97 protein-coding genes and 3 tRNA genes are annotated in these 115,343 nt (G+C 50.4%); 52 read left to right on the top strand and 48 right to left on the bottom strand.

From position 1 onward, the window contains the following. Positions 1-55: 55 nt before the first annotated feature. Both B0I18_RS12895 and B0I18_RS12890 read right to left on the bottom strand, forming a co-directional pair. Positions 56-1,069, bottom strand: coding sequence for a T9SS type A sorting domain-containing protein (locus tag B0I18_RS12895; RefSeq protein ID WP_181358456.1), 1,014 nt, complete (start codon positions 1,067-1,069; stop codon positions 56-58). Between the two features lie 331 nt (positions 1,070-1,400). Beyond that, positions 1,401-2,414 (bottom strand): T9SS type A sorting domain-containing protein, encoded by a 1,014-nt coding sequence (locus tag B0I18_RS12890; RefSeq protein WP_106523129.1) that lies wholly within the window; start codon positions 2,412-2,414, stop codon positions 1,401-1,403. A 152-nt stretch (positions 2,415-2,566) separates the two neighbouring features. On the opposite strand from B0I18_RS12890, the gene B0I18_RS12885 reads away from it, so the two are divergent. The 3 genes from B0I18_RS12885 to B0I18_RS12875 all read left to right on the top strand — a co-directional run bounded on the left by B0I18_RS12885 (position 2,567) and on the right by B0I18_RS12875 (position 5,764). After that, positions 2,567-3,388: an alpha/beta fold hydrolase gene (locus B0I18_RS12885; protein ID WP_106523128.1), complete on the top strand. Its 822-nt coding sequence runs from the start codon at positions 2,567-2,569 to the stop codon at positions 3,386-3,388. Between the two features lie 94 nt (positions 3,389-3,482). Further along, positions 3,483-5,177 carry an acetate--CoA ligase gene (locus B0I18_RS12880; RefSeq protein ID WP_106523127.1) on the top strand — a complete coding sequence of 565 codons (1,695 nt, stop codon included), beginning with the start codon at positions 3,483-3,485 and terminating at the stop codon, positions 5,175-5,177. A 74-nt stretch (positions 5,178-5,251) separates the two neighbouring features. Then, the gene (locus B0I18_RS12875) at positions 5,252-5,764 is read left to right on the top strand and encodes a YdeI/OmpD-associated family protein (RefSeq protein WP_106523312.1); all 513 of its coding nucleotides are present in this window, start codon (positions 5,252-5,254) and stop codon (positions 5,762-5,764) included. Here the strand turns inward: B0I18_RS12875 and B0I18_RS12870 are convergent, their stop codons facing one another. After that, positions 5,765-7,240, bottom strand: a complete 1,476-nt coding sequence (locus B0I18_RS12870; RefSeq protein ID WP_106523126.1) for an FAD-binding oxidoreductase — start codon at positions 7,238-7,240, stop codon at positions 5,765-5,767. A gap of 47 nt (positions 7,241-7,287) precedes the next feature. Continuing rightward, positions 7,288-8,295, bottom strand: coding sequence for an endolytic transglycosylase MltG (gene mltG / locus B0I18_RS12865; RefSeq protein ID WP_181358455.1), 1,008 nt, complete (start codon positions 8,293-8,295; stop codon positions 7,288-7,290). A 994-nt stretch (positions 8,296-9,289) separates the two neighbouring features. Between mltG and miaB the strand changes: the two genes are divergently transcribed. From miaB to B0I18_RS12845, 4 genes are all read left to right on the top strand, one after another. Then, positions 9,290-10,720 carry a tRNA (N6-isopentenyl adenosine(37)-C2)-methylthiotransferase MiaB gene (gene miaB, locus B0I18_RS12860; RefSeq protein WP_106523124.1) on the top strand — a complete coding sequence of 477 codons (1,431 nt, stop codon included), beginning with the start codon at positions 9,290-9,292 and terminating at the stop codon, positions 10,718-10,720. A 77-nt stretch (positions 10,721-10,797) separates the two neighbouring features. Beyond that, entirely contained in the window at positions 10,798-11,463 is a 666-nt protein-coding gene (locus B0I18_RS12855) for a DUF1361 domain-containing protein (RefSeq protein ID WP_106523123.1), read from the top strand. Between the two features lie 61 nt (positions 11,464-11,524). Then, positions 11,525-12,823, top strand: a complete 1,299-nt coding sequence (locus tag B0I18_RS12850; protein WP_106523122.1) for a sigma-54 interaction domain-containing protein — start codon at positions 11,525-11,527, stop codon at positions 12,821-12,823. A 142-nt stretch (positions 12,824-12,965) separates the two neighbouring features. After that, positions 12,966-13,805 (top strand): DUF2911 domain-containing protein, encoded by an 840-nt coding sequence (locus B0I18_RS12845; protein ID WP_106523121.1) that lies wholly within the window; start codon positions 12,966-12,968, stop codon positions 13,803-13,805. 58 nt (positions 13,806-13,863) lie between these two features. Here B0I18_RS12845 and B0I18_RS12840 read toward each other — a convergent pair whose 3' ends face one another. Then, the gene (locus B0I18_RS12840; protein ID WP_106523120.1) at positions 13,864-16,581 is read right to left on the bottom strand and encodes a peptidase associated/transthyretin-like domain-containing protein; all 2,718 of its coding nucleotides are present in this window, start codon (positions 16,579-16,581) and stop codon (positions 13,864-13,866) included. A 172-nt stretch (positions 16,582-16,753) separates the two neighbouring features. On the opposite strand from B0I18_RS12840, the gene B0I18_RS12835 reads away from it, so the two are divergent. The 10 genes from B0I18_RS12835 (at position 16,754) to B0I18_RS12790 (ending at position 24,134) form a co-directional block, all read left to right on the top strand. After that, positions 16,754-17,842, top strand: a complete 1,089-nt coding sequence (locus tag B0I18_RS12835; RefSeq protein ID WP_106523119.1) for a class I SAM-dependent methyltransferase — start codon at positions 16,754-16,756, stop codon at positions 17,840-17,842. Between the two features lie 59 nt (positions 17,843-17,901). Then, entirely contained in the window at positions 17,902-19,137 is a 1,236-nt protein-coding gene (locus B0I18_RS12830; RefSeq protein ID WP_106523118.1) for an NAD(P)/FAD-dependent oxidoreductase, read from the top strand. 46 nt (positions 19,138-19,183) lie between these two features. Beyond that, positions 19,184-19,459 (top strand): YHS domain-containing protein, encoded by a 276-nt coding sequence (locus tag B0I18_RS12825; RefSeq protein ID WP_106523117.1) that lies wholly within the window; start codon positions 19,184-19,186, stop codon positions 19,457-19,459. Between the two features lie 58 nt (positions 19,460-19,517). Then, positions 19,518-20,555, top strand: coding sequence for a bifunctional diaminohydroxyphosphoribosylaminopyrimidine deaminase/5-amino-6-(5-phosphoribosylamino)uracil reductase RibD (ribD, locus tag B0I18_RS12820; protein WP_106523116.1), 1,038 nt, complete (start codon positions 19,518-19,520; stop codon positions 20,553-20,555). Beyond that, positions 20,542-21,339 (top strand): class I SAM-dependent methyltransferase, encoded by a 798-nt coding sequence (locus tag B0I18_RS12815; RefSeq protein ID WP_106523115.1) that lies wholly within the window; start codon positions 20,542-20,544, stop codon positions 21,337-21,339. The genes ribD and B0I18_RS12815 overlap by 14 nt, the downstream gene beginning before the upstream one ends. Before the next feature lie 37 nt (positions 21,340-21,376). After that, positions 21,377-21,979 carry an IMPACT family protein gene (locus B0I18_RS12810; protein WP_106523114.1) on the top strand — a complete coding sequence of 201 codons (603 nt, stop codon included), beginning with the start codon at positions 21,377-21,379 and terminating at the stop codon, positions 21,977-21,979. A gap of 168 nt (positions 21,980-22,147) precedes the next feature. Then, positions 22,148-23,740: a bacillithiol biosynthesis cysteine-adding enzyme BshC gene (gene bshC / locus B0I18_RS12805; protein ID WP_181358454.1), complete on the top strand. Its 1,593-nt coding sequence runs from the start codon at positions 22,148-22,150 to the stop codon at positions 23,738-23,740. Between the two features lie 105 nt (positions 23,741-23,845). Next, a tRNA-Val gene (locus B0I18_RS12800) sits at positions 23,846-23,920 on the top strand. A gap of 33 nt (positions 23,921-23,953) precedes the next feature. Continuing rightward, positions 23,954-24,028 (top strand) — tRNA-Val (locus tag B0I18_RS12795). Positions 24,029-24,059: 31 nt separating this feature from the next. After that, a tRNA-Val gene (locus B0I18_RS12790) sits at positions 24,060-24,134 on the top strand. A 914-nt stretch (positions 24,135-25,048) separates the two neighbouring features. Here B0I18_RS12790 and B0I18_RS12785 read toward each other — a convergent pair. Further along, on the bottom strand, positions 25,049-25,621 hold the full coding sequence (locus B0I18_RS12785; RefSeq protein ID WP_106523112.1) for a YceI family protein: 573 nt from the start codon (positions 25,619-25,621) through the stop codon (positions 25,049-25,051). A gap of 29 nt (positions 25,622-25,650) precedes the next feature. Next, positions 25,651-28,074 carry a T9SS type B sorting domain-containing protein gene (locus tag B0I18_RS12780; protein WP_106523111.1) on the bottom strand — a complete coding sequence of 808 codons (2,424 nt, stop codon included), beginning with the start codon at positions 28,072-28,074 and terminating at the stop codon, positions 25,651-25,653. Positions 28,075-28,560: 486 nt separating this feature from the next. On the opposite strand from B0I18_RS12780, the gene B0I18_RS12775 reads away from it, so the two are divergent. The 5 genes from B0I18_RS12775 to B0I18_RS12755 all read left to right on the top strand — a co-directional run bounded on the left by B0I18_RS12775 (position 28,561) and on the right by B0I18_RS12755 (position 36,273). Next, positions 28,561-29,724 carry a glycoside hydrolase family 3 N-terminal domain-containing protein gene (locus B0I18_RS12775; protein ID WP_106523110.1) on the top strand — a complete coding sequence of 388 codons (1,164 nt, stop codon included), beginning with the start codon at positions 28,561-28,563 and terminating at the stop codon, positions 29,722-29,724. A 20-nt stretch (positions 29,725-29,744) separates the two neighbouring features. Continuing rightward, positions 29,745-30,146, top strand: coding sequence for an SRPBCC domain-containing protein (locus tag B0I18_RS12770; RefSeq protein WP_219905972.1), 402 nt, complete (start codon positions 29,745-29,747; stop codon positions 30,144-30,146). A gap of 358 nt (positions 30,147-30,504) precedes the next feature. Beyond that, on the top strand, positions 30,505-31,830 hold the full coding sequence (locus B0I18_RS12765; RefSeq protein WP_106523109.1) for a TolC family protein: 1,326 nt from the start codon (positions 30,505-30,507) through the stop codon (positions 31,828-31,830). A 51-nt stretch (positions 31,831-31,881) separates the two neighbouring features. Next, a complete protein-coding gene (locus B0I18_RS12760; RefSeq protein ID WP_106523108.1) occupies positions 31,882-33,042 on the top strand; it encodes an efflux RND transporter periplasmic adaptor subunit in 1,161 nt (386 codons plus the stop codon). A gap of 51 nt (positions 33,043-33,093) precedes the next feature. After that, positions 33,094-36,273 (top strand): efflux RND transporter permease subunit, encoded by a 3,180-nt coding sequence (locus B0I18_RS12755; RefSeq protein ID WP_106523107.1) that lies wholly within the window; start codon positions 33,094-33,096, stop codon positions 36,271-36,273. Between the two features lie 203 nt (positions 36,274-36,476). Here the strand turns inward: B0I18_RS12755 and B0I18_RS12750 are convergent, their stop codons facing one another. Together B0I18_RS12750 and rnr are read right to left on the bottom strand one after the other, a co-directional pair. Then, entirely contained in the window at positions 36,477-36,971 is a 495-nt protein-coding gene (locus B0I18_RS12750; RefSeq protein ID WP_106523106.1) for a hypothetical protein, read from the bottom strand. 86 nt (positions 36,972-37,057) lie between these two features. After that, complete coding sequence (gene rnr / locus B0I18_RS12745; protein ID WP_106523310.1) at positions 37,058-39,205, bottom strand: ribonuclease R; 2,148 nt, start codon at positions 39,203-39,205, stop codon at positions 37,058-37,060. Positions 39,206-39,619: 414 nt separating this feature from the next. Between rnr and B0I18_RS12740 the strand changes: the two genes are divergently transcribed. The 3 genes from B0I18_RS12740 to B0I18_RS12730 all read left to right on the top strand — a co-directional run bounded on the left by B0I18_RS12740 (position 39,620) and on the right by B0I18_RS12730 (position 42,211). Further along, positions 39,620-40,252: a carbonic anhydrase gene (locus B0I18_RS12740; RefSeq protein WP_106523105.1), complete on the top strand. Its 633-nt coding sequence runs from the start codon at positions 39,620-39,622 to the stop codon at positions 40,250-40,252. A gap of 31 nt (positions 40,253-40,283) precedes the next feature. Beyond that, positions 40,284-41,594: a hypothetical protein gene (locus B0I18_RS12735; protein ID WP_106523104.1), complete on the top strand. Its 1,311-nt coding sequence runs from the start codon at positions 40,284-40,286 to the stop codon at positions 41,592-41,594. A gap of 188 nt (positions 41,595-41,782) precedes the next feature. Next, positions 41,783-42,211: a hypothetical protein gene (locus B0I18_RS12730; RefSeq protein WP_146146736.1), complete on the top strand. Its 429-nt coding sequence runs from the start codon at positions 41,783-41,785 to the stop codon at positions 42,209-42,211. A 142-nt stretch (positions 42,212-42,353) separates the two neighbouring features. Here B0I18_RS12730 and B0I18_RS12725 read toward each other — a convergent pair whose 3' ends face one another. The 5 genes from B0I18_RS12725 to rpoB form a co-directional block, all read right to left on the bottom strand. Beyond that, on the bottom strand, positions 42,354-43,019 hold the full coding sequence (locus B0I18_RS12725; RefSeq protein ID WP_106523102.1) for a hypothetical protein: 666 nt from the start codon (positions 43,017-43,019) through the stop codon (positions 42,354-42,356). Next, complete coding sequence (locus B0I18_RS12720; protein ID WP_106523101.1) at positions 43,006-44,076, bottom strand: serine hydrolase domain-containing protein; 1,071 nt, start codon at positions 44,074-44,076, stop codon at positions 43,006-43,008. Before B0I18_RS12720 ends, B0I18_RS12725 begins: the two co-directional genes overlap by 14 nt. Further along, positions 44,069-45,196: a lactonase family protein gene (locus B0I18_RS12715; RefSeq protein WP_106523309.1), complete on the bottom strand. Its 1,128-nt coding sequence runs from the start codon at positions 45,194-45,196 to the stop codon at positions 44,069-44,071. Before B0I18_RS12715 ends, B0I18_RS12720 begins: the two co-directional genes overlap by 8 nt. 156 nt (positions 45,197-45,352) lie before the next feature. Beyond that, positions 45,353-49,675: a DNA-directed RNA polymerase subunit beta' gene (rpoC, locus tag B0I18_RS12710; RefSeq protein WP_106523100.1), complete on the bottom strand. Its 4,323-nt coding sequence runs from the start codon at positions 49,673-49,675 to the stop codon at positions 45,353-45,355. Between the two features lie 85 nt (positions 49,676-49,760). Then, positions 49,761-53,579: a DNA-directed RNA polymerase subunit beta gene (rpoB, locus tag B0I18_RS12705; RefSeq protein WP_106523099.1), complete on the bottom strand. Its 3,819-nt coding sequence runs from the start codon at positions 53,577-53,579 to the stop codon at positions 49,761-49,763. A gap of 546 nt (positions 53,580-54,125) precedes the next feature. Between rpoB and B0I18_RS12700 the strand changes: the two genes are divergently transcribed. Next, the gene (locus B0I18_RS12700; protein ID WP_106523098.1) at positions 54,126-54,395 is read left to right on the top strand and encodes a hypothetical protein; all 270 of its coding nucleotides are present in this window, start codon (positions 54,126-54,128) and stop codon (positions 54,393-54,395) included. A gap of 38 nt (positions 54,396-54,433) precedes the next feature. Here B0I18_RS12700 and B0I18_RS12695 read toward each other — a convergent pair whose 3' ends face one another. From B0I18_RS12695 to B0I18_RS12655, 9 genes are all read right to left on the bottom strand, one after another. After that, positions 54,434-55,198, bottom strand: coding sequence for a PASTA domain-containing protein (locus B0I18_RS12695; protein ID WP_106523097.1), 765 nt, complete (start codon positions 55,196-55,198; stop codon positions 54,434-54,436). A gap of 72 nt (positions 55,199-55,270) precedes the next feature. Next, a complete protein-coding gene (locus B0I18_RS12690; RefSeq protein WP_106523308.1) occupies positions 55,271-56,260 on the bottom strand; it encodes a D-alanine--D-alanine ligase in 990 nt (329 codons plus the stop codon). 101 nt (positions 56,261-56,361) lie between these two features. After that, positions 56,362-57,222, bottom strand: a complete 861-nt coding sequence (gene tatC / locus B0I18_RS12685) for a twin-arginine translocase subunit TatC (RefSeq protein ID WP_245882091.1) — start codon at positions 57,220-57,222, stop codon at positions 56,362-56,364. Between the two features lie 57 nt (positions 57,223-57,279). Continuing rightward, entirely contained in the window at positions 57,280-57,726 is a 447-nt protein-coding gene (gene rpiB, locus B0I18_RS12680) for a ribose 5-phosphate isomerase B (RefSeq protein WP_106523096.1), read from the bottom strand. A 91-nt stretch (positions 57,727-57,817) separates the two neighbouring features. Beyond that, the gene (locus B0I18_RS12675; protein ID WP_181358453.1) at positions 57,818-58,927 is read right to left on the bottom strand and encodes a glycosyltransferase; all 1,110 of its coding nucleotides are present in this window, start codon (positions 58,925-58,927) and stop codon (positions 57,818-57,820) included. Positions 58,928-59,155: 228 nt separating this feature from the next. Further along, complete coding sequence (locus tag B0I18_RS12670; RefSeq protein ID WP_106523094.1) at positions 59,156-60,355, bottom strand: bifunctional 3,4-dihydroxy-2-butanone-4-phosphate synthase/GTP cyclohydrolase II; 1,200 nt, start codon at positions 60,353-60,355, stop codon at positions 59,156-59,158. A 111-nt stretch (positions 60,356-60,466) separates the two neighbouring features. Then, positions 60,467-61,108 (bottom strand): LysE family translocator, encoded by a 642-nt coding sequence (locus B0I18_RS12665; protein ID WP_106523093.1) that lies wholly within the window; start codon positions 61,106-61,108, stop codon positions 60,467-60,469. A gap of 45 nt (positions 61,109-61,153) precedes the next feature. Continuing rightward, entirely contained in the window at positions 61,154-61,609 is a 456-nt protein-coding gene (locus B0I18_RS12660) for a hypothetical protein (RefSeq protein WP_106523092.1), read from the bottom strand. 12 nt (positions 61,610-61,621) lie between these two features. After that, complete coding sequence (locus B0I18_RS12655; protein WP_106523091.1) at positions 61,622-63,199, bottom strand: peptide chain release factor 3; 1,578 nt, start codon at positions 63,197-63,199, stop codon at positions 61,622-61,624. A 106-nt stretch (positions 63,200-63,305) separates the two neighbouring features. Between B0I18_RS12655 and B0I18_RS25095 the strand changes: the two genes are divergently transcribed. From B0I18_RS25095 to B0I18_RS12620, 8 genes are all read left to right on the top strand, one after another. After that, the gene (locus B0I18_RS25095) at positions 63,306-63,482 is read left to right on the top strand and encodes a hypothetical protein (RefSeq protein WP_181358452.1); all 177 of its coding nucleotides are present in this window, start codon (positions 63,306-63,308) and stop codon (positions 63,480-63,482) included. A 67-nt stretch (positions 63,483-63,549) separates the two neighbouring features. Further along, on the top strand, positions 63,550-64,827 hold the full coding sequence (locus B0I18_RS12650; protein WP_106523090.1) for a NupC/NupG family nucleoside CNT transporter: 1,278 nt from the start codon (positions 63,550-63,552) through the stop codon (positions 64,825-64,827). A 60-nt stretch (positions 64,828-64,887) separates the two neighbouring features. After that, on the top strand, positions 64,888-65,613 hold the full coding sequence (trmB, locus tag B0I18_RS12645; RefSeq protein WP_106523089.1) for a tRNA (guanosine(46)-N7)-methyltransferase TrmB: 726 nt from the start codon (positions 64,888-64,890) through the stop codon (positions 65,611-65,613). A 276-nt stretch (positions 65,614-65,889) separates the two neighbouring features. Then, complete coding sequence (locus B0I18_RS12640) at positions 65,890-68,088, top strand: carboxy terminal-processing peptidase (protein ID WP_181358451.1); 2,199 nt, start codon at positions 65,890-65,892, stop codon at positions 68,086-68,088. Between the two features lie 95 nt (positions 68,089-68,183). Continuing rightward, positions 68,184-68,822, top strand: coding sequence for a leucyl/phenylalanyl-tRNA--protein transferase (gene aat, locus B0I18_RS12635; RefSeq protein ID WP_106523087.1), 639 nt, complete (start codon positions 68,184-68,186; stop codon positions 68,820-68,822). A 109-nt stretch (positions 68,823-68,931) separates the two neighbouring features. Beyond that, on the top strand, positions 68,932-69,477 hold the full coding sequence (locus B0I18_RS12630) for an RNA polymerase sigma factor (protein WP_106523086.1): 546 nt from the start codon (positions 68,932-68,934) through the stop codon (positions 69,475-69,477). 8 nt (positions 69,478-69,485) lie between these two features. Further along, positions 69,486-70,322, top strand: coding sequence for an anti-sigma factor (locus B0I18_RS12625; protein ID WP_106523085.1), 837 nt, complete (start codon positions 69,486-69,488; stop codon positions 70,320-70,322). A gap of 267 nt (positions 70,323-70,589) precedes the next feature. Then, on the top strand, positions 70,590-71,138 hold the full coding sequence (locus tag B0I18_RS12620; RefSeq protein WP_106523084.1) for an ORF6N domain-containing protein: 549 nt from the start codon (positions 70,590-70,592) through the stop codon (positions 71,136-71,138). A 62-nt stretch (positions 71,139-71,200) separates the two neighbouring features. On the opposite strand, the gene B0I18_RS12615 is transcribed toward B0I18_RS12620, so the two are convergent. Together B0I18_RS12615 and B0I18_RS12610 are read right to left on the bottom strand one after the other, a co-directional pair. Continuing rightward, positions 71,201-71,434 (bottom strand): hypothetical protein, encoded by a 234-nt coding sequence (locus B0I18_RS12615; RefSeq protein WP_106523083.1) that lies wholly within the window; start codon positions 71,432-71,434, stop codon positions 71,201-71,203. A 42-nt stretch (positions 71,435-71,476) separates the two neighbouring features. Continuing rightward, a complete protein-coding gene (locus B0I18_RS12610; RefSeq protein ID WP_106523082.1) occupies positions 71,477-72,223 on the bottom strand; it encodes a hypothetical protein in 747 nt (248 codons plus the stop codon). A gap of 344 nt (positions 72,224-72,567) precedes the next feature. On the opposite strand from B0I18_RS12610, the gene B0I18_RS12605 reads away from it, so the two are divergent. Further along, positions 72,568-73,131 (top strand): fasciclin domain-containing protein, encoded by a 564-nt coding sequence (locus tag B0I18_RS12605; protein ID WP_106523081.1) that lies wholly within the window; start codon positions 72,568-72,570, stop codon positions 73,129-73,131. 166 nt (positions 73,132-73,297) lie between these two features. On the opposite strand, the gene B0I18_RS12600 is transcribed toward B0I18_RS12605, so the two are convergent. From B0I18_RS12600 to B0I18_RS12590, 3 genes are read right to left on the bottom strand one after another with little or no spacing between them, the layout of a single operon-like run. Next, positions 73,298-74,440, bottom strand: a complete 1,143-nt coding sequence (locus tag B0I18_RS12600) for an acyl-CoA dehydrogenase family protein (protein ID WP_106523080.1) — start codon at positions 74,438-74,440, stop codon at positions 73,298-73,300. 52 nt (positions 74,441-74,492) lie between these two features. Then, positions 74,493-75,425: a ComEA family DNA-binding protein gene (locus B0I18_RS12595; RefSeq protein ID WP_106523079.1), complete on the bottom strand. Its 933-nt coding sequence runs from the start codon at positions 75,423-75,425 to the stop codon at positions 74,493-74,495. Between the two features lie 49 nt (positions 75,426-75,474). Next, entirely contained in the window at positions 75,475-75,702 is a 228-nt protein-coding gene (locus tag B0I18_RS12590) for an AtpZ/AtpI family protein (protein ID WP_106523078.1), read from the bottom strand. A 71-nt stretch (positions 75,703-75,773) separates the two neighbouring features. Here B0I18_RS12590 and B0I18_RS12585 point away from each other — a divergent pair, with 71 nt between their 5' ends. Then, complete coding sequence (locus B0I18_RS12585) at positions 75,774-76,301, top strand: 3-hydroxyanthranilate 3,4-dioxygenase (RefSeq protein WP_106523077.1); 528 nt, start codon at positions 75,774-75,776, stop codon at positions 76,299-76,301. A gap of 146 nt (positions 76,302-76,447) precedes the next feature. On the opposite strand, the gene B0I18_RS12580 is transcribed toward B0I18_RS12585, so the two are convergent. From B0I18_RS12580 to B0I18_RS12560, 5 genes are all read right to left on the bottom strand, one after another. Further along, positions 76,448-76,840: a hypothetical protein gene (locus tag B0I18_RS12580; RefSeq protein WP_106523076.1), complete on the bottom strand. Its 393-nt coding sequence runs from the start codon at positions 76,838-76,840 to the stop codon at positions 76,448-76,450. A 43-nt stretch (positions 76,841-76,883) separates the two neighbouring features. Then, positions 76,884-77,285 carry a hypothetical protein gene (locus B0I18_RS12575; protein ID WP_106523075.1) on the bottom strand — a complete coding sequence of 134 codons (402 nt, stop codon included), beginning with the start codon at positions 77,283-77,285 and terminating at the stop codon, positions 76,884-76,886. A 104-nt stretch (positions 77,286-77,389) separates the two neighbouring features. Continuing rightward, positions 77,390-77,896: a GbsR/MarR family transcriptional regulator gene (locus B0I18_RS12570; protein ID WP_106523074.1), complete on the bottom strand. Its 507-nt coding sequence runs from the start codon at positions 77,894-77,896 to the stop codon at positions 77,390-77,392. Between the two features lie 52 nt (positions 77,897-77,948). Beyond that, positions 77,949-79,250, bottom strand: coding sequence for a M28 family metallopeptidase (locus B0I18_RS12565; RefSeq protein WP_106523073.1), 1,302 nt, complete (start codon positions 79,248-79,250; stop codon positions 77,949-77,951). A 27-nt stretch (positions 79,251-79,277) separates the two neighbouring features. Further along, the gene (locus B0I18_RS12560) at positions 79,278-79,565 is read right to left on the bottom strand and encodes a cell division protein ZapA (protein ID WP_106523072.1); all 288 of its coding nucleotides are present in this window, start codon (positions 79,563-79,565) and stop codon (positions 79,278-79,280) included. A gap of 126 nt (positions 79,566-79,691) precedes the next feature. On the opposite strand from B0I18_RS12560, the gene ftsY reads away from it, so the two are divergent. Then, complete coding sequence (gene ftsY, locus B0I18_RS12555) at positions 79,692-80,678, top strand: signal recognition particle-docking protein FtsY (RefSeq protein ID WP_106523071.1); 987 nt, start codon at positions 79,692-79,694, stop codon at positions 80,676-80,678. Between the two features lie 64 nt (positions 80,679-80,742). On the opposite strand, the gene B0I18_RS12550 is transcribed toward ftsY, so the two are convergent. From B0I18_RS12550 to B0I18_RS12535, 5 genes are all read right to left on the bottom strand, one after another. Continuing rightward, complete coding sequence (locus B0I18_RS12550) at positions 80,743-82,155, bottom strand: DUF5689 domain-containing protein (RefSeq protein ID WP_106523070.1); 1,413 nt, start codon at positions 82,153-82,155, stop codon at positions 80,743-80,745. 156 nt (positions 82,156-82,311) lie between these two features. Then, positions 82,312-82,488, bottom strand: a complete 177-nt coding sequence (locus B0I18_RS25090) for a class I lanthipeptide (RefSeq protein ID WP_181358450.1) — start codon at positions 82,486-82,488, stop codon at positions 82,312-82,314. 313 nt (positions 82,489-82,801) lie between these two features. Continuing rightward, positions 82,802-83,041 (bottom strand): class I lanthipeptide, encoded by a 240-nt coding sequence (locus tag B0I18_RS12545; RefSeq protein WP_146146734.1) that lies wholly within the window; start codon positions 83,039-83,041, stop codon positions 82,802-82,804. Positions 83,042-83,246: 205 nt separating this feature from the next. After that, positions 83,247-84,482, bottom strand: a complete 1,236-nt coding sequence (locus B0I18_RS12540; RefSeq protein WP_106523068.1) for an NADP-dependent isocitrate dehydrogenase — start codon at positions 84,480-84,482, stop codon at positions 83,247-83,249. Between the two features lie 138 nt (positions 84,483-84,620). Further along, positions 84,621-85,133, bottom strand: a complete 513-nt coding sequence (locus tag B0I18_RS12535; RefSeq protein ID WP_106523067.1) for a hypothetical protein — start codon at positions 85,131-85,133, stop codon at positions 84,621-84,623. A 148-nt stretch (positions 85,134-85,281) separates the two neighbouring features. Here B0I18_RS12535 and B0I18_RS12530 point away from each other — a divergent pair, with 148 nt between their 5' ends. Next, entirely contained in the window at positions 85,282-86,214 is a 933-nt protein-coding gene (locus B0I18_RS12530) for an SPFH domain-containing protein (RefSeq protein WP_106523066.1), read from the top strand. 112 nt (positions 86,215-86,326) lie between these two features. Here B0I18_RS12530 and B0I18_RS12525 read toward each other — a convergent pair whose 3' ends face one another. After that, the gene (locus B0I18_RS12525; RefSeq protein WP_106523065.1) at positions 86,327-86,524 is read right to left on the bottom strand and encodes a class I lanthipeptide; all 198 of its coding nucleotides are present in this window, start codon (positions 86,522-86,524) and stop codon (positions 86,327-86,329) included. Between the two features lie 281 nt (positions 86,525-86,805). On the opposite strand from B0I18_RS12525, the gene B0I18_RS12520 reads away from it, so the two are divergent. Continuing rightward, positions 86,806-88,464 (top strand): S41 family peptidase, encoded by a 1,659-nt coding sequence (locus B0I18_RS12520; RefSeq protein WP_106523064.1) that lies wholly within the window; start codon positions 86,806-86,808, stop codon positions 88,462-88,464. Here B0I18_RS12520 and B0I18_RS12515 read toward each other — a convergent pair. Genes B0I18_RS12515 through B0I18_RS12505 form a run of 3 tightly spaced genes read right to left on the bottom strand, consistent with a single transcriptional unit; the run spans position 88,435 to position 90,091 of the window. Continuing rightward, complete coding sequence (locus B0I18_RS12515) at positions 88,435-88,875, bottom strand: type I restriction enzyme HsdR N-terminal domain-containing protein (protein ID WP_106523063.1); 441 nt, start codon at positions 88,873-88,875, stop codon at positions 88,435-88,437. The genes B0I18_RS12520 and B0I18_RS12515 overlap by 30 nt on opposite strands. A 32-nt stretch (positions 88,876-88,907) precedes the next feature. Next, positions 88,908-89,501 (bottom strand): riboflavin synthase, encoded by a 594-nt coding sequence (locus B0I18_RS12510; protein ID WP_106523062.1) that lies wholly within the window; start codon positions 89,499-89,501, stop codon positions 88,908-88,910. A gap of 35 nt (positions 89,502-89,536) precedes the next feature. After that, the gene (locus tag B0I18_RS12505) at positions 89,537-90,091 is read right to left on the bottom strand and encodes a hypothetical protein (protein ID WP_181358449.1); all 555 of its coding nucleotides are present in this window, start codon (positions 90,089-90,091) and stop codon (positions 89,537-89,539) included. 134 nt (positions 90,092-90,225) lie between these two features. On the opposite strand from B0I18_RS12505, the gene B0I18_RS12500 reads away from it, so the two are divergent. Then, positions 90,226-91,053: a hypothetical protein gene (locus B0I18_RS12500; RefSeq protein WP_106523060.1), complete on the top strand. Its 828-nt coding sequence runs from the start codon at positions 90,226-90,228 to the stop codon at positions 91,051-91,053. A gap of 844 nt (positions 91,054-91,897) precedes the next feature. Here the strand turns inward: B0I18_RS12500 and polA are convergent. From polA to B0I18_RS12485, 3 genes are all read right to left on the bottom strand, one after another. Continuing rightward, complete coding sequence (gene polA, locus B0I18_RS12495) at positions 91,898-94,717, bottom strand: DNA polymerase I (RefSeq protein ID WP_106523059.1); 2,820 nt, start codon at positions 94,715-94,717, stop codon at positions 91,898-91,900. A 356-nt stretch (positions 94,718-95,073) separates the two neighbouring features. Continuing rightward, entirely contained in the window at positions 95,074-95,616 is a 543-nt protein-coding gene (locus tag B0I18_RS12490; RefSeq protein WP_106523058.1) for an inorganic diphosphatase, read from the bottom strand. Between the two features lie 105 nt (positions 95,617-95,721). Next, positions 95,722-96,372, bottom strand: coding sequence for a L,D-transpeptidase family protein (locus B0I18_RS12485; protein ID WP_181358448.1), 651 nt, complete (start codon positions 96,370-96,372; stop codon positions 95,722-95,724). A 30-nt stretch (positions 96,373-96,402) separates the two neighbouring features. On the opposite strand from B0I18_RS12485, the gene B0I18_RS12480 reads away from it, so the two are divergent. The 5 genes from B0I18_RS12480 to B0I18_RS12460 all read left to right on the top strand — a co-directional run bounded on the left by B0I18_RS12480 (position 96,403) and on the right by B0I18_RS12460 (position 102,465). Beyond that, entirely contained in the window at positions 96,403-97,803 is a 1,401-nt protein-coding gene (locus B0I18_RS12480) for an FAD-binding oxidoreductase (protein WP_106523056.1), read from the top strand. A gap of 102 nt (positions 97,804-97,905) precedes the next feature. Continuing rightward, positions 97,906-98,580: a hypothetical protein gene (locus tag B0I18_RS12475; protein ID WP_106523055.1), complete on the top strand. Its 675-nt coding sequence runs from the start codon at positions 97,906-97,908 to the stop codon at positions 98,578-98,580. Between the two features lie 134 nt (positions 98,581-98,714). Beyond that, positions 98,715-99,719: a DUF3667 domain-containing protein gene (locus B0I18_RS12470; RefSeq protein ID WP_106523054.1), complete on the top strand. Its 1,005-nt coding sequence runs from the start codon at positions 98,715-98,717 to the stop codon at positions 99,717-99,719. Between the two features lie 126 nt (positions 99,720-99,845). Further along, on the top strand, positions 99,846-100,835 hold the full coding sequence (locus tag B0I18_RS12465) for a DUF3667 domain-containing protein (RefSeq protein WP_106523053.1): 990 nt from the start codon (positions 99,846-99,848) through the stop codon (positions 100,833-100,835). A gap of 82 nt (positions 100,836-100,917) precedes the next feature. After that, a complete protein-coding gene (locus B0I18_RS12460; protein ID WP_106523052.1) occupies positions 100,918-102,465 on the top strand; it encodes a sodium:solute symporter in 1,548 nt (515 codons plus the stop codon). 242 nt (positions 102,466-102,707) lie between these two features. Here B0I18_RS12460 and B0I18_RS12455 read toward each other — a convergent pair whose 3' ends face one another. Both B0I18_RS12455 and cdd read right to left on the bottom strand, forming a co-directional pair. Continuing rightward, positions 102,708-103,793: a fatty acid desaturase family protein gene (locus B0I18_RS12455; RefSeq protein ID WP_106523051.1), complete on the bottom strand. Its 1,086-nt coding sequence runs from the start codon at positions 103,791-103,793 to the stop codon at positions 102,708-102,710. Positions 103,794-103,936: 143 nt separating this feature from the next. Beyond that, the gene (cdd, locus tag B0I18_RS12450; protein ID WP_106523050.1) at positions 103,937-104,422 is read right to left on the bottom strand and encodes a cytidine deaminase; all 486 of its coding nucleotides are present in this window, start codon (positions 104,420-104,422) and stop codon (positions 103,937-103,939) included. Positions 104,423-104,528: 106 nt separating this feature from the next. Between cdd and sppA the strand changes: the two genes are divergently transcribed. From sppA to B0I18_RS12430, 4 genes are all read left to right on the top strand, one after another. After that, positions 104,529-106,322: a signal peptide peptidase SppA gene (sppA, locus tag B0I18_RS12445; RefSeq protein ID WP_106523049.1), complete on the top strand. Its 1,794-nt coding sequence runs from the start codon at positions 104,529-104,531 to the stop codon at positions 106,320-106,322. 346 nt (positions 106,323-106,668) lie between these two features. After that, on the top strand, positions 106,669-107,043 hold the full coding sequence (locus B0I18_RS12440; RefSeq protein ID WP_106523048.1) for a T9SS type A sorting domain-containing protein: 375 nt from the start codon (positions 106,669-106,671) through the stop codon (positions 107,041-107,043). Positions 107,044-107,134: 91 nt separating this feature from the next. Beyond that, the gene (locus tag B0I18_RS12435) at positions 107,135-109,375 is read left to right on the top strand and encodes a RelA/SpoT family protein (RefSeq protein WP_106523047.1); all 2,241 of its coding nucleotides are present in this window, start codon (positions 107,135-107,137) and stop codon (positions 109,373-109,375) included. A 1,093-nt stretch (positions 109,376-110,468) separates the two neighbouring features. Continuing rightward, a complete protein-coding gene (locus B0I18_RS12430; RefSeq protein ID WP_181358447.1) occupies positions 110,469-111,098 on the top strand; it encodes a WbqC family protein in 630 nt (209 codons plus the stop codon). A 54-nt stretch (positions 111,099-111,152) separates the two neighbouring features. Here B0I18_RS12430 and B0I18_RS12425 read toward each other — a convergent pair whose 3' ends face one another. Further along, positions 111,153-112,142: a 3-hydroxyacyl-CoA dehydrogenase family protein gene (locus tag B0I18_RS12425; RefSeq protein WP_219905971.1), complete on the bottom strand. Its 990-nt coding sequence runs from the start codon at positions 112,140-112,142 to the stop codon at positions 111,153-111,155. Positions 112,143-112,791: 649 nt separating this feature from the next. Here B0I18_RS12425 and B0I18_RS12420 point away from each other — a divergent pair. The 3 genes from B0I18_RS12420 (at position 112,792) to porG (ending at position 115,341) form a co-directional block, all read left to right on the top strand. Continuing rightward, the gene (locus B0I18_RS12420; RefSeq protein ID WP_106523045.1) at positions 112,792-113,241 is read left to right on the top strand and encodes a hypothetical protein; all 450 of its coding nucleotides are present in this window, start codon (positions 112,792-112,794) and stop codon (positions 113,239-113,241) included. A gap of 111 nt (positions 113,242-113,352) precedes the next feature. Further along, entirely contained in the window at positions 113,353-114,336 is a 984-nt protein-coding gene (locus B0I18_RS12415; protein WP_106523044.1) for a pyruvate dehydrogenase complex E1 component subunit beta, read from the top strand. Positions 114,337-114,483: 147 nt separating this feature from the next. Then, positions 114,484-115,341: a type IX secretion system protein PorG gene (gene porG, locus B0I18_RS12410; RefSeq protein WP_181358446.1), complete on the top strand. Its 858-nt coding sequence runs from the start codon at positions 114,484-114,486 to the stop codon at positions 115,339-115,341. Positions 115,342-115,343: the final 2 nt, after the last annotated feature.

The following is a 115,343-nucleotide window of genomic DNA, read 5'->3' as shown; positions in this document are numbered from 1 at the left end:
TTTCCCCATAAAAAAGAGCCGGTTTGCACCGGCTCTCCTGTTCCCTAGGAATTCTTTATTGCTTAATGATCTTTAACGTCTCCCGCTGCCCACCGGAAACGTATGACAACAGGTACACGCCTTTGGCTAAAGCATGCAGGCTGATGTCGGTACGCGCCGAAGTTATAAACCGGTGGACTACCTGCTGCCCGGCCAGGGTGCTGATCGTAACGGAGGCGCCGGCCAGAGGCATATGCTTCAGCTGCAGCGTGATGTTATCCGTTGCAGGGTTAGGCATTACCTTGCTGATAAGGCTTGTTACTTCCCGCAGCGTAGTACCTGTTTTAGGCGTAAATACAAATACCGCGCCGTTTGCGGGGTACACAGCAGTATCATAAACCATAGGTGCGATATCCTCCCAGAGATGATTGTTCCTGCTTGCCACCAGCGCGGTATCCGTGTTGGCGCCGCTGCGGTAGCGTACGGTATGCAACAGCAGCGAGTCCGTGATATGGACATTATACGTCAGGCCTACGAGCAGGACATTGCCATTGTTACCGGGATCAAACATACCCGGAGTCGTGTGACCAGGACCTGCATGGTATTCGATTTTATCGGTTCCTTCGTATAACCAGACCTGGAAGTTAGCGCTATCAGCAGCAGTGCCGTTGTAAAAGCCCATGTTACGGAATTCGATCTTTGTGATACGGCTACCCGGTGTACCGGTAAGGGCATAACTGATCTTCGATTGGCCATTATCGATATAATCGGACTGGATACCGAGCAGTGCAGGTGTACCGAAAACGGTATCGAAGCCGTTCAGGAATAAGCCGCCGTAGGTGTCCAGGGCCCAGTTCGTAACCGGCGCGCCCTGGTATTTAAAGTTAAAATCGGTGGGCAGGCTAAAATGAACCAGCGTGTCGTCCCAGCCGGTATTACCGAGTATAAGCGTGGTATTGCTACCCAGGTTGGCATAGGAAGATGTGGAATAGGCATATTGGTAAGGAACAGCCGGGGTTTGTGCATAAAGCCCGGTCGCCGCCAGGACACCGTGCAGGAGTATGCCGACGGCGCAAAAGAATCTTTTCATGTTTCGTTTTTTAATGGAGTTGGTTAAGGCATCGAAGACGCCAGGCGGCCGCAAAATTACCGGAAACAAACCGCATGTAAAATTATTTATTAACCCATACAGCACCTGGAAGCAGGTACAGGAGGGCATTCCCGCACATCTGTCAAAAGCCTTAACCCAACAAAAACAAAAGCGCAACACAACAATATTTTCCTGCAACACCTTATACCCTATTGAAAAATAACATGCATTTTTCGTTTAAAATATTTGCAGGTAGATGAGCAGGGCGCATGGGATGGGTGCATAAAAAAAGGAGCCGCAACGGGCTCCTTAACCAATAAATACAAGCTGTTTATTTTTTGACGACCCGGAGCGTTTCCCGCTTCCCATCAGCAGTGTAAGCAAGCAGGTAGATCCCTTTGGTCAGTCCTTCCAGGGGAATGTCGGTACGGGTGGCCGTAATTTTTTGATGCAGCACCTGCCGGCCGGTTACGGAATATATTGTTACAGCAGCATCGGCAGCCGGTGCGCTTTTCAACTGCAGGGTTATACGGTCCGTAGCTGGGTTAGGCGATACGGAACCGATACGCGTAGCAATGGTCTGTATAGCAGTACCGCCGGTTTTAGGTGTAAAGGCAAATACAGCGCCATTTACCGGGTAGATGGCGGTATCATATAACATCAGCATCGTCTCTTGCTCGTTCGGATAAGCGTCTTCAAGAAATATAGTGGTATCGGTATTGGCGCCGTTACGGTAACGGATCATGTGCACAGTTGCCGCATCGATCATGTTCTCTACGGCGTACATAAGACCGGTAGCTACCTGGTTGCCATCGTTGGCCGGGTTAAACATACCGGGACTGGTATGACTGGGGCCGGCATGGTATTCGATCTTGCTGGTACCTTCATATAACCATACCTGGAAATTTGCCGTATCGGTCGGAGCAGCCTCGAAAAAGCCCATGTTCCGGAATTCGATTTTAGCAATACGGCTACCGGCGGCTCCGCTTACCGCATAGCTGATCCGTGATTGACCATTATCCGCATAATCAGACTGGATACCGATGATAGCCGGATTGTGCAGCGAAGTATCATAGCCGTTGGGATACAGTCCGCCATAGGTATCCAGCGCCCAGTCGGTAACTGCGGCGCCCTGGTATTTAAAGTTGAAACCTGCAGGCAAACTAAAATGGACCAGCGTATCGTCCCAGCCGGTATTACCCAGGATCAGTGTGGAGCTGTTATCCAGGTTGACATAGGGCGCGTTGGAATAGCTGTAGTTATAGGGTGTGGTTTGTGCATTGGCGCCCGTCGCCATCAGGGCAGTGATCAATAGTGTGCTCAGTGCGCACAGGATTCTTTTCATGTTTTTTTGTTTTAAATGGGGTAAATAGATTTTTGTAATGATAAACGTATAGACGAGATACAGATTACAAAAACGGGGACTGCTCAAAATTATTATCTGTCCGGGTTATTACCTGTGGCTTTAGCCACATTAGCTTATTTTTGCTACCCGTTATGAGTAACCCAGCACAATACCAAACCAGTTCCGGCCGCGCCCTGCTCCGGGATACAGCAGGCATCGATTACGAACTCGAAACCCTGACCTATACCTTAACCGAAGGCATTGCAGCCGGCACGATGGTCTTCCTGCACGATTCGCTGGGTTGCATCCAGCTCTGGCGCGACTTCCCCCTGCAACTGGCCAGGGCCGCCGGTTATAACGTGTTCCTTTACGACCGCCGGGGTTATGGCGCGTCCTCCCCTTTTTCCGGCAAACCCAGGACCAGCGACTATATGGAACAGGAAGCAGAAGTGCTGATCACTCTATTGGAGCAGCAGGGTATAAGCAACCCTGTCCTGTTCGGGCATAGCGACGGTGGTACGATAGCCTTGCTGGCTGCGGCCAAATATCCCGACCGGATCAAAGCGATCCTTACAGAAGGGGCTCATGTATTCGTCGAAGAAATTACGCTAGATGGGATCAGCCATGTGGCCGAACAGTTTGCCCATACCGACCTGCCGCAAAGGCTGGCACGTTATCATGGCGATAAAACACAGGCAGTATTCGATGCCTGGACCAAAACATGGCTGGCAGATTTTTACCGGGACTGGAATATCGAACACTTCCTGCCCCGGATCAGCTGCCCGGTGTACGTGATACAGGGTACCGCCGATGAGTTTGGCAGTATCGACCAGGTACAATCCATTACCGGCAAGGTATCGGGACCTGCTGCGGCTTATATGGTGCCCAATGCAGGCCATAGCCCGCATAAGCAAAGCAGCCTCTTCCTGGTACAACAGGTACTGCTGTTCCTGCAGGAACAGGGACTCGCATAGCTATACTTTTTAACCAATACTTATCCCTTACTGCTGTACCGTTCCACGGGAGTAATACTTAACTTTAGGCTAAGTATAAGCAAACAGCAGTGGTATGGAACAACTATTCAGAACGGTAAGACAACTGATCGCCGATAAGCAATTCGAAGCGCTTGCAGCACTCGAAATCAATAAACCGGAACACTTCAATTGGGTCAGCGAGATCTTTGAAGGCATTCATGTACAGGACACGCCCGACGCCCCTGCCCTCATCTGGACCGACGGCAGCCAGACCCTTACTTTTTCCTTTGCCGGTATCTGCCGCGAGACCAATAAACTGCTTAATTTTCTACGTGCCAAAAACGTACAGCAACAGGATGTGATCCTGACGCAGATGGCGTTGCAGCCGGTAAACTGGACGGCGATACTGGCTACCATCAAAGGCGGCTTCCGGATGATACCCGCAGCCACCATACTGGGTGTAAACGATATCGTATACCGTTTCCGTACCCTGATGCCCAAAGTGGTGATCGCCGATCCGGATAATGCCGCCAAGATAGAAGAAGCCGAAACAAAACTGGGCGAAACCGTAGCCGTAAAGATCATTGCAGAAGGCAGCAGGCAGGGCTGGTACAGCCTCGAAGATATCGAAGGCGAAGCCGGACAGGCCGAAGCCGCCCTTACCCGGGCAGACGATCCCTTATTCCTGTTCTTTACCTCCGGAACCACAGGTATGCCTAAGGTAGTTATACATACCCATCTCAGCTATCCCTTCGGCCATCTTACAACGGCCTCCTGGATTGGTTTACGGCAGGGCGATATCCACTACAATATCTCGCAGCCCGGCTGGGCCAAGTTTGCCTGGAGTAGTGTATTCGCGCCCTGGAATGTAGGCGCGGCAATATTTGCCTACCACAGCACCGCACGCTTCCATGCCCGCGATACACTTTCGCTGATCGAAAAACATGGTATTACCACCTTCTGCGCCCCGCCTACCGTGCTGCGCATGCTGATCCTGGAAGACCTCAAAGCCTTCCGTTTTCAATTCAGGGAATGCGTGGCTGCAGGCGAACCGCTCAACCCCGAAGTGATCGAAACCTGGCAGGCAGGCACCGGTATACTGATCCGCGACGGTTTCGGCCAGACCGAGAGTACCTGTATCGTAGCCAACCTGCCGGGCAACAAGGTTAAATTCGGATCGATGGGTAAGCCTACTTTTCTTTATGATGTCGTAATCGCCGGCGACGACGGCAAGCCACTCCCTCCAAACGAAGAAGGCAATATCTGCGTAGATATGACAAAAGGCAAGCCCAACGGCATTTTCATCGATTACTTCGGCAATCCCGAAAAGAACCAGGAAGTATTCCGGCATGGCCTGTATTATACGGGGGATAAGGCTTACCGCGACGAAGACGGTTATATCTGGTTTGTAGGCCGCGATGATGATGTGATCAAATCATCCGATTACCGGGTGGGGCCATTTGAAGTGGAAAGCGTATTGCTGGAGCACGATGCCGTGCAGGAGTCGGCCGTAGTAGGTAGCCCGCACCCGGTCAAAGGCTTCGAGGTAAAAGCCTTTATCGTACTCAATACCGGTTTCGATGCCGGCGAAACATTGGCAGAAGCCTTGTTTGCCTACGCACGCAAAAGCCTCGCACCTTATAAAATGCCGCGCCTGCTGGAGTTCGTAACCGAACTGCCCAAAACGATCAGTGGCAAGATCAGGCGGGTAGAGTTAAGAGCCCGGGAGGCCGAAGGAAAAGCCAGGGGCATAAACCCGGACCAGGAATACGGCTACAAACGCTCCTGAGCAGGGCGGGTATGCCGGTAAGGTTTAAATTTGCAGGGACCGGCCTTTACAGCGCCGGCCTAAAAACAAAGCCCATGACTACATTTACCGCTACCATACACCAGTTCGACGAACAAGGCGACAAGACCGGCTGGACCTATATTATTGTTCCCGCAGACATCGCGCAGGAGTTGTATCCCGGCAACCGGAAAACCTTTCGCGTAAAGGGCAAGCTGGACCAGTTTGCGATCCGGAGCATCGCAGTACAACCTATGGGCGACGGCAGCTTTTTAATGGCCCTGAATGCGGGCATGCGCAAAGGCATCGGTAAAAGAAAAGGCGCCTCGCTGAAGGTAGCGCTGCAACAGGATGACAGTCCGCAGGAGATCGTGCCCGAGCTGCTGGAATGCCTGGAAGACGAACCCGGGGCCCTGGCCTACTTCCAATCGCTGGCGCCCTCGCACCAACGGTATTTCAGCAAATGGGTGGAGAGCGCCAAGACCGAACCGACCAGGGCCAAACGCCTGGCCATCTGTGTCTCGGCCTTGTCGCGCAAAATGGAATACGGCCCTATGATCCGCGAACAGCAGGCCAAAAAGGAAAGCTAGTTATACCCGGACACTCTGCGGATAATGGAACAGGTCGTCCTTATCGTATTTGCGTTTTACAGTTTGCAGTTTTACATAGTTATCGCCGTAGTACTGGGTCTCCCAGTCTTTAAAATTGATATCGGGGTAATTGCGGTAATGCGCCCGGATACCGCCGTTGCGGAACAAAGTTTGTATCTCTTCAAAAGCCTTTACCAGCGCACCTTCCTGGCTGGCATTATCCCAGTAGGCCTGCAACTCGCCCAGGTAAGGCAGGCTGCGGTGCGGGTAACAGGATTGCTTTTCAAACTCCCTTTCGTTGATATTGCCCCCCAGCGTGTTGACCTGGAATACGATGCCTTTGTACGTCGTAACCAGTTTAAACAATTCTTCTTTTACCTGTAGTATATCGTCCTTGTCTTTATACAGGCCGGCGGAAGCATTCTTGAAATAGATAGGCCCCTTACGGCCGTAGTAGCGGCGCATAGCCTGCGGTAATGGTGCGTTCAGCGTAGGTTTCGTGCTATCGGCAAGCGCAGTGATGGGCGCGATCTTCTGTGCAAAATCGGGGTAGCTTTTATACGTTGTAATCAGTACCGTAAGCGTATTACCGTTCAATACATACGCCGCAAAGGCCTCCAGCGGCAACTGCCCGCTTACCTCGAACCATGCGCTGAGCGTGCTTTCAAAACGTTCGGCCGTCATGTTACGGAACTTCAATACATAACTATCGAACAAGGGCGGCATATCATGCGCCTTGAAGCGGAACGAAGTCACCACGCCGAAGTTACCGTTACCTCCGCCTTTACAGGCCCAGAGGAGATTAGGATCATCTTCCGAACGGATCACATTGCCCGCCCCGTCTACCATACGCAACTGCAGCAGGCTATCGCAGGTAAGGCCATACTTACGGCTGAAAAAGCCGTAACCTCCGCCCAGCGTCAGTCCGCCGATACCCACCGTACCACAGGAGCCTGCCGGTAACAGTTTCTTTTTCGGGAAGAAGGCATCCTGTATTTCCTGCAGGATACAACCGGGTTCCACCTCCACTTCATCGTTGCCAAGCCATTTTATTTTTTTCATCTGCGACAGGTTAATCACCATCCCCCCGTCGTTGGAGGAGAAGCCTTCAAAGCTATGCCCGCCGCTCTTAACCGCTACCTTCAGGTTTTCTTTGGCCGCTTTACGCACAGCGTATTGCACGCCCTTTTCGGTCTTGCATACCGCGATGTATTTCGGCAAATGCTGGATCCGCTTATTGAACGCCATGTTATAACGCTCGTAAGCGGCATCATTACGGCTCAGCAGGATCATGTCCTGGTCTGTTATCTTCAGTTCTTCCGGGTCGTCACCGGCCTTTGCCGTATCGTCGCCTCCGGTGTGACCGGATTCTTTCGCATCGCTACTCTTGCTGTCGAAGCAACCGACCAGGGGCATAAAAACAAGGCCCAGGCCCAGTATACGCAGGAACTCTCTTTTAGTATAGGTTTTACTCATGGCGGATCAGATCAGGACCGGGAAAGCGCGGCGCTTTCCCGGCGGGGTTATTTTACATTATGGGCATTCTGCCATTCCCGGTATTTGTTGGCATTTACCTCCTGCTCCTGCAGGGTAGCTGCATAGACGTGGTAACCCGGGCGGGTGGCGTCGGCCACGAAATAGATAAATTTATGTTCGGCCGGGTGCAGTACGGCTTCCAGGGCAGATGCATTAGGCATACAGATCGGGCCGGGGGGCAGTCCTTTATACCGGTACGTATTGTAAGGCGATTCTATCGCAAGGTTTTTATAATAAACCCGGTTGATCTTACGCGTAAAGCCTTCCGCTTTTTTCATCGCGAAAATCACGGTCGGATCGGCGTCTAGTTTCATACCTACTTTCAGGCGGTTCAGGTACAAACCCGCCACGCGGGGCTGCTCGTCCGGCATAGCCGATTCCAGTTGTACGATCGATGCCAGGGTCGTTACCTGCATGGGATTCATATTACGGTCGCGGGCCAGTTGCTGCCGTTCTTCCGTCCAGTATTTATCGTACTGGCTTTTCATACGTTTTACAAAGGCGGCGCCACTGGTATTCCAATGGAAGTTATACGTTTCGGGAAAGAAAAAAACGAGCATATTGGCCGTATCATAACCCCGGGTAAAATCGGCGGTTGTAATCGCCGCTACCAGTCCGGCGGAGTCGGTTTCGAGGAAAGGTCCTACTTTTCCCGCCAGTTCATAAATGCTGGCATAGTTACCAATGCGGATCGAGATCTCGTCCTGGTCGCCAATGCGTAGTTTATTCACCAATTCATTATTACTTTCCCCCTTTTTGATGCTATAACGCCCGGGTCTGATCCGGCTGTTATATTTCTTCTGCCGGGCCAGCCAGTCAAAGCTTTCCGGGTCGTTCAGCAGGGGACGGATCGAGTCGAGCACCTGGTTGTAGCTGGCATTGGTAGGGATATAAAGTTTACCGGTCTCTTTTACGTTAGGTGCAAACCATTTCTTGTAATAATAATACCCGAAATAACCGCCCAGAACGAGGAGAACGGCCAGCAACAAAGCCATGTACCGCCCGGAATTTTTGTTTTTTTTCTTTCTTCTGGCCATTTTTAATGCCTTCTTTTAATTCAGGCGACAAAGATAAGGCGAAGGATTGAGTATTGGGTGGTGAGTATTGGGTAATGAGTATTGGGTAATGAGTATTGGGTAATGAGTATTGGGTAGTGGGTAGTTAGTGTTGGGGGGAGGATGTCCTGCTGAGCGCAGCGAAGCAGTTCATCAGTTAGCTGGCTTTGCTGATCGCAGGCTAACTTGCACATAGACTCCCTCCGTTAAGATCCTTCGCTGCGCTCAGGATGACAGAGGACTCTGCTGGATACTTAGCGCGTATTCCGGCTTATACTCCCATTAATTGCGCTCAGGATGACAATACGCTTATAGAGATTGCTTCAGGCTTATCTGCACGCCTACTCCCTCCATTAAGATCCTTCGCTGCGCTCAGGATGACAGAGGACTCTGCAGGGACTTAGGCCGTATTCCAGCTTATACTCCCATTAATTGCGCTCAGGATGACAATACGCTTATGGTAATTGCTTCAGGCTTATCTGCACACCTACTCCCTCCGGTAAGATCCTTCGCCGCGCTCAGGATGACAACAGGCGCTTGCTGGATGCCAGGGGCGTATTCCAGCTTATACTCCCGGCAATTGCGCTTAGGATGACAATGGGCTTATGGTAATTGCTTCAGGCTTATTTGCACGCCTACTCCCTCCGGTAAGATCCTTCGCGATGCTCAGGATGACAATGAACACTTCAACAATTCAAAATTCAAAACTCAACATTCAAAATTACCTACTACGCTCAGGATGACAATGGACTCCTTCTAAAATCTCAAATCTAATATCTAACATCTCAAATCTCAAATCTAATATCTAACATCTAATATCTAACATCTCATATCTCAAAACTCAAAATTCAACACTCAAAAATTACCGCTCCCCCTATAAAACCTGCAATTTTGACAGTCTATTTCCTTAACTTTGCTTCCTTAAATTGACGGTATGTTAGAACTGGAGACCAAAACGGTGGTGGAAGAGCGCCAGGGTGAGGCCTATGCACCATTTGCGAATGACCCCAATAAATATTCTAAAAAATTCTATATTGAAAGTTACGGTTGTTCGATGAACTTCAACGACAGCGAGATCGTAGCTTCTATCCTGCAGGAAGAAGGCTTTGGCGCCACTACCTTCCTCGAAGAGGCCAACCTGATCCTGCTCAATACCTGCTCTATCCGTGAAAAAGCGGAGCAGACCGTACGTAAACGCCTGAACATATTCCGTTCCTATAAGAAAGAACGCCCCAGCCTGCTGATCGGCGTACTGGGCTGTATGGCCGAACGCCTGAAAGCCAAGCTGCTGGAGGAAGAACAACTAGTAGATATGGTGATCGGCCCTGATGCCTATCGTAGCCTGCCCGGTCTCATTGCCGAAGCCGAAGGCGGACAAAAAGCCGTGAATGTGTTGCTGAGCCGTGAAGAAACCTATTCGGACATTGCGCCGGTAAGGCTGGATACCAATGGCGTTAGCTCTTTTATCAGCATTATGCGCGGTTGCAACAACATGTGCACCTTTTGCGTAGTGCCCTTTACCCGCGGCCGCGAACGCAGCCGTGACCCGCAGTCTATCCTGCGCGAAGCCCAGGACCTGTTTGACCGCGGCTACCGCGAAGTAACCCTGCTGGGTCAGAACGTGGATAGCTATTATCATACCACCAGCGGCAGCGAAGACGTAACCACCTTTGCCAACCTGCTCGAAATGGTAGCACAGGTAAGTCCTTTGCTCCGCATACGTTTCAGCACCTCGCATCCTAAAGATATTACCGACGATGTATTGCACACGATGGCGAAGTACGACAACATCTGCAAATACATTCACCTGCCGGTGCAAAGCGGCTCTACGCGCATCTTACAGCTGATGAACCGTACCTACACCCGCGAATGGTATATCAAAAAAGTAGACCGCATCCGCGAAATCATTCCCGGCTGTGCCATATCCAGCGATGTTATTTCCGGCTTCTGTACCGAAACGGAAGAAGATCACCAGGAAACCCTGAGCGTTATGGCCTACAGCAAATACGAGTTGTCGTATATGTACGCCTATAGCGAAAGGCCCGGAACACTGGCCCAGCGCCGTTATGCAGACGATGTACCCGAGGAGGTGAAGAAACGCCGCCTGACAGAGATCATCGACCTGCAACGTGAGCTTTCGGCGCAGCTCTTCGAACAGGAAGTAGGAAAAACTTTTGAAGTGCTGATCGAAGCCGACAGCCGGCGCAGCGCCGACGACTGGAGCGGCCGGAACACGCATGGCAAGGTCATTGTATTCCCCAAGGAAAACTATAACCTGAAGAAAGGCGATTATGTACAGGTTAAAGTACATAAAGCGACATCCGGTACACTGATCGGTACCATCGTACCCGGTAACCAGCACTGATCCTGATTACCGGCGCTACCTTACAGATGAGGCAGGACCAGATTGAATAATTTTCCAGAATCAAGAAACGCATTACTATGACCGGCCTAATTCAAAAAAGCGGCAGGAGTAAAGAGATCATCTTCCTGCTTTCCCTGAGTCTGCTCTGTTTAGCGTTATCCATTTTCCGGTGTGTGTATACCGGTAGCAAGATGTTCCTGTTCCTGAACTGGAACCTGTTCCTGGCATTCATACCCTGGCTTACCGGTATATTGATCCGTCTGAAGCCGGAGGCACAACAGCATAAAGGATTAATGGCCGGTTTCGTACTGTTATGGCTGGCCTTTTTCCCCAATGCGCCTTATATCCTTACCGACCTGTTTCACCTCAGGCGGCAATCGGAAGTGCCGATCTGGTTCGATCTTACCCTGATCCTTTCTTATGCCTGGACGGGGCTCCTGTTCGGCTTTTTCAGCCTGATCGATGTGCAGTCGGTACTGCAGCGTTTCCTGCCGGCTAAAAAGGCGGCCATTCTACCGGTAATCCTTCTTTTTCTATCCGGCTTTGGCATTTACCTGGGCCGTTATCTCCGCTGGAATAGCTGGGACATCATACAGCAGCCGCTTGCGCTGCTTACGGATATCAGCAACCGTTTTACCGACCCGGTCCATCATCCCAGAACCTGGGGCATGACTTTTTTCATGGGTCTTTTGCTGAATGTCATGTTCTACTCCTTTAAAATGATACGGAGCAGGCCTTTTTAATTTTTCGAAAAACGATACGGCAGTCCTGCCCGGAAAGCCGTTCCCAACTTAACTTGAATCCATGGATGTACAAAGCATAAAAAACAGGTTTGGCATTATCGGCAACGACCCGCAGTTGAACTATGCGCTGCAGGTAGCGGAGCAGGTAGCCAATACAGACCTGAGCGTATTGATATTCGGCGAGAGCGGTGTAGGTAAAGAAGTATTTTCCCAGATCATTCATAACCTTTCTTCCCGCAGGCATAATCCTTTTATCGCCGTCAACTGCGGCGCCATACCCGAAGGCACGATCGACTCCGAACTGTTCGGTCATGAAAAGGGTTCCTTTACCAGCGCCAGCGACCAGCGTAAAGGTTACTTCGAAACGGTAAGCGGCGGTACCATATTCCTCGACGAGATCGGTGAAATGCCCATTGGCACCCAGGCACGGCTGTTGCGTGTACTGGAAACCGGCGAATTTATCCGAGTAGGCTCCTCCAAGGTACTAAAGACTAATGTACGCGTTATTGCAGCCACCAACAAGGACCTGCTGACGCTGACCCAGCAGGGCAAATTCCGCGAGGATCTTTACTACAGGCTCAATACGGTACCGATACGGGTGCCCGCCCTGCGCGAGCGCCGCGAAGATATCCCGATGCTGTTCCGCAAATTCTCCGGCGATTTCGCGGAGCGTTATAAAAGTCCGCCGATACAGCTCGACGAAGCAGCCAGGCAGATGCTGATGAGTTATGGCTGGCCGGGCAATGTACGCGAACTGAAAAACATCGCCGAACAGATATCCGTGCTGGCCAAAGACAAAACCATTACGGCCGAACAGCTGAGCAACTTCCTGCCCAACCGCGATACCGGCACCAGCCGTATGCCTGCGCTTGTACCCGGACATGTACCCTCGGTAGGCGCCGGTAGCGCTGAAAGCGGCGGTAGCAGCACCACAGAGCGGGAGATCCTCTATAAGCTGTTCTTCGATCTGAAGAAGGACATGAACGATGTCAAGAAAATGATCTTCGAACTGGCGCATCACCAGGGCTTCAGCAACCCCGCACCAATAAGCGGCGAACACCTGCTGCCGACCTACGAAAACAAGATACCCGACAATACCTTCAATACCCCGGCCATTACCAATTACAACAATGCGGCGGAGCCTAAAGCCCCCGCCCCCTTTGTGATCCACCAGCCGGGTGATGTGGTCAACCACCATGAAGAAGTGGAAGAATCCTTGTCACTGATCGACCGCGAAAAAGAATTTATTGTAAAGGCATTGCAGAAGCATAAAGGCAAACGTAAAGATGCCGCGCATGAGCTGGGCATATCGGAGCGTACGCTGTACCGCAAAATAAAAGAATACGATATCGAAGAGTAATAGCAAAAGATAATGCCGGGGCACAGGTCCCGGCATTATCTTTTGATCCATAACCGGCTTTGTTACTAAGGTGTTTATGTTGCCGCCTGCGGTTTTTCTTTGCCGGTAAAAGCCTAGTTTTGTACCCTAAAAATTATCTTGTATGAAACGTTTTTTCCTTACTTTCCTCGTTGGCGGCGGTCTGGCCCTGAGCCTGCATGCACAGGATCTGAAACTGCCCGCACCGAGTCCTACCGCTACTTTAAAACAGGATTTCTCTACTTCTGCCATTGAAGTAAACTACAGCCGCCCTGCCCTGAGAGGCCGTAAAGCCTTTGGTAAAATAGTACCCTTCGGCGAAGTATGGCGTACGGGTGCAAACAACGCTACCAAAATCACTTTCGGCGAAGACGTAAGCCTGAAAGGCAACGTGGTTAAGGCTGGCACCTATGCGCTGTATACCATTCCCGGCGAAAAAGAATGGAAAGTGATCATCAATAAAGGCATCGGCAACTGGGGCACTTCCGGTTTCGACGATAAAGATGACATAGCCCAATTTACCGTACCTGCTGCACGCAATGCAGAGAAGGTAGAATCCTTCACGATCTCCATCGATAACATTACCAACAAAACATGCGACCTTGTGCTGGCCTGGGAAAATACCAAAGTAACCATCCCCGTTACTGCCGACAACGACAAACGCATTACCGATTACCTCGAGCAATCGATCAATACCCCACGCCGCCCTTACCAGCAGGCTGCCAACTATTACCTCGAAACCGGTAAGAACCTGGACAAAGCCCTGACTTATGCAGACAAGGCTATTGAAGAAAATCCGAAAGCATTCTGGATCTACTGGCTGAAAGCCCGTATCTACCAGAAACAAGGTAATAAAACAGAAGCGATCGCCGCCGCAAAAAAATCGGCCGATGCTGCTGTAGGTACGCCTTATGCAGAAGAGTACAAACGCAATGCCGACAACCTGGCTGCTGAAATGAAATAATCAAACGTCGCATAAGCAACGCAACAAGCCTTCCGTAACAGGAAGGCTTGTTTGTTTTTCAGAAACGTAGTCCTGCCGACAGCGTATAAACCGCGCCATAGGCATAACGGTATTTATTGGGAAAGCGGTCCGGGTCATGGCTTTTATAATCGAAGCGCAACTGCTCGTAAGCCGCAGTAATGGCATTTTTACGATCCAGCAAATTGGAGACTCCCAGATCTATGGATAATGCCGCATACCGCAGCCTGTGCTTACCGGGCGGACGCAGGTAACAGGTTTTGCCGGCCGAAAGATCCAGCATAAAAACTGCGGGCAAACGCTCCTGTTCCAGTATACGCAACCCTTGCGGGCTACCGGGTGGAACAAGCCCCATAGCAGCATCGGTACGCCGCGCCGGGTTAATAGCCGCATAGTTATCAGCTGCCGCCCGGCAACGGATACCGGCACGGATATAACGCGGCAGGCGAAAATCGCAGGCCAGCATATAAACCGACTGCGGGCCCGGCAGGTAATAATCTTTAAGATAAGCCACCTGGCTCGCTGCAAGACCTGCCGTGTCATTGTCTTTATAAATACGCACACCGGGCCTGGAACGATAGACTGCGCGCAGCTTACAGGCCGCCGCTGTAACCGACATAAACCCGGCTACCCGTAAAGTAAGCGCCAGTTCTATACCGGCAGACCGCGTGGCCATGCCCTGCATAACATAATTTACGAAGCTGCGATAATCCTCATGATAGAAACGCCGGATCGAAGTGAGTTGATAACGGTCCGTGGTAAAAAAGGTAAGCGTACCGGTAAGCCTGCGTGTATGCAGCTTGTAACCCGCTTCCATGGCTCTATAGCGGGCAGTACCGGCACCTCCGGTTACTACGGTATTACGGCTGCGCGGGGCAATAAATACATCGTCAACCGCTGGTGGCGTACTACCGGCAGCAGCGTTAATAAACAGCGACTGGTACTTGTCCAGGCTGTACCCGATCCCGGTATGGATATGCCAGGTAACATATTGCTGCTTATCCGAGGGGCCATAAGAGTCGAAAGGGAATAAGCCGGTACGATACAGGCCTTCGCGCTGGTACGCATCGTATACCAGGCTACCCGCCAGGAACAGGTGCAGCCTTCCCGGGTTATAATCCAGCGTCAACCAGCCGCCGGCCCTGGTGCTGCGCATGATGTAGCGGTAGCTGTAAGCCTCTCCGGGCAAAACTTCTCGGTCGGGATCGTTGAGGTCATTCTGGTTATAAATGACGGTACCGGCATAAGCCTGTTCTGCAAAGCGATTCACATTTACGAAATAATCGCCGCCCAGCAGGTCCAGCAGTTTGCGGTAATTGGTTGTTTGTAAGCGGTCGTAGTTAAGACCGGCCCGTAACCTAAGCTGCACATACTGTTTGTGGCCGTATGCAGCCAGGCTCAGCTGTTTTAGACCGGCCATGTCTTCGGCCAGTACATAACCCGAGCGGCGGCGCAAGGCAGCAAGGCCATTGCCCAGGTTGGCGGCATACATCTTTGCCCAGTCCAGTTGCCGGGTTGCCGTATCGGTACGCCATGCTTCGCCGATGCGGGCCGCTGTGGCCGGGTCATTGCTATAGGCGCTGGGCATATTGCGGTAATAGTCGGGGCGCGGGTCGGGCGCATCATACCAGTCCAACAACGTGTTACCGGTATTACCCGCGCGGAACAAGGCCACCAGGTTGATACAACTAAACGTATCGGGTTTATACACATAATGCAGCAAAGCCAGGGGCGTATGCATACGGGCAATGCGGGCCGAACGTTGACGTCCTTCCTGGTAACCCCAGGCGGGGTTGTAATAAGGCGTACCGGCGAGGTTTATGGCCTCTGCCGTGGCCGCTACCGACTGCCCGCTCTCCAGCGGCATGATCAAGGTACTGAGATGCAGCATAGAGCGGCCGCCGATACGCCGGCTCAATGCCGCATACAGGCTGTATTCGCGGTAGGAAGTACCGGGCACATAACCTTCGCCTGCGCCGCAATACCCGCCCGATAAGGCGAAGGCCCAGCCTTTGGACGTCATGCCGGTTGCATGGCTTAAGCGGATGCGGTTAGACCAGCTGCCATCCGACCGGCTGTAGATGATACGCGTTTGCCGGCGCTGATCCGCGGCTGTTGCATAAACCGATGTTGCCGTGCCGGGCAGGCCTGGGGGCAATGCACCGGGATCAAGGCTGTAGCCTGTTACAGCGCCAGTTCCCAGCGTCGCCATCATACGGAACAATACCCCGGAACCGCCGTCATTCAGTTCCAGGCCATCGAGAAACAGGCGCTCCTGGTCGCGTGCATAACCGCGAAAGCGGTACCCCAGTGTGCTCCAGGCCCTCAAAGCCGCACCGGTAGCATCGCCTGCCCCACTACCGATTACCGGCAGCAAAGCCTCCTCTTCTGTAAGTCCCGGTACATCGGCCATCCAGGCCAGCACATCATCGCCGCCCAGGGCTGGAGCCGGTACCCTAAGGTCACCCAGCTGCACCGTATCGAGATCGACGGCTACACGGAAGGTATCGTAGCGCTGTAGTGTGCCCCGCACCAGCAACAGGTGATTACCGTAGGGTATTTGTGCTATCGAAAAGCGGCCCTGCTGGTCGGTAAGCAGCCCGAGCTTTAAGCCGGGCAATACCAGCTCATAGGCACCAGGCGGGCTTTCCGGCGCTGCGCAGCGGATACGGCCCTGTAACAAAGCCTCCTTGCCCGCAGGCTGCGCATAACCGGTACCCTGAACGGCCATGCATACATACAACCAAAACATTTTCATAAGCTACAGCATTTAACTACGTTAAAATTAAATACCGGGCCAATATTTAAATTATTACAAATACTTATTTTAAATAAAAACCATAAATCAGAAAACGGCCTGTTTAAAGGGCCAAAATTTCAGGAATCGGCGCCATAATTGTACTTTTGAACGATTAATAGCAAATCCATACATGACAAACACAAGTACTGTCCTAAAACCATTGTTCGAAGAAGATAATGTCCGGGCGCTCGAAGCTATCGACCGGGCACAGATGATCGCGTTCGCGCCCTATGTATGGGAAGCCTCCCGCCTGCTACGCGACAAAGGCATTCTACACGTTGTGGAAGCCGCACGCGGCGGTATCAGTATCGCCGATGTGGCCGGCAAGGTAAACATGTCGCACTACGGGGTACGCATCCTGCTCGAAGCCGGCCTCGGTATCGGGTTGGTATACCGCAGGGAAGGCCTGTACTTCCTGGCCAAGACCGGCCATATCCTGCTCAACCACGATATGACACGCGTCAATTTCGACTTTATGCGTGATGTATGTTATAAAGGATCGGGCGCATTGGAAACATCGATCGAAAACGAAAAACCCGAAGGCCTTAAATCGTTGGGCGACTGGGGTACCTTGTACGAAGGTTTATCTGTGTTCCCCTCTCCTGCGAAAGAGAGCTGGCTGGCTTTCGATCATTATTATTCCGACAACGCGTTCCCCGAAGCCCTGCCCCTGGTATTTGAAATACCACCGGCAAGGATGCTCGATATCGGCGGCAATACCGGCAAATGGACCCTGCAATGCCTGCAGTACAACCCTGATGTACAAATGGGCATCGTAGACCTGCCCGGCCAGCTGAAGATGGCGGCCCGGAATATAGATGCCGCGGGCTTTACCGGCCGAGTATCCTACCATGAGCATAACGTGCTTAACCCGGAGCTGGAGCTGCCGGCAGGATATGATACCATATGGATGAGCCAGTTCCTCGACTGTTTTGCCGATAAAGAGATCGTAGCCATACTGGAAAAATGCCACCGCGTGTCCGATGAAAATACCCGCATCTTCATCAATGAAACCTTCTGGGACCGGCAACGTTTCCCGACTTCGGCCTTCGCCCTGCAGATGACCTCGCTGTACTTTACGACGATGGCCAATGGTAACAGCCAGATGTACGACAGCGCCGTATTCTACGACCTGGTCGATAAAGCAGGTTTCCGGATCGTAAGACAGCATGACCTCATAGGCCTGAGCCACACGATCATAGAACTGCGTAAAAAGTAAAAGAACAACCTGAAAACAACCCCTGACAACATTTTAAATTACTCCGCAAGGAGCAGCATATGATTACAACTGACGTATTGGTTATCGGAGCAGGACCATCCGGGACGGTTGCTGCAGCCATTATTAAAAAGGCGGGCTTCGATGTCCGTATCGTGGAAAAACAACAGTTTCCCCGTTTCGTGATCGGGGAGAGCCTCTTGCCCCGCTGCCTGGATGCCCTTACTGAAGCGGGCTTTATGGATGCGCTTAAAGCGAAACACTTCCAGGAAAAGACCGGCGCCAAGTTTGTACGTAATAACGATATCTGCGATTTCACCTTCGAAAAACAACATACCGACGGTCTTAAATATGCCTGGCAAATGCCCCGCGCCGACTTCGACCTTACCCTGGCCGACGAATGCCAGCGCATGGGTATCGACCTGTCTTATAAACATGAAGTAACAGCGATAGAGATCGCGGAAGATGGCAGCAGCATTACCACCATACAACCCGAAGAAGGCGAAGCCTACCAGGTGAAGGCCCGCTTTATCGTAGACGGAAGCGGCTATGGGCGCGTGATCCCTCGTTTATTCAACCTCGAAAAACCCTCTACACAACCTGCCCGTAAAACGGTATTTGCCCATATGACCGACCCCAAAAGGCTGGAACAGGAAGAACCCAACCGCATCGTGGTGTATGTGCACCGCCCCGACTGCTGGGTATGGACCATTCCATTTGCCACAGGCAATACCTCGGTAGGTTATGTATCCAACCCAGAATTCTTCGAACCTTATACCGGCACACCGGAAGAGCAGTTCAGGGCGATGATCGCCGCAGAACCAGCGCTGCATAAGCGTTTTGGCGATGCGGAACTGATCTTTGAACCCCGTACCCTGCAGGGCTGGAGCGCTACAACCGACACCTTCTGGGGTAATGGTTTTGTGCTTACCGGTAATGTAACCGAGTTTCTCGACCCCATCTTCTCATCGGGTGTAACCCTGGCTACGGTGTCGGCGCAGCTGGCTGCCAAACTGGTGATCCGCCAGCTAAACGGCGAAACGGTAGACTGGCATAAAGAATATACCGAACCCACCATGCAGGGCGTTAATGTATTCCGCACTTATGTAAACAGTTGGTACGACGGTACTTTATTCAAGATCTTCTTTGCGGAAAACAAAAGTGAAGAAGTGAAAGAGCAGATCTGCAGCGTACTTGCGGGTTATGTATGGGACCTCAGTAACCCCTTCGTAAAGAACCACGAGAAGTCGGTAAAAACGCTTGCGCGTTTCCTGGATAACACCATCGCAACATCCTGAGCCATTTCTTAACGTATCTTTGCATACACGATTAAAATTGAACCTCATGAAAAAATTTATGATACTGCCCGTAGCGGCGATGTTACTGCTCTCCTGCAAACCCGGCACCGACAGCAACGCCGAAGCGCCGGCAGATAAAGACAAGAAAGAAGCGAAGGCAGGCGGCAAGAAAGACCCCGTATGCGGTATGGACTACGATACAACCTGGACGGAGTTTGCCGTAAGCAATACGGATACGACCTGGTTCTGCAGCCCGCATTGCAAAGAAAGTTACACCGCCAACCCGGCCAAGTACAATAAAAAAGAAGATAAAAAAGGTTAAGTACCCCGCAACGATTTATGGATAAAGACGCGCAACGGTGCGTCTTTATTGTTTAACTATGAACAGAGCAGAACAATACATGCAACGCTGTATCGCGCTGGCGCTGAAAGGCGCAGGCAGTGTGGCGCCCAACCCGATGGTAGGCGCGGTGTTGGTGCACAACGATACCATTATCGGCGAAGGCTGGCATATGCAGTACGGACAGGCGCATGCCGAAGTGAATTGTATCCGTTCCGTTGCGGCAGCGAACCGTAAACTGATACCGGAGAGCACGATCTATGTAAGCCTGGAACCCTGCGCCCACTACGGCAAAACGCCGCCCTGTGCCGACCTGATCATCAGCGAAGGCATCCGGAAGGTGGTGATCGGCTGTACGGATACTTTTCATAAAGTGGCCGGTGAAGGCATCCGCAAGCTGGAGGCCGCCGGTATCCATGTTACGAACGGTGTGCTGGAAGCCGCATGCCGCGGGCTTAACAAGCGCTTCTTTACCAACCAGGAAAAAAAACGTCCCTATGTGATCCTGAAATGGGCACAAAGTGCCGATGGTTTTATAGCGCCGCCCGAAGGCCGGAAAGTAATGCTGTCTAACGAACTGACGCGGCGTTATGTACATAAGATGCGCAGTGAAGAAGCGGCGATACTCGTAGGCTACCGTACCGCCCTGCTCGACGACCCGGAGCTGAATAACCGCTATTGGAGCGGCCCACAGCCAGAACGGGTGGTACTCGACCCCGAGCTGCGGTTGCCCGGTACCCTGAAACTGTTCCGGGGCCCGCAAAAGACATTGGTACTGAACCATCATAAAGATGCGACGGAAGGACAGGTACAATGGATGCGGATAGCCGGTAAAGACAACCAGGCCAAAGCGGTACTGGAAGCCTTAACCGGCAGGGCTTCCGTAATCGTAGAAGGCGGCACACGCACCCTGCAACAATTTATCGATGCCGGGCTCTGGGACGAAGCCTGTGTGATCGAAACCCCGGTCGTATTGCAGGAAGGTACAGCCGCTCCCCTGCTCCACCATCATCTACCCGGAAGCCGGCTCCGGCTGGGCTTCGATCAAATTCAACATTATACCCATGCAGATACCTGAAGATTACCTCGAAAAGAATAAGGCGTGCTGGAACAAACGCACGTCGGTACATATCGGTTCCGATTTTTACAATGTCAAAGGTTTCCTGGAAGGCACCACTTCGCTTAATGATACCGAACTGGAACTACTCGGCGATATCAAAGGCAAAAGCATCCTGCACCTGCAATGCCATTTCGGCCAGGACAGTCTTTCGCTGGCCAGGATGGGCGCAAAAGTAACAGGGGCCGACCTTTCGGACGATGCCATAGCAAAAGCCCGCGAACTGAATGAACAATTGCAGCTCGACGCCACCTTTGTATGCTGCGACCTGTATAGCCTGCCCCAACACCTGCAAGGTCAGTTCGATATCGTATTCACCTCCTATGGCACCATAGGCTGGCTGCCCGACCTGCAACGCTGGGGCCAGGTAGTACGGCATTTCCTGAAACCCGGTGGCCGGTTTGTCATGGTCGACTTTCATCCTGTAGTATGGATGTTCAACAGCGACTTTACCGGTATTGCCTACAACTATTTCAATACCGAAGCCATTATAGAACAGTCGCAGGGTACTTATACCGATCGCGAAGCCCCCATAGCTTACGAAGAGATCGGCTGGAACCACAGCCTTGAAGAGCTTTTCAGCGGCCTGCTCAAAAATGGGTTACGCATAAGCGACTTCAGGGAATACGATTATTCCCACTACAATTGCTTTGCCCATATGGAGCAGATCGCCGACAGGAAATACCACATAGCGCCCATGGGTAATAAATTACCGCTGATGTATGCCATCGTAGCGGAAGGATAGTAATAAGAAACGAACGGATAACACGGAGTACAACAATATGCAACTAACCTATAAAACGATTACCGGCAAGTCCTATGCGGAGTTTAAAGACCGGGGCAGCAAGTTTCACGGCTACGCTTTCCCGGTACGCAATGCAGAGGAGATAAAAGCCAGCCTGCAGGCATTGAAGAAAGAACACCCCAAGGCCGTGCATCATTGTTATGCTTTCCGCCTGGGTACCGATGGCCTGCAGTTCCGGGCCAACGACGACGGCGAGCCATCGGGCAGCGCCGGCAGACCCATACTGGGCCAGATCGACAGCGCGGGCCTTACCAATATTCTCGTTGTAGTGGTCCGCTATTTCGGCGGCACCCTGCTAGGCGTACCCGGCCTGATCAATGCCTATAAAACAGCAGCGGCCGATTGTATGGCTATGGCCGAAACCGTCGAAAAGAACGTGGAGGCCATGGTCGAACTCGAATTCGATTATTCCCTGCTGAACGAGGTGATGCAGGTACTGAAGCAGAATGACGCCACGGTATACAAACAGGAAATGCAACTGTTCTGCAACATGCAGGCCGGCATTCCACTGGTCCATAAAGAGGCCAGCCTTAAAAGGCTGAACGACATCCATGGCCTAGAAGTGAAGCTATTGTCTTAAACAGGAATGCGGTATTACCGCTTACCGCCACGGGGGCTTTGCTGGTGCAGCAGGGCCCTCGCGGCTTTTATCATTTTCTCTTATCATGCCATTAACCTATACGCGCCGCAACTTTAGCGATTTCCCTTTACTTTTGTAGACATTCGTAAAACCGCTTAAATCTTCTTCGTGGAAACAGTCTGTATACCCTACCAGTCTACAACCTTCTTTTCTGACCTGATCGCCGATTACCTGGATCAGAAAGACAGCCTGAAACCGTTTTATGCTTTCAGCCCTGATGAGAACGGCCTGAAAGCAGCCATAGCACAGCGTAAGCAAATGGCTACAGACCGGGCCACACTGGTACAGGTATTGAAGAAACAGTACGAAGGATACGCGGTACACCCGAAGGTAACAGCCAATATCGAAAGCCTGCTCGACGAAAATACCTTTACGGTATGTACGGCCCACCAGCCTAACCTGATGACGGGTTATCTCTATTTCATTTATAAGATCATACACGCCGCCAAACTGGCCCGACATCTCGAAAGCCTCAGCACGGCAGAGCGTTTTGTACCCGTGTTTTATATCGGTTCGGAAGATAACGACCTTGAAGAACTGGGCGTATTCCGTTTTAATGGTATCCGGTTTCGCTGGCAGACCGAGCAGAAAGGCGCCGTGGGCCGTATGTCGGCCAAAGACCTGCAACCCTTGCTGGGTCAGCTGATGGCGCAGGTAGGGCCTCCCGGTCCCTTTGCCGACCGGCTTAAGGAAATTATCCTGCACGCTTATAGCAAAGAAAATACGATAGCCGCAGCCACGCGTTACCTGGTCAACGAATTGCTGGGCGCCTTTGGCGTAGTGGTACTGGATCCCGATGATGCGGCTTTGAAACGCGCCTTCCTGCCGGTGCTGAAAGAAGAGCTGCTGCAACCCAAATCTTTCGACCTGGTAAAAGCGCCGTCCGATGCGCTGAACGAGCAGTATAAAGCACAGGCTTTTGCCCGCCCGATCAACCTGTTTTACCTCAGGGACGATATCCGAGAAAGGATCGAAAAAACATCGACCGGCTGGAAAGTAGTCCGGACCGAGATTCACTGGAATGAATCGGAATTGATAGCCGAACTGGAGCAACATCCCGAACGGTTCAGTCCCAATGTGATCCTGCGCGGCCTGTACCAGGAAACCATATTACCCGATGTAGCCTTTATCGGTGGCGGCAGCGAAGTGGCTTACTGGTTACAACTGAAACCGGTGTTCGATCATTATAAAATATTTTACCCGGCTGTTATTTTACGGCAGTCTGTATTGTGGATAGATAAAGCATCCTACGCGCTGCAACAAAAAATAGGACTGGGTAACGAAGAGCTGTTTGAACCGGCAGAACAACTGGTAAGGAGTTTTGTAAACAAACACACGAACAAAGACCTGCAGCTGGAAGATATGCGCACGCAGATGATACGCGTATTTGACCAGATCAAAGCGAAGGCTACCCATATCGATGTGACCCTGAAATCGAGCGCAGAAGCCGCCCTGACCAAAATGCGCCACCAGTTGGATACGATCGAGAAGAAGATGATGCGTGCCGAAAAGCGCAATATGGCCGAACAGCTGAACCAGATCTATAAACTCAAAAATAAACTGTTTCCCAACGGCTCGCTGCAGGAACGTTACGATACCTTTATGCCCTACTACCTGGAGCGCGGTCCTGCATTCTTCGAAGACCTGATGACGGCTACACTGCCCCTTGGTAATGAATTCCTCCTGCTGCGCGAGGTTTAAAAAAAATTAAAAAAAATTACCCGAAAAACTAGGCAATTTAAAAGCTGTCCTTTACCTTTGCACTCCGTTCAGCGAAAAGCGGTACGGTAAGAAACAATCAATCAAGGAGGCATAGCTCAGCTGGTTCAGAGCATCTGCCTTACAAGCAGAGGGTCCGCGGTTCGAATCCGTGTGCCTCCACAGAGTAAAGTTGTTATTTTTTTGATTGTTTCCGGAGGCATAGCTCAGCTGGTTCAGAGCATCTGCCTTACAAGCAGAGGGTCCGCGGTTCGAATCCGTGTGCCTCCACAACATAAAGTTCTTTTTTGATTACCCTTCGGGAGGCATAGCTCAGCTGGTTCAGAGCATCTGCCTTACAAGCAGAGGGTCCGCGGTTCGAATCCGTGTGCCTCCACTCCCAAAACAAAAAGCCGCTCTTAGAGCGGCTTTTTTGTGTTTTGAGGTGTTAGATATTAGATATTAGATGTTGGATAATAGATATTAGATGTTAGATGTCATGCTGAACGTAGTGAAGTAGCTCACCGATTAGCCGGCTTTATCAGAGGAATACTATAGTCCTGCTGATCCCAGCAAAGCATCTTATCGACTAGATGGCAAGCAGAAAAGTCGGGAAACTCCGGAATACTTACCCTGATTTTTTATTCTTCTTTGTCTTAATACAAAGAAGAATAAATCAAGACTGTAGAAAAAGTGCTAAAAATGCCTTGTACGCCTAAAAGAAATATTCCGGGCAGTAATAAAAAATGGACGAAGGAATGACGAACAAACTAAAGTAAAAGGCCAGACTGTGAGAACTGTATTTCTTTCTATACGGCGTCCTGCAGCATTTATTCGCTGTATTTTTATTTTCTTATTGGTGCTCATGAGCGCTACGCGGTTTATTGACGCCCTTTTTCTAAAGGTCGGTATGTTCGGTTGTTCCTGACTTGACGTCCTGGCAGTGCATGCAATAGGCGTTGTGCAAAGCATGCCTACGAGGTTAGTGACCAGATGTTACGACCAATACGCACCCGTTCGCTGTGTCGCAGCGCCGCTATTGACATAGCCTATAAATTCCCACTACGAACCGCATAATGCGCCTTACGGACATTGCGGGGATATCAGGATTTTTTTTTGCTCGCTGCGAGATCCGCGCCGCCGCGAGACCTTAATTAAATATAGACCCGTAAGCCACACAATCGACCGACCGATCTTAGAAAAAGAATCCCCGGGAAGTTCTACTTGATCCGGAATGCTATGGTCCTGCTGAGTAAAGCGAAGCAGTACAACTGTTCGTAGCGTCCGGCTACGAACAGTTGTGCTTAAAGCTTATAACTTGTCCAGGTCGGACTTTACGACTACATCGACGTTTTGAAAAAAGAGCGCCTTAACCGATGAAGGTAGACGGATCGCATAGTCTTTGGTCTCTACCATGAAATTACTTTCAACACGGCTCTTACCGTTTTTAATATAAACCGTGATCGGGATATCGGCCTGCCGGGTAACACCATGAATCGTTAAACTGCCGGCGGTTTTTACTTTATACACACCGTCCTTGTTCCAGTTTACTTCCTTGCTGCTGAATGTGCCGTTATAACTGGCATGGGGATACTTTTCGCTTTGCATATAATACAGGTGGAAACGCTGTGATGTATAATCGTTGATCCGGTCGGGCAGCGATTCGCTGTTGAAGCGGAAAGCCTGCACATCGACCCGTACCTGGAAGGTACCTTTGGCGATATCGATGCTGCCTGTAAGACTCTTATTGTTTGCAAGTAGACTGCCCGCAGGCGCTTCCAGCCTGAAAGAAACTGCTGCATTTTTAAAGTTCAATACCTGTGCACGTACAACACCCAGGCTGCCAATCAAAATAAGGAGAGCTAATAATTTTATTTTTTTCATTTGGAAAGTTTTTTTGCGATAAGAAATTTTTACTTGACTAAGGAAAGAGAACCTTTGTAATAATGCTTTTTATGATGGGTACCGGCTTCGAAAGAAAGCTCATAGAAATAAGTGCCCACATCTGCAGTTTTACCATTGTGCATACCATCCCAGCCTTTAAGGATATCATCTCCGTTATAGATGAGCTGCCCATAGCGGTTGAATATCCTGAGACTGCCACCGGCAAGCAGGCAACCTCCCTGAACTACCGGCTGGAACACATCATTCAGTCCGTCGCTATTGGGCGTGAAAGCGTTGGGCACTACCGCATAACATTCGCACAGCTCCCGCGAAACATTCATCGAACCGGCTCCACTGCAGAATTCGCTACGGACCACTACGGTATAGGTACCGGTATCGGTTACCCTGATCGAAGGATCGGTGTCGCCGGTACTCCACCGCACGGCTACACCCGGAGCACCCTGTGGAATATTGGCATTGAGTATAAAAGAGATTTCATCATTCATACAAAAGACTTTGTTTTCGCCCAGGTCCTGCTTGAAGTTGTAAACATGCACCTTGGCCGTATCCGAAGCCTCGCAACTCTCTTTGGTAAGCTTTACCCACACCGGGTCGCTGCCCTTTACATAAGTACTGCCCTCCGTAGCGCCGGTGCTCCATTGGTAGCCATAACTACCGGGATCGGGGATATTTACATCTATCTTCACGGAGTCGTCGTAACAGGACACTACATCTTTCAGATCGAAGGATATATCAATGTGTCGCACAATGAAAGTATCCGTCCGGGAATGACAGCGATCGAAATTGATGACCCAGTATTTACCCGGCCCTGTGATGGACCTTACCGGGTTACGGCTGCCGTCATCCCAGAGGCAGGAGTCAAAGCCGGATGCCGCGGTGAGCACCACTCCCTCCGGGAAAGCCCCGTTGAGATGGGCCGAACAAACGAGGGTATCTTTATAATTATTACCCGTTGTATCCGGATCGGGCGCAAACACCACCTGGTTGGGGAAGGTATAAAAGAGCTTGTCCGGCAGCGGGATCACTTTAGGATTATAGGCACAGCCCAGCCCCGGCGCATCGGGTTTATCGATCACGCCCAGCCATACCGAACTACCGGTAGGATCGCCCCCCCGGGTAAAGGCTCCCGGGTCGTTGTTAACGTAGATCTTATCGTTATAAAGCCGTAACGTACTGAACTCGGAAGTTTTTACATTATCATCTATGATGGTCTTGGTTCCAGTAATGGTTGTTGCGTTATAACTCGATACATCGTATTGGAGCAACTGGTAATAAGCATAAGGCGATATGGTAACCGAATCCATATCCTGTATTATCGGGAAGCCAACGGCCGTCCCGTTGCCCAGGCTGTCGTATACGCTATTATGTACCATATACAGCTTGGAGTTATCGGGCGAGAATGCCACCGATGCCGTCTGCAGGTTTTCATCGACCACGATGCCGTCGGAAACCACGCCGGTTGCGGGATCGAACTTGCACAACAGCACGCCGCTTACCCCATAGGTAATACCCGTAAGACAAAAGGGCACAAAATTGGCCACGGACAACAACCGGCCGTTGGGCGCAACCGACATGGTGGTACGGGTGCCGTAAGCCGCCATATTGTCCAAAGTACTGAATGTAGGGCCTAATGGCGTCCCTAGCAGGCTGCAGGCTATATTACACACTGCCGGCCCCTGGAGCTGGTTACCCGTGGTAGACAATACCGGGTTAGGATCCAACCCGTCTTCGGTAATATGATACGCTTTAAAGACCGGGTTCCCGTATTCGTGCACCAGCAACCATACATCACAGTTACTGCCCTGCACGGCAATCATAGCGCCGCTCAGTGCATTGGTATCCAATACAAGATTCTTCGATCCCGTAACGATATTGCCCTTATTGTTGTCCAGGCGCATATCTACAATGGAATAAGTAAGCGGGTCGGGCATAATATTCAGTTCGTCTTCTTTCGCGTTCAGCACGAATACATAATACCGGTTGGTATCTTTCGGAAAAGGCACGACACAAGTACTTTGCAGGGTCGAGTTACCGATCAGCACCGAAAGCTCGCCGGGATTACCGCCCTTCAGGCCGGCTCCGTTGGGCATAACCAGGTTATTGGCATTATACACGCTTACCCCATCGGTATAAAAAAGCATCTGCCCCTGGCGGTCGGCCACACTGGAAGTACCATACAAGGGATCGTTGCCCAGCACGTATAATAAACCCGGTATATTCATACCGCCTGTAGCTGGAGTCAACGCGGAAGTAAACGTGGCGGGCGGGCTCACATTGAAGTTCAGTCCCGTTTTATCGCCCAACGCCCACATGCTGTTTGCTTTCAAGAATTTCTGGGTATTCATAAACCCGGGCTGCGCACCGACGCTTCCCCCCAGCAACAGACAACAGACCAGGAGAAGCAACAGGTGACGATGTCGTAATTTTTTCATATCATCTTATCTTTTTTAAAAGTGAAAAATATTGGGTTCTGCCCGGGCATTAACGCAAACAAGCAAACTCATAATTAATGAGCACTATCTGCTGCGCTAATCATACATGTACCAGGAAAGACGGAAGGGAGTTTAAGAAAGAAAGCCGTTTTGCACTATTTTACGCATGATTTTGCAGTATTTTGCAGAAGAGCACTTTTTAGAAGACATCATAAGAGAATAGCTAACCCGTTTAAAAATAACATAAAATAACCGGTCCAAATCTACAATCCGGCTCTGTAAACAGGGGACAATTAATGCTAAAAACAACAAATAATATAATATTAAGATGAAACAATAAAAATATCGATGGTATACAACATATACAACACAATATGCCCCGGGCATGCCGGGCCCCTGGTTTTCCATTTAAAAATAAATGCAGGTGAATAGGCCGCTTTGCTTTAATTTTACCGCATTACAAGCCCATCCGTATCCTATCTGAATATGCACAGCATCCGCTATATCTTTTTATTTTCCCTGCTCCTGACTGCCTGCCACAGCGAGGCCTTTGACCGCCCCGGAACCGGGGCACCTAAAAAAACAACAGCTCCGGAGACGCCACCTTCTTTTACCCAACTTTTCTTCCAACCCGATGCAGCTGCCGAAGCGCAGGTAGATGCCGTATACCGGTCCCTGTCGCCCAAAGAACGTGCCGCCCAGATGATCATGACCGCTTCGAGCACATCGCCCAAGCTGGGTTATCCTTTCGACAAGGCCCGCGACCTGGTTACCGGCGACATTTCGGCCAACCTTGTCTTTTTAAAAGGCACGACAACCGCCTTTAAGAACGAGGTAAAACAACTGGACCAGGCTAAGGCTAGCAGTAAGCTGAAAACGCTGTATGCCTGCGATTGCGAGCCCTCCCTGATCAACAGCAAGTGGAGCGATATAAGCGGCATACAAACCGCAGCCCAGCAAACCGATACGGAAAGCGTAATCACGAACACAGGCAAGATCAACGAGATCGTAAAACGCGTGGGCGTACAACTCAACTTTGCCCCGGTAGTAGATATTGCCGCCAACAAATCGGTGATCAACAAACGGTCATTTGGCAGCGACCCCGCTGCGATAACGCTTCTGTCGGGCCAGTTTGTAAAAACCTCCCAGGATGCAGGCATTGCCGCTACCTTAAAACATTTCCCGGGGCATGGCGCCGTTACGGGCGACTCGCACAAACAATCCGTGTACATCGACGGACCGCTTACCGAACTCAATACCTTTAAAACCCTGATCCAGTCTGAAACCCCGCCTATAGCGGTAATGGTGGGTCATATTATCGTAAAGAACAATGACCGTTACAGCACCCACGGCCTGCCGGCTACCCTGTCGCCGGTAATCGTTACCGACCTGCTGCGCCGCGAACTGGGATATGAAGGCATTATTACCACCGATGCCCTAAACATGGAAGCCGCAGCCAAAGTGCCCGATGCCGACTGGAAAGCCGTACAGGCAGGTGTGGACCTGGTGCTGATGCCTGCTGATGCCAGGGCGCTCAATAAACGGATCGTGGATGCCCTTGCCAAAAACGATGCGGTAAGCCGCCAGCTCGAAGCATCTGTAAAACGTATTATAAGACTGAAACTCGCATTGGCCGCCTACAAACAATAAGCTTATCTTTGCCCGGATACATGACATTGCCCTTGAAAGACTATAAGAAATACTTTATACTGCCCGCAACGCCCGAAGAGCTGTACATTGCGCTGACCAACCCCTTTACGATACAGTTGTGGTCGGGTGAAGAAGCGGTAATGAGCACAGAACCGGGCAGCGAGTTTTCCCTGTTCGAAGACAGCATCGTAGGCCGCAACCTGGAATTTGAAGAAAACAAAAAAATAGTACAGGAATGGTATTTCGGCGAAGACGAGCCTGAAACGCCATCCATAGTTACCATCAAACTGCATGCACATAAAGAAGGCACTTCGGTAGAACTCAGGCATACGGCGATACCCGACGAGGCTTATGACGATATTGTAGAAGGCTGGAATGAAGTATACTTCGAGGCACTGAAAGATTTTTTCGAGGAAGAGTAACAACCATAAAGGTCTTTGATCCTGTTATGATAAAGAGTGGTGACCCTGGCGGTCCCGCTCTTTTTTGTGCTTACAGGCCTGGCCATCAGGATATTTTGCTTTTCAATTGCGGCATAAATTAATTCTATACCCATACTACCGCTTCCCGGCAAATATGCCTGGTAAGAGGCTGAGATCCTTTACAGCGTGGATATGCAAGCGTATACCCCCCGGCATGGAGCGTCACGATTTGGTAAAATAAGTATTCGTTAATAAAATTAAACAAACGTTTAATTAATTTTGAAATAATTACCTTTGCGGTCTTTTCCGGATAATTGGTTAACTGCTCGTTCCTGATTGCACTTAAACATTTTAAACCATGCCTCAAATAAAACTATACCCGATTATCGCTACCTTCCTCAGTTGTATGGCCTTCGACAACGGCTATGCACAGCAGCGAGACAGCACCCTTAACCTGACCCTGGATCAATGCCTGCAATTTGCCTACCAGCACAACCCGACGCTGCAGCAAAGCCTGCTGGACAAACAGATTACAGAACAGGGCATACACAGCCGGTTAGCGGACTGGTTTCCCCAGATCAACTTTGATTATAATATCCAGCACAGCTTCCAGCTCCAGACTTCCAATATAGGCGGCAACCTGATCCAGCTGGGCGTGCGCAATACCTCGGCAGGCCAGTTCTCTGCCACGCAGAATATCTTTAACAGCGATGCCCTGCTGGCCAGCAGTACGGCAAAGACCGTAAGAAAACAGGCCGATCAGAACATTACCAGCACCAAGATCGACCTGGCCGTTAATGTAGGGAAAGCCTTTTACGATGTATTGCTTACCAAAGAGCAGCTTAAAGTGCTGGATGAAAATATTACCCGCCTCGACCGCAGCCTTACCGATGCCTATAACCAATATGAAGGCGGTATCGTAGACAAGGTCGATTACAAGCGCGCCACCATAGCGCTCAACAATACCAAGGCGCAGCGCAAAACCGCCAACGATGTACTGAAGGCAAAATTTTCTTACCTGAAAATGCAGATGGGCGTAAATGACAGCGTACAGCTCAACCTGTCCTACGACTCCAGCAGGCTCGCGGTGATCGCCGTAATGGACACAACAGGCGCTATGCGGGTACAGAACAGGATCGAATACCAATTGCTCAAAACCCAGCAAAGCCTGCAGCACGCCAACTATAATTATTATAAATGGAAGTTCCTGCCTACGGTACAGGCTTTCGGCAACTACAACCTGAACTACCTGAACAATGAATTTTCCAACCTGTACCGCGACAACTACCCCAACTCCTTTGCAGGGGTAAGGGTATCGGTACCGCTGTTCCAGGGTTTCAGAAGGGTGGCGAATATGAAACAGGCCAAACTGCAATTGAAGCGTGTAGACTTTGACCTTGAGAACCTCGGCAACAGCGTGTCGGCCGAATACAGCCAGGCGCTGGCGACCTACAGGGGTTACCTGAACGATTATTACAGTCTTAAGGAAAACGTAACCATTGCGGCCGATGTATATGAAACCATCGAACTGCAATATAAAGCCGGTATCAAAACCTACCTGGAAGTGATTACGGCGCAGACCGATCTGCGTACCGCCGAACTGAACTATACCAATGCCCTGTACCAGTTGCTGGGCAGCAAACTGGATGTAGAACGCGCATTAGGCAGCATCAATCCCAACTGATAAACCGACACCACGATCAGAAAAACTTTAAAAGCTTTACAAAACAACCATATGAAAAATAGATCCCTTATACCTGTTTATTTGCTTGCGACGGCAGTGGCCTTTGCATCCTGCGGCGGCAACAAGAATGCACAACCTCCCGCCATGCCCCCGGCAGCAGTAGAAGTAGCAACGGTGAATGAAGGAGCTGCATCATACCATGAAAACTATCCCGGTACCGTAACTGCGCTGAATGAAGTAGAACTGCGCCCCCAGGTATCCGGTTATATTACCGGTATCCATTTCCAGGATGGCCAGCATGTAAACAAAGGACAGTTGCTCTATAGCATAGACCAGCAAACCTACCAGGCCGGTGTAAGCCAGGCCCAGGCCAACCTGGCCGTGTCCAGGGCCAACCTGGTAAAGGCACAGAAAGATGCCGACCGTTATATCGCCCTGGATAAAAAGGATGCGATCGCCAAACAGGTGCTCGACCACGCAATGGCCGACCTGGAAAGCGCCAAGATGCAGGTGCGGGCAGCAGAAGCCGGTGTAAAAGGCGTGGAGACCAACCTGCGCTATTCCAATATCTACGCACCTTTCAGCGGCACCATCGGTATCTCCCTGGTAAAGATGGGCGCATCGGTATCGCCGGGCACTACCCTGCTCAATACCATCTCTACCGATGATCCGATCGCAGTAGACTTCTTCCTGGATCAGAAAGAGCTGGGCAAGTTTACCGAGCTCGAGAAACAAGGTACCGTAAGTAAGGATTCGACCTTTACCATTGCACTGGCCGATGGCTCCGAATATCCGTTCTCGGGTAAGGTAGCCTCTATCGACCGCGCCGTTGATGCCCAGACCGGGACCATCAGGGTACGCCTGGCGTTCCAGAATGCGGAAAAGAACCTGCGTCCCGGCATGAGCACCGTAGTAAAAGTATACCATACCGCTGCCGATCATAGCCTCATTATTCCTTACAAAGCAGTGACCGAGCAGATGGGCGAATACTTTGTGTATAAAGTAACCGACAGCAGCACCGTAACCCAAACCAAAGTGAAGATGGGTACCGTGATCCGCGACAATGTAGTGATTAAAGATGGCCTCGCAGCAGGCGATAAGATCGTAGTAGATGGCTTGCAGAAAGTAAAAGAAGGCGCCAAGATCGCGCCTACCCAACCCGGTGCTGCTGGCCAGCCCGCTGCAGGCGCCCCGGCTGCCGGTAAGCAATAAGCGTAAATACAGATGAAGCTGAAGGCTAATTAAACTAAATCAAAATCGACAATGATTGCAGATACTTTTATAAAAAGACCCGTTACCGCCATTGTAATTTCGGTGGTAATCGTACTGGTAGGTATTATAGCCATTATGAACCTGCCCATTGGCCAGTATCCTGAAATTACGCCGCCTACGGTACAGGTATCCGGTGCGTTTACCGGCGCTGATGCGCAGACCGTGGAGCAAACCATGACCACACCTATCGAAACCCAGATCAACGGTACGCCCGGCATGACCTATATGTCGAGCAACAGTACGGCCGACGGACGTACGGCCATTACCGTAAACTTTGAGCTGGGTACCGATATTAACGTGGCTACGCTCGACGTGCAGAACAGGGTAAGTATTGCCGAACCCATGCTGCCCGAACAGGTAAAAAGGCTGGGCCTTACCACCCGTAAGCGTAACCCCAGTATCCTGATGCTGGTAGCGATGTATAGCCCCAAAGGCACGCACGACGTGACTTTCGTGGACAACTATACCAATGTGTTCATCAAGGACGCACTGCTGCGTGTTAAAGGTGTGGGCGATATCTTTACCCGTGCCGACGACTTCAGTATGCGTATCTGGCTCGACCCCGTAAAGATGGCCCAGCTTGGCCTTACCGCTACCGAAGTAACCTCTGCCCTGCAGGAGCAAAACCTCCAGATGGCTGCCGGTTCGGTTGGCGCTCCACCGCAAAATACTGCCCAGACTTTCGAGTACACGGTATTTACCAACAGCCGTATCAGCACCCAGAAACAGTTTGAAGAGATCATTGTACGCAACGATCCTTCGAAAGGCAATATCCTGTACCTGAAAGACATTGCCCGTGTGCAACTCGGTAAATTCTCTTATTCCAGCAACTCGTTTGTAGATGGTAAAAGAGCATCTTACCTGCTGGTGTACCAGGCCCCGGGCAGTAACGCCATCGAGACCGCCGAAGGGATTACCAAACAAATGGAAGAGCTGAAAAAATCTTTCCCCAAGGATATCGATTATGTGGTACCATTTGAATCAGTTTCTGTAGTAGAAGTATCGATCTCGGAAGTGGTTCATACCCTGGTAGAAGCCCTGATCCTCGTTACCCTCGTGGTATTCCTGTTCCTCCAGAACTGGCGCGCCACGCTGATCCCGGTGCTGGCGATCCCTGTATCTATCCTGGGTACCTTTATCTTCTTCCTGCCCCTGGGCTTTACCATCAATACCCTGACCATGTTCGGTTTCGTACTGGCCATCGGTATCGTGGTGGATGATGCCATCGTGGTGGTGGAAGCCGTGCAGCACTATATCGATCATGAGGGCATACCGGCCAAGGAAGCGACACGAAAGGCGATGAAGGACATCTCGGCGCCGGTAATCGCGATCGCCCTGATCCTGGCAGCGGTATTTGTACCGGTAGGCTTTATACCCGGCCTGGTGGGCCGCCTGTACCAGCAGTTCGCCATCACGATCGCTGTATCGGTAGTGATCTCGGCCTTTGTGGCCCTGTCGCTTACCCCGGCGCTCTGTTCCCTGCTGCTGAAACCGACCACGGTACGGAAAGACTCTAAAGGCCTCAACCTGTTCTTCTACAAATTCAACGAATGGTTCCGTAAAGTGAGCCTGAAATATACCGTGGGTGTACGCAAAACCATTAAGGCTTCGCGTTATGCACTCATTATCCTGCTGTGTATTTTCGTAGGCACCGTCTTCCTGTTCAAAGCCAAACCTACCGGCTTTATCCCGACGGAAGATGAGGGCCGCCTGTTTGTAACCTACGAACTGCCCGAGGCATCCAGCACGACACGCAGTCTTGCGGTACTGGATACCATTATGCATATCCTGAAAGAGACCAAAGGGGTGAATCACTTTGCTGGTCTCGGTGGTCTGAACGTGATCAACTTCTCGTCCAAACCCAATGCCGGTACTGTATTTACACAGCTTACCCCATGGGAGGAACGTAAAGATAAATCGCTGCAACTGCAAAGCATTATCGAAACGCTGAATAAAAAGTTTGCGGCCATCAAAGAGGCGCGTATCCTCGTGATCTCGCCACCGGCTATCCCTGGTTTGGGACAAACGGGCGGTTTCACTTTTGAGCTGCAGCAGCGATCCAGCACCGACGATATCAAGCAATTCGAGAACGTGGTCAACAACTTCGTAATGGAGGCCAACAAACGTCCGGAACTGAAAGGTGTATTCTCGTTCTTTACCGCTAAAACACCGGCTTACCAAGTGAATGTAGACCGCGAAATGGCGAAGAAGCTGGGTGTGAATATTGCCGATGTATACCAGACCCTGCAAACCTTCCTGGGTAGTACTTATGTGAACGACTTTACGACCTACGGCCGTAACTTCAGGGTGGTAGCCCAGGCCGACGAAGCCTTCCGCGGCGACATCAAGGACCTGAGTAAATATTATGTACGCAACAGTATGGGTACTATGGTGCCGCTGAGCGCGCTCACTACGTATAAAGTCATCGAAAATGCACCGGTAATTTCGCACTTCAACATCTTCCGTAACGCGGAGATCAATGGTAATGCGGCGCCCGGCTATAGTAGCGGACAAGCGATCGAGGCCCTGAAGGACCTGGCAGCCAAATCACTGCCGGAAGGTTATGGTTACGAATTTGCCGGTATGACCCGCGAGGAGCTGGCATCAGGCAACAGCACGATCATTATCTTCTCGCTGTCGATCATCTTCGTGTTCCTGTTCCTGGCTGCCTTGTACGAAAGCTGGTCGATACCATTCTCCGTACTGCTGGCCGTGCCTATCGGCGCCTTTGGTGCGATCCTGACCCTGTTCTTCCTGCCTAAACTCACCAACAACGTTTATGCACAGATCGGTCTGATCACGCTGATTGGTCTGGCCGCGAAGAATGCGATCCTGATCGTCGAGTTTGCGAAGGAACGTGTGGATCACGGATTGGCGGTAGTGCCGGCCACGCTCGATGCGGTTAAGCTGCGTCTGCGCCCGATCATTATGACCTCGCTGGCCTTTATCCTCGGTATCCTGCCGCTGGTGTTCTCATCAGGCGCCGGTGCGGTATCCCGTCAAACGATCGGCTGGACGGTACTGGGCGGTATGCTCGCTGCTACCCTGCTTGCGATCTTTATTGTACCGGTACTCTTTGTGGTGATCACGAAATTATTTTATGGAAAGAAAATTGCCAAGGACAAGGCGTCACTGCTGTTTTACGATAGCGACGACGACCTGGGCCGCTAGGCAGGTGTGGGGAGTATAGCAAAAAAGGGAATTGACCAGTGCAATTCCCTTTTTTGTGCCCTGTTATTAATGGCTGCCCTGTCGTAGCCAACCGCCAGGCCCAAGCCACTATGACCAGCAGCACTAGCCCCCTGAAAATCCTACAAACAAAGCGGGAACCGGCATAGCCGGTTCCCGCTTTTATATCGTATAGAAAACTAAAATTACTGCTTGGTATAAGTCTTGGTATGTCCCGATGTGATCTCGGTAGTGGAGTTGAACGTAGTGTAATAAATCACGAACGAATCCACAGTAGGATATTTTACATCCCCCCAAAGTATGAGGCTATTGTCCACATCATCCGGGTTGGAGTATATTTTCAGGTACTTTTCATCATTCGTAAAATTGTAGTTGTATACCGTGCTATCCGGGGCGGTAGCGGCACACTTGGTATTGCCTTCGTAAAGCGATACCTGGTTGGTGGTATTAAAAATGAAAAAGTTATCCTTTTCGCAACCGGGCAACGGTGTATAATAGTCCAGCGGCATAGAAGTCGGATCACTGATATCATTCACAAAAACATATGCTTTCAGCTGCCATTTGCCACTCATCAACATCTTCGTTTTGGACACATCAATAGGTTGTTTGTCTTCTTCTGATTTTGAACAGGAAGCAAACAATAAAGTAAAGCCCAGACCGGCAAGTAATAGTTTTCTCATTTTTTAAATTGTATTTTTCTGAATGATTGTAAATGTAAAAATTTTTTTCTTAAATCCTATCTTTTCTGAAAAATACCGTATTTGCCTTAGTCCTTTTTCCTTTTTTTAGCCGGTGATGCCGTGCTGGCCTTCTTTTTAGCCGCAGTCTTCTTTACCGCCTTAGCCGGCGCCTTTTCACCGGCTGCCGCTTTAGCGCCTCTTGCCGCACGGGCAGGTTTTCCCGCAGCTTCGGGTTCTGCCGCAGCTTTAGCGCCATCCGGTACGTAGCCGAAATCGATCTGGCGTTTTTCAAGGCTTGCCGCCTCTACCCTGATCTTCACTTTATCACCGATGCGGAACCGTTTGCCGGTATGCATACCCACCAGGGCATAGTCGGATTCGAGGAAGGTAAACTCGTCGAGCACCGCCAGGTCGGCCAGCGATACCAGCCCCTCGCATTTATGTTCAACAGTTTCGGCCCAGAAACCAAAGGTCGATACGCCACTGATTACCGCGTCGAAGGTATCGCCGATAAAGCGGCGCATATATTCTACCTGCTTGTACTTATTGGCGCTGCGCTCAGCCTCCATGGCCTTACGTTCCCGCTCGCTGCAGTGCCGGCATTTGCTCTCCATCTTCTTGTCCGGCTTTACCTGGTTATCGATACATTGCTGTACGATCCGGTGCACCATCACGTCGGGATAACGGCGTATGGGCGAGGTAAAATGGCAATAGTCTTCGAAGCCCAGGCCATAGTGCCCGATATTATCGGTAGTATAGATCGCCTTGGCCATGGTGCGGATACCTAACTGTTCCAGCACATGCTGTTCCGGTTTGCCCTGCACCTGTTCGAGCATTTCGTTAAACGATTCGGCGATCTTATCGGGGTTGTTCAGGTTGAACTTATAACCGAAGCGCGAAGCAAAGGCAGCGAATATGGCCAGTTTGTCTTCGTTGGGTACATCGTGCACCCGGTACGGGAAGGGGATCGGCTGGTCGTTTACCGAACGCTTGCCCACATATTGTGCCACGGTCTTATTGGCCAGCAGCATAAACTCTTCGATCAGCTGGTGCGCCTCTTTACTCTCCTTGATCTCTATACCGATCGGTATCCCTTTCTCGTCGAGCTTAAAGCGTACTTCCTGCGAGGAGAAGTTGATGGCGCCTTTGCCAAAGCGCTCGCCGCGCATACTCCGGGCCATTTTATTCAGCAGCAGGATCTCTTCGGCATAGTCGCCTTTACCGGTTTCAATGATTTCCTGCGCCTCTTCGTAGGTAAACCTGCGGTTGGAATGCGTTACCGTACGGCCGATCCAGTACTGTTTAACCCGGGCTTTCTCATCGAGCTGGAAGATAGCGGAGAAGGTAAACTTGTCTTCATTGGGCCTGAGCGAGCACAGCACATTGGAGATATGCTCGGGCAGCATCGGCAGCACACGGTCGGGCAGGTATACCGAAGTAGCCCTGTCGTAAGCCTCGCTGTCGAGCGCCGTATCGGGCTCTACGTAATAACTTACATCGGCAATATGTACGCCTACTTCGTAATTGCCGTTCTTCAGTTTGCGGATCGAGAGGGCATCGTCAAAGTCTTTGGCATCGACCGGGTCGATGGTAAAGGTGAGTACATCGCGGCAATCTTTCCTGCGGGCTATTTCTTTACTGTCGAGGATGTCGGGGATACGGGCAGCCTCTTCCAGGGCTTCGTCCGAAAAGCGAAGCTGGAAGCCCGCTTCGATCAGGATGCTCTTCATCGCGATCTCGTTCTCGCGTTCGTTGGTCAGCAGCTCTACTACTTCCCCGCTCGGGTTCTTGGCGCCGGCATTCCATTCTACGATTTTCACGATCACGCGGTCGCCGTTCTTACCGCCATGCAGCGCATGCAGCGGTACAAAGATGTCGGAGCGCATGCGCTCGTTATCGGGTATCAGGAAGGCAAACTTATCGCTTAGCTCCAGGCGGCCGCTAAACTCGACCTGGCTGCGTTTTACAATCTCGGTAATTACACCTTCGGGGCGGCCTTTGGCCGAAACATGATCTACCCTGATCTTCACTTCATCCCCGTTAAAGGCATTCATCATATCCTCGGGCCGGATCAGCACATCCTGGTCCCAGCCTTCCACGATCACGAAACCCAGGCCGGCTCTGGATATATCCAGGCGGCCCGTGGCCATTTTGCCATTCAGTGGCGACCTTGCTTTTTGATTCTTATTCGATTTGGGTTGCTTATGCTGTTTATTCTTTTTCTTATGCGCCATAATAGATTCTGGTAATTTAGGTACAACAGCCATCCCGGAAAATAGTTCTGATCGCCTGTTGTGCTTTTAATGCGGGCATTCCGCGGAGATAAAGGTAGGTATTGCTAAAACAATATAAGAACAAAACTCTTAATTAAATTTTTCGCCATACTTGCACGAAGGCCCGTATAGCCTTACTTTCAGCCTTTATCATATGCAAAAACTCCCGCAACCTGCCGGGATAGTCCGGTAATGCAACAGGCAGTACCGGGATCTCCCTGCCCTTTCGGGATAGGTTACACGCCCGGGGTTGCAGCACAAGCATTGCAACCGGTGGCCGGCGGTTTTAATTCAGGAGGGAAGAACGGAATATGCCTATTCCTCTTTATCTTTGACGGGACACCTAACATTAACTCAATTCCTAATTTATCCGTCATGAATATAGCAGATGTTTTCAAAAACAACGAGCAATGGATCGCTGAAAAGCTGAAAGGCAACGCCGGCTACTTCGATGACCTGGCGAGCGGTCAGAACCCTGAACTGCTTTATATCGGCTGCTCCGACAGCCGGGTTACCGCCGAGGATATTATGGGCCTGCAACCGGGCGAAGCTTTTGTACACCGTAACATTGCCAACCTGGTCAACAACGTCGACCTAAGCGTGATGTCGGTGCTGAACTATGCCGTTCGCCATCTTAAAGTCAACCACGTGGTGGTATGCGGCCACTATAACTGCGGCGGCGTAAAAGCCGCGATGCAACCCGCCGATATGGGCATCCTGAATCCCTGGCTGCGTAACATCCGCGATGTGTATCGCCTGCATAAAGAGGAACTGAACGGGATCACCAATGAGGCCCTGCGCTACGACCGCCTGGTAGAGCTGAATGTGCAGGAGCAATGCGTGAACCTGATCAAGACGGCTGCCGTACAGGAAGCCAATAAGGAACGCGGTCTGCGCGTGCATGGCTGGGTGTTCGATATCCGCACCGGCAGGCTCATCGATCTCAACATCGACTTTGACAATATCCTGAAAAACATCATGGAGATCTATAATCTCTTTAATCATTAATCGCCCGTTACAGGGACAATAATACTTTTTAATGGCTTTATTGAAATGGCCTGGACTATTCCGGGCCATACCTTTATTACTGCTTGCCCAGGGCGTGCAGGCCCAGAACTTTATCAAAGACCGCAAGCTGTACCTGAACGAAAGCGGTTCCAGTTACGTGAAGTTTACGGTACTGGGCCAGTTCTGGCTGCGCCAGCAGGAGCTAAACCCGGGCACTACCATCAACGGTACGCCTAAGGACAACAGTACCGATATCGGTATCCGCCGGCTGCGGATGCAGGTATACGGACAGCTTACCGACCGTGCTTTTTTTTATGTGCAACTGGGACAAAATAACTTCAACAATATATCGGACCGCAAACAGGGCTTTTTTGTACATGATGCCTATGGTGAATATGCCATCGTCAAACAGAAACTATCCTTAGGCGCCGGGTTAAGCGGCTGGAGCGGGCTTTCGCGGTTCTCATCGCCCTCGGCCGGCACCATTATGGGGGTGGATGCCCCGCTGCACCTGCAATCGACCAATGATGTAACCGACCAGTTCCTGCGTAAGTTATCTGTATTTGCCAAAGGCAAGATCGGCCGGTTTGACTACCGCCTGGTGATGGCACAGCCGCATGCCATACAAAAATCGGCGGGGTATAATGGCGCTATCAGCCTGGCTTCCAATTTCTCGCCCAAAGCGCCGTCTATGCAATGGAACGGTTATTTCCAATGGCAGTTCCTCGACCAGGAATCGAACCTTACCCCTTATACCCAGGGCACTTACCTGGGCGCTAAACGCGTACTGAATATCGGCGCCGGTTTTATTTACCAGAAGGATGCCTTGTGGCGTACCAGCAGCGCCCGCGATACGCTGATGGAGGATATGGCGCACTTTAGCGGCGATGTATATTACGATGCGCCGGCGGGCCCCGGGGGCCAGGCATTGAACCTGTATGCCAGCGTAGCGCATTATGGCTTTGGCAAAAATTATATCCGCAACCAGGCCACCATGAACCCCGCCAACGGCAATACTAATCCCGACGTTTTAAACGGCAGCGGCAATGGTTACCCGGCCTTCGGTACCGGCACTACGGTATATGCACAGGCCGGTTATAAATTGCGCGACAGCCTGATCGGCAGCACTACACTTATGCCTTATATAGCCCTGCAATATGCCGATTACGACCGGCTCAACGATAAGATGCTGTTTGTAGATGCAGGCATTAACTGGCTTTTGTCCGGGCATACTTCCAAGCTTACGCTCTCGTACCAGAACCGGCCGATTTATAATGCAGCCGGCGATCAGACAAAACGCCTGGGCGCCTTTACCTTACAGTACCAGGTTTTCTTCAATTAAAGATTCCAACTCCAGTATATTTTATACCCAACGCCCGGCATATTATGTATGCCGGGCGTTTATTATATAGACTATTTAATAACATCAGCAGGTAATAAATTAATCGTTTTTATAAATAGTAATTTTTAAGATAGATAAATAAATAAACTATCTTTGGATATATTATTCACTAAACCAAACCTCTATTTATGAAAGGATTAAAACTAATGGGTATCCTGATGACCCTGTTCGCCTGTTCCTTCTTTACTTCCAGGGTGGCGGCCCAGGAATTGGTATCGGTTACAGTAGAAGCTACCCCAGCCGCCTATGACCAGATGGTTGCACAGAATGGCGCCCTGATCGAATCGAGTGCTGATGGTCTTTATCGAGTGGTACCGGGCGGCGGCACTTATAACCCTCCCCCCATGCCGCTCTGCTTCGACGAATTGACAACGGCCTTCGTTGCCCGGATGCAACAGGCAGCCAATCAATGTTGCTGCAGGGTGCATTTCTGTGTAAGGAGGAGCGATTGCGCTTTTTACGCCATGTATATCGACCCGGTTTTCAGCCCCGGCTGTCAGCCTGCCCCTTATCAGTACCAATTCCATTTCCTGGCTTACCTGGTAAGCCAGCCTTAGTATAACATACTAGCTGATTCAACAATAGAACGGCCGTCTTCTGCAGGGAAGACGGCCGTTTTGTATGCAATAAACAACTATAAGCCACGGGTATCAAAGGCGAAGGCCAATACACCGTGCTTCCGGCAATAGCAAACACTTACTAATACATCCGCCAATACATTTTATGATATAAGGACTCGAGCCGCGATAATTTACGCATCAGCTCCCGTACCGGCACATGGAGTTCCGGGACCGTGCTATCCAGCCAGGCATCTACCCAGGTCATTACGTGTTTTTCTTCCGCTGATCCTTTCAGTACGACTACCCTGCGCGACTCCCGCTCCGGGTAGCGAAGAAACAGGTGTTCATATTTCAACACATCGTCGAGCGTAGGTAATACCTTTAAATACAATTCCCAGGTATTGCCGTAATTGGTTTCCCAACATGCCTCCAGCGAACCGCCATCGCGATAGATATCGGCATAGGCAAGGAAAAGCAAGCGTTCTTCGATAAGCTCCAGCGCTGCGGCTTCGGGAGCAGCAGTATTAAAGCGCAATGTGAAATGGCCGGCCTCCGGTACACGCTCCCCTGCAAGTTCCCGTACCCAGGCCGGGTAATCGCCTATGATCACCTCATCGCGCACCCTACCGCCACAGCTCAATACCGCTTTGGGTTTCATACCCTGGTGATGCAGTCCCCGGCTTAAAAATTCTATCTCCCATCCCCTGCCTGTTTCATCACGAAGGGCTTTTATTTCTGTCAGGCCCAGCTCCGATAACCGCAGGTTATGCGCAGGCATTTCGTCTTCTTTTTTATGGTTGTTCATAGGTTCTTTTTAAAGCCGTCAATAATACATCGATCCCTTTAGCCGTTGCAGCGGTAGCGGCATTGGTAAAAATAATAAAAGCAATATTCTGTTCCTTTACCACTTGTACCCTGGTTATAAAAGCACCGGCATTGCCTTCGTTGCTGGCCACAAGATACCGGCCTGCGCTGTCTTTTTCGGTAAACCAACCATAGGCAAAACCCGGCCGGCCGTATAACAATTGATCCGTAACGGCCCGGGATAACAGGCTGGGCACAGGTTTCAGGAACTCCTGGATAAACCGGGCATAGTCCGGTAGGGTAATGTTGATATTACCCGCCGACAAAAGCCAGTCCAGTTTGTAATGATCGAAAGGCGCCAGGGGGTTCCCGACAGCATCATGCCCCCAGGTTTGTAAGGTATCGGTACCATTGGGATATCCGAAACCGAAAGCTATACCCAGTGTATCGCCCAGCTCTTTGACCAGGGTTTTGTAACTGCGGCCGCTGGCTTTTTCAAGCATCAGTCCGGCAAGGATATAACCGGTATTGGTGAGGTAGAAACCCTCATCGGGAGCCACCGGCTTTTGCCGCAGCAGGTATTGTGCCAGGGCATAGCGCTGTTGCGGTTCATTGCCGGTAATCTGCTCGCGCAGCGGGCTTCGAACGGTATAGGTATAAGGCGGCAAGGCAGCGCGGAAGCTCAGTAAATCATCCAATGCATAATCAACTGAGGTATCTATCCGTTCTTTTTTCAGTTCCGGAAACAGGGAAAAGAAGGTAGTATGCCAACTGATCTGCTGTTGTGCCACCAGGCGTGCAGCGATAAAAGCCGTAATGGCCTTGGTATTGGACCCGATATGAAACCGGTCCTGCAGGTTGGCTTTAGCACTGCTTCCCTTCTTTTTTACCCCGGTAGCGGCCATGTCCAGTATGGTATCGGCCTTTATTACGGCGTAAGCCAGTTCAGGTATCCGGTAATGCCGCCGGATACTGTCTGCTATACGCAACGAAGGCTGCGCGTGTACCACTGCAGCTATCAGCAACAACAGTACAATACCTGTCAGTCTTCTATTCATAAGTTTTGATTTGTACACAGGAAACGTTTCCGAGTGGTACCTCCTGGGGTATGTGCCGCAATTTGCCCGAGTGCCGGTCCCGGCGGAAGACCGTGATATTGCCGCTTACCTGGTTAGCCACGATGAGGAAACGTCCTTTTTCGTCGAGGGCAAAAATGCGCGGATGCTCGCCCATCGTGGGCTGCAGGCCTATACGGCGTAAGCGGCCGTCGGACCGGATGGCAAACACGGCGATATTGTTCTCATCGCCGCGGTTGGACACATAGAGAAAACGGCCATCGGGCGAACAATGGATATCGGCGCTGTTATAGTCTTCAAGGCTGTCTTTATGAGCTGCGATATGCTGCAGCGGTTTAAGCCGGCCACGGGTATAACGGTAGGCGCTTACCCAGCCCGATATCTCTTCGATACAATAGGCGTACTTACCGCCGGGGTGAAAGGTAAAATGCCTGGGGCCACTGCCCGGCGCGGCTTTCACCTGCCCTGCCGTAGGGAGCACGATGGGTTGCGCCGCCCCGGGATCGAAGCGGTAGGAGCGGATGATATCGCTGCCCAGGTCGGGTACAAAGATGTGATCCTGGTCCGGCGACAGTTGCAGGCTATGCGTATGTGCCCCGGCCTGCCGTTCGGTAGCATGACTGCCTTCGGTATAGGCTACAGCCTGCAACAGCGGCCCGATGCGGCCGTCCCCCTCCACGGGGAATACATCGATACCCCCCTCGGTATAGTTAACGCCGAAAAGGTAACGGCCATCTTTGGTAAGCGTAGTGTATACGGGATTCTCGCCACTGCTTTTGCGGCGGTTCAGGAGGTGCAGCGCGCCGCTTGCGGTATCGATGCCGAAAGCGGCTATACTACCCGCGCCCGGGGTCCGGGTTTCGATACAGGCATATAAAAAAAGGCCATTGCCCGACAGCGCCAGGTAGGAAGGGTTCAGTATGCCCGTTAAGGTGTATAAGGGCTTCAGCAGGCCGGTCTCTGTATCCAGCTGCAGTACCTGTATCCCTTCTTTGTTTTTATCGTGGTTAAAGGTACCGGCAAACACCAGTGTCTTTTGAGCATACAAGCGGCAACAGCCGCACAACAACAGGGACAGTAGGGTAAGTAATCGGGCGGGCATAGTACGGGATAGGTAACGCTTAAAACGCGCTGCAATAAAGCTAGCGAAAACCGGGATATCCGACAGCAATGCTGCCTGCATTTATTTATCCACCGGCCGGAAAACAGAAAGGCCGGGATCAGATCCCGGCCTCTTGTTTTTACAATCAACAATTTATTACTCTTCGTCGTCAAATTCAAGCACGTCTTTGTTGGCCAGCAACAGTTCGTACTCTTCTTTGGAACCAATGATCATATCGTTGTAATCGCGGATACCTGTACCGGCTGGGATCAGGCCGCCTGTGATTACGTTTTCTTTCAGACCTACCAGGTCGTCGGATTTACCCGAGATCGCGGCGGTAGACAGTACCTTCGTGGTTTCCTGGAAGGAAGCTGCAGAGATCCAGCTGCGTGTACCCAAGGAAGCTTTGGTGATACCGAGCAGCAGCGGTGCTGAAGTAGCAGGCGTTGCATCACGGAATTCAACAATCTTCTTGTCGGCACGACGCAGGGTACTGTTTTCTTCCCTGATCTCCCTGAGGGTAGCGATCTGGCCCGGGTGCAGTTTTTCTGAATCACCGGCGTCCACAACTACCTTCTTATCGAAGATCCAGTCGTTCTCCATCATAAAGTCGTTCTTGTCCACGGTATCGTCTTCCAGGAATTTGGTATCGCCCTGGTCGATGATCCTTACTTTACGCATCATCTGGCGAACGATAACCTCAACGTGTTTATCGTTGATTTTTACACCCTGTAAACGGTATACTTCCTGGATCTCGTTTACCAGGTACTCCTGAACGGCGTGTGGTCCTTTAATGGCCAGGATATCGCTTGGCGTGGTAGCACCATCGGAAAGCGAGTTACCGGCTTTGATAAAGTCACCATCCTGTACGGTGATCTGGCGGGACAGCGGAACCAGGTATTTCTTGATCATACCTTCTTTCGCTTCTACCATGATCTCCCTGTTACCACGTTTAATGTTACCGAAGCTTACCACACCATCGATCTCGGCAACTACGGCCGGGTTAGACGGGTTACGGGCTTCAAACAGCTCGGTTACACGCGGCAGACCACCCGTGATATCTCGTGAACGTCCCATTACACGTGGTATTTTCACCAGTACCTGGCCGCTCCTTACCTTCTCGCCTTCGTTAACTACGATATGCGAACCTACCGGGAGGTTATAGGTCTTATTTTCTTTACCTTCTACAACGAGGGAAGGAATTTTCGTTTTATCTTTTGTCTCGATAACCACTTTCTCACGGTGACCGGTCTGTTCGTCGGCTTCTTCACGGAAGGTAATACCTTCGATGATGCTATCGAAGCCGATGTGACCTTCCAGTTCAGAGATGATAACGGCGTTGAACGGATCCCATCCGCAGATCGGATCGCCTTTCTTCACTTTCTGACCATTCTTCACTTTCAGGGTAGAACCGTAAGGAATGTTGTTGGTGATCATCAGGCGGTCGTTTTCAATATCCATGATACGCATCTCACCGGTACGACCGATAACCACGTTCACTTCTTCGCCTTCGTCGTTGGTATGTTTGGTGGTACGCAGACCATCGAACTGAACGGTACCGTCGAACTTAGCCAGCAATTGAGATTCAATGGCTGAGGAGTTCGCTGTACCACCCACGTGGAAGGTACGGAGTGTAAGCTGTGTACCCGGCTCACCGATGGACTGAGCAGCGATGATACCCACGGCATCACCTTTCTGTGCCATGTAACCCGTTGCCAGGTTTTTACCATAACACTTGGCACAGCAACCGCGTTTCGCTTCGCAGGTCAGTACAGAACGGATCTCTACGGTATCGATACCTGCTTCTTCGATTGCATGGGCGATATCTTCGTCGATTTCCACACCGGCATTTACGATCAGCGCATCGGTATGCGGATGGTAGATGTCGTGCAGGGAAGTACGGCCGAGGATACGGTCGAACAGCGGTTCTACGATCTCTTCGTTGTCTTTAAGGGCTGAAGTAGCCAGGCCGCGCAGGGTCAGGCAATCTTCTTCCACGATAACCACGTCCTGGGCCACATCCACGAGACGACGGGTAAGGTAACCCGCATCCGCTGTTTTAAGGGCCGTATCCGCAAGACCTTTACGGGCACCGTGGGTGGAGATAAAGTACTCCAATACACTCAGACCGTCTTTAAAGTTTGCAAGGATCGGGTTTTCGATGATCTCTGAACCGGTAGAACCACTACGACGTGGTTTTGCCATCAGGCCCCTCAGACCGGCAAGCTGCTTAACCTGCTGCTTACTACCACGGGCACCGGAATCCAGCATCATGTATACGGAGTTGAAGCCTTGTTTGTCGGCTGCCATCTCGCGGATCAGGGTCTCGGTAACTTTGATGTCCACACCGGACCAGATATCGATGATCTTGTTATAACGTTCGTTATTGGTGATCAGACCCATGTTATAGTTATCCCAAACTTCATCCACTTCGCCCTGCGCTTCATCCACCAGTTGCTCTTTCACATCGGGGATGGTAAGATCGTTTACGTTAAACGACAGACCACCACGGAATGCGGTACGGAAACCAAGTGTTTTCGCATCATCCAGGAACTTAACAGTTTGCGGGATATTGGTATTTTTCAGGATAGAACCGATGATCTCACGCAGTGATTTCTTGGTCAGCAGGGCGTTTACGAAACCATTTTCTTTCGGTACGGTCTGGTTGAACAGTACGCGGCCTACTGTGGTTTCGAGCAGTTTATTTTCCAGCTCGCCTTCTTTACTACGAACTACGGTTTTTACTTTGATCCAGGCATGCAGGTCTACACGGCCCTCGTTGTGGGCAATGATCACCTCTTCTGCACTATAGAACACTTTACCTTCACCTTTGATGATCTCGTCGCCCATAGTACGTTTACCTTTTGTCAGGTAATACAGACCGAGTACCATGTCCTGGGAAGGCAGGGTGATCGGCGTACCGTTCTGTGGGTTCAGGATATTGTGAGAGGCCAGCATCAGCATCTGGGCTTCCATAATTGCGGCATTGCTCAAAGGCACGTGTACCGCCATCTGGTCACCATCGAAATCCGCGTTGAACGCCGAACATACGAGCGGGTGGAGCTGAATGGCTTTACCTTCGATCATTTTAGGCTGGAAGGCCTGGATAGATAACCTGTGGAGCGTTGGGGCACGGTTAAGCATAACCGGGTGTCCTTTCAGTACATTTTCCAGGATATCCCAAACTACGGCTTCTTTACGTTCTACTAATTTCTTAGCGCTCTTTACCGTTTTTACGATACCACGCTCGATGAGCTTGCGGATGATAAACGGTTTGAACAGCTCGGCAGCCATATCTTTAGGGATACCACACTCATGCAGCTGCATTTCAGGACCTACCACGATTACCGAACGGCCGGAGTAGTCCACACGTTTACCCAACAGGTTCTGACGGAAACGGCCTTGTTTACCTTTCAGTACATCGGAAAGGGATTTCAGGGCACGACCGCCTTCAGCCTTAACGGCGTTAGATTTACGGGAGTTATCGAACAGGGAGTCTACCGCTTCCTGCAGCATACGTTTTTCATTACGCAGGATCACTTCCGGCGCTTTGATCTCGAGCAGACGCTTCAGACGGTTGTTACGGATAATTACACGACGGTAAAGATCGTTCAGATCGGAAGAGGCAAAACGGCCGCCATCCAGGGGAACGAGCGGGCGCAGTTCCGGTGGAATAACCGGGATATACTGCATCACCATCCATTCTGGTTTGTTCTCTACGCGGGTGTTGGCATCGCGGAATGCTTCTACCACGCCCAGGCGTTTCAGAGCCTCCTGCTTACGCTGCTGCGATGTTTCGTTGGCAGCGGCATTACGCAGGTCGTAGGACAGCTGGTCCAGGTTGAGCCTGCTGAGCAGGTCCTGGATCGCTTCGGCGCCCATCCTGGCGATGAACTTATTCGGATCATCATCAGGCAGGTACTGGTTTTCCTTAGGCAGGGCATCCTGGATGTCCAGGAACTCATCTTCGGAAAGCAGGGCCATGTAAGTATCTTCGCTATCTTTCATGCTCAGTTTCTGACGGATCAGCTCTTCGGCTTCACCGGCCTGAACGATTACATAGCGCTCATAATAAACAATACTTTCTAATTTTTTGGAGCTGGATCCCAGCAGGTAGCCGATCTTGTTCGGCAGGCTTTTGAAATACCAGATATGCACTACAGGTACAACCAGTTTAAGGTGACCCATACGCTCACGACGTACCTTTTTCTCTGTAACTTCTACACCACAACGATCGCACACGATGCCTTTATAACGGATACGCTTGTATTTACCGCAATAGCACTCATAATCCTTAACAGGGCCGAATATCTTCTCACAGAAAAGACCATCACGCTCTGGTTTATAAGTACGATAGTTGATGGTTTCCGGCTTCAGCACTTCACCGTAAGAGCGGTCAAGAATACCATCTGGCGAAGCCAGGCTTATCGTAATTCTGTCGAAACCGGATTTTGGACGGTTGTCTTTTTTAATTGCCATGTCAGCAAGGAAATTTTAAAAAGAATTTAAAAAATTATTTCAACGGGGCAGGACGTCTTGCAACGTCCTGCCTTAAACTGGTTGATTACTTGTTGTCGAAAGTCAGTTCCAGACCCAGACCACGCAGCTCGTGCACCAATACATTGAAGGATTCCGGTATGCCTGCTTTAGGAATGTTATCACCTTTAACAATAGACTCGTATGCTTTTGCACGGCCCACGATATCATCAGATTTGATGGTAAGCAGCTCCTGCAGAATGTTGGATGCACCGTAGGCTTCGAGGGCCCACACCTCCATCTCACCAAAACGCTGGCCACCGAACTGGGCTTTACCACCCAGCGGCTGCTGTGTAATGAGCGAGTATGGTCCGATAGAACGGGCGTGCATCTTATCGTCCACCATGTGGTGCAGCTTGATCATGTAGATGATACCCACGGTAGCCTTCTGGTGGAAGCGCTCGCCGGTTTCACCATCATACAGGTAAGTGTGACCGAAGCTCGGCAGTCCGGCTTCTTCGATATAATGCTTGATCTCGTTGGAAGAAGCACCGTCGAAGATCGGTGTTGCGAAACGCAGACCCAGTTTCTCACCAGCCCATCCGAGGATGGTTTCGTAGATCTGGCCAAGGTTCATCCTCGAAGGTACACCCAGCGGATTCAGTACGATATCTACCGGTGTTCCGTCTTCCAGGAACGGCATATCTTCGGCACGAACGATCTTGGCAACGATACCTTTGTTACCGTGACGACCCGCCATTTTATCACCTACTTTCAGCTTACGCTTAACTGCCAGGTATACTTTAGCCAGTTTCAGTACGCCGGTTGGCAGCTCATCACCGATAGACAGGTTGAATTTCTCACGCTTGTAACGGCCCAGCTCCTCGTTGTACTTGATGTTGTAGTTGTGCAACATCTGGTTTACCTGGTCATCTGTTTCTGCCTCTCCGGTCCAGCCCAGCGGGTGAACGTTCTGGTAGTCTACAGAGTTCAGTACTTTGGCAGAGAACTTACCGCCTTTGCTGATCACAGGCTCACCATAAGAGTTGGTTACACCCGCAGAGGATTTCTCGGCAAGCAGTACCTGTAATTTTTCCAGCAACAGTTTCTTGATCTCTTCTACGTTCTGGTGGTGTATTTTATCGATCTTCTCCAGTTCGGTCTTCTCTTTTACTTTGGCATTCTTATCTTTCTTCGCACGCTGGAACAGTTGTTTACCGATGATCACCCCTTCTACAGACGGAGAGGCTTTCAGGGAAGCATCTTTCGCATCGCCGGCTTTATCGCCGAAGATCGCGCGGAGCAGTTTTTCTTCTGGAGTCGGATCGCTCTCCCCTTTCGGAGTGATCTTACCGATCAGGATATCGCCTTCTTTAACATGAGCGCCGATACGGATGATACCGTTTTCGTCCAGGTCTTTGGTAGCGTCTTCGGAGATATTCGGGATATCTGCGGTCAGCTCTTCTTCACCCAGTTTGGTATCGCGTACCTCGAGTTCGTATTCGTCGATATGCACAGAGGTGAACAGATCTTCACGCACCACTTTCTCGTTGATTACGATCGCATCCTCGAAGTTGTACCCTTTCCATGGCATGAACGCCACTTTCAGGTTACGGCCCAGTGCCAGCTCACCGTTCTGGGTGGCATAACCCTGGGTCAGGAAGTCGCCTTCCACTACTTTCTGACCTTTGCGAACGGCAGGGCTGAGGTTGATGCTCGTGCTCTGGTTCGTTTTCTTGTACTTGGTCAGTTTGTATATTTTCAGATCATCCTCGAAAGAAACAAGACGTTGCTTTTCGGTACGGTTGTAACGTACGTGGATCTCGTTGGCATCTACATATTCTACCACACCAGGGCCTTCGGCATGGATCTGGATACGGGCATCGCGCGCCGCTTTAGCTTCCAGGCCGGTACCTACGATAGGCGCCTGCGGACGGATCAGCGGTACGGCCTGACGTTGCATGTTCGAACCCATCAAGGCACGGTTGGCATCGTCATGCTCGAGGAAGGGGATCAGGGATGCAGACAAACCAACGATCTGGTTCGGGGCAACGTCCATGTACTCCACTTCTTCCGGCTCCAGGATCGGGAAGTCGCCGGTTTCGCGTGATTTGATTTTATCTTCCAGGAATGCGCCTTTTTCGTCCAGCGGAACGTTAGCCTGCGCAATCTTTTTATCATCTTCTTCTTCAGCACTCAGGTAGAACTCATGTTTCAGATCTACTTTACCTTCTTTTACTTTACGGTACGGAGTTTCGATAAAGCCCATATCGTTGATCTTTGCGTGTACGCAAAGGGTGGAGATCAGACCGATGTTTGGTCCCTCCGGTGTTTCGATCGTACACAGACGGCCATAGTGGGAGTAGTGTACGTCACGCACCTCGAAGCCGGCACGCTCACGGCTCAGACCGCCTGGTCCGAGGGCAGAGATACGACGCTTGTGCGTGATCTCAGACAGCGGGTTGGTCTGGTCGAGGAACTGGGACAGCTGCGAAGTACCAAAGAAAGAGTTGATTACGGAGCTCAGGGTACGGGCGTTGATCAGGTCGATCGGCGTAAATACCTCGTTATCCCTTACGTTCATACGCTCGCGGATGGTACGGGCCATACGGCTCAGACCTACACCGAACTGGGCGTACAACTGCTCGCCTACGGTACGTACACGACGGTTGCTCAGGTGATCGATATCGTCGATCTCCGCTTTACCGTTCGACAGGCGAACCAGGTATTTGATGATCGCAATGATATCTTCTTTGGATAATACTTTTTTATCGTTGTCCTGGTCGAGTTCCAGTTTACGGTTGATCTTGTAACGGCCTACTTCACCGAGGTCATAACGTTTGTCGGAGAAGAACAGTTTTTCGATAATACCACGGGCAGTCTCATCATCCGGTGCGTCAGAACCACGCAGCTGGCGATAGATATGCTGTACCGCTTCCAGCTCGGAGTTGGAGGTATCTTTATTTAAGGTATTGTAGATGATGGAATAATCACCGCTCAGCTCTTCTTTCTGGATATAGATCGAATCGGCGCCCATTTCGATAATGGTATCGATATCGTCTCCGCTCAGGATGCTGTCGCGCTCGAGGATCACCTCGTTACGCTCGATGGAAACAACCTCACCGGTGTCTTCATCTACGAAGTCTTCTGTCCAGCTGCGCAGTACGCGTTCTGCCAGGCGGCGACCGATATTCGCTTCGAGCGATTTGCGGTCGGCACGTACCTCGTCAGCCATGCCGAACAGGTTCAGGATGTCTTTATCGTTTTCGTAACCGATAGAACGCAGCAGCGTAGTAACCGGGAATTTCTTCTTACGGTCGATGTACGCATACATCACGTTGTTGATATCGGTAGCGAACTCCATCCAGGCGCCCTTGAACGGGATCACACGGGCAGAGTAGATCTTGGTTCCGTTCGGGTGCGTGCTCTGTCCAAAGAACACACCCGGCGAACGGTGCAGCTGCGATACTACAACACGCTCTGCACCATTGATCACGAAAGTACCACGCGGGGTCATGTATGGGATATTACCCAGGAACACATCCTGTACGATGGTTTCGAAATCAACGTGCTCTTCGTCATTACAACTTAAACGGAGCTTCGCTTTCAGCGGCACCGAATAAGTCAACCCACGCTCCATACACTCTTCGATGGTGTAGCGCGGCGGATCGATGAAATAGTCGAGGAATTCCAGCACAAAGATGTTACGCGTATCCGTGATCGGGAAGTTCTCCTTGAACACGCGGAACAGGCCTTCTACATCACGCTTATCGGGCGTGGTTTCGAGTTGGAAGAAATCCTGAAAAGACTGCAGCTGAATGGCAAGCAAATCGGGGCTATCTGCTACATCATGGATTTTAGCAAAGTTGACGCGGCCGGTTTGTGTGCGTTTTGAGACGTTAGACATAGTATTTTACACTAATTATTTGCAAAGAACAAAATAATCCCACCCCAAAAAGAGGGTTCTTTTTGAGATAGGTTTAGCAATAAATTTTAAAAAAGTTGGACCAAAAGTTTTTTTGCACGTATGTTCTCCCAATTAAGGGGAAGCAAAGTTACAAAAGAAAATTTTATTCAGCAAATTTTGTTCCAAAAATGGATTTTAGAGATCATTTATTGAAAAATCAAGAAAATTTATAGGTTCTTCTTTGTCAGCCAGTAAATAACAAAAAATTTACAATTTAAGCAATTTCTAAAATTATACCAGCCACTGGTCCGTTCTTCACTGCGAGGTGTCTTTTATTACAGGCATTACAGGTTCGTAAACCAGCAGATGCCCCCGGATAAAAGCGGTCCGGCTTAAACGACGAAAAAGATATCACAACTCGAAACAACTGGTAACAAAAAAATACATTAATCCCTATTTCATTCCCCTTTTACGCAATATGCTTACCCGGAGGCTGCAATGCAGCAGGTTGATAACCATAGGCGAAAAAACCGGGACCATACTTTCATGATACCCTTTATGAAGTCTGCACGATTACTTTATACCGGCTTTGTATTCCTCCTGGCAGTCCTGCTGGTGCAAAATACCGAAACCGCAGCCCAGAATGCTACGTTCGTAACCCCTTATGCACCGGAACAGTTTCCCTGCGGCGCCATTACCGTTTGCAGCGAGATGCAACAACCAGGTAAGGGCCGCAGCGGCCCTTACACGAAGAACCTTTGGGGGGAGGCATTCAACGATATAGAAAGTGCAACACATAAAAGCGGAAAGTCCTGAAGGACTTTCCGCTTTTATTTTACCCTATGGCTACCGGGTTAATCCATGCTCTGTTTGATATGGATATCCACATTATCGCCCTCGGGCACCTTATTGGGTTCGTTCATTTCGTTGATCGCTTCGGGTTGTTGCAGATATACTACTGCTGTAGTGGTATCCGTAATGGGACCTTCAAAGCTGGCGGTATACTGCAGGTTGCTGCCACTCAGCACGGCAATGGCCTCGGGATAGGTCATACCGGTAAGGTCCGGTACATTAATCTCTTTATTGCCAAGCCCGTCGCCGATCACGAGGTCAATTTTGCTGCCCTGCGGTATCGGTTGTCCCGGTGCAATCTCTTTGCCGTTAAACATCTGGACCAGCACGGCTCCCCGGGCCATATCGGGGCGCATGGTGGTATCGCCGAGCAATAGCTTATTGCTCTTGAGCAACATCTCTGCGCTGCGGTACGACATATTAACCAGGTTGGGCATGGGAATGCTCAGCGGGCTTTGCTTGTTGATCGTAAGAAAAATAGTGCGGCCGCTTTTTACCGTAGTACCGCCTTCGGGCTGTTGGTCCAGGATAGCCATGGGCTTCTCCTCGGGTACATAGGTGGAATCGATATCTATTTCAAATCCTGCCTTTTCGAGCAAAGCAACTGCTTCAGCAAGATTTTTTCCTTTCAGGTCGGGTACCTTTACTTCCTCACCATGACCGGTGATCCAGCCCAGCGAAGCAAAGAAGAGCCAGTATAAACCGATACAGATCAGGATAATAATCAGCAGGTTGCCTAAAAAGGTTTTACGGAAAGGTCTTGACATGTTTAAACTCACTTATTGTTCAACTCTGGCAGCACAAGGCGGCCGGTATATCATCGTGCAGGGCTGTCCCGTTCAGGAAGCCAGGATCTCGTCGAGCAGGTTGCCATAGAAGGTTTCCAGGTCCATGCCTGCAGCCCTTACCTGTTGCGGCACTATGCTGTTCTCGCTCTGGCCCGGCATGGTATTGACCTCGAGGAAATAGAGTTCGTTTGTTTTTTCCTCCAGTATAAAGTCCATACGCACCACGCCGCGGCAGTTCAGTTGCTGATAAATAGCTTCGGCTTTGCGGTTCAGCTGCCCGCTGATATGGGAATCGACCGGTGCAGGCGTAATCTCGTTGGTAACGCCAACGGTGTATTTGGCCTCGTAATCGAAAAATTCATTTTTGCTCACGATCTCGGTAGCCGGCAGGGTGTAGACCTGTCCTTTGAGACTATATACGCCAATGGTCAGTTCCCGCCCCCCGATAAACTCTTCGATCAGTACCTGGCTGTCTTCGCTAAAGGCTTTTTCGATAGCGCCCACCAGTTGCTCGGGTGCGGTTACTTTACTTACGCCCAGGCTGGAGCCGCTTTCGTTGGGTTTTACGAATACCGGTAATTTCAGTTGTTCGAATACCGCGCCCAGCGAATAGGAGGCATGTTTATACAATACCACCGAGTTGGCGATATTGACAATATGATGATCTTTTACGACCTTGTTGCAAAAGCTTTTATTAAAGGTAAGTGCCGACACGATGGAGTTGCAGGTGGTGTACGGGATACGCAGCATATCGAGGTAACCCTGCAGCTTGCCGTCTTCGCCAGGCGAGCCGTGTACTGCTATAAATACCGCATCGAAGGTAATATGCCGGCCGTCCACAGTGATGGAAAAATCATTTTTATCCACGTTTACCTTGCCGCCGTCTGCCGTTTCGTGCCACCAGGCTTCGGCATTGATGATGATCTTATAAACTTCGAATCGCTCGGGATCCAGGTTTTTTTCAATGGTTTGTGCAGTACCGATCGATATCACGTATTCGCCGGAATAACCACCGGCCACCAGGGCAATTTTTTTCTTCATAAAATAGGAAACAGCAAATAGAAGACCAAAGATATACAATGCCGGATGGATTTATCCGGGAATTTTACGCAATAGGCTAAAAATTAACAACAAATATTTGCCTACCAGTCCAATGTTTGATCTTCTTTGGCTTTCTTCTCTTTCAGGATACGGGCGCTGACCATAATGGCTGCTTCGTAAAGAAAGGCCAGCGGGATAGCCACCAGGAAGATGCTGAACCAGTCGGGCGGCGTAATAACCGCAGCCAGCACCATGATGATCACGATGGCGATACGGCGCTGATCGCGCATAACCTTGGGCGTAAGGATACCCAGGCGGGACAGGAAATAGACCAGGATCGGCAGTTCGAAAACGATGCCCATACCGAGGATCAGGTCGCTCATAGTATCGTAATAGTTATCGATCGTGATAATATTCTCGAACTGCGGACTGAGCTGGTAATTGGCAAAAAAGTTGATGGTAAAAGGGGCGATCAGGAAATAGGCAAAGGCCACCCCCACGAAGAACAGGGTTGATGACCAGAAAACGATGCCCTTGGCATATTTTAGCTCCGAGGGTTTGAGCGCCGGTTTGAAAAATTTCCAGAACTCCCAGAATACATAGGGAAAAGCCAGGATAAAGCCCAGCATAAAGGATACGGAAAAGCTCATCATGAACTGTCCCGACAGCTGGTTGTTCTGGAATTTAATATTGACATCGCCGAGGCATAGCGCATCGATGTTCATCATTTTACCCAGGCTGCATAAACCTTTGTACGAAATAAAATCGTTGTTGGCAGGGCCCAGGATGATTTTCTGGAATACGAAATCGATATTGAAATACACCACCAGCGCGCCCAGGATAATGGCTACCAGCGATCTTACAATATGCCAGCGCAATTCTTCAATATGATCCGTAAAGCCCATTTCGGCGTTCGGATTACTGTTGCTGCGCTTTTCCAGGAATTTATCAAGAATACTCAAAGGAAACGGATGATTTTAGGCTTGTGCAACCATTGCGGATTTTAAGCAGGGAGCAGATCAGATCTTCTCTACCCTGCGTTCGTGCCTGCCTCCTTCGAAGGGAGTGCTCAGGAACAGTTCAGCCATTTTCTGCGCCGTAGCATAATCTACAAAACGCTCAGGCATACACAGTACATTGGCATTGTTGTGCTGGCGGGCCAGCATGGCCAGTTCTTCATTCCAGCATAAAGCCGCACGGATACCCTGGTGTTTATTGGCAGTCATACATACGCCGTTGCCGCTGCCGCAGATCAGGATACCGGCTGCCGCCGCACCTTCTTCTACCATAGTGGCCACCGGGTGGGCATAATCGGGATAGTCGGTAGACTCTTCCGAAAAGGTACCTTTATCCTCCACAGTCATCCCCTTCTGGATCAGGTACTGTTTCAGCTGCTCTTTGTATTTGAAGCCGGCGTGGTCGCTGCCGATGGCAATAGGCAATGAGGTATTGAATGTAGTCTGCATAAGATTGCAAAGTTAAGACGATATATTGGAAATGTGGGGGTATAAACCGGTTAAGGGTTTGGTAAGCCGTAAATATTTTTTATACCTATGCTCAATGCCGTTGTACCTGCCGGAAATAACCCTCCAGTGTGGCGGCCACCACATCCCAGTCGAAGCGGCTGCGGATCACCGCCCTGCCCTGCTCACCGGTATCGCGCCGCAGTTGTTCCGATCCCAGCAGCCGGATACAGGCCCCGGCAAATACTTCGGTTTCGAGTGCCAGGATCACGCCTTCGCCCGAACTGATGTCCAGGCCGTTAAACCCGATGTTGCGGCTTACCACCGGTACTCCCATGGCCATGGCTTCCAGCACTTTGTTCTGCGTGCCGGCGCCGAAGCGCAGCGGCGCCACCACAATCGAGGCTTTGCGGTACATGGCCGACAGGTCTTTTACAAAACCGGTTACTTCGATATCGGGCCCGGCAAGCTCGAGCACTTTTTTCACCGGCCGCTGCCCGGCAATAATAAACCGTACCCCGGGCACCTGTTCTCGGATCAGGGGAAAAATGTCGCGGACAAAATAGCCGACCGCGTCCACATTGGGCGCATAGTCCATATTGCCGGTAAAGAGTATATGTTTAGCGTGGGTATAATCGTGGGCTTGCTGCGAAAAGGTGGCCAGGTCTACCCCATTGGGCAGGAGTTGTACATTGCTGATGCCGCGTTCCTCGCGCAGGTAAGCCTGGTCTTCGCGCGAGCATACCAGCGACAGGTCATAGTCTTCCAGTACCTGTTCGTAGGCAAATACGCGTTGCTGCTCGGTTTGGGTAAACCATTTCATGATGCCCTTTTTGGCGGCCACCCGCCGTTTCCAGTACAGGGAGTAGGCATCGGGCAGATCGAGAATGCGGGGCACCTCTTTAATACCGGCCCAATACTGGGCCATGCGCAGGTGTTGTACATGCACGGCATCGTAGCGGTGTTGCGCCTGCAGCGTTTCGATCTGTTTTTGCATAGCCGCCGAGCTGAAATACCTTACCTGGAAAGGTTCGCGGCGAAACAGGGCCATAAGACTATTACAGTAGGAGGCCATCCTGGGCAGGGGCACCAGGTGTATTTCGGTAAAGATTTGCTGTAGCTCGGGCAGGTAACGCAGGTCCTTTTTATCCTGCAGGAAGGTAACCAGGTGTAACTCGTGGCGCTTAGCCAATCGCTTGGCCAAATGATATATTTTAAGCTTGTCGCCGCGGTAAGGCGGGTAAGGAAATCGATTTGCGGTAAAAAGTAGCTTCATTAAAAATTAAAACAGCTCAGGGCTCAAAGATAAGGGAAAAGACGGGGTAAAGCCGCCCGGCAGGCGCCGAAGCGGGGCCATAGGTCCTGTAAAAAAGAAACAGGCAGGTTACTGAGCCTGCCTGTTCTTCGCTATGAATAGCATACGTAATGCCAATTACTTTAATATCTCGTGTCCCAGTTTATCCCTTTTGGTCTGCAGGTAAAACTCGTTATGTGGATTGGGCGCGATCTCGATCGGCACGGTATCCACGATTTCGATACCATAACCGAGCAGGCCTGCACGTTTGCGCGGGTTATTGCTCATCAGTCTTAACTTGGTAATGCCCAGGTGACGCAGGATCTGCGCGCCTACGCCGTAATCGCGTTCGTCCATTTTGAAACCCAGGGCCAGGTTGGCTTCTACGGTATCTTTACCTTCTTCCTGCAGCTTGTAGGCTTTCAGTTTATTGATCAGGCCGATGCCGCGTCCTTCCTGGTTCATGTACAAGACACAGCCTTTGCCTTCGCGCTCTACCATTTCCATGGCAGCCTGCAGCTGTTCGCCGCAGTCGCAACGCAGGGAGTGCAGGATATCGCCGGTAAAGCAGGAGCTGTGTACGCGGGTCAGTACGGGTTCATCTTCTTCCCAGGTACCTTTGATCAGGGCAATATGCTGTTCGCCGGTATTTTTCTGGCGGAAGGCTACGAGGTCGAACACACCATGTTTGGTCGGCATTTTTACACGTACTTCTTCCTCGATCAGGCTTTCTTTTTCGAGCCGGTAAGTGATCAGGTCTTTAATAGTAATGATCTTCAGGTCGAATTTTTTGGCGGTCTCGATCAGTTCGGGCAAACGGGCCATAGTCCCGTCGTCGTTCATGATCTCTACCAGTACGCCGGCAGGTTCGAAACCGGCCAGGCGGGCCAGGTCAACCGTGGCTTCGGTATGGCCGATACGGCGCAGTACGCCGCCCGGCTTGGAGCGCAGCGGGAAAATATGCCCCGGGCGGCCCAAATCTTCGGGTTTGGTTTCGGGATTGATGAGCGCCTGTACCGTCTTGGCCCTGTCCTGGGCCGATATACCGGTAGTGCAGCCCTGACCGATCAGGTCGACCGATACGGTAAAAGGCGTCTGGTGCAGCACGGTGTTGTTTTCCACCATCAGGGTCAGGTTCAAAGCGGCTGCCCTTTCTTCGGTGATCGGCGCACAGATCAGTCCCCGTCCGTGTTTGGACATGAAATTAATGATCTCGGGGGTCACATTCCGGGCAGCGGTAATAAAATCGCCTTCGTTCTCACGGTCTTCATCATCCACAACGATCACCAGCTTGCCGTTCCTGATGTCCTCCAATGCTTCTTCAATAGTGTTAAGCATGAAACTAATTAAGATTTGTGAAACTTAATCCTGGATTTCAAACTTCCATTCTCAACTTTCAATGTTAAAAATGCAAAGGTAAGACAAGGAATCGGCAAAAAGGGCAAATGCCTAATGACTCAATTCTATATTGAAATAAACTTTGGCTAAGAGGATAAAGCCAAATACGAGGATGCAGACGGCCGAAATACGGTTAAGGTACATGATGCGGCGCAGGGTAAGCCTGCGGCGGATCTTATCGGCCAGGAATACTTTAAGGATATCGAACCCCAGTACGATACCCAGGCATACGCCGAAGAAGACGATACGCGGCGGCAAAGCAGCCCCGGCAACCGATATGGCAGAGCCTACCCACAACAGGATTACGGCCGGGTTAAGGGCATTCATCAGGAAACCGGTGCCCCAGATCTTGAAATAAGCGCCGGCGCTGATATCGAGCGCTTTGCCCTGGCTGGGGCGTTTGGGCTTGTACTTGCGCAACAGGCTCAGCAGGCCCATGCCGATAAACAATACGGAACCGATATATCCTACGGTCTTTTGGTGGGCTTCGAGAAAATTGAGCCAGTTGGTCGCAATATTGGCCAGCGTTACATAGATGATATCGCTGAAGGAAACGCCGAATATAAAGGCGATACCGGCCTTATAGCTATGGTGCATGCTATAGCGGATAACGGCGAAGAGCGTAGGCCCCACCGATATAGCCATGAACAGGCCCAGCAATACTCCTTTTATGACCGCTTCGGAAAAATTCATTGAACAGGCGGCAAAATAGCCAATTTTATTGATTCTCGTAATGAACTAAACATCTTCTTGCTCCTGCTCCCGGTAGGCCGCTTCATTATATAAACGCAACCGCTTCCGGAGACAGAGGGTAATCAGGTATACCACTACAGAATAAAAAAACGGGACGAGCAGGTAACGGTCGCTCTCCCAGGTTTCGGCTACCCAGCTTATCGTTTCTTTTCCCTCGTCCAGCCACAGTATAGCCAGCTGCAACAGGATAAACAAAGGCCAGGGTAACCAGGTACTGCCGTCTTTTAAGCCGGCAAACAGAACTAAAGTATAGGCCAGGCAGGCTATCCAGTAAGGCAGGAGCAACAATAACTCCAGGCCGGACAGTGCAGGCACGCTTCCCGTTGGCTGGTGGGCGGCTACCCAGAGGTTACCGCCCGCCAGCAGGGCAAAAACAACCGACCAGATCACGATGGCTTTGTTGACATCAGCCCGATCGTACCAGATGGTTCCGCCCTTCATTGGATCTTTTTTTTAAAACTCGCTGGTAAAATGGAACTCGATATCGGGATTATTCTGTCTTTCCGTATTCAGGAACCATTCGCTTTGCGCCAGGTATACCAGGTTACCATCCTTATCTTCCATTACATTGGCCTGTTTGAACCGTACAAAATCTTCCAGTTTTTTCTTTTCGCCGGTTATCCAGCAGGCCTTATAAAAGGCAAGCGGCACAAAGTTTACCGAGGCCCCGTACTCCTGCAACAGGCGGTACTGGATTACCTCGAACTGCAGATCGCCCACACAACCGATGATCTTACGGTTACCGTTATGCTGGGTAAACAGCTGGGCCACACCTTCGTCGGTAAGCTGGCGCAGGCCTTTTTCCAGTTGTTTGGTCTTCATCGGGTCCTTGTTTACCACCTCTTTAAAAATCTCGGGTGAGAAGCTGGGCATACCGGTAAAGTAAAAATCCGCTCCTTCTGTTAACGTATCTCCGATCTTAAAGTTGCCGGTATCGAACAAACCGACCACATCGCCGGGGTAAGCATCGTCGATTACCTCCTTCTGGCGGGCCATAAAACTATAAGGCGCGCTGAACCGCACATCCTTATCGAGCCTTACATGATGGTAATTCTTATTGCGTTCAAACCTGCCGGAACATACCCGCAGGAACGCGATACGGTCGCGGTGACGGGGATCGAGGTTGGCGTGGATCTTGAAGATAAAACCGCTGAACTTATCGTCCGTAGGTTTTACCAGGCCCTTGTCGGTCTGGCGGTCTTCGGGGGTAGGAGCAATACGGATAAAGGTATCCAGCATTTCCTTTACACCAAAGTTGTTGACCGCCGAACCAAAGAACACCGGTGCTACCCTGCCTTTCAGGTAGTCCTCAGCATCCAGGTCGCCATATACGCCCGACAGCAGTTCGGCATCTTCCCGCAACTGGGCGGCGTCACGATCCCCTACTTTCTCATCCAGCAGTTTGTCGGCCAGGTCGTGTATCGGCACACTGTTTTCATCCGTGGCTTTCTGGCCGGGTGTAAACAGGTTCAGACTCTTATCGTACAGGTTATATACCCCTTTAAACTCCTTACCCATATTGATAGGCCAGGTAAGCGGGTGCAGGGAAATATTCAGTTCTTTTTCGATCTCATCGAGCAGGTCGAAGGGGAATTTACCGTCGCGGTCCATTTTATTGATGAACACGATTACCGGGGTATCGCGCATACGGCACACTTCCATCAGGCGGCGGGTCTGTTCTTCCACCCCGTTTACGCTGTCCACCACCAGGATTACGCTGTCCACCGCGGTAAGCGTGCGGTAAGTATCTTCGGCAAAGTCCTTGTGACCCGGCGTATCCAGCAGGTTGATGAGCATGTCCTTATATTCAAAGGTCATTACCGAGGTAGCTACCGAGATACCCCTCTGGCGTTCGATCTCCATAAAGTCGGAGGTCGCTCCTTTCTTGATCTTATTACTTTTTACCGCACCGGCCACCTGTATCGCGCCGCCAAAAAGCAGGAACTTCTCGGTAAGGGTGGTTTTACCCGCATCCGGGTGCGAAATGATGGCAAAGGTTTTGCGGCGGTTGATCTCGTTAATATATTTCATTAGGTAAACAGCTGGTTTAGGCGCCCGGTATGGGCTCGCCATCCCGCATACACCCGCGCGCAGATGGGCACAGGGGTGTACAGAGGGCTGCAAAGTTGCGGAAAGTTTGTCAGAAATCGAGGTTTATTTACCCACGGGGCTTCGCTTTGCAAGGGTAAACGCTGCTACCAGTGCAGGGCCGGACACCATCCAAACCGCAGAAAACCAATACGGAAGCCATTTCCAGACTATAGAGCCGGCAGCACCCGGTCATGCCAATGTTATCTTTACCTTATTTATTTAACATAAAATACAAGATAATAATCAACAATAATTTATTTTGCACCTTACTAAAAAATTAAGCCTCCTTAATGGAACGATTTACAGGACTTATTGGCGTGGTGTTGATATTGGGTATCGCTTTCTTATTTTCCAGCAATAAGAAAAAGATCAATGCAAGACTTGTAATCAGCGGGCTGGCCCTCCAGGCTATTATCGCCGTACTCATCCTTAAGGTACCGGCCGTGCGCACCTTCTTTACCTACCTGGGTAAGGGCATGCAAAAGATCGAGGAGTTTGCCAAACAGGGCGCTGCCTTTGTATACGGCGGCATCATTACCCAGACCAATAGTCATGGCAATGTGCCCTACCGCGAGCAGATCTCCGGCGATAATCCCTTTGTATTCGGCTTTAGTGTTACAGCAGCCATTATCCTCGTATGTGTGCTGGTGGCTATTTTTTACCATATCGGCCTCATGCAGCGGATCGTATCCGTAATTGCCCGGGGTATGAATTTTATTATGCGGGTAAGCGGCGCCGAAGCCCTGAGTAATGTGGCCAGCGCCTTTGTTGGCCAGGTTGAGGCGCAGGTGATGATCCGTCCTTATCTTAAGGGTATGACCAAAAGCGAACTGCTGGCCTCCATGAGCGGCAGCCTGGCTTGTATTGCCGGCGGTATCCTGATCGTGTATGCCAATATGGGCGCACAGGCAGGATTGAACCTGGCGCCCAAGCTGATTATGGCCAGCCTGATGGCCGCGCCCGGCGCGCTCGTCATCTCGAAGATCGTGATGCCCGAGACTGAAGAATCGCAAACCCTGGGCAAAGTAAAACTGGAAGTAAAAAGCGAATATACCAACCTGATCGACGCCATTTCGCATGCGGCTGCCGACGGCTTTAAGATTGCCATGAACGTGATCGCTATGCTGATCGGTTTTATCGCGCTGATCGCCCTGCTCGACTGGGTATTGCTCAAAGCGGGTCATGTATTCAATCCTGGTTTCGACCTGTCGCTTAACTGGATATTCGGCAAAGTGTTCTACCCCTTTGCCTGGGCTATGGGTGTTCCCGAAGCCGATATCAGCAGCGCCGCCACCCTGCTGGGACAGAAGCTGTCCGTCAACGAATTTCTCGCCTTCAAAAGCCTCACCACGAAAGAAGTGCCCATCATTACCGAAAAAGGGCTGCTGATCGTAACAACCGCCATCTGCGGTTTTGCCAACTTCAGCAGCGTGGGTATGCAGATCGGCGGTATCGGCGCCCTGGCGCCCGAACGCAGGGCCGACCTTGCCCGTCTGGGATTAAAGGCTTTACTTTGCGGCACTTTAGCGTCGTACCTTTCCGGGGCCATTGCCGGCATACTGATGTAAGCCCTGCCCGGAAATATGCGCTGGTGCTGCAACGCAGCTTTTAATGCATTTACAATTTAGATGGGACAAAAAAAACTAATCCGTTTCAATGCCATTAAGGAATTCAATAATGTGCTGGAATATCCGCAGGATATGAAAGGCCAATGGCATACCTTTTTTAAAAACGAAAACCCGCTTACCCTCGAACTCGCCTGTGGCAAAGGAGAATACTCCGTAGGCCTGGGCAGGCTGTACCCCGAACGCAATTTCCTGGGTATCGACCTTAAAGGCAACCGCATCTGGCGTGGCGCTAAAACCGCACTGGACGACGGTTTGAACAATGTCGCCTTCCTGCGGTCGCATATCGATAAACTGAACGATTACTTCGAACCCGGCGAGGTATCGGAGATCTGGATCACCTTCCCGGATCCGCAACTGCGCGCTTCCCGCATGAAGAAAAGACTGACCCATCCGAGGTTCCTGCGCCTGTACGATAAAGTGCTTGCGCCCGGCGGCGTAGTCAACCTCAAAACAGACAGCCCGGCCCTGTACGGCTTTACCAAAGCGGTAATCGAACTTTACGGACTGGAACTCTTACACGACGACGATAATATTTATGCCAAAGGCGAAGTATCGCCCGAACTGGCCATCAAGACCCATTACGAAGGCCTCGATATCGCGGGCAGCAACCGCATACACTACCTGCGGTTCCGCGTCAATAAACCTTTGCCGCTGGAAAAGGATGAGATCCTGAAAGAAATGTTTAAAGGCGAAAGCGGGGAAAAAGAACCTGAAAGCGCTGACTAAGGCAGCATACGGAATACCCGTAAAAAAATACCCGGACAACTTATCCGGGTATTTTTTTGTATTAAGATACGACGTGTTAAGCGATAGTAAAACCCGGGACAGCCCGGAAATCGGGGCATAGACAGAGCTTATAGGAAGCCCTGAAACCCTTTCTGGACAAGGCGCTCACCCGCATAGGGTGATTTTGACACTTAGCCTTTTGTTAACTCAAAAATACTTTACATTTGCTTTTTACGTTTAAAGAAAAAACATTACGCTAAAGATATGTTGCAATTCATGAAAAATAAAATTCTAATACCTGCACTTATTCTGACGGGCCTGGCTGTTTTCTTTTCATTCCGTTATGCAGGAGGAACAGAAGGAGGTGGCGGTGCACAGGAACAGAAAACAATTCTCCAGACGGTAATGGGTATTATGGAACAGGGGCACTACTCCCCACGGCCCATCGACGACGCCTTTTCCCAATCCATTTACGACAAGACCCTCGAGAACCTCGACTTTGAAAAGAAATTCTTTTTCCAATCCGATATAGACGGGCTGGCCGGCTACCGCAACCAGATCGACAACGAGATTATGGACAATTCGCTCGAGTTCTACGAAAAGGTAAGCGCCGTATTCGTAAAACGCGTGAACGAAGCCGAGCACTACTACAAGGAAAGCCTGCAGCAGCCCTTCCGCTTCGACCAGAACGACAGCATCCAGCTGGACGGTAAGAAACTGGCCTATGCCAAAAACGATACCGAAATGAAAGCCCGCTGGAACCAGGCAATGAAATACCGCGTGCTGGCTAAATACATCGACCTGAAAGAAGGGGAAGATAAAAAGGCAAAAGACTCGGCCAATTATAAAGTCAGGGATTTTGCAACCCTCGAAAAAGAAGCCCGCGAAAGCATCCTGAAGATCCAGGACCGCTATTTCAAAAGGCTGAAAAAGATGAACGATAACGACCGTTTCTCTTTATTCGTAAACAGCATTACCGGCACCGAAGATCCGCATACGGATTACCTGCCACCGGCCGACAAGAAGAAATTCGACGAGATGATGTCCGGTTCCTTTATCGGTATCGGCGCCTCCCTGCAACAGCAGGAGGATGGTAAGATCAAAGTAGCCGCCATTATTACCGGCAGCCCATCCTGGCAGCAAGGCCACCTGAAGGCCGACGATATTATCATTAAAGTGGCCCAGGGCGATGCGCAGCCGGTAGAGGTAGAAGGCTTCGAGATCGACGAAGTGGTAAAACTGATCCGCGGTCCAAAAGGCACCGAGGTAAGGCTTACCGTAAAACACGCCGATGGTACCAATGAAGTGATCCCCATCCTGCGCGGTAAAGTGGAAATGGAAGATACTTTTGCCAAATCGGCCATTATCGAAAATAAAGGTAAACGCGTAGGGTATATCTACCTGCCCGAGTTCTACGCCGACTTTAGCGGCGAAAACGGCGGCAGGCGCAGCGGCCAGGATGTGGCCAACGAAGTGATCAAATTAAAAGAAGAAAAAGTAGACGGTATCGTACTCGACCTGCGCAACAATGGCGGCGGATCGCTGAGCGATGTAGTTGACATGGCGGGCATCTTTATCGGCAAAGGCCCCGTGGTACAGGTACGCAGCAGCGGCAGCCAGAATACCATCTTAAAAAGCTCCAACAACGCACCGATCTACGACGGTCCGCTGGCTATTATGGTCAACAACGGCAGCGCTTCTGCTTCCGAGATAATGGCAGCAGCCATGCAGGACTATGGCCGCGCTGTTATTATCGGCACCAATACTTTTGGTAAAGGTACCGTACAGAAGCTCGTATCGCTCGACCAGTTTGTGAATGCCTCGGTACGCGACCAGATCGTAATGGCCTTTAATAAAGCCAAAGGCGGCGATGCGGTATACGACGGTATCGGCTCCCTCAAACTGACCATCCAGAAATTCTACCGGATCAACGGCGGTTCTACCCAGTTGAAAGGGGTAACACCCGATATTATACTGCCGGATGCTTACGAGCAACTCGACAATATCGGCGAACGCAAAGATAAACAGGCACTGCCCTGGGATAAGATTGCAGCGGCATCTTTCAAACTCTGGGATAAACCACCGGCTATCGCTTCGCTGGCTGCCAGCAGCAAGGCCAGGGTTAGCGCCAATGAAACCTTCCGCATCATCAGGCAAACCGCCGACCGTCTCAAGCTGCAGCAGGACAATTACGTAGTGCCGCTGAACGAGCAGCGTTTTGTTGCGAAACAAAAAGAATCGGAAGCCATCTCCAAAAAACTGGAGGAGCTCGATAAAATGGGATCGCCCATTATGGTCAAAAACCTGAAAGCGGATATGCGCAGGATCAATGTGGATACCTCATCCAAAGCCAAGAACGAAGAATGGCTGAAAGCGCTGAAGAAAGACGTTTATATCGCTGAAACGGCCAACGTAATCGACGACTGGCTGACCAGCAGTGCCAAAGTATTACATATGAATGCCAGCCACCAGTAATATGGCATAACAACAGGTAAACGGTTGCTTCCCGCTCGGGAGCAACCGTTTTTCTTTTTACCCGGGCCTGTCCCTTTTATCTCTAATTTTGCCCGATGGTATTCCGGTTATCCCCGAAGGTTATAACATTTCCAGACCCTGCACTGGCCGACGAAGACGGCCTGCTGGCCATAGGCGGCGACCTGTCGGAAGCCCGTTTACTACAGGCTTACCGGCAGGGCATATTTCCCTGGTACAACGAAGAAGATCCTATCTGCTGGTACGCTCCCAAAGCGCGTTGCGTCATCTTTAGCGAACGGGTAAAGGTGAGCAAAAGCATGCAGCAGGTATTGCGTAAAGGCCTCTTCGAAGTGACCTTTAACCAGGCCTTCGGAGCGGTGATCGGACACTGCGCCGGCATAAGCCGCAAAGGGCAGACCGGCACCTGGATCGGGCCTGATATGCAGGAGGCTTACATGCGGCTGCACGAAAGCGGGCATGCCCACAGCGTGGAGGTATGGCGCGATGGCCGGCTGGCCGGTGGCCTCTATGGTATAGTAACCGACAGGGTGTTCTGCGGCGAAAGCATGTTCAGCCTGGAGCCCAACGCATCGAAAACCGCGCTGATATGGCTTTGCCGGCAAAACCAATACCCGCTTATCGACTGCCAGATGCCCAATGAACACCTGATGAGCCTGGGCGCTGAAATGATCCCCATGGAGGAGTACCGGCATTTACTACAGCAGTATGCATAAGCGGGGTGTCGGACCAGGTTTGTGTTTTCCTTAATAAATATTTTTTTAATGTTTTCAGTTTTATAAAGTCTGCCGGCTTATATTTGACACCTGAAAAGACCAACATCTATTGCCTCCATTCTCCGCTAATACAGAAGAAGAACTGATTGCCCTGCTTAAAACCAGGGACAGGCAGGCTTATAGTTATCTCTACGATAACTATGGCGGCGCGCTGTATGGTATTATCATGAAGATTCTTAACAAAGAAGAGGCGGCAAAGGACGTTTTACAGGAAGTATTTGTAAAAATATGGCAGCATATCGAAAGTTATGATGCCGGTAAAGGCAGGCTCTACACCTGGATGCTGAACATTGCCCGCAATGCGGCCATCGATGTATTCCGGTCTGCAGGCTTTAACAAGGATAAGAAAATCTCTACGCTCGAAAATAGCGTATATACCGATACATCTGCCCTCTCTACCGCCATCAGGACCGACCATATGGGCCTGAAGAAACTGGTGGAAGGGCTGAAAGAGGAGCATCGCCGGATCATAGAACTGGCATACTTTAACGGTTATACCCAGGAGGAGATTGCCCAGGCGCTGAATATGCCGCTGGGTACAGTAAAAACGCGTGCCAGGGCGGCTCTGGCGCAATTAAAAAGTTTAATGAATTAATTAATAAGGTGGACGTTCAACAATATATATCATCAGGAATCATCGAGGCATACGTACTGGGTATCGCCTCCGGTGAGGAAGTGCGTGAGCTGGAATTGTTGTCTGCACAACATCCGGAGATCGCTGCTGCTATAGAAGAGCAACAGCGGCTGATGGAAGATTTTGCTTCGTCTTACCACCTGCCTCCACCGGAAGGACTTAAAGAAAGCATCTGGGATAAACTGGAGCAGGAAGCTACCGGTAAGGCTGTACCTTTCCCTGCCGCTCCTGCCGCGCAGGAACAACCCGTTACTACCCTGCCGCAGGCCGAGACCAAAACAAGGAGACTGTACACCCCGCTTGCTGCAGCTGTAGCCCTGCTGGTGATCAGCCTGGTGTTTAATGTAATGTCCTGGCAACGTACGCGCTCATCGGAGCACGAACTGGCCGCCATAAAATCGCAGCAGGAAAACATACTGGCGGGCAACCGGCAATTGCAGCAACAAATGGAGCAGAACCGCAAACATATGGCTATGATGATGGACCCGGCCATGAAACCGGTGCACCTGGCCGGCGTAGGCGACCATGTAACCAATAATGCCATGCTGATGTGGGATACCCGCACCAAAGATGTATACCTCTCGCTTAAAGACCTGCCCAAACCGCCGGCCGGCAAGCAATACCAGCTCTGGGCCATCGTAGACGGCAAACCCGTTGATGCCGGTGTGTACGATATGAACACCGGGGAAATGATGCAGAAGATGAAGGTGATTCCTGCAGCGCAGATGTTTGCTATTACCCTCGAAAAAGAAGGTGGCAGCCCTACCCCAACCCTTACCGAAATGTATGTAGCGGGCAAAGTATAAAAAACCCTTACGCTCAAAAATATAGAAGCCCTGCAGATATTGCGGGGCTTTTTTGTGTCCGTCCTAACCTTTGCCTAGAGCTATTTTCAGCCTATCTTAATATAGCAGTACTCAATTAGAAAAGATGCCAAAGGAATGGAACAGGAGCTTTAATATTATATTTTCAGACCTCATTTACATGATATATAGTATAAATAAATTAAATTCACACTATAAAAATATCATGAAGCGGTTGAAGTACCCGATAATATTTAAAGCAGATACCCTATGGCAAAAGCAGCATTGCAAACCTTAGTAGCCGAGCAAAAAATTCTGAACCTTATTTACATCATCCGGGGCCAGAAAGTAATGCTCGATCGCGACCTGGCCCAATTGTATGGCGTAGAAACCAAGGTTTTTAATCAAAGCGTAAAGAGAAACATAGAACGCTTTCCCAAGGATTTTATGTTTGCCCTGACAGAAAAAGAATGGACCAACTTGAGGTCACAATTTGTGACCTCAAGTTGGGGCGGTCCACGCTACAGGCCCAATGTATTTACCGAGCAGGGCGTAGCCATGTTATCCAGTATTCTGAATAGTAAAACGGCCATAGAAGTCAACATTCGCATCATCCGTGTATTTACACGGCTCAGGGAATATGCGCTTACACATAAAGATATATTGATACAACTGGCCAAACTGGAAAAAGAAGTGAAAGCGAATACGAGCGATATCGATCATATTTTTGCCGTGCTTAAAGAACTGATCGCACAACAAAACGTGCCTGCTACGCCAAGAAACAAAATAGGCTTCAAACAGTACGACCGCGAAGCATGATGACCCTACTTACGGCCCTGTGTACTGCCAGGCTATCTGCCTTTAGTACCGCGTTTATCCCATTATATTACGCTATGCATTTTAACCCTGGGATTGTTTTTCCGGTAGGTACGCAGGGCCAGCAAGATAACCGATATAGAAAACAAGACCAGGAAAATAGCGGTACCATAAACGACCAATATCGCATTTCCCGTTTCCCCGTTTATCGACCTTTCATACGCAGTTCTGCATATAGCCCGGTCCATGGGGTCTTTAATCGTGCTGAACCTACTGGTATCGATTTGTCGCATGTCCATATGTCAAATTTATTTTAATATGTTTAAACCATCAAAAATAAATCACATCATACCCGCCATCGTGGACAAGCGAATACCGTTATAAAGACCAAAAACAGTAGCCATACCATCTGTCTGCCCGTTAGCTTTCGCCATTATAAACCCGACCATATATCCCATTTCATCCATAAGCGCCTGCCTGCCGCCGTTCATGGCTTCGGCCGGCAACGTATTCCAGAAGTCCAGCGATGCGGAAAAAATACTTTTTGCACCAGTAATCATTCCTTTTTCGCTTGTGCTCAATGTAGCGTTAGCCAGTAACGCGTTGAACTGGCCCATAGCATACGTGCCAAAGTCATTACCCGTATAGTTGATCATATTTACATGCGCTGTTTTAATAGCCGCATTCTGTATCTGCCCCAACATGATGATTATAATTTCCTCCTGGCTCATCAGGTTATCGGAAGCATCGAAGAAACCAAGGCTGGTATACATGGTCATATCATCCGCTGTTTGTTGCGCTGCCGTTGTACCGGTTAATATACCCAGGTCTATCATGACCTGGTTGGCACTGTTTATGATCGTTTCGACCTGCGCTTTAGTAAGTGATGCTGGTACCGTATTGAAACCGTAATTGGTTTGATACCGGCCAAGTGCCGTGTTGTGTTGCTTACCTATTGTTGCCACAGACACGGTCATTACAGACGATAGCACCGCGTTGCCGGCATGATCCGTAGCCGGTGGCTTATCGCAGGCATTAGCCCAAAACAGGATACAACAGATGGCGATTAGCTGAATAGTCTGTTTCATTTTTAAATAATTTAAAAGATAACAACTAAAGATGTAAAACAAAGATATAAAACAATAAATTTATTTTCAAAATTTAAATAATGTGTCTTTAATAGTACTTCGACAAGCGGGTAGAACTCCCCGGCAACCGAATGAATGATGTTGGGGTAATCCTTGCATAAGAAGCGCGGGCGATACTCCGATAGCGTTGTATACCGCTTTTTTAACTGGCACCTAAACATTGCCCCGCAGCAGAAGGTATCCTTACGACTCCCATTGCCCTTTATAATTTTTTTTACGTTTCCTTAAAACCAGCCGGTTACCGCCCCCGTATATGATAGCAAACAACAAGCAAAAACAGAATTATGAAAACTGCAAACAAAATGCTCGCCCTGGTTGCCATCATCTGCTCTACATTCAGCGCCGGTAGCGCCTTTGCCCAAAAAGAACATACCGTAATGGTAGGCGGTGCGCCTATGTACCCTTCTAAAAACATCGTGCAGAACGCAGTAAACTCCAAAGACCATACCACCCTGGTAGCCGCCGTTAAAGCAGCGGGCCTGGTAGAAACGCTTTCCGGCCCTGGTCCCTTTACGGTGTTTGCCCCTACCAACGAAGCCTTCAACAAGCTGCCCAAAGGCACGGTGGAAACGCTGGTAAAACCGGAAAATAAAGGCAAACTGACTACCATTCTTACTTACCATGTAGTAGCCGGTAATATGGATGCCAAGTCGCTGATGGCGAAAATAAAAGAAGGTAAAGGCAAAGCAACGCTGACTACCGTACAGGGTGGCGCGCTTACGCTGATGCAGAAAGGCAATGAGCTTTGGGTAATGGATGCCAAAGGCAATAAAGCTAAAGTAACGATTAAAGATGTACACCAATCCAATGGTGTGATCCATGTGATTGATACAGTATTGATGCCTTAACGGGCATAACGTATACCAGGACGGATAACCTGGTTTTAAAATTGTGTGTGTTGTGTGATTGGTCGGCGGGGATGGCGGTGTTGTCTATCCCCGCTTTTTTAAAGGCAAAGAGCAGGTCCATGAATGGGCCTGCTCTTTTATTATATTCCTACTTGTGCTTTATGCCTTATTGACTCAGGATATCCCTGGAGATAACCAGTTTCTGGATCTCGGAGGTACCTTCTCCGATGGTACACAGTTTGGAATCCCGGTAGTATTTCTCCACAGGGAAATCTTTGGTGTAACCATAACCGCCAAAGATCTGTACCGCGTCGGTAGATACTTCTACAGATACTTCGGAAGCGTAGTATTTAGCCATAGCAGATTCTTTGGTCATTTTCACGCCACGGTTTTTCATATCCGCAGCCTGGTAGATCAGCAGTTCAGCGCCGGCAATCTTAGTAGCCATATCGGCCAGCTTAAAGGCGATAGCCTGGAAGTTAGCGATGGGCTGGTCAAACTGTTCGCGCTCTTTGGCATATTGCAGGGAAGCTTCGTAAGCACCTTTGGCAATACCCAGCGACAGGGCTGCAATAGAGATACGGCCACCGTCAAGCACTTTCATCGCCTGTTTGAAACCCTCGCCTACTTCGCCCATACGCTGCGCATCGGAGATACGGCAGTTGTCGAAGATCAGCTCCGTAGTTTCGGAAGCACGCATACCCAGTTTATTTTCTTTTTTACCGGCACTAAAGCCCGGTGTGCCGCGCTCGATGATAAAGGCGGTAACGTTATTACGGGTACGGGGTTCGCCGGTGCGGGCCAGTACTACGGCCACATTACCGGTTTTACCGTGGGTAATCCAGTTTTTGGTACCGTTCAGGATCCAGTCATCGCCATCGCGTACCGCGGTACAACGCATATTGCCGGAATCGCTGCCGGTATTAGCTTCGGTAAGGCCCCACGCACCGATCCACTCGGCGGAAGCCAGCTTAGGCAGGTATTTCTTCTTTTGCTCTTCATTGCCGAAATAGAGGATATGACCGGTGCAGAGCGAGTTGTGCGCCGCCACGGACAAGCCGATAGAACCGCATACTTTAGCGATCTCACTGACCACGGTAACGTACTCAAAGTAACTCAGGCCCGAACCGCCATATTCTGTGGGTACCAGTACACCCATAAGGCCCAGTTCGCCCATTTTACGGAAAAGCTCCACAGGGAAGGTCTGGCTTTCGTCCCATTCCATCATGTCGGGGCGGATGTGCTTATTAGCAAAATCACGGATCATTTCCGTGATCTGAACCTGCGTTTCGGTTTGATTAAAATCCATAGTATTTCATTTTCGAAAAATAGCGTGAAGGCCGTTTTCCTGTTCAGTATGTTTAATGTATACGCAAATAAGGCGCAATTTTACGATATTTTTCGTCATTTATCAAGGGAACCTGCCGTATTTGTGCTATTTCACGAAAGCGTTCCAGGTCGTTGCGCAGTTTAATTATACCCGACGCCAGTTTTGCGCGGATATAAGGGTGCCGCGCCAGTTCGGCTTCGGTCGTGGTATTTACATTAATTAACTGTACCCTCCCCGGATCTGCAGTACATATGGCACTGCATTGCTGGTACACGCTGTCCGGCAAACCGTATACTTCTTTTAACTGCGCCACATCGACAAAGCCGCCCAGGGCATCGCGGTAACGGAGTATGCGCCCGGCAAAAACAGGCCCGATCCCTTTCAGCCGCACCAGGGCGGCCATATCGGCGCTGTTCAGCTCCAGGCTTGCCGGTGTGGCTGCAGACCGCGCCGGGTAAGCAGGATACGTTTGCCTTTCGTAGGGTTTGTCCTGCAGTACAGCACCACCCGTTATGCGCACATACGGCGCCAGGCGTTCATAATCCGAAGGCTTCAGGGTATAAAGTTTGCGCAGGTCTTCGGTACGGTAAAAGTGCCCGCCTTTACTCCGGTATTTGATCAGCGTGCGTACCGTACCCGGCGGCAGCCCCAGGCGCAGCAGGTCTTGTTCGGATGCCGTATTGGGATCGAAGGGAAACAATTGCGTCACAACGGCAACAGGCGTTGTTGCTGCAACGGTTGCGCCAGGGGTATCGCCCGCTTCATCATCTTCCTCGCCCTGTGCTGCTTTGAATTGCGCCCAGGCTGCCTGTAAGACCGGCGCTTCCTTATCGGCAGGAGGCTTCAACAGGTCGGGCAACCAGTGCCATAGCGCCAGCAGAATCATTAAAAGTCCCGCCAGTACAAGGATACCGGTCCTGCGGTTGCGGGTGAGGTGTTGATCGGGAGTAGGGTTGGTCGCCATCTGTATCGCTTTTTAAAAGGGTGATGCAGTGCGGTTGGCGATATTCTTTTCATTTGCGGCTGGTCAGTTGCCGGAACAGTTGTACCAGGCTGAAAGTAAGTGCCAGCAAGGGAAACAGGATCAGGAACAGCGGTTTGGTATGCAGGCGTTCGTCGAGTTTAAGACCACCCCATACGCCCAGGGCAAGCAGTACCATCATCTGGGTGCCCCAGGAGGCGTAACGCAGTGCATTCGTGGTTTTGCTGCGATTCTCGTTGTCTTTGTCGGCTGTGCTCATTGGAATAATAAATGTAGCAGAAATATTCCTTTTTTCAAAATAGCCTATCTTTAGCCCAAATATTTCACATCATGTCCGTAATACGCCCTTTTAATATTCATAACTGGATCGATGAGCACCGTCACCTGCTGAAACCGCCTGTGGGCAACCAACAGGTCTATAAAGATGTACAGGATTTTATCGTTATGGTGGTAGGCGGTCCCAACAGCCGCAAGGATTTTCACTACAACGAAACCGAAGAACTCTTCTACCAGCTGGAAGGTGATATCGTCGTAAAAATTATCGAAGACGGCAAAATCGTACCGATCGAGATCAAAGCCGGCGATATGTTCCTGCTGCCGGCACGGGTGCCCCACTCCCCGCAGCGCGGCCCCAATACGGTAGGACTCGTGATCGAAAAAGTGCGTTCGGGCGATGTGCTGGATTCCTTTTCCTGGTATTGCGAAAACTGTTCGCATAAACTGTACGAAGAGTTTATGCCGGTAAACGATATCGTAAAACAATTGCCGCCGGTAATGAACGCCTTTTATGCCGATGAAGCCAAACGTACCTGCAGCCAATGCGGCACCGTAATGCAACCGCCGGTAGCGGTTAAATAATACAGGTAAAACAATTTTACTAAGCGATAAGAAGGACGTTCTGGGAACGTCCTTTTATTATGTACTAAAATGGGCATTTACTTTTTAAAATGCAACACCAGGTTATCTGCTTTGTACCGGGCATACACGCTACAAAGCAACTGCTTTCAGACGGCTTCTTTTTCGTACAACCTGCGGTAGTAAAGAATTTCGTCGAAGGTAAGCAGCAGGTATACCGGTCCCAGTACGGGATAGGTAAGTAACGCGAGGTAATTCCTAAAATGCGTATCGTTATTACAGCCTGCAGCCAGGCATATGGCCGCTACCAACACGAAAGTAAAACGTACCGGCATACCGATCCATAGCCGGTTGGGCTCCTCCCGTAAAAAGTATAACCAAAGAATGGTACTGATTCCCTGTACGGCACACAGGCCGCACAGCAGGCGGAAAAGCACCTCTGGAGTACAACGCAGCGCTACCAGGATAGCCAGGCCAAAAAGCAGTTGCAACAAGGCATCCAGGCGTTTGCCCGCCAGTATACGCTTATATGTTTTTCTCATATTCTAATCATTACAACACCAGGTAAGCAATTGCCTCTATAGCCTATAAAAGATAGTAAGGTTTACGGGCCTTGCGAAAGAAACTGATTTCCCGGAGGGTAATAAAGAAATAAGCAAAACCCTGTATGGGTCCGGCAAAGATCATCAGGTAGAGCAAGAGCAGGAAGTAACTTTTAAACAACAACAGGCTAAGCCCCAGGATACCCAGCGTAATAAAAAAAGCACGGCGTATAAAAGTGCCGGCTTTGAGCCTGGGCACCTCAGCGGTGAAGTACAGGCTCCAGAGCAGGCAGCTCAGTACCTGTATACCTGCCATGGCATAAATGCCATACGCGAATAAAGAAAGCTTCAGCACAATAGTCGCCAGCAGGAAGGCGAATACCAGTACCTGTATTACGGCGTCGGCAACCTTTACATTGGCGACGGTATCGAAATGACGGCTCATAACAAAGGATTTAAAAAGATTAATACTATTGAACAGATTGTATTTTCAGAAAATATTGAAATAATGAGTTCCAATAAAAACCGGGACAACCCGGTTCTACTGTGTTATTTAAATAGCTTGAGCAAGGTACCGGTAAACCAGTTTTCGTCGGCCTTAATCAACCCGCCCAGCGCGCTGTCGGCCTGCTTGGCAAACTTCTGGATCTGGCTGATGGTATCGATAAAGGCTTTGGTCTCGGCATCTTTTTTATTTTCATCAACCGATTTGATCTGCTCGATTACGGTGATCATCGGGTCCAGCTCGCGCTTCTTGCGCTCCTTCATAATGCGCATGGCCACTTTCCAGATATCTTTCTCGGCGGAGAAATACTCCTTACGATCGCCGGGCTTCAGCACTTTCTCTACAATGCCCCAATTGATCAGCTCGCGGATATTCATATTCGCATTACCCCGGCTGATCTGCAGCGCCTCCATAATCTCGTCGGCATTCAACGCCTCCGGAGCGATCAGCAACAAGGCATGGATCTGTGCCATAGTACGGTTTATACCCCAGGAGGAGCCCAGTACACCCCAGCTTTGTATAAATTGTTGCTTGGCTTCATTCAGGTTCATAACGTAAAGGTAATAGAGTTTTCGATATTTTCAATATTTTTTGAAAATATTATTATTGTTGTTGCGCCGATATAAATTGTTTGAGCAGGCTGGATAAGGCCGGTATATTTTCGAGCCCAAGCGATGCGGCCTCGTCATAGGTATTGTGGTAAAAGCCTTTACCGCCTACACTGTAGATAAAAAAGGCGGGCACGCCTTTTAGACTAAAGGGGTAATGATCGCTGTTAGGGGCATTATCGCGTAACCTGATCTCCGGCACATAAGTCCTGCTGCTGCGGCCTTCGTTGTCCATCCTGTTCAGCGTTTCCAGTTCCTGCACCACTTCGGGATAGGCTTTTCCATTGACCATCACAATCCCTTTCGGCGCATCGCCGAGTATATCGAGGTTAAGCAGCATACGGATCTGTTGCAGGGGAAAAAGCGGGTGCGCTACATAAAAAGAAGAGCCCACAAGGCCGGCCTCTTCGCCCCCGAAAAGGATAAAGGCAATGGAGTACCGGCCCGGGTGCGCGGCATAAAACCGGGCCAGGGCCAGCAACATAGCGGTACCGCTGGCATTATCGCTGGCGCCGGGAAATAAGGCCTCCCGGCCCATTTTACCCAGGTGATCGTAGTGTGCCGTAATCACTATAAAACTATCCGGCTGCTCGCGGCCTGGTACATAACCGGCTATATTGGCTGCGCGGAAATGCGGTACAAAAAGGCTTTCGATATCGGCAGTGATACGTCGTGGTAAAGATGAAGATAAAGCAGAGTCGTAAACCTGTAATACGGTAGCCGGCAGCGTATCGGTCGCTACCGACCACAGGGGCAACCCGCTTTCGGACAACAGGTACAACCCGCGCTGCAGGCCGGCCAGTAACTGTTCCCTGCTCTTACCCATAGCTTTTCCCGCCACATCGATGTCCTGTAAAAGATAAGCCGCCTGTTCCTGCCTGCCCATTTTCGCACAGCGTTGTAACCAGGTCTTTTCGTCCCGCACCTTCGACAGGTCGACGGGAACGATCCGTAAATCATTACAAGTGATACTGCGGCTGCCGGGCAGGACCAGGAAACCCGTACCGGCCGGTATGGTCCTGCCATCGAGCTGCAGGCTCATATTGCCGGGAAAGGTATTAACCGGAAAAGTATAGGATTGCTGATAATTATCTGTAAAGGAGCGGAGCCCCAATTGCGCGAAGCGTGCGCTAAGCCAGTCTGCGGTTTTAGCCATACCCTGCGCTACATAACCGCGGCCGGCAAAATAAGGCGAGCACAGGGTATCGATATCGTGCCGCAAGGCCGGAAGATCCTGGGCGCCGGCATGGCCCGCAACCCATAACAGTACCATAAGGAAGCACAAACGGCGGATCATAGGCTGCTGTTTAAGCGCAAAGAAGCACTACCCCTCCCCGATAAGCTTGTCTATTTTGGCGGTCATATTGCCCACCAGTTCTTTTTGTACGGGGTTAAGCGCATTGGCTTCGGTTACCTGGTCGGTGGCGTACATAAGCAGGCACATAGCGATAAAGTCCTGGTCGTCCTTCCCGGCGAAGCTGTTGCGCAGCTCGTTAACCCGCTCGTCGGCGATCTTAACGGCCAGCCGTACCGCTGCCTCATCTTCTTTCCGGATCCGGATCCGGTACCCCCTGCCTGCAATCCAGAGCGTAACCGGGATTAAATCTTCCATTACTTTTTCTTTAGTTACCTATCAAAAGTAACAAATAAGAAAAAGTTTTCCTTAACCTTCTAAAAAAGTATTTTTGCAGCCTTAATGTCCTACTTGTTACGACATTTAACCTTTTTAAACCATATCATGGGATTTTTTGATAAACTCTTTAAACGTAATAAAGAACAGCAGGAGCAAAAAGTAGCGCTCGATGAAGGGCTCCAAAAGACCAAACAGAGTTTTTTCTCGAAAATCACGAAAGCGATCGCAGGCAAAAGCTCGGTAGATGATGAAGTACTGGACAGCGTGGAAGAAGCCCTGGTAACTGCCGACGTGGGTATCGAAACCACCGTTGCCATTATTAAAAGGATCGAAGACCGCGTAGCCCGTGATAAATATATGGGCACTTCCGAGCTGAACCGCATCTTACAGGAAGAGATCGCCGCTATACTGACCAATGCACCTTCCAGCGAATTCGAAACCTTTGAAGTACCCGCCGGTAAAAAACCTTACGTGATCCTGGTAGTGGGCGTGAACGGTGTAGGTAAAACCACGACGATCGGTAAGCTCGCTTATAATTTTAAAAAGAACGGTAAGGAAGTATTACTGGGCGCAGCAGATACCTTCAGGGCCGCTGCGGTAGACCAGCTGACTATTTGGAGCGACCGGGTAAACGTGCCTATCGTGAAAAAAGAAATGGGCAGCGATCCCAGTTCGGTAGCTTATGATACGGTAGAAAGCGGCCTGGCCCGTAATTCGGACGTGATCATTATCGACACTGCCGGCCGCCTGCACAATAAAGCCCACTTGATGGAAGAACTGTCGAAGATCAAAAGGGTGATCAGCAAAAAGATACCCGATGCCCCACACGAGGTATTGCTGGTGCTGGATGGCAGCACAGGACAGAATGCCCTGGAACAGGCGCGTCATTTCACCGCGGCTACCGAAGTTACCTCGCTGGCCATTACCAAGCTCGACGGTACCGCTAAAGGCGGCGTAGTGCTGGCCATCGCCAACCAGTTCAAGATACCCGTAAAATATATAGGCGTAGGCGAACGTATGGAAGACCTCCAGATCTTTAATAAATTAGAATTCGTAGACAGCCTGTTTTCGCTGGAAAGCAGCAACAACTAATATCGCCTCTATAAAGAAATGTGCAACAGCCGGCTTATGCCGGCTGTTTTTTTATACAGCAGGTTCAGGGAACAACATCATTACTATTGCGTAACTGCAACAAAGGTCCCTGCGCCGAACTACCGAGTATGCCCGTAAAGGCCGCAGGCTGCGCCGGTACGAAAGCCGGGGCAAACAAGGCGCCGGCCAGCGTAAATAGCGTAAGGGTGCCGGTACTATCGCTCAGCGTCTTATAACCGGAATAGTTGCCACCGGCTGTAACCTTTGCCCCGGGCACCTTTACCAGGGTAGACTCCCATTCGGCATAGTGTTGCCTGATCATAGCAATACTGGCTGTGCGTACCGGCGCCGTACGCCCGGCGGTAACCAGGTTTACGGCGGTAAGCGGGATATTGGATACCTGCAGCTGGCCGTTGAAACGCGACAGTTTGCCACCGGTAATATTGACGACCAGCGAGTCGCCCAGATAATAAAAAGGGTTGCCATTAAAGCGGAGATAAATGCCCTGGCCGCCATCCTGCAGGTTGAGTCCCGATGCCGCCACATTGCCGCCCAGGCGATCAGAGATCACCACACCGGCGATCTTGTATACCGGCAGCAGATCGATCGAGTCGGTGACCGCAGGCGCCAGTGCGCGTACCTGTGCAATGGGGGTAAGCTCGGCCGCAGGCGGGATGCCGCAACGCGGCCCATAAAAATGCACATCGCCGGTATCACGGATATACAGTTGCGCGAGGCCATTGTACCGGGTATACACAGCAGTGAGCATACCACGGCCGGGCGGTACGGGCAAAGCCTGGAAACGGGCGTAGCCACTGCTCCGCAAACTGATCGAGCCGTTATTGCAATCCTCTAGCATACGGTTGGTAGCCGAAGCCAGCATAACCGGCTGGGCATAAGACCGCACCAGTTCGCTATCGGAGAACTGTATATCTTTCAGCACCACCAGGGTATTGAGGTAGCGGCGCGCCCTGTCGGGCATAACCAGCCTGTCGATGCTCAGGGTATCGGGCGCCACCGTTCCGGCAAAATTGCCTTTAACCAGGTATTGATCGGCAAGCACCACCGGTATACCCGACAGGATGCCTGTCTCGTCGGGCGTATAACCCAGTTGCGGGTTCTGGCCGGGCGCTGCGGTAAAAAGCCCGCGGCACCGGATATACAGCCGCCGCCCTATAGGATAGTCGCGAAAAAGTTCTCCCTGGTCGACGAGTACTTCGATGCCGCCACTGCTGTCCTGGATCACCAGTTTACGGTTATAGTTGCCGCTGTGGTCATCCATGATCACGATACCGGATATCACGATGTCTTCGCTAATCTGCTGGCCTGCGGGCAGGGCCTGTACCTGGACTATGGTATGGGTTACCGGCAGGGCGGGATCATACCCGCTATTGTCAGGGGGCTGATCCGGTGCGGCTTTTGAGCAGGACCATAAATAGAATGGTAAAACAATCAGTAAAAACATTGCCTGTTTCATATGCTTTATTTTTCAAAATTGAAATTAGCCAGGAAACCGGGAACATTATTTATACTAAATGTTTACAACCAATTAAGTCTGCTATCGTGGACAAAAAAAGGGCCGTAGCGGAATGCTACGACCTGGTAAGGTATACCCCAGCATTTGATACCCGCATTAAGGAAAGCAAATACAGCTATCCTGCTGGGAGTTATTACAATGCCCGCAAGGAGGCTTGCTTTCGCCGAGCTGGCTGGCGCCGCCCAATGCCTTTGCCTGCTGCTGCCCGTTCAGGCTGGCAATGGCAGCTTTGTCGAGGGATAATTTTTTCAGGGTTATTCTTTTCTTTTTCATAAATATTTTTTTTGCTTCCCGAATATCCGTACTATCTACTTCCGCACCAAGACTGAATGAGTAACTGCGGTGGGGCTACAGCCACTGCCACTTACTACCGCGCAATTGCACCTGTGAAAGCGCAAAAAGCAGTAGCGGGACCCATGAACTCGAAGAGGTCGTAGTGTTACCCTACGGCCAGAGCGTGAAGGCCATAGCAAGGCATACGACCAGGCCCTCATGGCTGCCCGTATTTGGAGCGCCAATGAAGGCCTGGTACAAACAGTACTTTTCACCTTACCGGAACGCCGGCAGGGAGCTCATAACTTTGCCTTTAGCAGATGAAACACACGGTACGGCCCGTTGGCTGACAACGCTCCGTAGCCGGGCAAAGATAGACTGTGGGACAGTTCACGCAACTTGGGTTCTCCGTGTAACGACAAAGTGCGCAAGGCTGGGTAACGCCGAGTTCCGTAGCGCCGCCGACGGCTTGTCCCTGTTGCTGCCCGTTCAGGCTGGCAATAGCCGATTTGTTCAGCGATAATTTCTGGAGTTTTACGATTTTCTTTTTCATAATCATCATTTTTATACCTTAAAATTAAAATAGAAATGAATATAAAATAAGAAACATAACCTCCGTTACACCATTGTGCATTGGCGTTATATCATTGCGCAGTTCCGGCATATAAAAACACCGGTACGAGGCAATATCAGCTACAAAGACAAGGGCTGCCCGGAACATCCGGGCAGCCCTTTGTTATCATAAAGACAGGTACTGATTAGTTCAGGCCCAGCTTAGCTTTCAGGTTGGTATCGAGTGCATCCAGGAACTCTTCGGTATACAGGTAATGCTCACCGTGGTTCACTTTATTACCGTGGATACAAACGGCCAGGTCTTTGGTCATTTTGCCGCTGGCAACGGTTTCGATACATACCGCTTCGAGGGCATGTGCGAAATCGATCAAAGGCTGGTTGTCGTCCAGTTTACCCCTGAACTCCAGGCCGCGCGTCCAGGCAAAGATGGAAGCGATCGGGTTAGTAGAAGTAGGGTTACCTTTCTGATGCTCGCGGTAGTGGCGGGTTACGGTACCGTGCGCCGCTTCTGCCTCCATGGTTTTACCATCAGGCGTAACCAGGGTAGAAGTCATCAAGCCAAGGGAACCGAAGCCTTGAGCAACGGTATCGCTCTGTACGTCGCCATCGTAGTTTTTACAAGCCCATACAAAGTTACCGTTCCATTTCAGGGCAGAAGCCACCATATCATCGATCAGGCGGTGCTCGTAGGTAATGCCGGCTGCTTCGAATTCGGCTTTGAATTCTTTTTCGAAGATATCCTGGAAGATATCCTTAAAGCGGCCATCATATTTTTTCAGGATGGTATTTTTGGTAGACAGGTACAGCGGCCATTTTTTCATCAGGGCCTGGTTGAAGCAGGAACGGGCAAAGCCGATAATGCTTTCGTCGGTATTGTACATAGTCAGGGCTACGCCATCGCCTTTGAAGTTGTATACTTCAAATTCCTGTACGGTACCATCTTCGCCTTCAAATTTAACGGTCAGCTTGCCTTTTCCTTTAGTTACGAAATCGGTAGCGCGGTACTGGTCGCCAAAGGCATGACGGCCGATACAGATCGGGGCAGTCCAGTTAGGCACCAGGCGCGGGATGTTCTCGATCACAATCGGCTCGCGGAAAACGGTACCGTCAAGAATATTACGGATCGTGCCGTTAGGCGACTTCCACATTTGTTTCAGCTTAAACTCTTCTACACGCTGCTCGTCGGGCGTAATGGTAGCGCATTTGATACCTACCCCATATTGTTTAATTGCATTGGCTGCATCGATCGTTACCTGGTCGTCGGTAGCGTCGCGGTGCTCGATACCCAGGTCAAAATATTTAACGTCCACATCCACGTAAGGCAGGATCAGCTTGTCTTTGATGAATTTCCAGATAATTCGCGTCATTTCATCGCCGTCCAGCTCTACCACCGGGTTGGCAACTTTAATTTTTTCAGCCATTTTGTTATGAGGGTTGATTTAAATTTTTATTTGAATAAGAAAATCGGGCAAAAATAGTAAAAAACCAATGCTTTGCCCACTGATCGGATATTTTTTGACACAAACGTTAAACTGGCCGCCGGCAGGCCTCCCCGCAGATCAGATAATGAGGTTGCGCCGCGACCTCAGGGTATCGATCTCGATCTCGCTGTTCCAGCTGATCTGCTCTACCTGCGACAGCATGGGCAATAAGTCGTTCTCTGGCGCTACAAACGAAGCGTACTGCACCAACAGGAGATAGTCCGCATGCTTCAGTTCGGGCAGGAGCCTTTTGCCCTGCCGCTGGTTTTTATACAGAAAAATGCAGCCTTCGAAATAGCTGAACTTATGACAATAGATAGGAAAGTAGAATTTCCGCTTTATTTCCTCCTCTTCTTCTTTTACCGGTGCAAACAAGGTGCCGGCAAATAAGGTGCCCTTTGTTTCGGGCTGCGTTTCGCCCGCCAGGATACAGATATCGTTTTCGGGCGTACGCCGGAAATCCAGGCCAAACAAGCGGTTGAGCGTCCAGCAAAGCCCATACCCGGGCAAGGCGGAACCGATCGCCGCCAGCTTGCAATCTTCGAAGAAGTCTTCTTCAACAGCCGCGGTATCGAGTAAAAGTTTTGCCATGCAGGGAGGGACTAATTACCTGCAAAGTTGGTTCTTTTTTTCAGGAAGACAAAACGCGGTTACCCGGCAGGCGACATAAATCAAAAGGGCTTTTACAGGTTAATACATCCGATTTCAGTATCTTTCCACCCGATTAAAACCTTATACTATGTCTCCTATGTACATTGTCGCTATCGTCCTGGTAGCCTTACTCTTTCTTTGTTTTGTAACCGTACAGCAAGGCACTGTTGCCGTCATTACCATATTCGGCAAGTTCCAGCGCATACTCAGGCCGGGCCTGAGTTTCAGGATACCGTTAATAGAAAAAATATTCCGCAGGATCTCCATCCAGAACCGTTCGATCGAGCTCAAGTTCCAGGCCATTACCCAGGACCAGGCCAATGTCAACTTCTCTGCCATGCTGCTCTACGCGGTGTTTAACCAGGAAGCGGAAACGATCAAGAACGTGGCGTTCAAATTTATGGACGAACGCAGTTTGATGCAGGCCCTGGTACGCTCTGTAGAAGGCTCGGTACGTGCCTTTGTGGCCACCAAGAAACAGGCCGAGATCCTGAGCCTGCGCGGCGAAATTATCCTGCATGTAAAAGAACAACTGGATAAAGTGCTGGAAGAATGGGGCTACCACCTGATCGACCTCCAGATCAATGATATTACTTTCGACGAAGTGATTATGCGCTCTATGGCCCAGGTGGTATCGTCCAATAACCTGAAAGCCGCGGCCGAGAACGAAGGCCAGGCCCTGCTGATCACCAAGACCAAGGCTGCCGAAGCCGAAGGTAATGCCATTAAGATCCAGGCCGAGGCCGAAAGACAAGCCGCCCAATTGCGCGGCCAGGGTGTGGCCCTCTTCCGCGAAGAGGTGGCGCATGGTATGGCCAAAGCTGCCAAAGAAATGGAGCAGGCCAAGCTGGACGCCTCTTTCATCCTGTTCTCGATGTGGACCGACGCTATTAAACATTTTGCAGAAAACGGCAAAGGCAATACTATATTCCTTGATGGCAGCAACGACAATATGCAGCGCACCATGAAGGAGCTGATGTCGATCTCGCAATCTTCCAAGATCGTGCAGGATAACAGGTAAGTATACTTGCTCCCTATGATAAAGCCCCCGCCTCTGCAGGCGGGGGCTTCTGTTTTATCGGTTAAGCTCCTTCTTGTTCCGTTTGTGGAGGCCGGTTATATGCGCCGTGGTGTTAGAGGCATACATAACCCGGCCTGGGATTGGTCTCGCAGGTAGCCTGCGGATCATAGGTCTGGCAACCGGCCGAGTTGCAGATACGGCCGATGGTAGCTCCACCGGCTACGCCTTCCTGTTGTTGCTTGTTAAGCGCTGCAATGGTTTCCTTGTCGAGAAACAGCCTTTTCTGCAGCCTGATGTTTTTCTTTTTCATAAACAGATTTTAAGGGATTACCCTTCCTGTCTTTAGCGGGTGCAGCGCCCTGGAAGGTTTGTTCGGCGCAGGCAAAATGCCCATATAAAAATAGAACTTATCGTAATATTAAAAATTATTTAAACCATGCATGCTTAAATTTTAACATTAAAAAAATAGTACCCATAAAAACCTGGGGATAGCCCGTGCGTGAATTTTTATTGCATTGTAGATTTTATTTATCAGATGCTTTAAATATTAACCTAATTAAATCTTAATTTTGCAACCTACTAAAACGCATTATGCCTGCTGACCCGTCGAAGCGATCCAGCATCTGGACGCCGCTTCTCTTCTTCATTGTATTGGTATTGGGAGTACTTATTGGTTTTCAACTCAATAAATACATGGGTAATAAGCGCTCGATCGGCACCGTGATCGAGCGGAACGACAGGCTCGAAGAGATTATCGACATTATCGGCGCCAAGTATGTAGACTCGGTAAGCGCCGACTCGCTTTATGAAGACGCCGTAAGCGGCATCCTGAAACATCTCGACCCCCACTCTATTTATATCCCGGCCCGCGAAATGGCCGCCGTTACCGAAGACCTGGAAGGCAACTTCAAAGGCATCGGCGTCGAATTTTATATCCTTAACGATACCATCATGATCACCTCGGTGGTCAAAAACGGTCCTTCGGCAGATGCCGGCGTACTGACCGGCGATAAGATCATCAGGGTAAACGACAGCCTGGTAGCGGGTAACGGCATTACCAGCGATAAGATCGTGAGCCAGCTTAAAGGCGGCGAAGGCACCGCCGTACACCTGCACCTGTTACGCACTTCTGAAAATAAACTGCTGGATCTTTCGGTTAAACGGGGCGTCATTCCATTGTACAGTGTCGATGCCGCTTATATGATCGATACAGCCACAGGATATATCCGCATCAACCGTTTCAGTGCGACTACCTACCGCGAGTTTTCGCATGCGCTCGACAACCTGCAGGGCAAGGGTATGAAGCAGATGATCCTGGACCTACGCCAGAACCCCGGCGGCTACCTGGATGCAGCTACGGCTATTGCCGACGAACTGATCGGCGGCAACAAACTATTGGTTTATACCCAGGGCAGGGCTTCGGCAAAAGAGGAATACCTGGCCGAACAAAAGGGACGTTTTGAAAAAGGAAGACTGGCTGTACTGGTCGATGAAGGTTCGGCCTCGGCAAGCGAGATCCTGAGCGGCGCCATACAGGATTGGGACCGCGGTGTGGTGATCGGCCGGCGCACCTTTGGTAAAGGCCTGGTACAGGAGCAGTTTGAACTCGACGACGGATCGGCCCTCCGGCTTACCATTGCCCGTTATTACACCCCTTCGGGCCGCAGCATCCAGCGCCCTTATAACAAGGGTAAGGATGCCTACGAAGATGATTTTATAAACCGCTTCCGCAACGGTTCGCTTACCGGCCAGGATACATTATCCACAGCCGATACTATGAAGTATTACACCGAACAGAAACATCGCGTGGTGTATGGCGGCGGCGGTATTAAACCGGACGTAAACGTGCCCTATGAACTGGCATTTATTACTGACGGCTTATACGAAATACTGGGTTCCGCTACCCTGCTCAATACGGCTTACGAATACTTTTCGCAACATAGCCGGGAGATGAACCAGTACGGTAATTTTACCCGCTTCGATAATGCATTCCAGGTAACGCCCGAACTGATGCAACGGCTGAAAAGCAACCTGGCCAAGGACTACCCGGCACAGGTTAAAAATGTATGGAGTAACCCAAGGGCAATAGCCTCCCTCAGCAACCGCCTGAAAGCGGTACTGTCTCGGATGTTGTTCCGTACCAACGGGTACTACCAGCAAATCAATAAGGAAGACCAGGTGGTACAACGTGCCCTGCACATCCTGGGCAGCGAAGAATACTCAACTATTGTGAACGGGCAGGGCCGTTAACCAGTTTACGGCGCCCCCGCTGATGCCGGCGCAGAAGTTCTGCCGGCCATTACTCAGCATCCAATACGGGCATTGCAACCGCTGGTAATACGCCAGCAATTGCTGTAAGGTCTGATCTGTAATGGGTACCTGCGGCTCTTTACATTCGATCAGCATCCAGGGCATATGATCGGAGTTGTATACCACGATATCGTACCTTCTTTTGAGGTTATTGACCTTAAGTTCCTTCTCTACAGAAATCAGTCCTTTGGGGTATTGCATTACTTCGCAGAGATAGACCAGCAGGTTCTGTCTTACCCATTCCTCGGGCGTAAGCGCCACATACCTGCGTCTTACAAAATCGAAGATAACACGGCCTGTGTCGCTCTCTTTTATCCTGAAATCATGTGCAGGGAAAGCAAGCTGGATCATAATACTTAGGGGAGGCTATACAATGGGCCGGATCAGGCGCCCACTTCTTTCATGCGTAAAAAATACTTGCCCAGGATATCGAATTCCAGGTTGACCCGGTCGCCGGCTTGCAGGTGTTTAAAATTGGTATGTTCGATGGTATAGGGAATGATCGTAACGGCAAAAGTATTACGGCCTACGTTAAATGCGGTGAGGCTGGTACCGTTGATACATATCGACCCTTTTTCGATTACCAATGCAGCGAAGCGTTCGGGAAATTCGAAGGTAAACAAATGGCTGCCATCCACTTCTTCGCGGCCGGTACATACAGCATTACCATCATCAACATGTCCCTGCACGATGTGTCCATCCAGGCGATCGCCCAGCTTCATAGCCCGCTCCAGGTTGAGGGTACGGCCTTGCTGCCAGTCGGCCAGGTTTGTTTTTTGCAGGGTTTCCGCTACGGCGGTAACCGTATGGCTATGATCGTCCAGCGCTACCACGGTAAGACATACGCCATCGTGCGCAACCGACTGGTCTATTTTTAATTCGTTGCTGATCGGGCTGTTCACCGTAAAATGAACATTGGATCCTTCTTTCCGGATAACGGCAATCGTGCCTAATGATTCTACTATACCTGTAAACATATCTTGTATTTTGTATGGAGCCTGGGCTGCGTTTTTTACTGGCGCAATGCCATGCCTTTGTGCCGGGTTGCGCCCCCCGTACCCGATACCGACAGATCGATATCCAGGGTATCTGCCCGGTCTGTTTTTTTCAGGAAGGTGCCGCGCACCGTATCTGTCGTGGTACAGAGCAGTTGTCCGCCGGCGAACACAGAATCGACACGGGCCAGTCCCGACTTATCGATGGTGACATATACGGGTGCGCCCGGGCACCAGCCGGCCACCGCCATATGGGTCAGTATCGTATCTTCTGTCGAGGTAAAATTAAGGTTGCGGGTCTGCACCTGCTGCAGGTTGCCATTAGGCAGGAACACCGAATCGGTAAACACCCAGGCGCCCAGCATCGAATCTACCGGGTACACACAGGTATCATTATCAGGTGTACCGGGAAAACCCCAGTTGTAGTTAATGGCACGGGAGTCGTTGCAGTAATGCCGCCCGTTATTGACCGGGTCGGCCTTTGGAGGGTCCTGGTACTTGCTGCATGCATAAAAGATCACGGCGCTCAGCGCTGCAATAATACCTATTATTTTAGTCGGGTTACGCATCATAAGATAACGCAAAGATCAAAGGAAAATTCTGTTTAAACAATGTAATTTTATTAACACTATATATTTGCCTGCAAACAAAAAAACAAGGAATATTGGTTATGCATTATCGTTGATCCCCATTAAACTTAATGTGTATGAAAAAGCCTTACCAATTGCTCTTTGCCTGTACGGTTTCCGGCCTTGCCTCCTGTACTTTATTTTCCTGCAACCGGTATTACTACCAACCCAATAGTGTAAATGCCCCTGCCCTCTCCGATGCCGGCGATGCGCACCTGGTTGCCAACGGATCGTTCGGTTACGACGAGATCAATGATACCAAATCGCGTACGCGGGTGCTGAACCTGCAGGCAGCCGCTTCGCCGGTAAACCACCTGGGCATTATTGCAGGGTATACCAATTATAACTATCACATCCGCGAAAACCCGGATCCGGCAAGCGGCAGTGTCAATGCCAGCGCTCACCTCTGGGAACTCGGCGTGGGCGGCTATTATACCGCCGCCGAAAACCGCCGTGGTATGAAACTGGTTACTGATATCTATGCCGGCCTGGGTACGGGTGGGCTGAAAAGCGATATCGCAGCCGATGCAACCCGGTATTTCCTGCAACCCGGCATCGGACTGAAAGGCCCTTACTTCGATGCCTTTTTCAACCTGCGCTTTTCGGGGGTTAAATACCGCAACTTCGATGCCCTGGGCCGCGACCAGCAATACCTGAGGGACAAGAACCTGGTTAATTACCAGGGCGAGCGTATCGACGGGCAGACCTATGTGTTCGTAGAGCCGGGTTTTACCGTGAGGGGCGGCTACCGTTTTATAAAATGCCAGATGCAGCTTACCCTATCGCAGGCCTTATCCAATGTAGACTGGAATCATAACGAAGCCCTCTTTACGGTTGGCATCTATTTCGGCCTGGAAGAACTGATACGTATGGCCAGGACCGGCACCCGCGAAGAACTGCGCTAGTAGCGGTATAGCAGCGCTTACCGGATCAAGCGTAAAAATTGGGAGACTCCGGTATACTTACCCTGATTTTTTATTCTTCTTTGTCTTAATACAAAGAAGCAAAAATCAAGACTGTAGAAAATTGCTAAAAATGCCTTGTACGCCTAAAAGAAATATTCCGGGCATTAGTAAAAAATGGACGAAGGAATGACGAACGAACTAAAGTACAGGACCAGGCTCTGGGAACTGTATTTCTTTCTATACGGCATTCCGCAGCATTTTATTAACGCCCTTTTTCTAAAGGTCGGTATGTTTGGTTGTTTCCTTGCTTGACGTCCCGGCAGTGCATGTAATGGGCCTTGAGCAAAGCATTTCTACGCGGTTGGTGACCAGATGTTACGACCAATATGCACCGGTTCGCTACGTCGCCGTATCGCTGCGAGAAAAAACTAGTATTCCACTGTTGCAAATAGTTTAGCTGCCAAGCTAGATAAATTCGTAACGAGGCACTACGAATAGCTAAGCAAATAAATCAGGGTCTGGCAAAAGGATGATTCGTTTTAAGAACAAGACTTTTATCCCCCAGAAATTCCGCTTGATCCCGCTTACCCAATCCTGCTCATAATCTTTATGCAATAAAAAAGAGGGCTGTATAGCCCTCTTTCCTAGTCCTTTTTCGGACATTTTTTGCATCGCTTTCCATGCTTGTATTTTTTACAGCACTTCTTAAACTCGCAGATGCGGCAAGCCATCAGGAATCCCTTCCCGATCCCATACTGCGTCAATTCTACATCCTTCCGGGACACTTCAGCTTTCATACCTGATTAACTTAAAAAGAAACAAAAAGTTCTATAATTATTTTTTATTAGTGCGCATCGAGCCAGTTATGTCCTGAACCAGCTTCGGCAATAACCGGCACATCGTTGGGCAAGGCCATAGCCTGCTGCATACCTTCGAGCACCAGGGCCCTTACCTGTTCCAGTTCGGTATGCGGCACATCGAATACCAGTTCATCATGCACCTGCAGGATCATACGCGCCCGCACACCGGCATCTTTCAGCATCTTATCGATCCGGATCATGGCCAGTTTGATCATATCCGCAGCAGAGCCCTGGATCGGTGCATTAATGGCCACACGCTCCGCAAAGCCTCTTACCGTCTGATTAGACGAGTTGATATCGGCCAGCTTGATGCGCCTGCCTTTCAGCGTTTGTACATAACCATGCTGTTTGGCAAACTGGATAGAATCATCCATGTATTGCTTGATAGAGGCGTATTGCTTAAAGTAGTTATCGATAATCTCTTTGGCTTCGCTACGGGATATACCCAGGTTCTCGGCCAGGCCGAAAGCCGACTGGCCATAGATGATACCGAAGTTCACCGCCTTGGCATTACGGCGCATTTCGAAGGTTACCTCTTCTTCAGTTACGTTGTATACCTTGGCGGCAGTAGCCCGGTGAATGTCCTTGTTGTCGCGGAAAGCCTGGATCATGCTCTCATCGCCGCTTATAGCCGCTACAACGCGCAGTTCGATCTGCGAATAGTCGGCCGAAAGCAGCACATGGTCTTCGTTAACGGATACAAAGGCTTTACGGATTTCGCGGCCGCGATCGGTGCGGATCGGGATATTCTGCAGGTTGGGGTTATTGCTGCTCAGGCGGCCGGTAACCACCACCGACTGGTTAAAGGAAGTATGTATCCTGCCCGTTTTGGGATTTACCATAAGCGGCAGGGAATCGGCATAGGTCGACTTGAGCTTGCTGTATTCGCGGAACACCAGGATGCTGTCGATGATTTCGTGTTTGCTGCGCAGTTTCTGCAGCACATCCTCGCCGGTAGCATATTGCCCGGTCTTGGTTTTCTTCGCCTTTTCATCGAGCTTCATCTTCTCGAACAGCACTTCACCCAATTGTTTGGGCGACGCCAGGTTAAACTCCACACCGGCCAGCTGGTATACTTTGGCCTCGGCTTCTTTGATCTCGCGGCCCAGCTCTTTCGAGTAGTCGGCCAGGAAGTTCACATCAATGCCTACACCTTCGAACTCCATATCGGCAAGCACCGGCACCAGCGGGTTCTCGACCTGGTAGAATAAATCTTCTGCTTCCGTTTCGGATAAAAGCGGGGTAAACACTTCTTTCAGCTGCAGGGTAATGTCGGCATCTTCTGCCGCGTACTCCTTGATCTTATCCAGGGGCACATCGCGCATATTGCCCTGTCCCTTACCCTTTTTACCGATAAGGGTTTCGATGCTTACCGGCTGGTATTTCAGGTATTTCATGGCCAGCATATCCATACCTCTTTTGCCTTCCGGCTCGATGGCATAATTGGCCAGCATGGTATCGAAGTGTTTTCCTTTAAGCCCGAAGCCATAACCTTTCAGCATCAGCAGGTCGTACTTCAGGTTTTGCCCGATCCAGATTATATGTTCATTGTCGAACAAGGGGCGCAGCTTTTCCAGCAAGGCTTTTACCTCGCCGGCATCGGTACTGCAGGGAATATAATAAGCCTCGCCTTTATGCCAGGCAAAGCTCAGGCCTACCAGTTCGGCCAGCATAGCATCCGTGCCGGTGGTTTCGGTATCGAAGCAGATCTCCTGTTGTTGCGCGGCGGCAGCCAGGAATTCGTTCAGCTGTGCTTCGGTCTCGACCAGGTGATAATTATGCGGCGTATTGTCGATGGTATTGAATTGTTCTGCTTCGGTAAACAGGTCGGGCGCTGTTGTGCCATTGTCTTTAGTTATTACGGCATTGCCAAACAAGTCGGTCTGGCCCGTGGTGGTTGCCGCGGCGCCGGCAGCGCCTGGTGCGTTGCCCAGGATACGTGCGCCGATGGTACGGAACTCCAGTTCGTTGAAAATGGTATTCAGTTCCTCCTTATTCCATTCTTTGAGTTTGAAGTCTTCTTCATGAAACTCGACGGGTACATTGGTAATGATCGTAGCCAGCTTTTTGGAAAGGATAGCGCTTTCTTTGCCGTTCCTTACCTTTTCGCCCAGGGCGCCTTTAATATGGTCGGCATTGGCCAGTACTTCTTCGAGCGTATGGTATTCGGCCAGCAGCTTGGCGGCGGTCTTCTCCCCGATACCCGGGATGCCGGGAATATTATCTACCGCATCGCCCATAAGCCCCAGGATATCGATTACCTGGCTTACCTGCTGTATACCCCATTTCTCACACACTTCTTTTTCGCCGAGAATCTCGAACGTACCGCCCTTATAACCCGGTTTGTAGATAAATACATTTTCGCGCACTACCTGTCCGTAATCCTTGTCGGGTGTTACCATGTATACGGTATACCCCTTGGAAGCCGCGTCCAGCGCTACCGTACCTACGATATCGTCGGCTTCGTAACCATCGAGTTCGAGGCAGGGAATATTAAAGCCCTTCACGATCCTTTTAATATCGGGAATGGCATCCAGCAGGTCTTCGGGCGCTTCCTGGCGATTGGCTTTATAATCCGTAAAATCGGTATGCCGTTCGGTGGGCGCATGGGTATCCCATACCACTGCCATATGGGTGGGCTTTTCTTTCTGGATAAGATCGTTGAGGGTATTGGTAAAGCCAAACTGCGCATTGGTATTACGGCCCAGGCTGGTTACCCGCGGACTGCGGATCAGTGCATAATAGGCACGGTACACCAGGGCCATGGCATCGAGCAGGAATAGTTTCTTGTTATTATCTGACATGTGGGATCGCTGCTTTAAAAACGAATCGCAAATTTACAAATAAAACAGGAGCCCGCCCAGTCCTTTAGCCCCGGCGGCAGTACCGCCGGCAAAGCGCCTGTACTGCCGCTTTTAAGCAGTCCGCAATACAGGCGTTTCCAGGGGTGAAATGCCCAACAGCCCCGGTTGCCTCTCCGCAAGGTCCCTGCGGGAGACCTCGCGGGGAAACAACTATTTATGGTACCTGCAGCGGTGCGGCGGACAGTATAAAATCACATTCCCCGGATTCCGGCCGGGCCCGCTGAAGCGCCTGCCGGACAAAAAAAAGAGACCATCCTGTAGAATGGTCTCTTGCTGTATCGGTTGTCCCGCCCTTATTACAGGGTAGGCCTTATTTTTTCATTATAATCGTTGATCGCGTGCTGGAAGATCTTTTTGGCCAGCTTAGCGCCCTGGAACTCTTCAATCTTTACTACTTTTTTCTCCAGTACTTTATATTCTTCGAAGAACTGGCGGGTTTCGGCCAGGAAGTGTGCCGGCATTTCGGAAATGTCGTTGATATGGGCTACGCTCATATCGTTGGCACATACGGCGATCAGCTTGTCGTCGGCTTCGCCCTGGTCCAGCATGCGCATTACACCGATAATTTTGGCAGGAACCATACACAGGGGCTGTATATCGATCTGGGAAAGGATCAGGATATCCAGCGGATCCCCATCGTCACAGTAGGTTTGCGGAATAAAGCCATAGTTGGCCGGGTAGTATACGGAGGAATAGAGTACGCGGTCGAGCATCAGCAGACCTGTTTCTTTATTCAGTTCGTATTTGGCCCGGGAGCCTTTGGGGATTTCGATAATTCCATTGACGATATCGCCGGAGGGGTCGCCATAACTTACGGTGTGCCAGGGATTAAATTGCATAGACTGTACTAAAACCACAACAAGATTAAATAATGAGTAAATTTTGAGGCTGCAAAGATAAGGCAAGGAAATTCAGAAACAGACATTGTCTATGTAAATTTAGCATCATGGTTCAATAAGGATGGGCGTTCCGGGCTGTACATATGTAAAAAGCTCTTCTATTTCACGATCAGATACCGCGATACAGCCCCAGGTCCAGTCGCTGTACAGGTAGGCCTCCGGAGCATGGCGGCGCTGCTGCGGCAAGCCGTGTATCTTGATATCGCCACCTGTCGCATAGCCCTTCCGGCGGGCATTTGAGCGGTCTGCAGCATTGGGATAAGATACGGAAAGATTGCGGTGATAGGCGCTTGCCGCATTACGGCCATCGATACAATACAGGCCCTCCGGAGTTTTGAGATCGCCTTTGCGTTGTTTGGGTCCTTCGGGCGCCTGCCCCAGCGAGATCACATAGGTTTTCAGTTTTCGTCGCCCGGCATAGGCATCCATAGTCCTGTGGGCCTTATACACCACAAGGCTATCCACGCTGTGGCGCAGGGCTGCCGTATCGAAACCAGGGCTGCAACGCAGTTCCTGTTGCCTGGAAATAGCCGCGGGAGCGGTTTCCACAGGTTTATGATGATTGTTGTTGCGGGGTTGCCGGTCGCCGGATTGGGCAGTACAGGAAACCACCGTCATCATCATTACCGGCAGCGCCGGAAAAAATATTCTTTTGATTCCGGTATAAATCGCGGACTTTTGCTCATTATTCATCATGCATATTTTTTGCATATAGCTACTTCACCCATGTCCTTTAAAAAAATAGAGACACAGGACCTTGCTTTTTTCCATAAAATACTAGCCGAAAACCGTGTCCTGGTGGACCAGGAAAATATTGACCGCTGCGCTTCCGACGAAACGGAAGATTTCGTATTCCCGCCGGAAGTGGTGCTGCAGCCCGAAACTACGGATGAGATCAGCCAGGTGCTTGCCTATTGTAATACCCACCATATTGCCGTAACGCCCAGGGGCGCAGGCACCGGCCTGAGCGGCGGCGCCTTACCGGTATTTGGCGGCGTATGCCTCGATATGCGCCGTATGAACCACATCCTGGATATCGATACCGACAACTTCCAGGTGACCACCGAACCCGGTGTGATCACCGAAGCATTGCAAAACGCCGTGATAGAAAAAGGCCTGTTCTACCCGGTAGACCCCTCGAGCCGCGGCTCCTGCTTTATAGGGGGCAATGTGGCGGAAAACAGCGGCGGTCCCAGGGCGGTAAAGTATGGTGTTGTAAAGGATTCGGTGCTTAACCTCGAAGTCGTATTGCCCGACGGGTCGGTGATCTGGACCGGCGCCAACACCCTTAAGAACGCCACCGGCTATAACCTTACCCAATTACTGACCGGCAGCGAAGGCACCCTGGCCGTTATTACCAGGATCGTTTTGAAACTGGTACCCTACCCCAAGGAAAACCTGCTGATCCTGGTGCCCTTCTATTCGGCATCGGATGCCTGCGCTGCGGTAAACCGCATCTTCCTGGCGGGCTTTACCCCTTCGGCGCTTGAATTTATGGAACGCGATGCCCTCACCTGCGCCATGAACTATTACCAGAGCAATACCATAGCCATACCCGACGATATACAGGCCCACCTGCTGATCGAAGTAGACGGCAATAATAAAGAGGTCCTGTTTGGCGAAATAGAGGGCATCAGCGAAGTGCTTAGCGCCTTCCGCACCGGCGAGGTATTGTTTGCCGAAAGTCATGAACAAAAACAGGAACTGTGGAAACTGCGCCGCATCGTAGGCGAAGCGGTTAAGAACGGGTCGATCTATAAAGAAGAAGATACGGTAGTGCCGCGGTCGCGCCTGCCGGAACTGCTGCAGACCGTAAAAGCGGTAGGCAATAAATACGGGTTTAAATCCGTTTGTTATGGCCATGCCGGCGATGGCAACCTGCACGTCAACATCGTAAAAGGCGACCTCGACGATAAGACCTGGGAAGAAGAGCTGCCAACGGCTATACGGGAAATATTCCATTATGTACATTCCGTAAAAGGCACGATCAGCGGGGAACATGGTATCGGTTATGTACAACGCCCTTATATGGATATCGTATTTAATGATATCCAGCTGGGACTGATGCGCGAGATCAAAAAAGTTTTTGACCCCAATGGCATTCTCAATCCCGGCAAGGTATTCTGAGTTCCGTTTTTGTATTGTTAACGAGCCAAGGCTAAGGACAACCACATCGTCTACAGATTAGTGAATTGCCTTACCTTTGTTGTGTATTCTGAAAATAATATTATGAAAAGATTCCTTTGGATTACCCTATTGAGCCTTACCTGCTACAGCATGCATGCCCAGGAGGTATACAACAGCAGCGGCCGCGGGGGCGAAGCCAGGTATAAAGCGAACCAGACCAAAAAGGGATTTGACCCCAATCGCCTGATCTTTGGTGGTGGTCTTGGCTTATCGTTCGGTAATACCACGGCGGTAAGCGTTGCCCCGATCTTCGGATACCGCATTACCGATAATTTTGCAGCCGGGGTAAGCCTGGGGTACCAGTATTTCCGGGTTAAGAATTATATCCCGGTATACAACTACCAGACTTCGGGCTACGATTACTACGACTATAAGTCCAGCGTATTCTCCACCGGTTTATGGGCCAGGTACGTATTCCTGCAAAACTTTTTTGTCCATGCAGAGTTCGAGTACAATTTCATGTCGTTTAACGATTACTACTCCGACTATAACGGGGTGTACTCCACCAAGACCAAATACAATGTACCCTGCCTGTTGCTGGGTGGCGGTTACCGCCAGCCCGTGGGCGAGCACCTGTCTTTCGTGATCATGGCGCTGTACGATGTGCTGCAGGATATACCCGGCAATACCCGCCGCGACCAGCAGGGCAACCGTTACTCCCTGAGCCCTTATGCCGACCGTATCGACTTCAGGATCGGTGTCAATATCGGCTTCTGATCCTTTACGCATCAATTTATTCCCGGATCCGCTGCTCCTGCAGCGGATCCGTTTTTTTGTCCGATGTTTTGAGAAAGCATTTTTTTTCCATTTCTTGCAACGGTTTTCCCATCTACCGGGCAAATCCCCTATCCATGAGCAAGCATCATTTACGCAAGGAAAAAATATGCCAGAACTGCGGGCACGAAGTAGACCGTTTCTGTAACTCCTGCGGCCAGGAAAACATTGAGACCCGCCAGTCGTTCGGCCACCTGGTACGCCACTTTGTCGAAGACTTTACACATTACGAAGGTAATTTCTGGAAGACCATCAAATACTTATTATTCCGACCGGCGTATCTCACCAAAACCTACCTGGCCGGGAAGCGGGTAAGCTACGTGGCGCCGGTGAAGCTGTATATCTTCATCAGTTTCGTAGCCTTCTTCCTGCCCGGCATATTGCCACACTTTAATAAAGAAGGCCAGGGCCCCTCACTGCTCAAGACCGGTCTGCGCAGTGCCGGCAGTGCATTCGAACGCCTGGATAACGAACCCGAACCGATCACCTTTCATTCGGCCGATTCCAACCGGGCAGTGCAGGCCACCTTCAGCGATTTCCGCTCGCCCGAGGCCTACGACTCCGTACAACGCAGCCTGCCCCCGGCCCAACGCGACGACTGGCTGGAACGCTATTTCAACAGGCGCCTGAGCCACCTCAATACCCTGTCGGGCGAAGTGCTGAAGGAAAAAATGTACAGTAACCTGGTCCATAATTTTCCTAAAGCCCTGTTTATTTACCTGCCTATATTCGCTTTGATCATCTGGTTGTTTCATGGTAAAAAACGCTGGTTCTTTTTTGACCACGGGATCTTTACCCTGCATTATTTTTCGTTCCTGTTGCTTTTATTTACCCTACTCAGCATCCTGAAAAATATGCTGCCCTGGCACCTGGTTATGACCTCCAACAAGACGAACATCCTGTTTATCCTGATCCTGTCCGCCTGGAGTGTCTATTATTTCTTCCGGGCACATCATAAAATGTACGGCGAACACCGGATCATCTCCTGGAGTAAATCCGTGGTGATCTATGGCCTCAACACCCTGTTGTTCCTGGTCTTATTGCTGGCATTCGTGATGTTTACCATCGTCAACCTGCATTAACAGCAATACACAACTACCTGTAAACATCCGCCGGCGCTATGTTCCGGCGGATGTTTTCTTTTCAGGAGCACTTGGGGATTCGGCATTTTTTCCATTTCTTGTAATCGCTTTCCATTCAAGCATCCTATGAGCAAACATCATGTGCGTAAAGACCCTACCTGCCAGAATTGCGGGCACACAGTACCACAACGGTACTGCAGTTACTGCGGCCAGGAAAATATCGAGACCCGGCAATCATTCGGGCACCTGGTAAGGCATTTTGCAGAGGACGTAACCCATTACGACAACAGTTTCTGGCGCACCATCAAATACCTGCTGGGCCGCCCGGCCTACCTGACCAAAACCTACCTGGCCGGCAAACGCAACAGCTTCCTGCCGCCGGTACGCCTGTATATATTCGTCAGTTTTGTCGCGTTTTTTATTCCTTACCTGTTGCCCGACCTCACGGGCGACTTTAAGTATCCCGATCCTGTTATCCAGCGGGCCGAAGCACATACCGATGAAGCACTCTACGGTATCGGGCTCAGGAATGGTACGCAGTTTTATGCCCGGAGCCATTACCATACGCAGGCGCAGCTCGACTCCCTGCAACAGGCCTTACCTGCAGGCAATAAACTCAATGCCTTCGACTACTGGACCGAAAAGAAAATGATCGAACTCGGTAAATACAAACAGGAAGAGCTGGCCGAAAAGTTCAACGAATCTTTTGCGCATAACTTTCCCAAGGGCCTCTTTGTCTATATGCCCGTCTTCGCCCTGGTAGTCGGGCTGTTTCATAACCGGAAGCGATGGTATTATTTCGATCATGCCATATTTACGCTGCATTATTTCTCCTTCCTGCTGCTGGCCTTTACCCTGCTCAATATTGTAAATTCGCTGTTGCCTTTAAACCTGGTCTTCAGCTACGAACGTACCGCTACTTATATTTACGCGATCAGTTCGCTGCTCGTTTTCTCCTGGTTCGTCTATTACTTTGCCCGCGGGCATCATAAAATGTATGGCGAAAGCATGATGATTTCTGCGCTCAAATCGTTTTTCATCTTCTTCATTAACCTGGCCTTGTTTTTCGTACTGCTGGCCGGCCTGGGCATCCTTACCGTATTCACCATGCACTAAAGCAGCGCTTTTTTACGAATAACGATTACATTTGCTGCCTGTAACGGGCGGCCGGGCGGCCGCCGTCTAATCTGTAGACTTCATGAATCATCAGCAGATCCTACTGTTTATTATCCTGGCCTACTTCCTCCTGCTGCTGGGAGTAGCTTTTTATACCTCGCGCGGCAGCAACAACGAATCTTTCTTTGTAGGCAACCGCAGCAGCAAATGGTGGCTGGTAGCCTTTGGCATGATCGGCACTTCGCTTTCGGGTATGACCTTTATCAGTGTGCCCGGCACGGTTGGCGCGGGCGCCTTCGGTTATTTCCAGGTGGTGATCGGCTACTGGATCGGCTATTTTATCGTGGCCTATGTACTACTGCCGGTGTATTATAAAATGAAGCTGACGTCGATCTATACCTACCTCGAACGAAGGCTGGGCGTAAACGCCCATAAGACCGGCGCCCTGTTCTTCATCCTGTCACGCACACTGGGTGCCACTTTGCGCCTGTACCTGGTTATTAAAGTACTGGAAACCTTTGTGCTCCGCGACCTGGGTATCTCCTTCGAGCTCACGGCTGTTGTTATCCTCGGCCTCATCCTGCTTTATACCTACCGGGGCGGTGTAAAGACCATTGTATGGACCGATACGCTGCAGACCACCTTTATGCTCCTGGCCCTTATCGTGAGCCTCGTATACCTGGCTGGCCAGCTCAACTTCGGACTGGGCGAGGCCTGGGCCGCTATCAGGGAAAAAGGGATGACCAAAATATTTGCCACCGATCCCCTGCCCGGCAACTACTTCCTGAAACAGATCCTGGGCGGCGCTTTTATTACCATCGCCATGACAGGGCTCGACCAGGAAATGATGCAGAAAAATATCAGTGTGAGCAACCTGAAGGACTCGCAGAAAAACATGGTCGTAATGGGTACCCTGCAGATGATCGTCGTGTTTATCTTCCTCTTCCTGGGCGGCGTGCTCACGATGTATGCCCAGGCCAATGCACTTACCGTAAAGGGAGACGATCTCTTCCCCGCGGTGGCGATATTGAGCAATGGCATTCCCTTTGCTATTACAGTATGTTTTATGATCGGGTTGATATCGGCCCTGTTTCCCAGTGCCGATGGCGCGCTTACCGCGCTTACCTCTTCGTTCTGTATCGATATGCTGGGCATACAAAAGAAAACAGATTGGGACGAAAAGAAGAAGACCCGGGTACGGCTTATCGTGCACAATATCTTCGCCTTCGTATTCCTGTTATGCATCTTCTTTTTCCGCGAAGTAGACAATGGTTCGCTTATCGATATCCTGCTTAAACTGGCCGGCTTTACCTACGGACCGCTGCTGGGGCTTTTTGCCTTCGGCATCCTTACACGCAGGAGCGTAGCGCCCGGCGCCCCGCTGGTCATCTGTATCGCCGCGCTGGTACTGACCCTGGGCCTCGACATGATTAACAATTACCAATGGTATGTGCCGAAGATGAATCTCTCCCCCGCCAGTGCCGCAAGCCTGAAAGGCTTATCGGAAAGCATCTTTGGCCAGTACAAGATCGGTGTAGAACTGCTGATCATCAATGCTGCGATTACCTATGTATTGCTGTTTGCCTGCTCTAAAAAAGGAACAACAACCCTGGCAACCGTTTCCGCATAACGATAATTTACCCTTACCTAATGCGCTTTGCCCTGCCGGGTAAAGCGCATTTTTGTTCTTCTTCCTATCCTCTTTTTCAAACTCCGGATCAGCTCTAAATCCCGGGCCTTTGGTAAAGATCGTGCCTGCTTTACCTATCCACAACACGGTATAACACCGGGGGACTCCATACCGGGCATAAAAAATGCCGTTTCCGGGGCGGAAACGGCATCAGTTTTTTATATTGGAAAAGACGGAAGAACTTAAGCTTCCACTACTTCCTCTTTCAGCTTACCATTGGCCTTTTTCTGGGCCAGGTAAGGAGCATGATAATTTTCCAGGAATTGCTTTTTCGCATCGCGGTAAGAGTCTACCCCGCCGATCAGGCTCAGCAGTCTTACATAACAATAAGCCAGGTCGAGCTGGTAAGGCAGGAAACCTGAACGGGCGCTGGCCGGATACAGGTGGTGGTTGTTGTGCCACTCGCCGGCTACATAACCCGGCCAGATCTGGTTGATCGACATGTCCTTGCGGTTATGATCGACACCATCCACACGTTTGTCTTTACCCTTGCCATGACCTTCGTAGTTGAAGGTACGTACACCGGCCGTCCATACAAAAGCAGAACCGAACAGGGCGCAGGCAAAGCCAATACCATCGTTAAAAATGAATTGACCGAGCAGGTAGAAGGCGCCGAACCAGAAGCCCCAGTTCAGGGCCCAGCTGAGCAGTACCCGTGCAGGGCTGTCGATACTGCCCCAACGCTTGTATTGTGCATAGCTATTGGGGGTAACGCCGGTATGCTTCATCAGGTTCACCACGCGGTTATAGTCCTCTTCAGAAAGATTACGGTTAATGGGCTGGTGATTGGCATCGGCCAGGAAGCAATACAGGAAGCCGGCGCTGGCATTGTAGGGATCGCCCGGCTCATCCGATTTGGCATGATGCACATGGTGGGATACGGCATAGATCTCTTCGAATACCGTTTTGATCACCAGGTGCTGGGTAACGAAACGCCAGAATTTATTTTTGAAGGTATAGGCGCCGTGGGTACAGTAACGGTGATACCAGATCGTACCGTGGGTACCCATCAGGATCATACTGTACACAAAACCGGCTGCGACAAACCACCAGTTGAAATGATAAAACAGGAAAACAAACAGGAAGGGCAACAGGCAGAATAACTGTACCCAGCTGGTAAAAGTCATCCAGTTTTTACGGCATCGGAAAATGTTCAGCCTCCTCGAAAACTCTTTCAAAATCATTGCTGGTGTTGGTTTCACCAGGTTGCCCTGCTCATCTTTCCACCCATAGGATGGCGGCTCTAATACATAATCAAATAATGCCATTAAAACAAAGATTTTATTTAAAAACTTTAATAATTGGGCTAAAAATAGCGTTAATTGTTGATAGTATCAAGTTGAACTGTCAACAATTACCGTAATATGACAATTAAATAAAGCCACACCCCTATCCCGGGCATTTTATTTTTTTATAGAAAACTGCCTGAAAAGCTGAAGGGGAGCAGGTTTTCGACGCTATCCAGCACGATTATACGGCCTGCGGGACTGCTCATAATGATTTTTATCTTTTTTTCCTGGCGCGAGAAAGCTTCCAGCAGGCTCTGCCGGCAAATGCCACAGGGCGAAAGGATCATTTCCCCCTGGTCGTTGCGGTCCAGGTTGCGGTAAGCGATGGCGACAGCGCTTATGGGCACGCCGGGGTACAGGGAGGAAGCTGCCGACAAGGCGGTACGTTCGGCGCAGATACCCGCCGGGTAGGAAGCATTTTCCTGGTTGCCCCCTTTTACAATAGCCCCGTCGTCGAGCAACAGCGCGGCGCCCACCTCGAAGCGGGAATAAGGTGCATAAGCCAGCTGCTGCGCCTCGTTGGCTGCCGCCAACAGCGCTGCCTCTGCGGGTTCCAGCCCGCTGGCATCTGTCAGCAACCGGTAGGAAAAGGAAAAAGCTTTATCCATAATGTTAAATATTATCAACCTGCATACCGGCAACGCTAAACCACCTCAAAGGGGTGAATGATTTACCGGCCAGAAAGCTATCTTTGCTCCAAATGTATAATTTAATATGAAACAGTTTTTTAAGTTTTTCTTCGCTTCGCTTTTAGCGCTGGTCGTTGCAGGAGTTATTTTCTTTATAGCTTTCTTCGCCATTATCGGTTCTATCTCCAAATCTATATCCGGAGCTGCCGTTAAAGAAGAACAATCCCTGGTCAAGGACAAATCTATACTATTTATTGATCTCACCGATAATTTCCACGAACTGGGCGAAAGCAATTCGCTGGCCCTCTTCACCGGCGGCAACAGCCAGTCGGCCGGCCTCCACGACCTGCTGAAGAGCATTGCCTATGCCAAAACGGATAACAATATCAAAGGCATCTACCTGAAAGCCGGCGGCTCGCCCAATGGCCTGGCCACGGCCCAGCAGATCAGGAATGCCCTCAAGGATTTTAAATCCAGCAAAAAATTCATCTATGCTTACGGCGACTTCATTCCCCAGGCCGATTACTTTATTGCTTCCGTAGCCGACAGCGTATTTATCAACCCGCTCGGAACGGTAGAGCTGAAGGGCCTTTCCTCGCAGATCACCTTCTTCAAAGGCGCGCTCGACAAACTGAAAGTACAACCCGAGATCTTCTATTGCGGCCAGTTCAAAAGCGCTACCGAGCCTTTCCGCATGGACAAGATGAGCGAGCCCAACCGCAAACAGCAGGCCGCATTACAGCAGGACGTATGGAACGAAATGCTGCTGGCCATCAGCGAGCATACCCAAGCCGATACCGCCACCATTAACGGCTGGGCCAAACAGGGCGCCGTACAAACCGCGCACGATGCCATCAACTATAAACTGGCCGATGGCCTGCGTTATAAAGACGAGGTAGAAAGCCTGCTGCGCAAACAGACCGGTATCGAAGAAAAAGACAAGATCCGCTTCAGCTCGATCAGCGACTATGTAAACTCGGTAAAAGATAAAACCAGCGACAACAGCATCGCCATACTGGTGGCCGAAGGCGAGATCGTAGACGGTACCGGCTCCGGCTCGGGCCAGCAGATCGCCTCTGAAACATTTATCAAAGAGATCCGTAAAGTGCGGGACAACGACCGGATTAAGGCCGTGGTAATGCGCGTAAACTCACCAGGCGGCAGCGCCCTGGCCTCCGAAGTGATCCTGCGCGAACTGCAACTGCTGCGCAAGAAAAAACCAATCGTCGTATCGATGGGCGACCTTGCAGCCAGCGGCGGTTATTACATCTCCTGCCAGGCCGACAGCATTTTTGCCCTGCCCAATACCATTACCGGCAGTATCGGCGTATTCGGTATGATGTTTAATACCCAGGCATTCTTTAACGAGAAACTGGGCGTTACGTTCGACGGCGAGAAAAACGCTCCTTACGCCGACTTCCCGAATATGAACCGCCCCATGACCGAACAGGAAAAGAAATTTATCCAGAACAGCGTGGATACCATCTACGCGACGTTTAAAAGCCGCGTGGCTGCCGGCCGTAAAATGGATGTGGCTTATGTGGACAGCATCGGACAGGGCCGTGTATGGACCGGTACCGCAGGTTTGAAAAACGGGCTGGTAGATGCCATAGGCGGTCTCGACCGCGCGGTAGCCAGTGCGGCGACCATTGCCAAACTTAAAGATTACAAACTGGTAACCTACCCGGCTGCCGAAGACAAACTGGAAAAATTCATGCGTATGGTGCAGGGCAGCAGCACCAGCGAAAAAATACTGGCCGAGCAATTCCTGGAAAGGGAACTGGGCCGCGAGTACCGCTGGTTCCGTATGTTGAAGACCATGCAGGAGCAAAAGAACCGCATCTGGATGATGATGCCTTATGTACCTGACATCCGTTAAGCCATTTTGCCGGGAACCTGTTTTATTTTCCTGACGGATTAGGGGTAAACAGGTTCCCCGGTTGTCTTTACCGGGACAGATTAAACCCGGAGGCCTGCCAAAAGTCAATATTTTGTCATCGCTGCAGGAAGTTTAAACATTGGCATATGTTTTGTGTTATCCATAAAGAAGCCATGATGCATGCGGTTACAATACGGATTATAGAATATGTCTATGGTTAATTTTTGTAATTTTTTGCACAAAAAATAGAAAAAAATAATTCCAGTACCTATATTTGCATCATAATTTGCTTTTTATAAGCCGAAATCCGTTAAAACAATACGAACACAATCCTAATACACAGTCTATGAAACTTATATACAAGCTTACTTTTTTACTGATCCTTGCGGGCATAGCGCTGGTTAATCCGGACGCTGCCTTTGCCCAAAACGGGGAGAAAAATGTAATTTCCAACCAGGACCGCACCATCGTGGTATACCCTACCCCGGCCAATACCGTTGCGACCGTTCGCCTGTCTTCTTCCCTCCGCAACGAGGTGAGCAAGATCGAGATCGTAAACCTGATCGGCCGTAAGATAGACGAGCAATCCGTATTTGATAAAAATACCGCCGAGTTTACCTTCAATAACCTGGGAAGCGCCGCAGCAGGCATTTACATGGTTGTTGCCCGCGATAAATTCGGTAAAATCATACAGTCTGCCAAGATGATCATCAGCAGATAAATAAAACTACTGTTGCAAGGAATTGCTGAAACGGAAGCCCCACAGGTTTCCGTTTTATTTTGTAAATTAGACTACAGAACAAGATTAAAATATGAGTACCCCGTTATTATATACGCAACCCATAGATGAGGAACAGGAGAAGAAACTGATCTTAAGAGAATACCGTGCCTTACTGCGTGCCCTCAAACAGCGAATTAAAAAAGGAGACCGGAAACACCTGCGCCGCGCATTCGAACTGGCCGCCGATGCACATAAGGATATGCGCCGCAAATCGGGCGAACCTTATATCCTGCATCCCCTGGCCGTAGCCCGCATCGTGGTGGAAGAGATCGGCCTGGGCGTTACCTCCGCCTGCTGCGCCCTGATGCATGATGTGGTAGAAGATACCGAGATCAGCCTGGAAGACATCAGCCATGAATTCGGCGAAACCTATGCCCGCATTATCGACGGGCTGACCAAGATATCGAACGTGGTGGACATCAAAGCCACGGCCTCGATGCAGGCCGAGAACTTCCGGAAGATCCTGCTGACCCTGGCCGAAGACCCCCGCGTGATCCTGATCAAACTGGCCGACCGCCTGCATAACATGCGTACGCTGACCAGTATGACCCGTGAAAAACAGCTCAAGATCGCCTCGGAAACGACTTATATCTTTACGCCCCTGGCCCACCGCCTGGGTTTGTACGAGATCAAGACCGAGCTGGAAGACCTTGCGCTCAAGTATACCCAACCCGATGTGTACCTCGACATCGTTCGCCGCCTGAAGGAAACGAAACGCGACCGTACCCGCTATATCAACGAATTTATCAAACCGGTCAAAGAAGAGCTTTCCGGGCAGGACTTCGACTTCGAGATCTACGGCCGGCCTAAGTCCATCCACTCGATCTGGAATAAAATGCGCACCAAACACGTGGCCTTTAACGAGGTGTACGACCTGTTTGCCATCCGTATTATCCTGAAGTCGCCCAGGGAAAGAGAAAAGGCCGACTGCTGGAAAGCGTACTCGATCATTACCAATTATTACCAGCCAAGCCCCGAGCGCTTACGCGACTGGCTGAGCATGCCTAAAAGTAATGGTTACGAAGCCCTGCATACCACGGTGATGGGCCCCGGCGGGCGCTGGGTGGAAGTGCAGATCCGTACCGAGCGTATGAACGAGATTGCCGAGAAAGGCCTCGCCGCACACTGGAAATATAAAGAAGGCGCTACCAGCGAAAGCAAGCTGGATGCCTGGCTCAAACATATCGGCGAAGTACTGAACAACCCCGATACGGATACGCTCGATTTTGTACAGGACTTCAAGCTCGACCTGTTTACCGAAGAAATTTATGTATATACCCCCAAAGGGGATATGCGCGTATTGCCCAAAGGTGCTACCGCACTCGATCTCGCCTTCGACATCCACTCGGAGTTGGGCGCCCGTTGTATCGGCGCCAAGGTTAACTACCGCCTTACACCGATCAGTAATGTGCTGAAAAGCGGCGACCAGATCGAGATCATTACCTCTTCGAAACAAAAACCTACCGAAGACTGGCTCAACTTCGTGGTTACGGCCAAAGCCAAGTCGAGGATCAAATATTATCTGCGTGAAGAGAAACGGCGCATTGCAGAGGATGGCAAAGATATGCTGCACCGCAAGCTCGACCATATGGGCCTGCAGCCCTCATCGCACAACATCAACGAGATTACCAACTTCTTTAAACTGGCCTCGCCGCTCGACCTTTACTATGGCATAGCGGTAGGCTCTTTTGATCTGAAACCGCTCAAAACCTTTACCATTGCCGGCGACAAGCTGGTACAACCGGTGAAGGAAGTGATAAAATCGGAACCTAAGAAGCACCACGAAGACAAAGAAACCGTTGGCAAAGGTACCGAGCTGATCATCTTTGGCGAAAGTTCCGATAAGATCCTGTATAAGCTGGCGCAGTGTTGCCAGCCGATCCCGGGCGATGCCGTATTCGGCTTTATCACCTCGGGCGAAGGCCTGAAGATACACCGTAACGACTGTCCGAATGCGGCACAATTGATGGCCAACTATGCCCACCGTATCGTGAAGACCAAATGGGCCAAGAACAAAGAGATATCGTTCCTTACGGGCGTAAAGCTTACCGGGCTTGACGACGTGGGCATCATCCGCAACATTACCAACGTAATTACCGACGAGCTCAACATGAACATGCGTTCGATCAGCGTCGACTCTACCGACGGTGTATTCGAAGGTACGATCATGGTGTTTGTACACGACCGCGAAGAACTCGACGAGCTGTGTATCAAGCTGGGCGCTATCCCGGGCATTACCAAGGTAGAAAGGATCGAAGCCGGGGATGAGTAGTGTTTAATGTTGAGATGTGAGATATGAGATATGAGATGTGAGATATGAGATGTGAGATGTTAGATATGAGATGTTAGATATGAGATGTTAGATGTGAGATGTTAGATGTGAGATGTTAGAGGGAGCCATTGTCATCCTGAGCGCAGCGAAGGATCTTACTGGAGGGAGCGAAAGCGGTAATAAGCCTTACCTTCCCGAGGGAGCCCCTGTCATCCTGAGCGCAGCGAAGGATCTTAATAGAGGGCGCACAAGCGGCAATAAGCCCTTACCTTACAGAGGGAGCCATTGTCATCCTGAGCGCAGCGAAGGATCTTAATGGAGGGCGCACAAGCGGTAATAAGCCTTACCTTCCCGAGGGAGCCATTGTCATCCTGAGCGCAGCGAAGGATCTTAATGGAGGGAGCATAAGCGGTAATAAGCCCTTACCTTACGGAGGGAGCCATTGTCATCCTGAGCGCAGCGAAGGATCTTAATAGAGGGCTCATAAGCGGTAATAAGCCCTTACCTTACAGAGGGAGCCATTGTCATCCTGAGCGCAGCGAAGGATCTTAATAGAGGGCGCATAAGCGGTAATAAGCCTTACCTTCCCGAGGGAGGCCCTTGTCATCCTGAGCGCAGCGAAGGATCTTAATAGAGAGCGCACAAGCGGTAATAAGCCTTACCTTCCCGAGGGAGCCCCTTGTCATCCTGAGCGCAGCGAAGGATCTTAATGGAGGGCGCATAAGCGGTAATAAGCCTTACCTTCCCGAGGGAGCCCTTTGTCATCCTGAGCGCAGCGAAGGATCTTAATGGAGGGAGCGTAAGCGATAATAAGCCCTTACTTACGAAGAATGACAATGGAGGTAGCGTAAGTGCAGGTAAGCGATAAGCATAACTCGCGTAACATTCGCCCGTAGACAAAGCCTGCTAACCGATAAGATGCTTAGTTTTACTCCGCATGACATCCATCCCTTCAATACACATTACTCAACACTCAATACTCAATACTCAATACTCAATACTCAATACTCAATACTCAATACTCAATACTCAATACCCAACACTCAAAATTCAAAACTCAAAACTCAAAATTTCCCCGCCCCCTGATCCGCACATGGCCCCAATGATCTCTTCCTTTATTCCGTTCCCGCCGGTAAGCTGGTGGGCCTACGCCCTGCAGGCGGGCAGCGTAACGTTCGACGCTGCCGAGCACTACCAGAAAATGAGTTACCGCAACCGTTATTACCTGGCCGCTCCCGAAGGCAAACTCCTGATGAGCCTGCCGCTCGACCGCGGCCGTAACCAACGCATAGCCGTGCAGGAGGTACAGATCTCCGACCGTACCAACTGGCAGGATAACCACTGGAAGACCATTGTATCGCTTTACGGCAATGCCCCTTTTTTCGAACACTTCGAATACCGCATCAGGCCTGCATTTGAAGCTCCTGCCGGCCAGCTCGCCGACTGGAACAGGAACAGCATCATCCTGGTCGATCAATTGCTGGGCCTGGGTTTACAGCTGGCAACAACTACTATTTACCAGCACACTTATGCCGGCCAAACCGACCTGCGTACCGCCCTGCTCCCCCAACAAGCACTGCTTAGCGATATGCCGCCTTATTACCAGGTATTTGCCGACCGTTGCGGCTTCCAGCCCGACTGTTCGATACTCGACCTGCTCTTTAACGAAGGCCCCCATGCGCGTACCTATCTGAAAGCACTCCCCCTGGAAAACAAGGCATAAAAAAAGCGGGTTGTTCCAAGGAACAACCCGCCGGTATAAGATTAAAGCAGGAAATTACATCTGCCATTGTTTGCTGCGGAAACGCTCGCTTACTACGAGCTCTTTGCTGCCCGGGGTATACTTGTAGAAACCTTCGCCGCTCTTCGCACCGAGGAAACCGGCCTGAACCATATTGCACAGCAGCGTAGCCGGTGCATACTTCTGGTTGCCGAAGCCCATGTGCAGTACGTTCATAATAGAGTAGCAGGTATCCAGACCGATAAAGTCGGCCAGTTGTAAAGGTCCCATCGGGTGGGCCATACCGAGCTTCATGATGGTATCGATCTCTTCAACACCGGCAACACCTTCCTGCAGGGAAAGGATCGCTTCGTTGATCAGCGGCATCAGGATACGGTTAGAGATAAAGCCGGGATAGTCGTTTACCACGCAAGGCACTTTGCCCAGCATTTTGGAAAGATCGTATACCGTTTGGGTAACTTCTTTATCGGTAGCATAGCCATTGATGATCTCTACCAGGCGCATAACCGGTACAGGGTTCATGAAGTGCATACCTACCACCTTACCCGGGCGTTTGGTGTGCGAACCGATGCGGGTAATAGAAATGGAAGAAGTGTTGGTAGCCAGGATGGTTTTTTCAGGGCAAAGACGATCCAGGTCTTCGAAGATCCGGATTTTCAGGTCGATGTTTTCAGATGCGGCTTCTATAACCAGGTCAGCATCCTGTACGGCTTCACCGAGGTCGGTGTAGGGAACGATGTTGGCGATGGCGGTTGCCTTATCGGCTTCAGTGATCACATTCTTGGCGATCTGGCGGTCCATATTGGAACCGATCTTGGCGATTGCCTTGTCGAGCGCCTCGCGGCTGATATCCACCATATGCACTTTACAACCGTATTGTGCGAAAACGTGCGTAATACCATTACCCATAGTACCGGCACCGATTACGGTAACCGTTTTAATTTTGGATATACGCTCCTTGGCAGCCTCGTCCAAACCTATAGTTTCTACTTTCACTGTTTCTTTTTTTTCTGTTACTTGAGACATAAATTAGCTGAATAATTTTTAAAAAACGGCTAAAGTTAATGATTTTTTAATAACTACGCGCGAACCTTATCCCCGGTTGTGGATAAAAATCCACAGACCGCAAAAAGCGTATGACGGCGCAGGAAAAGGTACCGGCCAAGTCATATTTGCATATATCCATATAAATACCAGGACTTTATCTTAACCGGTAATATTGCAAACATTTATGCAACAGGCACGCCTGTAATATTTAGTATTTATTATTCAATTTAGAAAGAATATGGTTTTTACGGGAATCTAAAAATAAAAATGCATCGTGGTAAAAAAATTTCTGCGATTCGTATAAGCGGCAGGCGGGTTATCCGCGCCCTTCAGAGGGGGTGCAGCATGTGAAAATATTATTAATTTCCCGTGCGAAAAAAGCGCCTTGATGGCCCGGCCAGGGCGCTGCAGGCGCTTCCGGAAGGCCTTAAGCAGGGCACGCCGATCGCACCTAAGTTTATGGTGTTACAACCGCTAAAAGAAAAAAATCCAAACTATACAAATAATTAAGTAAAATGATAACTTTGCGCCCATGACTCGTAAAAACATCCTTTTCGCTGCAGGCTGCAGCCTTCTTTTTTTGGCAGCATGCCAATCTTCAAAAGATCAGATCGTACGCAAATGGCAAATGGACACCATTGAAAGTCCTACTGCCGACTCTATGATGAAGGTGCGTGAAAAAGCTATCGATACTATGACTACCGTAGACAGCTCGATGGCGATGTATTTCCGTACAACCAACCTCGACAGCATCAAAATGCTGATGAAAAAAGAAATGCAAACGTTCAAAGAACAACAGGAAGCCAGCGCTAAGCAAGGTTCTATGAACTTCCGCAAAGACGGCATCATCGTGTTCGAAGGCGGTGGCAATACCGATTCGCTGAAATGGCAGCTGATCGACAACAAAAAACTCGTACTGACTGCTATCGACCCTGCTAAAGGCCCCGGCCAGATGGATACTTTCCTGGTTGAAAAACTGACAGCTTCCGACCTGCGTCTGAAACTCGAAAAAGGCACCAATAAAGTTTTCTTTAATCTTAAACCTGCCGGAGAGAAGAAAGCAGAAGAAAAAAAATAAATTGACATGAGTCAAGAATTGGCATCCGGAAAAATCCGGATGCCCGTTTTTGTAAGCATTTCAAGCGAATACCCTTATTTTTACTCCCTTTTAAACTAAAGGACAAAATTTATGGCAGAAATAGCTTTCCGTCAGGCATTGCGTGAAGCACTAAGTGAAGAGATGCGCCGTGACGAGCGTGTGTTTTTAATGGGTGAAGAAGTAGCACAGTACAATGGCGCTTATAAAGTAAGCCAGGGCATGCTGGACGAGTTCGGACCCCGTCGTGTAATTGATACTCCTATCGCAGAACTGGGGTTTGCAGCGATTGCTGTAGGCGCCGCCTCCAACGGCCTGCGTCCTGTTGTGGAATTTATGACCTGGAACTTTGCCGTACTGGCCCTGGACCAGATCCTGAACCACGCTACCAAAATGTTATCCATGAGTGGTGGTCAATTCGGCTGCCCGATCGTATTCAGGGGACCCAACGGCTCTGCCGGTCAGCTGGGTGCGCAGCACTCTTCTGCATTTGAAAGCTGGTACGCCAATATCCCCGGTTTAAAAGTAGTATCCGTATCCAATCCATACGATGCCAAAGGCCTGCTGAAGTCCGCTATCCGCGACGATGACCCGGTTGTTTTCCTGGAATCGGAAGTGATGTACGGCGACCTGGCTGAAGTACCGGAAGAAGAATACCTGATCCCGATTGGTAAAGCTTCCGTAAAACGGGAAGGCACGGACGTGACCATCGTATCTTTCAACAAAATGATGAAAGTAGCGCTGGGTGCGGCTGAAGAGCTGGCCAAAGAGGGTATCAGCGCCGAAGTGATCGATCTGCGTACCATTCGTCCGCTGGACAATGAAACCATCATCAACTCGGTGAAGAAAACCAACAGGCTGGTGATCGTGGAAGAACAGTGGCCTTTCGCTTCTGTATCTTCGGAGATCTCTTACCGGGTACAGAAAGATGCATTCGATTACCTGGATGCACCGATCCACCGCATTACCTCTGCCGATACCAATATGCACTACGCGCCTAACCTGGTAGCCAAATACCTGCCGGATGTAGCCCGTACCGTAAACCTGGTGAAAGAGGTGATGTACATCAAAAAATAAAATATTGCATCTGCATGTATATAGAATTTGACAAACACCGTAAAGGGCGTTTGTCAAATTTTGTTTTAAGGATGCCCGTAATCATAATAAATTGGTTAATTTAGCGTTTATACAAATTGACCTACGGCTTAAATCATGTTCCCACGTTTGAAAAAGCTTTTTTTACTTTCCCTGTCTATTACCGGCATCCTGCAGGCTTCGGCCCAGGAATTTTACAAGTCGACAGAATATGGTGTACAGCTTGGCGGGTCAACTTACTTCGGCGATCTTAATCCCAATTACGGCATGAAATACATCCGTCCTGCGGGCGGCGTATTTTTCCGTTACCATTTCAATCCTTATATCTCTGCCAGGGCGGCGATTAATTATACCAAAGTAGGTTACGACGACCAGTATTCGTCCAACGAATTCCAGAAGCAGCGTAACCTCAACTTCCGTTCCGATATCGTAGAAGCTGTAGCCATGGCCGAATTCAACTTTTTCTGGTTCGAGACCGGCAACCCGCAACACCGTTTTACCCCTTATCTTACCGGTGGTATCGGCGCTTTCTACTACGATCCTTACACGATCTATAACGGCAGGCGCTACAGCCTGAAACCCCTGGGTACAGAAGGCCAGAATACCGCTGAATTTGCCGACCGCAAGTACAACAACGTCAGTATTTGCTTCCCGGTTGGCGTAGGTATCAAATACTGGCTCAGGCCGGGCATGAACTTTGGTTTCGAGATCGTAAACCGCTTTACCCTTACCGATTACATCGACGATGTAAGTAATACCTATGTGGGTAAGGAACGCTTCGTAATCGACCCGATGCGCCCCAATGTAGCTTCACAGCTGCAGGACCGCTCCATAGCCGTAGACGGGCAGCAACTGGGCCGCGCGGGCAAACAACGCGGCGACAATGCCACCAAGGATCAATACCTGATGGCGCAGTTTACCCTTTCGTTCCAATTCAAGACCTACAAATGCCCTTCGCACCTGAAAGGCATGATCTGGGAACCCTGATC

Origin of the sequence: Taibaiella chishuiensis, assembly GCF_003014535.1 — a bacterium.
Classification (GTDB): Bacteria; Bacteroidota; Bacteroidia; order Chitinophagales; family Chitinophagaceae; genus Taibaiella; species Taibaiella chishuiensis.
This window is presented reverse-complemented; position numbering and strand designations above follow the sequence as displayed.

Excerpts from the sequence above, each read along its gene's own strand:
- B0I18_RS12895 (WP_181358456.1), bottom strand. The coding sequence starts at position 1,069 with ATGAAAAGATTCTTTTGCGCCGTCGGCATACTCCTGCACGGTGTCCTG.
- B0I18_RS12890 (WP_106523129.1), bottom strand. The coding sequence starts at position 2,414 with ATGAAAAGAATCCTGTGCGCACTGAGCACACTATTGATCACTGCCCTG.
- B0I18_RS12885 (WP_106523128.1), top strand. The coding sequence starts at position 2,567 with ATGAGTAACCCAGCACAATACCAAACCAGTTCCGGCCGCGCCCTGCTC.
- B0I18_RS12880 (WP_106523127.1), top strand. The coding sequence starts at position 3,483 with ATGGAACAACTATTCAGAACGGTAAGACAACTGATCGCCGATAAGCAA.
- B0I18_RS12875 (WP_106523312.1), top strand. The coding sequence starts at position 5,252 with ATGACTACATTTACCGCTACCATACACCAGTTCGACGAACAAGGCGAC.
- B0I18_RS12870 (WP_106523126.1), bottom strand. The coding sequence starts at position 7,240 with ATGAGTAAAACCTATACTAAAAGAGAGTTCCTGCGTATACTGGGCCTG.
- mltG (WP_181358455.1), bottom strand. The coding sequence starts at position 8,295 with ATGGCTTTGTTGCTGGCCGTTCTCCTCGTTCTGGGCGGTTATTTCGGG.
- miaB (WP_106523124.1), top strand. The coding sequence starts at position 9,290 with ATGTTAGAACTGGAGACCAAAACGGTGGTGGAAGAGCGCCAGGGTGAG.
- B0I18_RS12855 (WP_106523123.1), top strand. The coding sequence starts at position 10,798 with ATGACCGGCCTAATTCAAAAAAGCGGCAGGAGTAAAGAGATCATCTTC.
- B0I18_RS12850 (WP_106523122.1), top strand. The coding sequence starts at position 11,525 with ATGGATGTACAAAGCATAAAAAACAGGTTTGGCATTATCGGCAACGAC.
- B0I18_RS12845 (WP_106523121.1), top strand. The coding sequence starts at position 12,966 with ATGAAACGTTTTTTCCTTACTTTCCTCGTTGGCGGCGGTCTGGCCCTG.
- B0I18_RS12840 (WP_106523120.1), bottom strand. The coding sequence starts at position 16,581 with ATGAAAATGTTTTGGTTGTATGTATGCATGGCCGTTCAGGGTACCGGT.
- B0I18_RS12835 (WP_106523119.1), top strand. The coding sequence starts at position 16,754 with ATGACAAACACAAGTACTGTCCTAAAACCATTGTTCGAAGAAGATAAT.
- B0I18_RS12830 (WP_106523118.1), top strand. The coding sequence starts at position 17,902 with ATGATTACAACTGACGTATTGGTTATCGGAGCAGGACCATCCGGGACG.
- B0I18_RS12825 (WP_106523117.1), top strand. The coding sequence starts at position 19,184 with ATGAAAAAATTTATGATACTGCCCGTAGCGGCGATGTTACTGCTCTCC.
- ribD (WP_106523116.1), top strand. The coding sequence starts at position 19,518 with ATGAACAGAGCAGAACAATACATGCAACGCTGTATCGCGCTGGCGCTG.
- B0I18_RS12815 (WP_106523115.1), top strand. The coding sequence starts at position 20,542 with ATGCAGATACCTGAAGATTACCTCGAAAAGAATAAGGCGTGCTGGAAC.
- B0I18_RS12810 (WP_106523114.1), top strand. The coding sequence starts at position 21,377 with ATGCAACTAACCTATAAAACGATTACCGGCAAGTCCTATGCGGAGTTT.
- B0I18_RS12785 (WP_106523112.1), bottom strand. The coding sequence starts at position 25,621 with ATGAAAAAAATAAAATTATTAGCTCTCCTTATTTTGATTGGCAGCCTG.
- B0I18_RS12780 (WP_106523111.1), bottom strand. The coding sequence starts at position 28,074 with ATGAAAAAATTACGACATCGTCACCTGTTGCTTCTCCTGGTCTGTTGT.
- B0I18_RS12775 (WP_106523110.1), top strand. The coding sequence starts at position 28,561 with ATGCACAGCATCCGCTATATCTTTTTATTTTCCCTGCTCCTGACTGCC.
- B0I18_RS12770 (WP_219905972.1), top strand. The coding sequence starts at position 29,745 with ATGACATTGCCCTTGAAAGACTATAAGAAATACTTTATACTGCCCGCA.
- B0I18_RS12765 (WP_106523109.1), top strand. The coding sequence starts at position 30,505 with ATGCCTCAAATAAAACTATACCCGATTATCGCTACCTTCCTCAGTTGT.
- B0I18_RS12760 (WP_106523108.1), top strand. The coding sequence starts at position 31,882 with ATGAAAAATAGATCCCTTATACCTGTTTATTTGCTTGCGACGGCAGTG.
- B0I18_RS12755 (WP_106523107.1), top strand. The coding sequence starts at position 33,094 with ATGATTGCAGATACTTTTATAAAAAGACCCGTTACCGCCATTGTAATT.
- B0I18_RS12750 (WP_106523106.1), bottom strand. The coding sequence starts at position 36,971 with ATGAGAAAACTATTACTTGCCGGTCTGGGCTTTACTTTATTGTTTGCT.
- rnr (WP_106523310.1), bottom strand. The coding sequence starts at position 39,205 with ATGGCGCATAAGAAAAAGAATAAACAGCATAAGCAACCCAAATCGAAT.
- B0I18_RS12740 (WP_106523105.1), top strand. The coding sequence starts at position 39,620 with ATGAATATAGCAGATGTTTTCAAAAACAACGAGCAATGGATCGCTGAA.
- B0I18_RS12735 (WP_106523104.1), top strand. The coding sequence starts at position 40,284 with ATGGCTTTATTGAAATGGCCTGGACTATTCCGGGCCATACCTTTATTA.
- B0I18_RS12730 (WP_146146736.1), top strand. The coding sequence starts at position 41,783 with ATGAAAGGATTAAAACTAATGGGTATCCTGATGACCCTGTTCGCCTGT.
- B0I18_RS12725 (WP_106523102.1), bottom strand. The coding sequence starts at position 43,019 with ATGAACAACCATAAAAAAGAAGACGAAATGCCTGCGCATAACCTGCGG.
- B0I18_RS12720 (WP_106523101.1), bottom strand. The coding sequence starts at position 44,076 with ATGAATAGAAGACTGACAGGTATTGTACTGTTGTTGCTGATAGCTGCA.
- B0I18_RS12715 (WP_106523309.1), bottom strand. The coding sequence starts at position 45,196 with ATGCCCGCCCGATTACTTACCCTACTGTCCCTGTTGTTGTGCGGCTGT.
- rpoC (WP_106523100.1), bottom strand. The coding sequence starts at position 49,675 with ATGGCAATTAAAAAAGACAACCGTCCAAAATCCGGTTTCGACAGAATT.
- rpoB (WP_106523099.1), bottom strand. The coding sequence starts at position 53,579 with ATGTCTAACGTCTCAAAACGCACACAAACCGGCCGCGTCAACTTTGCT.
- B0I18_RS12700 (WP_106523098.1), top strand. The coding sequence starts at position 54,126 with ATGATACCCTTTATGAAGTCTGCACGATTACTTTATACCGGCTTTGTA.
- B0I18_RS12695 (WP_106523097.1), bottom strand. The coding sequence starts at position 55,198 with ATGTCAAGACCTTTCCGTAAAACCTTTTTAGGCAACCTGCTGATTATT.
- B0I18_RS12690 (WP_106523308.1), bottom strand. The coding sequence starts at position 56,260 with ATGAAGAAAAAAATTGCCCTGGTGGCCGGTGGTTATTCCGGCGAATAC.
- rpiB (WP_106523096.1), bottom strand. The coding sequence starts at position 57,726 with ATGCAGACTACATTCAATACCTCATTGCCTATTGCCATCGGCAGCGAC.
- B0I18_RS12670 (WP_106523094.1), bottom strand. The coding sequence starts at position 60,355 with ATGCTTAACACTATTGAAGAAGCATTGGAGGACATCAGGAACGGCAAG.
- B0I18_RS12665 (WP_106523093.1), bottom strand. The coding sequence starts at position 61,108 with ATGAATTTTTCCGAAGCGGTCATAAAAGGAGTATTGCTGGGCCTGTTC.
- B0I18_RS12660 (WP_106523092.1), bottom strand. The coding sequence starts at position 61,609 with ATGAAGGGCGGAACCATCTGGTACGATCGGGCTGATGTCAACAAAGCC.
- B0I18_RS12655 (WP_106523091.1), bottom strand. The coding sequence starts at position 63,199 with ATGAAATATATTAACGAGATCAACCGCCGCAAAACCTTTGCCATCATT.
- B0I18_RS12650 (WP_106523090.1), top strand. The coding sequence starts at position 63,550 with ATGGAACGATTTACAGGACTTATTGGCGTGGTGTTGATATTGGGTATC.
- trmB (WP_106523089.1), top strand. The coding sequence starts at position 64,888 with ATGGGACAAAAAAAACTAATCCGTTTCAATGCCATTAAGGAATTCAAT.
- B0I18_RS12640 (WP_181358451.1), top strand. The coding sequence starts at position 65,890 with ATGAAAAATAAAATTCTAATACCTGCACTTATTCTGACGGGCCTGGCT.
- aat (WP_106523087.1), top strand. The coding sequence starts at position 68,184 with ATGGTATTCCGGTTATCCCCGAAGGTTATAACATTTCCAGACCCTGCA.
- B0I18_RS12620 (WP_106523084.1), top strand. The coding sequence starts at position 70,590 with ATGGCAAAAGCAGCATTGCAAACCTTAGTAGCCGAGCAAAAAATTCTG.
- B0I18_RS12615 (WP_106523083.1), bottom strand. The coding sequence starts at position 71,434 with ATGGACATGCGACAAATCGATACCAGTAGGTTCAGCACGATTAAAGAC.
- B0I18_RS12610 (WP_106523082.1), bottom strand. The coding sequence starts at position 72,223 with ATGAAACAGACTATTCAGCTAATCGCCATCTGTTGTATCCTGTTTTGG.
- B0I18_RS12605 (WP_106523081.1), top strand. The coding sequence starts at position 72,568 with ATGAAAACTGCAAACAAAATGCTCGCCCTGGTTGCCATCATCTGCTCT.
- B0I18_RS12600 (WP_106523080.1), bottom strand. The coding sequence starts at position 74,440 with ATGGATTTTAATCAAACCGAAACGCAGGTTCAGATCACGGAAATGATC.
- B0I18_RS12595 (WP_106523079.1), bottom strand. The coding sequence starts at position 75,425 with ATGGCGACCAACCCTACTCCCGATCAACACCTCACCCGCAACCGCAGG.
- B0I18_RS12590 (WP_106523078.1), bottom strand. The coding sequence starts at position 75,702 with ATGAGCACAGCCGACAAAGACAACGAGAATCGCAGCAAAACCACGAAT.
- B0I18_RS12585 (WP_106523077.1), top strand. The coding sequence starts at position 75,774 with ATGTCCGTAATACGCCCTTTTAATATTCATAACTGGATCGATGAGCAC.
- B0I18_RS12580 (WP_106523076.1), bottom strand. The coding sequence starts at position 76,840 with ATGAGAAAAACATATAAGCGTATACTGGCGGGCAAACGCCTGGATGCC.
- B0I18_RS12575 (WP_106523075.1), bottom strand. The coding sequence starts at position 77,285 with ATGAGCCGTCATTTCGATACCGTCGCCAATGTAAAGGTTGCCGACGCC.
- B0I18_RS12570 (WP_106523074.1), bottom strand. The coding sequence starts at position 77,896 with ATGAACCTGAATGAAGCCAAGCAACAATTTATACAAAGCTGGGGTGTA.
- B0I18_RS12565 (WP_106523073.1), bottom strand. The coding sequence starts at position 79,250 with ATGATCCGCCGTTTGTGCTTCCTTATGGTACTGTTATGGGTTGCGGGC.
- B0I18_RS12560 (WP_106523072.1), bottom strand. The coding sequence starts at position 79,565 with ATGGAAGATTTAATCCCGGTTACGCTCTGGATTGCAGGCAGGGGGTAC.
- ftsY (WP_106523071.1), top strand. The coding sequence starts at position 79,692 with ATGGGATTTTTTGATAAACTCTTTAAACGTAATAAAGAACAGCAGGAG.
- B0I18_RS12550 (WP_106523070.1), bottom strand. The coding sequence starts at position 82,155 with ATGAAACAGGCAATGTTTTTACTGATTGTTTTACCATTCTATTTATGG.
- B0I18_RS25090 (WP_181358450.1), bottom strand. The coding sequence starts at position 82,488 with ATGAAAAAGAAAAGAATAACCCTGAAAAAATTATCCCTCGACAAAGCT.
- B0I18_RS12545 (WP_146146734.1), bottom strand. The coding sequence starts at position 83,041 with ATGAAAAAGAAAATCGTAAAACTCCAGAAATTATCGCTGAACAAATCG.
- B0I18_RS12540 (WP_106523068.1), bottom strand. The coding sequence starts at position 84,482 with ATGGCTGAAAAAATTAAAGTTGCCAACCCGGTGGTAGAGCTGGACGGC.
- B0I18_RS12535 (WP_106523067.1), bottom strand. The coding sequence starts at position 85,133 with ATGGCAAAACTTTTACTCGATACCGCGGCTGTTGAAGAAGACTTCTTC.
- B0I18_RS12530 (WP_106523066.1), top strand. The coding sequence starts at position 85,282 with ATGTCTCCTATGTACATTGTCGCTATCGTCCTGGTAGCCTTACTCTTT.
- B0I18_RS12525 (WP_106523065.1), bottom strand. The coding sequence starts at position 86,524 with ATGAAAAAGAAAAACATCAGGCTGCAGAAAAGGCTGTTTCTCGACAAG.
- B0I18_RS12520 (WP_106523064.1), top strand. The coding sequence starts at position 86,806 with ATGCCTGCTGACCCGTCGAAGCGATCCAGCATCTGGACGCCGCTTCTC.
- B0I18_RS12515 (WP_106523063.1), bottom strand. The coding sequence starts at position 88,875 with ATGATCCAGCTTGCTTTCCCTGCACATGATTTCAGGATAAAAGAGAGC.
- B0I18_RS12510 (WP_106523062.1), bottom strand. The coding sequence starts at position 89,501 with ATGTTTACAGGTATAGTAGAATCATTAGGCACGATTGCCGTTATCCGG.
- B0I18_RS12505 (WP_181358449.1), bottom strand. The coding sequence starts at position 90,091 with ATGATGCGTAACCCGACTAAAATAATAGGTATTATTGCAGCGCTGAGC.
- B0I18_RS12500 (WP_106523060.1), top strand. The coding sequence starts at position 90,226 with ATGAAAAAGCCTTACCAATTGCTCTTTGCCTGTACGGTTTCCGGCCTT.
- polA (WP_106523059.1), bottom strand. The coding sequence starts at position 94,717 with ATGTCAGATAATAACAAGAAACTATTCCTGCTCGATGCCATGGCCCTG.
- B0I18_RS12490 (WP_106523058.1), bottom strand. The coding sequence starts at position 95,616 with ATGCAATTTAATCCCTGGCACACCGTAAGTTATGGCGACCCCTCCGGC.
- B0I18_RS12485 (WP_181358448.1), bottom strand. The coding sequence starts at position 96,372 with ATGATGAATAATGAGCAAAAGTCCGCGATTTATACCGGAATCAAAAGA.
- B0I18_RS12480 (WP_106523056.1), top strand. The coding sequence starts at position 96,403 with ATGTCCTTTAAAAAAATAGAGACACAGGACCTTGCTTTTTTCCATAAA.
- B0I18_RS12475 (WP_106523055.1), top strand. The coding sequence starts at position 97,906 with ATGAAAAGATTCCTTTGGATTACCCTATTGAGCCTTACCTGCTACAGC.
- B0I18_RS12470 (WP_106523054.1), top strand. The coding sequence starts at position 98,715 with ATGAGCAAGCATCATTTACGCAAGGAAAAAATATGCCAGAACTGCGGG.
- B0I18_RS12465 (WP_106523053.1), top strand. The coding sequence starts at position 99,846 with ATGAGCAAACATCATGTGCGTAAAGACCCTACCTGCCAGAATTGCGGG.
- B0I18_RS12460 (WP_106523052.1), top strand. The coding sequence starts at position 100,918 with ATGAATCATCAGCAGATCCTACTGTTTATTATCCTGGCCTACTTCCTC.
- B0I18_RS12455 (WP_106523051.1), bottom strand. The coding sequence starts at position 103,793 with ATGGCATTATTTGATTATGTATTAGAGCCGCCATCCTATGGGTGGAAA.
- cdd (WP_106523050.1), bottom strand. The coding sequence starts at position 104,422 with ATGGATAAAGCTTTTTCCTTTTCCTACCGGTTGCTGACAGATGCCAGC.
- sppA (WP_106523049.1), top strand. The coding sequence starts at position 104,529 with ATGAAACAGTTTTTTAAGTTTTTCTTCGCTTCGCTTTTAGCGCTGGTC.
- B0I18_RS12440 (WP_106523048.1), top strand. The coding sequence starts at position 106,669 with ATGAAACTTATATACAAGCTTACTTTTTTACTGATCCTTGCGGGCATA.
- B0I18_RS12435 (WP_106523047.1), top strand. The coding sequence starts at position 107,135 with ATGAGTACCCCGTTATTATATACGCAACCCATAGATGAGGAACAGGAG.
- B0I18_RS12430 (WP_181358447.1), top strand. The coding sequence starts at position 110,469 with ATGGCCCCAATGATCTCTTCCTTTATTCCGTTCCCGCCGGTAAGCTGG.
- B0I18_RS12425 (WP_219905971.1), bottom strand. The coding sequence starts at position 112,142 with ATGTCTCAAGTAACAGAAAAAAAAGAAACAGTGAAAGTAGAAACTATA.
- B0I18_RS12420 (WP_106523045.1), top strand. The coding sequence starts at position 112,792 with ATGGACACCATTGAAAGTCCTACTGCCGACTCTATGATGAAGGTGCGT.
- B0I18_RS12415 (WP_106523044.1), top strand. The coding sequence starts at position 113,353 with ATGGCAGAAATAGCTTTCCGTCAGGCATTGCGTGAAGCACTAAGTGAA.